This window comes from Paenibacillus sp. FSL R5-0473 (genome assembly GCF_038004565.1).
Taxonomy (GTDB): Bacteria; Bacillota; Bacilli; order Paenibacillales; family Paenibacillaceae; genus Paenibacillus; species Paenibacillus amylolyticus.
Map to the genome: position 1 here is coordinate 5,997,826 of NZ_JBBORL010000001.1, position 115,343 is coordinate 6,113,168.

The window sequence follows — 115,343 nt, forward strand, 5'->3', positions numbered from 1 at the left end:
ATCCCACAATTAAAAGGCATCTATCGTTATTATCAGGTGGAGAATGCCCTGATGCTACAGAAACTTTTTATGAGTACACAGAAGTTGAATGAAAAGAATATATACCCTTTGCTTTTAAAGGGAGCCGCGATGCGTTTACATTTTGCCTCAGGAGTATCTAGAATGATGGCTGATTTAGACTTTGCGCTCGAGGGTGAACAATATGAAGAAGCGGTTTCAATTTTTCAAGATATGGGTGCGGAGTATATAGTAGAAGCTAAGCATTCCATTACATATAAGTTGGGAAAGACGGAGTTTGATATTCATCATGTCATATTTAAGAACAATCTTGAAAAGGGCAGTGATATTTGGGAGAGAGTTGAACAGGTTGAGGTGAATAGCTGTAAATTCAGAGTATTATCACCGCTAGACATGTTTGTCCATATATTAGATTCGCAATCCAGATGCATATTTGTTGATGAGATGCCGGAACGACGGATGAAGTGGTTATTTGATGCAAAAATGGTCTTGAAAATGATGCCTGACACGGATTGGACAGCAATAGCAAAGCGCGCGAGTGAACTGCATTGTAGTTATCGGGTTCACTTGATGATGAAATTATTTGCAACCTGTTTTCCAGAGGACATTTCGTTAGAGGATGCAGAAAATTTATTTGCAGTGGATAGTGGATATGGCAAATGGCTAAAAGACGCAATGGATTTTTATGAGACGATTGTGCCTTATATGAAAGAACGCCGTGCGGACGAAAATAGTTCAATCACGCTGCGGGTAATACATTTAAGAATAAAATATAAACCTATCAGAAAGGAGTATAGATATTATTCTCATGAATTAAAGGAAGTAGAATCTGGTATGTGTTTTGCAAAATATGTTGCCGAACTTTACCACTTAAATAGACCCGTGAAATTGTATCAGAAATTTCTCTCACGGTTAAGACTTCGTTGATTAGAACAAATACTATGCGAGAAAAGAGAGAATAATGGATGGATAATAAAAAAGCTACAATTTCCACTTTCTTCGAAGATGTTAATAAGCGAATTTTGAAGAAAAACGGGATGCATTATAAGAATATGCAAATCAGATTAGCAGATAAGGTTCTCGAAATTCGATATTGGGATGACATAGAGGTTTCATTAATACGATCATCTCTTTTGGGAAGAGTCCTTTCAAATGAGCAGTACGTAGTGCCGGATGCAGTAATCTGGTGCTATACGGATGATGTTAATGTCTATATTCCCGATTCGTTTCGCGATAAGCCGCTGCAAGAAGGAGCAATAACCGATGTATATCAGGGAAAGGATGCAACGGGAAGCATCAAGGTTACTAGAAGTACGGAGATGGAGGGTGCCGACTACATCAGGAAGACCTATTATTTCTGCAGACAAGCAGGCACTGATTATGATGATTGCATGTTGGGACATCCACTTATAAGATGTTTTTATTTTTGGGCAGAGCAGGAGAACATATTGATTCTGCATTCCGCTGCAGTCGGATTTAATCATAAGGGTGTATTGATAAGTGCGCGGGGTGGTGCTGGGAAGTCAACTTTATCGGTAAGTTGTTTGCTTGAGGGGTTAGATTTTGTGGCAGATGATTATGTTATGATGCGTGAAGTGGGAGAACGAAATGCACTGCCACTATATACAATGGTTGGATTGAATTCGGATATGTATCAGATTTTGAAACCGAACATGCCTGTTATCAAGACGGAGGAAAAGCGAAACGGGAAGAAGTTCTTTGATGCATCCGCCTATCCTTTTCAGGAAGAATTACCGATTAAAGCTATTTTGTGTCCAACTGTTACAGAGGGAAGCGATCCAATGATTGTGCCGACGGACCGAGGTTCAGTATTGGTAAAATTGGTTCATTCCAGTGTAAGTCAGATTGGCGGACGAAGAGATACAGAAATGGTTAAGAGAATGATGGACAGACTGAAGGATTTACCCGTTTATGAGTTTCGTTTAAGTAAAGACCTTAAGAAGAATGTAATCGTATTGCAAAACTTTATGGAGGGACTTTAACATGTATAAATTAAATGATGAGAAGATGTTTTATGATATTGCTGACGGACAAGCCATTATAATCAATTTTGTTACTGGAATGTATTATGGAGCAAGTGCTCTTGGATCGATGGTTTTAGATGCGTTGATGCAAGGCAAGGACCCGAAGCAGATTGTCGATACAATTAAAAATAATGAGGACTGTGTAGTGGATATTGATCAGCGTGTAGAGCGGTTTATTGCTGCGCTTACGGAAAAGGAAATATTTATTTTAGATGATCAACCTTACAGCCAAGAATCATTGGGCGATTTTGTCGTGGTTCATGGAGATTACAGCCTTGAGTTGAATGAATTCGCGGAGGTTCAAGATCTTCTGTTGGCAGACCCTGTACATGATGTGGAAGCAGATATGGGATGGCCTAAGCTAAAAGAAGAGGATTAATACAATGAGGCTATCCATTATTATGCCTGTATATAATGTGGGATATTATTTAGAAGAAGCAGTGGAATCGATATCGAACCAGACCTGGAATGGCGAGAAGGAGATTATTATTGTAGATGATCAATCAGAAGATCATTCCTTTGCGACTGCCCAAAGATTAGGTGATCGTGTGATCTCGGTGGAACATGGTGGTGCAGCAAAAGCAAGGAATGTCGGACTCAAGATGGCTTGTGGGGATTATGTATTATTTCTGGATGCAGATGATGTTTTGTCTCAGGATGCATTGGATAATCTTTTTACTGCCATGGAAGATGAATCGAACTGTGTTGTTGTATATGGAAAGGCAAAAGATTTTATTTCGCCGGAGTTATCGAGTGAACAAAGTATGAAACTGAAGGCAAGAGAAAACGGTTATGGCGGTGTATTGCCGGGCTGCGCGCTTATCAAAAAATCAGTCTTTGATCGGAACGGATACTTCGATGAAAATCTTTCAAGTGGAGAAACGGTAGATTGGATGATGAGTTTGAAGGAAACAGGAGCCGTGGTTCGTGAAATCAATCAAGTAACGTTAAGGCGACGCCTTCATATGACCAATACAGGACGTTTAAAACGTGAAGAAGAAATGAAAAATTATGCAGCTATTTTAAGGAAAAGGATGTCAAAAGAATGAAACCGTTAGTATCCATCATAACGCCAATCTACAATGCCATGCCATATTTAAACACTTTCTTAGATTCTGTAGAAAACCAGACCTATGCGCCGTTAGAACTTATTTTGGTAGATGACGGGTCTACCGATGATTCACTCTCGGTCCTTACAGAGCGGGCAGTTATAATGGAAGAAAAAGGTATATCGGTGAAAGTTCTATCCCAAAACCATGCAGGACAGGTGGCTGCTGTAAATCTAGCACTTCCGAGTGTCCACGGCGAACTATTAACCTGGTGCGATGCGGATGACTACTGGACGGATGACAGTATTGAAAAGAAGGTAGAGTGTCTTCTAACTCATCCTGATATTAATATGGTGCGAAGCAACGGATTAATCAAAGATGAGACAGAGAATCCGATTATGTATAGAGAAAAAAATAATCAGCCGTTTTTGTCCGATATATTTGATGATTTGTTCCATGAACGTATCTTGGAACTTGCGGGCCGATTTATGGTGCGAACAGAAGCCTTGTTTTCCTGTTATCCGAATCGTCAGATTCCGGCATCCACTGTGGATCAGAATCCGCAGCTGCTACTTCCAATCGCGAGCAGAAGCAAGTGTGCTTATCTAAACGAGGAGCTGCATGTATATTGCAGGAGAAGTAGCGGTCATTCTAGTACGAAGCGTAGTTTCACGGAGACTATGAAACGGATAGAAGATATCAAGCATCTTTATTTAAGTATTTTGCCTTATTGTGAATGTGATCAAGAGTATTATCACAAAGAAGTGGAACATATGATTGCTGCATTTAAGAAGACCTTAATGCAAACTACGGCCATGATAGCAAGAAATAGAACGAGCAACGAGTGAAGACTGAAATTAGTGTGCAGTAGTTTTGATGGACTATACGAAGAAAGCGGCGACTTGCCTTGAATAAATCACTCGGAGTAAATTTACTTACATTATGGAATCTGTTTGGTCGAAAGCGACAGATTCAATTTGGCGTGCTTGTCTTTTTCTATGTGATCGGTGCAGTGTTAGAGACCGCAAGCATTTCACTTATTGTTCCTTTTGTTTCTACTATTCTAGAAGGGGATCATGAGAGTATTAGCAAAGTTGCTTTTTTTGCGGGAATTGTTTTTATATGTTTTCTAGTAAAAAACGTGTTTGTATATGGGTTAGGAATTATAAAGCGCAAATATATCGTTAACCAATATAAGGATACAAGCAAGTCATTGTTGCGCATGCACCTGGATCAAGATTATCAATCTTTCACTGATGAAGATTCGTCGGCTCTTATTAATAATATTAACAAATACACGGGTTCCATCTTCCTGAGTATACAGAGCATGCTGGAGTTTATTGCAGAAGCTGTCGTCATTCTCATGCTTTTGGCTTACATGTGCGTCCTAAATGTCAATATTTCAGCGGCTTTGATTCTGGTGTATGTTCTTATCATGATCTTGTTCCATCGGTTTATTTATACTAAAGTGCGAGAGACCGGAAAACGTTCCAATCACAGCTTCGACCGAATGAGTGCCGTCACAAGAGAGGCCATAAATGGTATCAAGGAAGTGAAATTGTATCACGCAAAAGACGCAGTGGAGCATCTCTATGAAGGGTACATCGAGGAAAATGTAACCTTAGAAGTAAAGCAAACTGTCTATTCCACATTGCCTAGACATCTGATTGAATTGATTACGGTGGCTTGTATGTTGATGGCGTTTCTTGCTGTTTATGTAACGAATGGCTCATCCGAGGACGTCATGTCGAAAATGGCCATTCTAGCCTTGATTTTAATTAGAGTTATGCCAGGAGTGACCAGAATAAATGGTTATTTATCTTCTTTGTATGCGAACTCCTCGGTTTTGGATCGAATGGACGGGGGTTTCTACGAGAAGATTCAAGGGATACTAAAGGAAGACAAACCAAGAAAGTCGTATGCTGTAAATGATCAAGACAAAGATACACATGCTACAGGCAGGTTTAATCAGGGCAGTAAAATTGTATGTAGTAATCTATCTTTTTCCTATGAGAATGGAAAAGAAGTTTTGAAGAAAATAAACGTTGAGATTCCTTGTGGTGCTATTGTCGGTTTAAGGGGCCCCTCCGGAATAGGCAAAAGTACACTGTTAAATCTGTTGACGGGTCTTCTTGTGCCAAATGACGGAAGACTCGATATCGAGCATGGAGATGGAACGACGGAGCAACTTAGCGAGGCAAAGCTTCGTTTCGGATATCTTCCCCAAAAAGTATTTTTGTTGAATGCAAACCTGAAGGAAAATATTGTTTTCTATCGGGACTATGATAAAGAAAAAATGACGCATGCTATATCGGTGGCTCAAATAGCAGATATGATTGCAGGGTTAGGTCAAGGTGAAAATACCAATCTTGGTGAGAACGGAATCTTTCTTTCCGGGGGACAGTGCCAACGCGTAGGCCTAGCGAGGGCGGTGTACGATTCTCCGGATATCTTGGTGTTGGACGAGGGAACATCCGCATTAGACGAATGCCTTGAAGAGGAAGTGATGAGAGCAGTGTCTAGATTAGATAATCAGACTGTTATCATTGCATCTCATCGAGAATCAACTCTAAAGTATTGTGATTTCGTTTATGAATTGAAGTGATTTGATAGAGTGAAATGTTGAAGCCGATTAGAGACAGCTGCAAGTAAAGTTGTCTCTAATCGGTTTTTTCTGCTTCCTGGGGGATCAGTTTGGTTCGAGCCAAGTGTATAAGTTAGAAGTCGGGATGGATCGTGGTTCCATCATCGCTATGTTCTTTCATTATTCTTTCATAGCCCTCTGTTAATATCCATAGAGGATGATGGATCTCGGATCTGGGTTAAAGCTTGCTCTAGCAAGGCTATCATTCTGACGTATGCCGATAGAAAATAATCAAGGATTAGTTACCTAATCAAAGGGATGAAGGAGAGGATACATATTGTTATCGTTTAATTGGAGAAAGACGGTTTATCTTGTTATAAGCTTCGTATTGTTGTTCAGCATAATCGTTCCATTCGAGGTGCGATCAGTTTATGCTGCAGATCCTTCTTCACCTGTTAAAGCGGAGAAAATAGACGCAGGAGGGAATGCTTCAATGGCGTTAAAGTCAGATGGTACCTTGGTTAGCTGGGGGCCTGGTCAACTAAACGTCCCCGTAGGCTTAAGCGATATTATGGCAATTGATGTTGGGTATTTTCATATACTTGCATTGAAGTCAGATGGCACGGTGGTCGGCTGGGGGAACAACAGCTTTGGTCAACTAAACATGCCAGCGGGCTTGAATGATGTGGTGGCAATCGCCACAGGAAGCAGCCATTCGCTTGCATTGAAGTCAGACAACACGGTGGTCGGCTGGGGTGACAATACCAACGGTCAAACCAATGTACCAGTGGTTGTAGAAGGGGTAGTGGGGATTGCTGCAGGAAACATCCATTCGCTTGCACTGAAGTCAGATGGCACAGTGGTCGCTTGGGGAGGCAACAATAGGGGTCAAACCAATGTGCCCGTAGGCTTAAACGGAGTAGTGGCGATTGCTGCAGGAGAAACTCATTCACTAGCGCTAAAGTCAAATGGCACAGTGGTTGCCTGGGGATCTAATCAGGACGGTCAAACCAATGTGCCAGCGGGCTTAGACGGAGTAGTGGCGATTGTTGCAGGAGAATATCATTCATTAGCGCTAAAGTTAGATGGCACAGTGGTTGCCTGGGGATACAATAATAGTGGTCAAACCAATATACCAGCCGACTTAGAAAGAGTAGTGGCGGTCGCTGCAGGTCATTTTCATTCGCTTGCCTTAAAGTCAGATGGTACCGTAATTACCTGGGGATCTAATCAGGATGGACAAATGAATGTACCTGGGAATGCCAATCTGAGCGGGCTTAAGCTACAGGAAGGGGATTTCACAGAATCCTTTGATCCTTCAGTCATGGACTACACGTATTATTACGACGGTCAATCGCTGTCCAGTGTAGATGTAACGCCGACACTCGAGAGCACTGACCAGACAGTTATGTATGTGAACGGTGAGCTGCTGCCGTCAGGTAGCACGAAGACGATAAACTTTGCGGGAGCAACCACGGATACGGTTATTCCTGTTCGCGTGGAGCCCTACTTGTTACCCGGTAAAACGTATACCATTACGCTGGCGATCGATTCAACGCCTCCGGAAGTGCAGTTTGGTACGAATGGTGGTGTAGTGGCAGCGAAAACTGCAGCGAGTATCGTAACGGTCAGCGACCTACAAAGCGGAATAGATGATCATTCACTGCAATATGTGTGGACGCAAAGTACCGCCGTTCCGGCAATGGGCTGGTTGCCATTTAGTGACGGCGATACGTTGAGTCAGACTAGCGGGAATGGAAGTTGGTACTTACACATTCGCGCAGTAGACAAAGTAGGGAATGTTAAGGCTGCTGTTTCGAATCCATTTCTACAGGATAACACAACGCCGGCACCAGCACCGAGCCCAATAGATCAAGGCGGTAGTTCACCTGTTGGGCCTTCGGTAACCCCATCCCGATCTAACCAGGCAGCTTTAGCTAAAATAAATGTTTATAATTCCGGAAAGACATTGGAATTATCTCCTAAGTTCACGTCGGGGACTACGACGTATACAGTAGAAACAGACGCTGCGCAGGTTGAACTGGAAGTAGCTTCAGCCCATCCCAAGGCGGTTGTGAAGCTGTTGGGAGAACGGATAAGTGAGATGACGACTGTTCCTTTGGTGATGGGTGCTAATGTATTAACCCTTACGGTTCAAGCTGAGGATGGAACGATCAAGACGTATACCGTCACCATTAACCGTATGACCCATGATGAACATCATGTTCCTTCAGCTCCGGTATGTCGGTTCACGGATATCGAGAATCACTGGGCAACATCAGATATATGCGAGGCAGCAGAATTGGGTATTGTGGAGGGGATAGATGCCTACACCTTTGTACCAAGAGGCAACGTAACAAGAACGGAGTTCGCCGTTATGCTGATGCGGACAATTCAGATCCCGATACATAACGAATCAAGTGAGGTGTCTTTCCGCGATGCAGAAAGCATCCCGGCATGGGCACACCTGACGATCCAGACAGCTGTAGCCGAGGGAATTCTGCAAGGATATCCCGATGGAACATTACGGCCGAAGCAAACGGTAAGCCGTGCAGAGATGGCTGCGATGGTCTCCAAGGCCATGAAGTGGAATGCTGATCGTACGGCTAACTCTTATTTCTCTGATAATACAAGCATTCCAACATGGGCCAAGGCATATGTCGAAGCTGCTCAGGAGCACGGACTTCTGAAAGGGCAAGCGGGTAATCGATTTGTTCCGGAGGGACGAACAACAAGAGCCGAAGCAGCGGTTGTACTCTTGCGACTTTGGAAATCTATACATTAAGCAATAAAGGACTGACCCCTGATGTCATTAGATGACAACAGGGGTCAGTTTTTGTTGAAGCCTGATAGGAGATATGCTTGTAATCCATAATTCCCTCTACTATTATGGATAGAAAAGGCATAAGGTGTCTATTTTCTTAATTTAAATATAAAGGGACCTGATGTATGAATTCCACTGTAGAACTTATCCTGATGATTGTTTCATTGATCATGACGGGTATCATCTTACTCACTGTGTACGGGTTTAGACGAGAGCGCGGAGTAATCTACCTCGTAGGTTTGATCGTATGCCGAATGATGTACTCAAGCAGTATCATTCTGGAGAGACATAGCGATGTATTTATGACTAAATTAATTTTTCGCAATATTCAGAATACGACCCAAAATGTAATGGTCCCTTTCTTGATCTTATTCGTTTATCACTTAGTCGGTCGAGACAAGCTGCTGAAGACCCAATGGAAGATCCTATTGTTTGCCGTATTTGTATCGTGGTCGTTGCTTATGTGGCTTGACCCAAACTTTCATATTATATATCTGACGATTGAGCTTTATAATGGCCACCTAGTCACAACAAAAACCCTCTATTCTAGAGCATTCAGCCTCATTTGCTATAGTGCAGTGGTTATATGCCTCTACTATTTATTTCAGTATGTAAGGAATATTAGGAGTGATTATCGTAAGCCGGGAATGTGGGTTCTCCTTCTGGCTACATTACCGTTTGTCCTGGAGATTATCAAATTTGTGAAGCCTGAGTGGTCATCATGGTTACTTCCATTAACAGTTTACTGCGGATCTACAGGGACAATTATGTTGGTGATTATTCTGAGGATTAAGTTCTTCTCTACCGTTCCGATTGCCAGGAATATTGTGCTTGATACGTTGCAGGAGAGTATTGTGATTGTGAATGGTTCGGGAAAGGTCATCGATAACAATAATCGAGCTTCACAATGGTTCTCAGAGTTGGGCTATACCAATATTTCGGGTCGGAATATATCGGAAATCCTAGCGTCCTGGCCAGAATGGTATAAGCTGAGCAAGTCTATGCAACCGGGCAGTGTAGAGATTGATAAGTGGCTGGATGGAGAAAGAAAAATATATAGTGTAAACGTATATCCATTATATACACTGGGTAAGGCACAGGGTAATATTTCTCTTATTTTTGATATTACAGAGAAACAACGGCATCTGGAGCAGATGGCACAGTTGAACCAGTTGAAGGATCAACTGTTTACAATTATATCGCATGATATTCGCAGTCCGCTAGCGCTGCAGTTTCAACTCGTGGAGTTACTGGAGGCGGACAGGCAATCCTTCGCTGCGGATCATCAGGAGATCATTGAGCAGCTGGGTGACCAGATTCGTAATACACTTGGAATGGCTAATAACTTGTTGGAGTGGTTTCGCAGTCAGGTTGAAGACATGACACTTCGTCCAGAGTTACTGGAGCTTTCGGAGGTTGTTGAGGACTGTTGTCATATGTTACACATTAAAAGTGAGAGTAAACATATCAGCGTGATGAATAAGATTGCTATAGGCACCCATGTATATGCAGACCGGGAAACAGTTGGTTTAATTATTCGTAACTTATTAACCAACGCCATCAAATTTTCCGAATTGGGTGGTTTAATCGAAGTGTACGCTCAGTTGTCAGGAGACATGGTGATCGTGTCCGTTCGTGATAACGGAGTAGGTATGGAAGAGGAGCGAGTTCGTCAGCTATTTAACGAGAAGCAACTCAACTCCATGGCGGGTACATTAGGTGAAAAAGGGGCAGGGCTTGGACTGCTCGTAAGTCGGCAGTTCGTACAACTAAGTGGTGGAGATATGTGGGCAGAAAGCACGGTGCAACAAGGAAGCGTATTTCACTTCACTTTGAGAGGCGGAACAGAGAGATGAAAGTACTCATCGTTGATGATGAGCCTGCCATGCTGTTGGCAATGAAGCGGATGTTGTCGAGTATGCAAGATGTGGAGATTGTCGGAAGCTTTCAGAATGCGGCAGAGGCACTCGATTTCGTTAAGAACAGGGAAGTGGATCTCGCATTCCTGGACATCCAGATCGCTACGGACAATGGATTAGAGCTTGCACGCAGCTTGATCTCAGTTTGTAATGATCTTGACATTGTGTTTACCACTTCGCATGCAGAATATGCGATTCACGCTTACGATGTTTATCCGTTGGACTACATGGTTAAGCCGATTTCCAGAATGCGACTGGCTCAGACGCTCACTAGGGCGGCCAGCAGACGCAGATCTTCTTCTAATCTTGCTGACGACATTGCGCCTAATCGGCTGACGGTTTATGGACTGAGTTGCTTCGAGGCTAGCAGCAAACAAGCGGGTGCAGTAAAATGGAAATCCAAAAAAAGCATGGAGCTATTTGCCTATCTGCTTGTTCATCAGGGTCGAAGTGTAGCCAAATCCCGAATCCTGGAGGATCTCTTCCCAGGGAGGCCTCTCAAGCAGGCGGAAGTGTACTTGAATACGATTGTCTATCAGCTTAGAAAGGTGTTATCCGAGCATGGGTTCAAGGAGATGATCCTATCAGCGCAAGAGCAATATCGGGTAGATTTAGATCAAGCCGATGTTGATTTTATTCGATTCGAACAGACCATGTTGGAGTTATTTGAATTCAATATAGCTAATGAAAAAGCGGCCATAGCGTTAGAGAAACAGTTCGTAGGCGAGTTGTTTGAGGGTAAATCTTTTGATTGGGCGACAGGGGAACGTGAGAGATTGTTAATTGTGTACGTTTCCTATGCCAAGCGTCTTGCAAGCTGGTTGCTGGAACGGAATCAATATAATGAAGCAGCACGCATTGCCAGAAGAATTGTATCCCGCAATGAGTTTGAGGAAGAGGCAACATTGCTGTTGTTAAGTATATTGGGAGCCATGGGAGATCGAAAATCACTACATAACCACTATGAGCAATATACACAATTACTGCTTCATGAACTTGGATTACAGCCTTCGCTGTCTATTCAACAGCAATATGAACAATATCAATGATATCCTCCTGATAAACAAAAAAGAGCCGCAAAGCATGCGGCTCTTCATTTTTTTAACGCCCGCCCGTATTGGAAGCCCAGACAGGAATCCAACTGTTCGGATAATTGCTATTGGTCAGGGTTGTGTTATAAAGAACTAAATTCCCATCACTTTGCATGACCAGTGTATCACCTGTTGTGTTAGCCGGTAAGCTGCTCCCGTGATGACCTGGAATCCATGAGGTGGTATTGGGTGACCAAGCAGCTACCTGTACAGAAGTATCGATCATCAAAACTTTATCCCATCCCCAACCGGTGTAATATTCGAATTTACCTGTAGCCGGGTTGAAACCATAACGATAACCATATTGGTAAACGTCTTGATATTTCATGCCATATTTATACATGACAGGTTTCCCGTACTGTGATTCAAAATTGAATGAAAGAGCCCCACTATTACTAGTTCCGCTACTCCAGAGAGAAGAACCATTTTGATAGATAACAAAATTCCCGTCATTTTGCCAGATGGCTGAGAACCTGCCATCTTGGGAGGTGAGATAGTCACCCTTTGCCATGCTTTGGCCGATCGTGAGCTTATCTCCAAGATAGCCAGCAGAAGCCGTTGCTGGTACGGCAAATGCAAGAATTAACAAGCAAGCCATAAGAATGCGAAAAGATCTGGGAAAAAGTCGTTTGTTCATTGGACACGCTCCTATTTTTCTTATAATGGTTAAAGTTAAATGCATAGAACAACAAATCCTTACAGCTATTGCCTGTTTCTGCGTTGTATTCAGTCAGGAGCGGTGAGGTAACACGTCCCCATCTGGTGTAAAACGAGAACTAAGATCTAAAATGCTCCCAACGGTCACCTCCTTTAATAGAAAGTGTGAAAATCTTGGATACATATTATGTAATGGGATGTGTGTGTTTTAGGAGATGGAAGCTAAGTGTTTTTTAGTAGAGGAGTTATATCATCAAGTGAAAATGCATACTTTATTTTCCATTATAGCAACAAAAAATATAAAAGCCATATTTTTCTATATGAAATTTTGAATCTATTACTTACAACCAATGCGTTATAAATTCTCGTCTCCTGGGCTAGAAAAAAACCTATTATTCGATTGAATAAATTGAAGCTAAACACTAATTTTGGTGCAGATCGAGATATAGGTATTCATCTCCTCTATCAATCTCTCAACTTTTTACACCCATTTTATATATTTAATGATTTTTATGAATTGAACTATGGTAAAATATCTCAGGATCTAAAATTGGAGAGGGGTTTTTTCATTCATGTTTTGGAAAAAAGTTTTGGGTAAAAGTACACTGCGTGTAGCTACCGCTGCACTATTACTCACGCAACTATTGGGCGCAGCAGGTTCTGTCTCTGCCGCAGGTAACGATGTCGAAGTACACTTGATTGGAATCAATGATTTCCACGGTCAATTAGATACGACATCAATCGTGGGTGATAAGAAGGCAGGAACGGCTCCAATTCTAGCAACCTATCTCAAAGAAGCTCAAGCCAAATATGAACACTCCCTACTCTTCCATAATGGGGACTCTGTTGGTGCATCTGCTCCAGCCTCATCTTTGGATCGTGACGAGCCTACCATGGAATGGATGAATATGATGGGCTTTGATGTAGGTTCCTTAGGGAATCATGAATTCGACCAAGGTGTCGCTGCTCTAAAGGCACAGATCTTTGGTGGCCTTGATCCAAAAGAAGGTAAGGTAACACATGCCGGTGCAAAATTTGATTACGTCAATGCAAACGTGATTGAAACTGCCACAGGAAAAACATTGATTAAGCCGTATGTGATTAAAGAAGTGGGCGGAGTCAAAATTGGATTTATCGGACTAGTGACGAAATCAACACCTGCCAAAGTATCTCCATCTGGGACAGCTGGCGTACGTTTCTTAAGCGCAGAAGAAGAAGTGGAAGCCGTTAATAAATATGCTAAAGAATTGCAAGACCAAGGTGTAGAAACGATCATTGTTTTGGCACATGATCCAGCAACAACCAAAGAAGGCGTAACCACTGGAGAAGCAGCTGATCTGGCAAAAGCTTTACCAGCGGACTCCCCTGTTGACGTTATCGTTGCAGGTGACAATCATGCTTTGGCTAACGGTGAAGTGAATGGAAAGTTGATCGTTCAAGCTTATTCCTATGGTACGGCGTTTGAAGATATCAAACTGATGATTGACCCTGCCACCGGGGATGTAACTGAAAAATCAGCGACTGTTACAACGACTTTCCAAGAGGGTGTAAAAGAAGACCCTGAATCTTTAGCTATTATTAAAAAATCATTAGACAAGCATCCTGAGCTGACGAAGCCAGTAGGTACAACGGATGGTTCTGTTACCCGTACAGATGCTTATAATAACGAAGCCCCTCTAGGCAACCTCATTGCAGATTCAATGCGTGAAGCAGACTTTGGGGATGAGGCAAGTGCAGCTGACTTTGCATTTATGAATCCAGGCGGTATTCGTGCGGATCTGCCACAAGGCGATGTGACCTTTGCTGATCTTGCCAAAATCCAACCGTTTGGTAATACTCTAGTAAAACTTGAGCTGACTGGCGAACAGGTTAAAACCTTGTTGCAGCAGCAATGGGGTATCAATGCTGACGGTACACCTAATACCAAAACACTCCAAATCTCTGGTTTGAAATACACTGCAGATTTCAATAAGCCGGTCGCAGAACGCGTTACAGGTCTCAGTCTTGAAGATGGAACAACGATTGATCCTGCAAAAACATATACGGCTGTAGTTAACAACTTTATGGCTGCAGGTGGAGATAACTATAAAGTGCTGCTGGATGCTAAATCATCCCTGGCAGGTCCTATCGATCTGGATGTATTCTACCAATACATCGTAGACACGTATAAAGGCGGTAGCATCGAAGCTAAAAATGAAGGACGTATCACAAACCTGGCTGCATCTACCGAGCCAACAGAAACACCTGTAACAACAGAAGTCATTTCTCGTGCTGAATTTGTAAGTGCTCTGGTCGACATGTTGAAACTTAACGAAGTAGCTACAGCACCTGCATTCAAAGATGTTGCGGCTAATGCTGCATATGCAGATGCGATTGCTGAAGCTACGCATGCTGGATTCATTCAAGGTTATGGTGGAAACTTCTATCCTGATCGGGATATCACGCGTGAAGAAGCTGCTACCATTCTTGCTAAATTGGTAAAAGATCAAGCGACTGATAAAGACGCTGCTACGATTATTGCTAGTTTCGAAGATGGTAAATCCGTGTCTGCTTATGCAATTAAACCTATGGCGAAACTGATTGACAAAGGTATTTTTGCTGGAACAGATAAAAAATCACTTCAACCTAAACAAGGTCTTACAACTAACGATGCAAAAGCATTAATTGAAAAAGCTGTTGCAGCAAAAGCTTCATAATGTAGAACTTATTCAAACTTTATATTAAAACAGAGAAACACATCCTATCGGGCGAATGAGCATTCCTCTACGGATAAACCCTCTCATCAAGTAGTTCTTTAATTGGTGGAAAGGGTTTATCCAGGAGAATGCCATATCCCAATTTAGGATGTTTTTTTTATGCTTAAAATCCACGATTCTATGGAGAAATCCATGTCTGAATTAGCTCTATGCTCTGGTTACCGCGTAGTGTTCAGAATTTGGTAAGGGCTCTAAAGTAAAATGGTAAGGCAAGCCATATGAACTTGATGAATTTTATCAGTTTCTGTTGTAAGGATGGAATGGCCAAAGGAAAGGGAAAAAGTTTCTGGTTGCTGCAAAAATTTTAGAAGTGGAGGAGATTTTCGTTTGAAACAAAAACGCAATATAGGTAAACCGTTATTGTCTTTATTTCTGGCAATGTTGCTCGTCTTGCAGACAGTGATATACTCCACCGCCGCATATGCGGAGAGTGTGCCAACCGATTCCGGAATGGAAGCGGTCATTGAATCTGACTCACCGAGTGCCGACGAACCACTTTCGGTACCTGAGGCAGTGTACGATGCACCGAATAGTTTCGTAGCGATGGCGGCAGTCCCAATGGACAAAACAGCGGTATTTATGGAATCTAATTCAACCTTTCCGCTGGAAGTGACACAGGGGAATGCTGTTATTAATCCAAACGGTATTATTCAGGGTAGACAGCCCTTTACGCTCAAATCGGAAGGTCTCAAGGTACCAGTGAATGGTGATGACCCAAATCCAACTAATGCAGATCCTGAGAAATACATCCAAAAGGGTGACTGGATCGAGCTGAAAAGAGAAGATTACTTCAAGGAAGTGGTGCTGCCAACAGCTACTAAAACCTTGAATGCACAGACGGAATCAGGTACAAAACAGCTGGGCACCGCCTATTTCACTCCAAATAGCATCAAGATTGTATTTAACGGTGAAGATAATTTTTTCAATGGTGTCGGACGAGGTATCGTCTTCAGCTTTGAATCTACTGCCAATGCAGATATAACGGGACTAGCGTATGGCGATAAAAAGCCGATCAACATCTTTGGTGGTGCATATCAGCTTGAGAACCCAGATGTTACAGCAGAGTATAATATTACTTTAAGCTCGCCTGGAATGATCAAATGGGATCAGTATAGCTATCGCGGAATTCAACCAGCACAATTTGTTGAGGGAGCTGTTACCTGGCAGTCAACCGTATCTGCGTTTGATCAGTTTGATAAAACAATCAAATTGCCACTAGACGGAAAGACATTTTGGTATAATACCAGCTCTGGAAATGCCCGCGGCACCTATATGGAGGAATCATTTAAAGTAAATGACCAAAATGTAACTCCAGTCGTTGGTCCAGACGGATCGCTGACTTACATTTTTCCACAGGGAACAGGTCTAGATCCAAAGGTTGAATATAAAACATGGATTTCAAAGGAAGCTTATTATTACGAGTATCGGAATCCGCCAGCTAATCTCGGTCGCAGCCACCGGGTTATGAATGGCAGAGTGGAACTGAGAAAAGACAATGATCTATTGGTCCATTCAGGTTTGGAGATTTCCTTTGCTCCCGACTGGATTCAAGCCAGCGCTTCGTATGACCATGCGAATGAAACCATTACATGGAAGATCGCGGTTAACCAATATAATAAAAAAGGGTTAAAGGACTTTACCATCACAAATGTATTACCGGCTGGGCTGGAATTTGAATCGGCTGCATGGCAGACATGGGTAGATGGCGCTGTATCTGAAGAAACGCCAATTACACCAGATTCGAACGGCGTTTATTCCTTCGGGGATATTAACGGAAAAGTCGAATTGTTGATTAAAAGCAAGGCAATAAGTGGTTCCAGCTTCCAAATTGACCCTCGTGCCAACTGGAATTTGGATACACCAGGTGTTATACAGAACAACGATGTAATGACGGGTAAAAGACCTATTGCGGTGACAGATGAGGCAGTCGTCAGCATTGGCGCACACACGTTTACAAAAACAGGCGCAGTATCAACCGAGGATTATAACCTGGGCAGTATCACGTGGACCGTTAATCTAGCACCACAGTATGCCTTACCTAACGCGGCAATATACGATGTCCTTGTGCATGGCGGTGACTTGAACGTCTTGGACAACGCTGTAGATGAAACCAGCGAGGTGAGTGCGGATACAATTGCGAAAATTAAAGCAAATATCACTTCTGCGCAGCTTTGGAAGCAGTACAAAGCGGGAACTATGAAGTCGAATGCAACCGGATTGACGATGAAAGCTATTCCATTAACCGTGGACGGTAAAGTGGTGGCGGATTTGATCAAGGTGACCGGATACACCGAAGAAGCGGCATCCTTCAGCTTCCGTGCACTTGAGACCAACCCGAACATTCTCTTCAGACAGGAAATTAACGCAGGGAAAATAAGCTCGAATCGGGCTTTGCTCATTGATGGCGAAACCGTAAAAGAAGCAAATAGTAGTGCCAACCTACACCTGCGTATGTTGAACAAGGATATGCTCTTTGCTTCGAGGCCATTAAAAGTAGATGGTAATTTTGAAAATGTGACGCCGAATAATGTTAGCAGTTACATTAGAGATGATAACAATGAAGCATGGACGATTTCTGGCTATGACAGGACAACCAAGACGGTCACATTCCGTTTAGGGGTTAATATGCCTGGATATAACACAGAAGAAATGGCTAAGGATGGCGGTAATCGAGTCATTAGTAATATTAAGCTAGTGGATACACTTCCCGAAGGGTGGGAATTTGTTCCTTTCTCTGAAACTAAGGATTTTGAGCTTTGGAAAGGAATTTCGAACAATGGTTCAGGCAATGAATATGGTGTTAGAAACGATGCTAGAACTCTAATTGAACCAGGTACTAGTTCTCATGTAGTCCATTTTTCACACATTGGAAACGAGGGTACCTTCACCTTCTCTAAGTTGGAAAGTCCTTATATCATTCTGGTGAAGGCAAGACCTTCCAATGATGCTCTGCAGAAGTATTTAGAGGAATACACTATCAACGGCACAGACAAGCAGGTGCTGTATAACAAAGCCGACCTCCATATGACATGGGGTGGAGTGGAGAAGGTTGTCACCGAACAGCGCAAAGTTATTGTACCTATTCAGACCCTTGGAAAGTCGGTAACTAAGCCAGTTCCAGGAGTGCTGGAATGGACGGTGAACTATACCCCGCCATTTAACATGAAGCAGGGTGTTTATTTGCAGGATACCTTGGGTGCAGGCATGAATTTGCGTTATGAAGAAAACGGAAAGCTTGTGCTGACATCACCTAGTATGGCAGTCTATCCTGCTAAATTGACTGCAAGCGGCACTCTGGAACGAGATGGCGTAGCACTGGACCTAAGCGACCCGAATGCTGAAGTTCAAGTAGAAGTTGCACCGGGCGTAGAAGGTACTACGGTTCTAACATTTAAAATGGACGACCCTAATCAGTTTTACCAGTTTGTGTACCAAACAGAAGTTGATCCATCTAAAGCGAAAGCTGGAGACACAATGGGCAACGAGGTAAAACTGGAGGGCGATGACAATCTGAAATCTGTCAGTGCCAGAAGCGAAAGTACGCTGGACAGTTCGGACGTGGCTGGCAGTTCAAGTTCCAATGCTCTGTTGCCTCTGAAAAAGGTAGATCCCAATGGCAATCCGCTAAAAGACGTAGAGTTTACACTCTATAAGAAAGACGGCGGAACTATAATCACCAAAGGAAAAACCGATAGCGGAGGGAAACTTAATCTGCTATTCCCTGATCCAGGGTATTATGAGCTGAAAGAAACTTATATTGACACCAATACTTGGCTACCAACTACAAGAGTATACCAAGTATATGTAGGGAATACGCCAGGGAAGCCCATTTGGGTTGACGGGGTGAAATTAACCTCTGATAATCCACTGATCGTGCCTACACCGGCCCAAGGCAAGCTGACCATTACCAATAAGGTGGAAGGCAACGGCAGTGATCCGGACAAAGAGTTCGAGTACACCGTGACCATCACCGGCGAAGGTAAGGACAGAGAGTATACCTATAAGAAGTCGGATGATACGTTTGGCACGATCAAGAGCGGAGGCAAGATTACCCTTAAGCACGGGGAATCTGTGACGTTCCCAGCCTTGCCTGCGGATCTGGTCTATACCGTAACCGAGGCTGATTATACATCCGTTGATGGTTATACGACGACACCGGGTACGAGGGAGCTGTCTGGCTCAATCGTGAATAAAGGTGATCACAAGGCGGACTTCATCAATGAACGGACCGTTAACAAGCTGACCATCAGCAATACGGTCATGGGCAACGGGGGCGATAAAACGAAGGAGTTCGAGTACACCGTCAACTTTGAGGATACAGGCAAAGAGGAAAGTTACTCTTACTTGAAGACGGACGGCAGCACAGGTTCGATCAAGTCCGGCGGTAAATTCCGCCTTAAGGATGGAGAGGCACTGGATATTTTGGGTCTGCCTAAGAATCTGAAATACACAGTTACCCAACAAGATTACACAACCGATGAATACATGACTACTCCTGAAGAACGGTACTATACCGGGGTCATGAAAGGCATTGATGAAGATGCCCCATTCACGAACGTGCGAGTCTTGAAGGGCGGCCTATTAATCAGCAACACAGTTAAAGGCAAAGATGAAGACAAGAAGAAGCTGTTTAAGTACACGGTTGCCTTCACCGGCGAGGGATCGGACGAATCCTACGTCTATGAGAAATCAGACGGCAGCAAGGGTATGATCAAGAGCGGTGAGAGCTTTGAGCTTACAGATGGCCAGACGCTCATTGTCCAAGGGCTTCCAACCAATCTTCAGTACAAAGTGACCCAAGATGATTATACGGAAGATGGCTATGTGACTGATCCAGAGAGTCTCATTCACATGGGCACTATTCCAGAGAAAAAATTATCTGAAGCACATTTTGCCAATACCCAACCGTATCTGGAAGGCGTGTTGCGTAACAATAACACAGGAGAAGTCATTCCGAATGCACCGATTACGGTAACTGATCTGAAGACAGGCGAAGAGATTCAGATGCAGACGAACGAGAAGGGTGAATATTCAATTCCAGCCGTAGCGGATACCGATTATACGATCAGATATACGAAATTGTATCGGGTAGGCGGTAAGGATGTACCTGTTGAATTTACGCAGAAAGCAAAAGTGAACAGCAGTGTAACGGACGAGACTGTTCCAGCGGACATTACGGCCGTGGGGATCATTCTGTTCAAACAACTGGATGGAACAACAGTGCTATTCAATGATTTGTTGACTAGCCAGATGCATATCTATTTGAAAGACAAGGATGGCATTTATGTTAAGGAAAACGGCCAACCTAAAGCATTTCCTATGGCTTCGAATGGAACGTTCTCTGTGGAAGGGCTAAGCGAGCAGAAGTACACAATGGAAGTTCGCTATCAAGCTGAGACCGGCGAGGAATTGCTCCTCAAAGTGGCGCAACTTGACGTTAAAGCTAACGGAGAGCTGAATATTTCAGAGGAGTTAGTCGACCCTTACGGTACGGTCTATGATGAAACGACAGGAGATGCCGTCACTGGCAAGAAAATTGATGGAGCCAAAGTTACACTGTATTATGCGGATACGCAGCGGAATAGAGATAACGGCCGCATTCCGGGTACGAAAGTAACGCTTCCAAAGGTTCCAAATTTCCCGCCGTACGACAACGAGAGCCCGGAGCAGAGTAGTGATGCAGATGGCTTCTATGCGTACATGGTGTTTCCTGAAGCGGATTACTATCTGATCGTAACGAAAGACGGATACGAAACGCACACAAGTAGTACCATTTCAGTCGATTTTGACATTGTCAGGTACGATGTGCCAATGAAGCCAATTAGTTCTGGTGGCGGCAATGGCGGCAATGGTAACAACGGAGGCGGCACCGTAACGCCTGGTCCAGGCACCGTAACGCCAGATCCGGGCACGGTAACGCCAGATCCAGGCACCGTAACGCCTGACCCAGGCACGGTAACGCCAGATCCAGGTACCGTAACGCCAGATCCAGGCACCGTAACGCCTGACCCAGGCACGGTAACGCCAGATCCAGGCACAGTAACGCCAGATCCAGGCACCGTAACGCCTGAACCAGGCACGGTAACGCCAGATCCGGGCACTGTAACGCCTGAACCAGGCAATGGTAACGATCAGCTTAAGAACGATAGCAACGAGTTGGACGATGCTCCGAAAACTGGAGATAACAGCGTATCGCCATTCTTGTATATGATTTTGGCGCTGATGTCCTTAATGACGATCGGTTTCTGTCTGCTCGGGTACAAGAAGAAAAAGCACATCCAGTAATGGAAGGGAAGGCGGTAAGAAAAATGAGCAAAACTAAAAAAATTCTTATCGCTGTTTCCTTGCTTGTGTTGGTATTTTCACTTGTCAGTCTTGCGAGGACTTTCTTGCGAGACTATGCCGAGAAGCAGAAAATCGAAGAGTTAACAAAGGTTTGGAAAGAAGGATCAGAACAAGGTGGAGGGGATGCAATCCCCTCCCTTTTGTTCAATAAAGGCAATGAGCCGGTTATGCTTCCCGAATTTCGAGATCTTTACGAGAGGAACTCAGACATCGTCGGCTGGCTGAAGATTGACGGTACCCGAATTGAGTACCCGGTCATGCAGAGCCCACAGGATTCGGAGTACTATCTCAATCATGATTTTGATAAAAAAGAAAACCAAGGCGGTCTTCCTTTTTTGGACGAGTCTATTACGACCAACCATTCGGACATTTTGCTGATTCATGGACATCACATGAAAAGTGGTTGGATGTTTAAAGATTTAATGAAGTACAAGGGTGAGAGCTTTTATAAAGAGCATGAGACGTTCCAGTTCAGCACGCTTTACGAAAAGGAAGAGTATGAGATTGTTGCCGTTATTCTGTCAAAAGTTTATCGCAAATCGGACGACGTGTTTAAATACTACCAGATTGAGAATGTAAATACGCCCGCCGAGTTCGATTCATATGTTCAGAATATCAAAAAACTCTCTCTTTATGACACAGGTGTAACAGCACAGTATGGTGACAAGCTTATTGTGCTGTCCACATGCGAGTATTCGACCGAAAACGGTAGGTTAGCGGTGGTGGCCCGAAAGCTTTAATTGACGATTCTGAAACACAAATCAATCTGCTTTATTTCGCGTTCTCTCCTTAGAGGACGCGATTTTTCTTGTCCCCGAAATAAGGTGCTCATGGACATGTGGATTGAGGAATTACGCAGAATGATAAATTCTGACGAATCCAACGAGTATCGAGGATGTATACATTTGAGATGAGGACATGAAGGCCACTCCATCGTTGGGGTGGTCTCTATGCTGATCAACGACGCAGACTGGAAGGAGACGCTTTTGATCATATTATGGGGTTAAATCGACAAATCTATGTTTCTATGATAGGGTTGAATCATCCCATAGGCATTCTACTCTTCGGAGTAGAGTGCCTTCATGTATATTATGGGTGCTTACATTAAATGTATTTTAAAATCAATTGGATCGTATATGGAGGTGGTGATGCTATGTTTCTCTCTTTAGCCCCAACAGGGGATGGTTGGATGAGTATGAAAAATGTGAAAATATCATTTAATAAAGAGGAGCGAACATAGCATGACTACTAGTTTTCAAGCGGAGAACCGCATTCCATTAAATACATCCCGACTTAGGGATTTACGTAAATCCGGGCGTTTGCCAGGTATTGTTTTTGGCAAAAATACGGAGAATGAAATGATTCATATTCCAACAATACAATTTCAAAAATGGTTGAAGCAGGGTACGTCTGGTTTTATCGAACTGCAGTTTGAAGAGAAAGGCTCATTGACTGTATTGTTGGAAGATCTCCAGCGTGATCCAGTTACACGGGATTTACTTCATGTGGATTTTCAGCAGGTGCAGACCAATGAGATCCTGCGTACTAAAATTCCTGTGAAGTTCAACGGCACACCGATCGGTACAAAACAGGGTGGAGTCGTGCAAGTTCAATTATCTTCTATTGAAGTGGAGGCATTGCCGAGACACTTGCCAACGTCGATTGAATTTGACATTAGTGCTATGGAACTTGGAGAAACGCTACATGTAAGTGATGCAACGTTTGCTCCAGATGTGACGGTGATCTCTGAGGGGAATGAGTCTCTACTCTCTGTAGTTAAACCTTAACAATTCCAAATTTTTTAAAGCTGAATAAGTCAAAATTAGCCGTACGGGTGATAATCCGTACGGCTAATTTGTGCTGATTACGAGATGTTGGCGTGCTCCCATCCTTACAAGGCGGGTAGTCTGGAATTCACCTCACGTATGTCTTTTGCTCGCATACAGGCGCAATGATCCTGATATTTCGCTACCTTTTCAAAGTTCATACGCAAAATTCAGGTGTAAAGTAGGTAGACTCAGGAAAGGTAATCACTATAATGGAAATAAGATACATATATAGTTGAATCCGAACTGCTAAGGTCAATGGCATAACATTTCTAAACAGGGCGGTGAGCGAAAAGAAATGGACAAATTAAAGAATAGCGGATTCTATAAACTGAGATTCTTCATCACTCCTAAAGAGTTTAAAAGCCTTTTGCAGCTTTTGGAGCATCGGCAAGCGCAATTCTATCGTACCAATTTTGCCCGAACAGAGCATGATTATAATCAGGTGTACGAGGAGTATCAGACGTTCTATCAGTATTTTGTGGCAGGAGAAAAGAGAGATGACATCCATCCCTTCTTTGTTTACTCTATTTCTATTGCATCAGATCAAGAAAGTTCAGGATTTTTTGTGAGAAATGAAGAGGTTTCTTTTCCATATCACGGACAATGGGCAGAGGATGAACTGCCGTGTATCTTGATTTCATTTCCGAAAGGTTTCCAAGTTAATTTGGAAGATGAAAAAGGAAAGTACTATATATATGAGGATATCCGGGACCATAAGCCGCTGACCTATGCGTTTTTCGATGAAATAAGAGACTCTATCAAAAAAATGACCAAACCCCTTCGCTTCTCAGCCCTTGATGCAGATGCGATGAAGGAGCAAAAGCCCTCTGTGCGTATAAGCCATGATGCAATGCACGACTTGAGCCAATCGTGGATATTCAGTAAATATGGACTTGTGATTCACGGCAAATAGGAGGGGGACGAAATGATGTTCGCCCTAAAGCTTATCTGTACCTGGGTACTGCTAGTCGCCTCATGTTCCGCAGTATGGTGGAGTTTCAGAACAGAAAAGCTTATAACCATCTCATGGCTGGCATTTTTGCTACCGGCTGTCTTCCAGCTTGTTACGGCTTTCCGGATTGGTCCAGGCCAAGCAAAGTCACTCATCGTGTTTGGCTGCATCAATCTAGTGTTTGCTGCCCTTGTGGGTGCAGGTGTCTGGTATCTAGTCCAAATAGCCAATTCATATCGAAGGGGCAAATGATCAACGAATGGAAAGGGGAACTCTATTCATGAAGCCAATGCAAGAAATAGAGACACTGGCCATAGAGATCGCTGCTGCCGCCAGAACGTCTTTTTGTACTCTTTTTGAAAATGGTGAACGTTACTATTATTGTACGTTATACACGACTGGCGAAGGACATGCGCCAAGCATCTCTGCATGGTCGTGGGAAGCTTTGGCGTTGGAATCGGCTAGGCAAGCAGAGGAAAGTGATACACCTGTATCCACGATTGCGGATCTCATCAAATGGTCGTATGCGGATTCCCCCTATTGTTGTTTTGGGGATGATCACTTTGACGGTGTCAAACAACGATATAACGAGCGTCCTTTCATTGTGGAACTGGAGAATGATGATTGGAATCGCGAGTTGGATGTGAGGTTGAACGCCATGGAGCTGGCGATGAAAATGCTCGATGATGAAGGCGTATTTGCCTTAAATCAACCGCGAGAGTCCGTATGTGTCCTTGTTGAAGTCATGCCACCAGATGAGATCAATACTGAAATCGCCTTACGTTTGAATCGGGCAGAATCTCCGGCTATGCAAGCATGGTTGGCGGAGGCGGCAGAATAGAAGCATCTGCAATGGGGAGTTTTGATCGTCTATGATGTACCGTTTCGACTCAATTGGCTCAATAAGATGATAGTGACAGTAGGACTATAATTCTCGAACCACCTTTGTACAGTAAAGGGTGGTTCTTTTTTGTGTCTGCGACCCTCGGACAAACACACTTTTTCTGCCTTGTCCACATTTATACCTCACCAAAACTATTTAATTGCATCTAATAGATTATCAATAAAAAGGAGGTTTTGAGAATGGGAAATAGAAGACCTGGAGCACCTAGTGGTTATGACCCTGTTCAGATCTATAACTCGACTTCGTTTAATGCGAGTGGAGTAGTGGAGTATGCATCGATTTTTTGTAGCAACGATAGATATAGTGTTCAGCGTGACGAGACTTGGAGATCATCCGACCGTGGTGTGTGCCTGGTAACTAGAATCACCGCGACGGTTAGAACACCGAGTGGAAATATTGAGGCTGAACCGTATACCTCTTCTGGTACTTCGTACAGCCAGTTCGCCATTATACAGGTAGGAGTAAATCAGTTCCGAGTGACACGTGTTACAAGTGCGATTAGAAAATGCCGGAAATAACCGAAGAGGGTTAATATCAAGAACAGGTACTAAACAGGAAGAGACGACTGGCCATGAGTAAAAGGCTGGTCGTCTTCTTTTGCTTTAATGTTCTTTGTACCATAATATTCTGCGGTGCATCGAGGAATCTTTCAAAAGTCGGAAAGGCCGTAAGGCTGGTTGATAATTGCCTTCGATAATCCAAATTCGCCGTTTCTTGTCGATGGCTATATCGAATCCAACTTGTCTAAGCATAGGGTAATGCTCTCCCAATCGTTTGGCAGCTAATCGTGCAACTTGTTCCGCTCTGACAAGTAAGCGCCGATCTCCAATTCGAGCTAGTCTCAGTGCTTTAAGAACTGGAATGGGGCGGTTATTCACATTGGTGACTTGGTATCCTTGTGCAGCGACTTTAGCATAGGAACCGGTCACGTTCCAAGTGGACGAGGAATCCTTTTTGCGCTGAACCATGATCCGAATGTCGAACGGCCTGTATTTAATTTGAGCAAGCTGCAGACGCTTTTGGACAATATATTCATCACTTTTGATTGTTTGTTCGAACCATTCGAGTAACTGCTCGTTGTCTCTCATGGTGACTGTGTTATTTTCATTTTGAATACGATAAGCATTTGCACCGCTTCGTTTAATGAACAGGATACCCCTTCCGTAACTGCCATTACGAGGTTTCAGTACAACGCTGGGATACTGAAGAAGCATCTTTGTTAGCGTATCCTTCTCAAGCAACTGTGTTTCTGGCAACCGTTCAGCGAGAGAGGGCTCATCGCGCAGAATGCCATACTGCAACCATTTGTCTCTTTCGAATAACATTGGAATCACAGCCTTTTTTTCAATCGTCTACGGTAATTCTAATTCAAATTCGTGATCCGCATAAGTGGCCATTCGTCCAGATTTGTAAGTTGATGCATGTCCAATTGGTCGATGGAGACAGAAGATGAACTTTTGCGAGAAATGACTGCATTCTGGGGAGGTGTTCATTCACGCTTCGAGTGGCTTCTGGATACGAAGGTTCACTTCTATCACCACCGTGGATAACGGCATGCCATGCTGATGCACGTACTGAAACGAGAGCCAAATGTGTAATGGATTGAGCAGTGTTAGACTAACCCTATACTAGTATTTTTCGCCTATAAACTAGCTTATAAAAGAGTGCAACTTTTTTACCAATATATATACAAGTTATTCGTTTACTGTATGCCTTTTCGATGTTATACTCACAATATTCAAAAAAGAATTTGTGAAAATATGTCGAATTGAGGCTTATCAGGATGATTATAGGTAGACAAAACGGCGAAACGATCATCCTCATTCCATCGCTTGAACCGGATGAGAGACTTCCAGCCTATGTACGGCAATTGCGAGAGTATGGATTTACTAATATTGTTATTGTAGACGACGGATCTGGTGAGGCTTACCAGTCGATTTTCGAGGAGCTTCGCGAGAACGGTTGTGCTCTGCTGACACATGCGGAAAATCAGGGGAAGGGTGCGGCACTCAAGACCGGATTTGAGTATATTGGGAAGCAATTCGACGTATCTTCCTTCGTCGTAACCGCTGATTCAGACGGACAACACGCAGCTGAGGATGTATACCGCATAGCCCAGGAAGCAAGGATTTATCCGGACTCATTGGTGCTCGGGGTAAGGAACTTCAGCGAGGGGAATATACCCCCAAAGTCCCTGTTAGGCAATCGAATGACCTCCTTTATTTTTGCCATGCTGTATGGTAAAAAACTGTCAGATACCCAGACTGGGCTTCGTGCCTTCGGTCCAGGGTTACTTGCGTTTATGCAGGATGTTCGCGGCACTCGATTTGAATATGAGCTACAAATGCTAATCTCGTGCATTCAGTCTGGCATACCGATTCATACGATGCCAATCCAAGTCATTTATGAGAATGGCAATGCAGGCACTCATTTTAAAGCGATCCAGGATAGTGCTCGGGTCATGGGGGTGTTGTTCTCCAATTTCCTGCGGTTCATTTCATCATCGGTGGCCAGTTCTGTTGTGGATTTAGGCATCGCCTGGTTTTTGATCGACGCGTTGCGGCCCGTGTTGGGTGAGCAGCACTATTTAAGAATTCTGCTTGCAACCGTGATTGCGAGAGTTATTTCCATTGTGGTCAACTATGTACTGAACAGACACTTTGTATTCCGCAAGGAGGATAGCCAGGGCAGTCTATGGCGCTATCTAACGTTATGCGGAGTAGTGATCTTGCTGTCCAGTACCGGTGTATATATATTCCATACCGTTCTCTTCGTAGATGAGAAATTGGCGAAATTCGTCTGTGATGCCTTGCTGTTCCTGCTCAGTTTCCAATTGCAGCGAAGATGGGTATTTGCAGCAAGGAGGAAGCAGTTGTAGTGCAAAACGAAAAAAGGCAGAATATCTTTTTTGTCATCACGATGATCCTGATGTCGATTTATTTGGTATGGCGTACGTTCTTTACGTTGCCATGGGGTGAGGGCGTTCTGAACGTCATTTTTGGTATGCTGTTGATTGTTGCTGAAACGGTCACCGTACTGACAACCTTTGAATTATTCTTTCAAAAAATGCAAAAAGAACGTACACAGCTCGACTTTCCCATCGTTCCGCCGGAGTATTATCCGGATGTGGATGTATTTATTGCTACGCATAATGAGCCTGTTGATCTGTTATATAAAACCGTTAATGCCTGTACGTTCATGGATTACCCAGACAAGCAGAAGGTTCATATCTATCTCTGTGACGATGGAGCAAGACCTGAGGTGGAGGAGCTTGCCAGACAGTTTGGCGTGGGGTATCTGGGGTTCCCCGGAAACAAGGATGCCAAGTCTGGTAATCTGAACAATGCATTGAGCAAAAGCTCTTCGCCGCTCATTGCAACGTTTGATGCCGATATGATTCCACAACACACCTTTTTGATGAAAACGGTACCCTATTTCATGCTCTCCACGTTTATTAAGGAGAATGAGGTATGGCGTCCTCGCCGAGAGGACGAGATGGACCCTAAGTTCAAGCTTGGTCTGGTACAGACCCCGCAAAGCTTCTACAATCCGGATCTATTCCAGTTTAACCTGTATGCAGAGCAAGGTATTCCGAATGAACAGGATTTCTTCTCCAGAGAAGTGAACATCCTGCGTAATGCCTCCAATGCGGTAGCCTATACAGGAAGTAATACGATCATTTCGCGGCAGGGCATGGAAGACATCGGAGGTTTTCCACTCAATACAATCACCGAGGACTTTGAGACAAGCATCCGCTTGCAGCAGGAAGGTTATATTACCTATGCGACTCAAGAGGTTCAAGCTGCCGGGCAGACAACAACAACAGTGAAGAGCATGATTAAACAACGGATTCGTTGGGCACGGGGTATCATTCAGAGCCTGCAGAATACGCGTGCACCCTTATCTGGCAAGCTTCCTTTCTGGACGAGAGTGACCTACTTAAGCAGTTTCTTATACTGGTGGTCCTTCTTTAATCGGTTGATTTTCATTTTGGCACCTATTTTGTTTGCGTTATTTGACTTCCAGATTGTGAACACAACCTTCTGGCAAATCTTAATATTCTGGCTTCCATCTTATTTCTTCTATAGTGTATCCATGCGATATCTGTCCAGTAATATTCGGAATCAGCGATGGAGTCAGGTTATCGATACCATATTTATGCCTTATCTGATCTGGCCGGTTCTCCTGGAGACGCTGGGTATTCGTGAGAAAAAATTCAAGGTTACCAACAAAAGCAGAGCAAGCGGTCGACAATGGATGTCTGCTCTGTTATATGCACTTCCGCATATCTTCTTGCTGTTGCTTTCCATTGCAGCCGTGATTCGGTATGTGAATGGCAAGTACGGCATTGCGCTGTTCTTCAGCAGTATCATTATTTTCTGGCTGATTCATAACATGATTGCGCTGTGTTATGCCCTGTTCTTCATGATCGGCCGCCGTGCGTATCGGGAGACAGAACGGATTCGGGCGCAGGAAGATGTCACGATTCACGACCAAGCCAACAATCTGCGTTATCAGGCCAAGACGGTGGATGTATCTGAGCAAGGTATTGCCTTCTATGTCCCATATCCCATTTATTTGGCTGAGCAGAAGATCATCTCTTTGGTTGTCAAAACCGACCGGTATGAGGCCAATCTCGATGCAGTCATCGTTTATGTGAAACAGGATGGAGAGGGCTGGCGTTACTCCGCAACGGTTCAGCCGATTGATGAGAATGATAACCGCCAATACATGCAAATCATCTACGACCGTAAACACTCGTTGCCAGAGCAGATGAATCTGTGGGATACGGCTTATGACGATATGTTACGTAATGTGAAAAAACGGATTGTTCAACCCAGATCGGATCAGCGAAAAATGCCGCGGCTTTCCCTTCAGCTTCCAGTTCATTTCACCAATGATGCTAGCTGTACGCTGCGCAGCTTCAATTATCGTTTCTTCTCCGCGACGGGTTTCCATGGTGATATTGCGGCAGGAGCGGTCGTTACTTTTTATACGAAGAGTAATATTGAAGTCATTTTGCAACATACGGGAAAAACGACAGCTCGTGAGCGCGAAGTGCTTCTCTCGGTGGAGAATATCGATGATATTGTGGAGAAGGGCCTGATCGACCAATTGTTGACTGATTTGATTGAGCCACATTCCGATCGTTCCACCAGAGAGGGTTAGGAGAGATAAAGATGCTCATTGTGCTTCATTTTGTGATGGGAGTTTTATTGATATTCTCCTTTCTTGGTTATATGCAGTTTGTACGGAAGGGACTTTCACTACGTTGGGAGTTCATCCCTGTATTTGTGTTTTCCTCGATTGCCTGCCTTGTTTTCATAAGTGGTTTGGCAGGGCAGCTCTTTACGGGCAGCCTTGTCATCCTGATTGCAGGTTTGCTTTTATATGGGGGAATGTTGTTTCTCAGGCTGCGCCGAGGGGCATCATTACGGTTGTCCTTTTCCATATTCCAATTTTCATTCCTGGCAGGGACTTTTGTTTTCTTGCTGGTGCTCTTTCAGAACCAATTAACACATTACGATAATTTCTCCCACTGGGCTATCGTATTGAAGCAGATGTTGAGTACAGATGCCTTTCCGACGCCAGACTCCAACCTGATTGATTTTAAAAACTATCCGCTGGGGACTTCGTCGTTTATTTATTATGTCTGTCGCTTCATGGGGCACTCCCAGTCCGTAATGCTCTTGGCACAGGGATTGCTTATCTTTTCCTGTTTTTATGCCATGTTTGGCATTGTTTCGGAGAAGAAACGCTTTCTTCTGTACGCTTTTCTTGGACTCGGGTTATCTACACTTTCGTTTTTCAATCTTACGATTCGGATCACCAACCTGCTCGTGGATTTCTTGCTTCCGATCTACGCGCTCGCGATCTTGGCAGTGATCTACCAATATCGTAATGAGATCAAAAAGGCATGTATTGTTGTTCTTCCGCTTGCGGGATTACTGACCATTATCAAAAGCACGGGTATTATTTTCGCCGCGATCGGTCTGATATTCCTAGTGTATACATGGCTAAAACATAAACAAAAGTTCAGTTGGAAAACAGCGCTCGCTGTAGTGGGTACGATCTGCGGTGCGCTGATTCCCTACTTCAGCTGGAGCTGGCGAATGGCAACGGTGTTCCAAGGGATTGATAACAAGTTCGATGTGGCAACGTCGGGGATACAGGCGGGCAAAACGCCAGAGCAGATGCGTGAGATTCTGTGGACTTTCCTCAAGGCCAGTACGGATCTGACAACACGGCCAGTGATCGGCATTGTTATTTTCCAGCTTATCGCAATCGCAGCTTCTGTATTTGCCATTGTCGTGCTCAAGAAGAAGTGGAACTTGTGGAAAGCACTAATTGCACTGGACGTTGTTCTGTTACTGTATTACGCAGGGATCCTGGCCCTGTATCTCTTCTCCATGCCATTGGATGAAGCAATTGTCCTGGCTGGATTTGAGCGTTATGCGTCCAGTATCGTGGTGCTGTTCGCCGGTGGGCTAGTGTTGTGTGCTGCGATCGACCTGGAGCGATCATTTCACTATCGGATTGGTGAAGTGCCTGATTATCAATCCTTTAAGACGGTTGAGACAAAAGGTCATTATCAAAAAGGCATTATCGGCTGTATGGCGGTTGCGGCCACCATCCTTTTGTCCGAATATAATGGTATCGTGTCTATCGCCCAAAGTTATGATACAACGCTCCCTTACAAGATTCATGCGGTTACTGGTGATCGGTGGTACCCAGGTGGGCAAGAGGATAATAACAGATATCTCTTCTACGCCTCAGACAGGGACCAACAAGTCACGAACTATTACATGCAATATGTAGGGAAGTATTTCTTGTATGCTCCTCATGTGGACGGGATTGTATTGTTCTATGAGGATAATATGGATAACCTTCTAAGCGGCTATGATTATCTAGTGGTCGTCGAGACCGATCTCAACGCCAAGTGGTTGCTGAAAAAGCATTATGGCATCGACATGCAAGAGGGGATCTACAAAATCACCCGTGCCGGGGATCAGATCGTTCTTACTTTGACGTGAGATCACAATTGTTGAGATCCTGTTCTGAGCATCAGGTCAGGATAGATGGAATACATGATTGTATATAGAGTCTCCTTAAATATAGCCCGCTATAGCTAATACCTATAGCGGGCTATAACTCTTTCGTAGAACAGCTATTCCGATCGGATATGTTATATTTAATTCTATAATGATAAACGGGGAGATTAAACTATGAGCATACAAACAGAACCTAAACAACGAACAGTCACTCCATTTCGATATGATATTGTTGGCAGTTTCCTGCGCCCGAGTGCGTTGAAGGATGCCCGATTAAAATACCAGAACGGCGAAATTACCACGGAACAGTTGAATGAAGTGGAGAATGCCGAGATTGTGAAACTTGTACAGAAGCAAAAAGAGGTTGGACTTCAGGCTGTAACGGACGGCGAATTCCGCCGCTCTTGGTGGCATCTGGACTTCTTCTGGGGACTGGATGGTGTAGAGCGGACAATCATTGAGGAAGGTTACCGATTCAACGGTGCGACATCCAGACCGGAAACAGCTCGTCTGAGCGGCAAAATCAGCTATAGCAGTCATCCATTTGTAGCGCATTATGCCTTCTTGAAAGAAGCGGCTGGGGAAGACGTTGTTGCCCGTCAGTCCATCCCAGCAGCTGCACAGTTCCTATTCGAATTGGACCGGGCAGATAATAAGGAAAGCACACAGGCCATCTATCCGAACCGCCAAGAGCTTCTCTCGGACATTGCCGTGGCGTACAAAGCATCCATCTTGGCCTTTTATGAAGCCGGCTGCCGTAGCATCCAGATTGATGATTGCACGTGGGGTGCACTGTGTGACCAACAGTTCATCACAGTGATGGAGCAGATTGGCGTTAATGTGGAAGAGTACGCAAACGAACTCGCAAAACTGAACGAAGATGTGGTATCTGGCCTGCCGGAAGACCTCGTGGTAACCACTCATGTCTGCCGCGGTAATTATGTTTCGACATTTGCAGGAGTCGGTGGCGGTTATGAGCCGATTGCGCAGACACTTCTGAGCATCGATAACTACTCTGGTTTCTATCTGGAGTTTGATACGGAACGAGCTGGTGACTTCAAGCCGCTTCGTTTCCTGAAGGACAATCAGCAGGTTGTACTTGGCCTCTTCTCTTCCAAATTCGGAGAGTTGGAGAACAAGGAAGATATCCTGAAACGGATTGAGGAAGCTACACAATATGTTGATCTGGATCGAATCTGCCTGAGCCCGCAATGCGGCTTCGCTTCCACGGAAGAAGGCAACCATCTGACCGAGGAACAGCAATGGCGCAAGCTTGCCTTCATTAAGGAAATTGCTGAAGAGCTCTGGAAGTAACTTTTTCAACGTCATTCATCATTCACGCATGTGTTATGTATAAGAAAAAATCGCTAAAAAGCCGTACGGACCATCTTCCGTATGGCTTTTTGGTGTATCCTCACTTTTGAGTGGATGTTTGATCAGAACCCATATCAGCCAAGAGAGTGAAGCCATGGGTAGAGATGAGAATAACGGATCAGGGAAGCGGCATGACTGAGGAAGAGGTGTGGTGGACGAAATAAAATAGCGACAGTTAGGACAAAGGGATCTTTGTCGCGACTGCCGCTATTTGTCTATCTCGCATGAAATCGCCCTTTAGGCACCACCATCGGTGATCCCGAAACGGGGTCTTCTATGACCGTACATTCCAATCCGAAAATGTCTTTGACCTGTGGGGCGGTTATCACCTCTGCGGGCTTACCCTCAGCCACAAGTTTCCCGGTATGAAGCGCAGAGGGTTACATTCCTTGATGAAGTAGTCCATTATCCGTTCTTAACGGAACAGTTATAGGATGAGAGCAGGAGGGGTTCTATTAAATTAGGATGAAAATAATATCCATGTATTACATTCCAGATCATGGTATATTTGTATTATTAAAATAATGTAAGGAGATTCTACATGCATAATCAATTCATCAAAAAGTTGATCGTTCTTTGTTTGGTTTTTGTATTATTACCAGCAACGAGCGTTTTGGCTGCGTCGTCACTTATCAAAGACCCGGTCCTGGCCAAAGTTATTCGAGCAGATTTGAAGATGTCGGCTAAGAAGGAAATAAAGGTTGCCGATTTGAAAAAATTAAAATCCATATATGCTATGGAAACAAAAAGTAAGATTTCTAACCTGCAAGGTCTTGAACATGCCGTTAATATGACGGATTTATTCTTGCCTGGTCAAAATATAAAAAATATTAAGCCACTCAACAAGTTGAAGAAATTGACGTTCTTAGCTGTTGAAGGCAATCAGATTGCAGATATCTCACCACTTTTAGGTCTGACTAATCTGCAAAATCTGGTTATGGACAATAACAAAATCAAAAGCCTGGCTCCATTAAAAAATATGCATAAGCTGACCAGTTTACTCGCCAGTGGGAATCAGGTGACCGATCTAAGTCCCCTTCAGAAATTAAAGTTGGAATGGGTTATTATGAATGATAATAAAATTCAGGATCTGACTCCTTTAAAAAATCATCCGACCTTGGAGTATCTATATGTAGAAGATAACCTCATTGAGGATATTGCAGTGCTCGATACCATCCCACATCTAACAGAGGTATATTTGGCTAACAATCCGTTGAATGAGCGAGCAGAACAGGTTGTGAAAAAGTTGGAGAAGAAAGGCGTCGTTGTAAGTCTGGTAAGCGAAGAAGCGGATCAGGCGAAGTAGTTTCGATTAGAGAAAATGTATATGTATATGTAAGAAGAAGTTAATCCCTCATTATATTGAACAAAAACAAAGAAGGCCGCAGATATTCTGACGGCCTTCTTTAATTATGTTGGACAGAAACGCTCGGTAACAACTTAACGCCCGTCCCACAACAATATTATTCCACTACGATCTCCTTCACCGTCTCCCCCTCAACCAGCACTGGCTGATAGTAGGTGTTCGTTGGCAGATCTTTTTTGCCTTGCAGATTCTTGATCACCCAGTCGGCAGCATCGCGGCCCATTTGTTCTTGGGGATGGGTTAGCGTTGTCAGCCTGATGTTGGCGTTCTTGGCGATGTACGAATTGTCCTGTCCAATGATGGATAACTCATCGGGGATCGAGATGCCCAGTTGCCTGCAGGCGTTCACGACCTCCAGTCCCACCTCATCGTTGTAACAGACGATTGCGGTGAGCGAATCCCTGTTTTCGTCCAGATACGTTGCTACATTAGAGGATAAACCCGGTTTCGATGCGGTATCAAAGGAAAGCACTTGCTCAGGATGGAACCTTAACTTCGCTTCACCCAGCGCCTTGATGTACCCCTTCATCCGGTACTTGCCTTGTAGATCATCCATTTTGGCAATAATGCCGATCTGGGTATGGCCTTTGGCGATCAATTCTCGTGTGGCAAGATAGCTGGATTGCACGTCATCCAGGCAGAAGAACGGAACCTCCAGCTCTTCATAGAACGCATTAATCATCGTAAACGGCACATCCTGCTCTTTGAAGGACAGGTAGTATGCAATGTTTGGGTTGTACAGATTACTTTTGGTCGGCTCGACAATCAGGCCATCCACACCATAGGAGAGCATCATTTCGAGGGCTTTTTTCTCCTGCGCTACATCATTATTAGTACTGGCCAGCAGTAACGAGTAGTTGTCCTCATTCAGACGACTCTCAATACCGCGAATGATGGACGGAAAGATATAATCCGAGATGTATGTCGTGATCACACCAATCGTTTTCTTAGACGTATTGCCACCTGATCGTGATCGATACTGATTACTAACGTAGGTTCCTGACCCTTTTTCGCTTCGTAAAAATCCTTCGTTCGATAACTCCAAAATAGCCTTCCGCACGGTCTGGCGACTTACGGTGTAGCTTTCCTGTAATGCCAACTCGGTTGGGATCTGTTCGCCTATGCTATATGTCCCCGAAAGGATATGACTCTTTATATCATCAATGATGAACTGATATTTTGGCTTCACGTAGTCCACTTCTTTCATCGTTACTCATCTATATCAACGTTGTTGTTCAAATAGTTGTACGTACATATTTTAGCATGATTCAGATAGAATGAAAATAAAACCGAACATTTTTCAAAATAAACCGTACATATCCAGCCTTTTTGGATGGAGGTGTACCTTACAGCATAGTCATTTTATAGCCATATAAGACCTTTGAATGGTTGAATAGACTACAATATATGTCCTTTGTAAGTATAACTATTATATATTATTGACAAATGTACGTACAAAAAATATACTAAGGCTGTCAGAAAAGGAAAGCGCATTCTTTGAAAACACAACAGGAAGCATTTATACAAAATTCGTGATCAGTTACTGCCATGAGTAGAAGCTTCACCTTATATATGCATCCTTTGGGATGTGAAATCGTGACCGGAGAGGGGATACACGTGATTATGAGTCAAATGGACTTGAAAGAAGCCATTACCAAGGGCGCTACTTCGCTCGGTATTGAATTTGGATCAACGCGGATTAAAGCGGTGTTGATTGACGAGCGTTTTGAGACCATCGCATCAGGCAGTTATGAATGGGAGAACCTCCTGAAGGATGGATATTGGACGTACAATCAGGAGGATATCATCACAGGTCTGCAAACGGCTTATCGTGAGATGAAGCAAGATGTGGAACAGAAATACGGAATCACGCTGCGAACGGTCGGTTCTATCGGATTCTCGGCCATGATGCACGGATATATCGCATTGGATAACGCGGGTGAACTGTTGGTACCTTTCCGCACCTGGCGTAACGCTACGACGGGGGTAGCTGCAAGAGAGCTAACGGATCTTCTGCAGTTCAATATTCCTGAACGCTGGAGTATCGCCCACTTGTACCAAGCGATCTTAAATGAAGAGGCACATGTGCCACGGATCGATCACCTGACAACTTTGGCTGGATACATCCATTGGTTGCTGACGGGCAATAAGGCGATTGGGATCGGCGATGCTTCAGGCATTTTCCCAATTGACGAGGCTACACATAACTATCATCCATCCATGATCCAACAGTTCGATGAACAGATCGCAGGCAAAGGCTATTCGTGGAAGGTTGAAGATCTTCTTCCCAAAGTGTATCTCGCTGGTGAGAATGCAGGTGAGTTGACGGAAGCGGGAGCCAAGTTGCTCGACCCTTCACAAGATCTGCAAGCAGGCATTCCGCTCTGCCCGCCAGAAGGCGATGCAGGAACGGGTATGGTGGCAACAAATAGCGTGAGAAAACGTACGGGAAACATCTCCGTCGGCACATCCGTATTTGCGATGATCGTACTGGAGAAGGAATTATCCAAAGTGTATCCCGAGATTGATATGGTCACCACGCCGGATGGTAGCCCAGTAGGGATGGTTCATGCCAACAACTGTTCCAGTGATATCAATGCATGGGTAGGACTGTTCCGTGAATTCTCTCAAGCGATGGGATATGAAGTGGATAACGGCAAGTTGTTTAGTGTGTTGTTTAACAAGGCTTTGGAGGCAGACCCTGATGGTGGCGGCTTGCTCAGCTACGGTTACTACTCAGGTGAGAACATTACGGGACTTGAGAAAGGCCGTCCATTGTTCGTCCGCTCCCCGGAAAGCAACTTCAATCTGGCAAACTTCATGCGGACCCATCTGTTCAGTGCCTTCGGTGCACTCAAGCTGGGTATGGACATTTTGACGGAGGAAGAGAATGTGGCGATTGACAGCATTTTGGCTCACGGTGGCCTGTTCAAAACGCCTGTCGTCGGGCAACGGATTGTAGCCGCTGCGATGAACGTGCCGGTGTCGGTAATGTCTACCGCTGGTGAAGGTGGCGCATGGGGCATGGCGCTTCTGGCTTCCTACATGATCAACAAGGATCAAGAGGAGAGTCTGGATGTGTTCCTAGAGCAGAAAGTCTTTAACGATGTGGAGGGTGTCGAAGTGGCGCCGGATGCATCCGATGTGAAAGGGTTTGAAGCATTTATCGAACGCTACCGGAGTGGACTTGCGATTGAGCAATCAGCCGTAGATCATCTGGTAGAGAACGGGAGGGAATAACATGTTAGAACAACTGAAAGAAGAGGTATTCCAGGCGAATCTGGAACTGCCCAAGCACGGACTTGTGAAATTCACATGGGGTAACGTCAGTGCAATTGATCGGGAAAGCGGTCTGTTCGTGATCAAACCAAGTGGCGTCAGCTACGATGTGATGAAAGCAAGCGATATGGTTGTGGTTGATCTGGACGGTAATGTGGTGGAGGGTGAGATGAGACCTTCCTCGGATACCGCAACACATGCCGTACTATATAAGCATTACTCGGAGATTGGTGGCATCGTGCACACACACTCCACATGGGCGACCATCTGGGCGCAAGCCGGACTGGACGTACCTGTAATGGGAACCACACATGCGGACACGTTCTATGGAGCAGTGCCTTGTGCACGTTTCCTGAATCAGGACGAGGTTGATCGTGGGTACGAAGCGGAGACAGGACGCGTCATTATTGAAACGTTTGAACGGCGTGGGATTGATGTTATGGCAGTTCCGGCTGTACTGCTCCATGGTCATGCGCCGTTTACGTGGGGGAAAGATGCCAAGTCTGCGGTGGTGAACAGTGTCGTGCTGGAGGAAGTGTGCAAAATGAACCTTTACGCGCGGCAGTTAAATAACTTCGCGAAGGAACTGCCACAAGGCATTTTGGATAAACACTATCTGCGAAAACACGGAAAAGACGCGTATTACGGACAGAAGTAATTAGGTTATGTAGCGATCGGTTGATAATAATTCAAGCGAATAGGTTGTTTGTTACTACTACCAATGAAGTTGTATCAGACTTTTACACGATAACGGAGAGTGCAGAACCAATCTGAAGAAGCGAAGCTAAAAGCTTTCTGCAAGAAAGCTAGTTCGGAAGGATATACTTCGCGTTTATCACAGGATTTTCCCTTTGCAAAAAGGGAATCAAAAAATCCGGGGATAACCAGCGATCGGAAGATGGTACTGCAATCGCAGTGTTCTAGTGTAAACCCAAATGTTCAACTATAAAATAATGAAATGAGGATGATTATATGTCAGCAGCAAAAGAATTCTGGTTTGTGGTCGGTTCACAGCACTTGTACGGAGAAGAAGCCTTGGGCGAAGTAAAAGCCAACGCACAGAAAATCACGGATGCCCTTAATGCAAGCGGCGTACTGCCATACCCGCTCGTATTGCAGGATCTGGCGGTAAGCGCAGATAAAATCACGAGTACGATGAAGGAAGTCAACTATCGCGACGAAGTAGCAGGCGTCATCACATGGATGCATACATTCTCCCCGGCGAAAATGTGGATTCGTGGTACAAAATTGCTGCAAAAACCTTTGCTACACTTGGCAACTCAATTTAACGAAAGCATTCCATGGGCAACGATCGATATGGACTTCATGAACCTGAACCAAGCCGCACATGGTGACCGCGAATATGGCTTCATCAATGCCCGTCTGAGAAAACAAAATAAAATCGTTGTTGGCTACTGGGAGCGCCCAGAAGTGCAACAACAGGTTGCTGACTGGATGGACGTAGCGGTAGCTTATAATGAAAGCTTTAACATCAAAGTAGCTCGCTTCGGTGATAACATGCGCAACGTGGGCGTAACCGAAGGTGATAAAGTTGAAGCACAGATCCAATTCGGATGGACCGTTGATTACTTCGGCATTGGCGACCTCGTGCAATACGTGAACGCTGTAACAGAGCAGGAAATCGATGATCTGATCGCTCAGTATGGAGACCTCTACGAGTTCGATTACGGCACGAACAGCAAGGAAGCTTGGGAAGCCAGTGTACGTGTGCAAGCGAGTTATGAAATTGCGATTAAACGTTTCCTGGACGAAGGTGGTTACAGTGCCTTCACTACAAACTTCGAAGATCTGCATGGCATGAAACAACTTCCGGGTCTGGCTGTGCAACGCCTGATGGCACAAGGGTACGGGTTCGCTGGTGAGGGTGATTGGAAAACGGCTGCGCTGGATCGCTTGCTAAAAATTATGGCTCATAACGAGAACACGGGCTTCATGGAAGACTACACATACGAGATGGCCACTGGACAGGAAGCGATTCTGCAATCTCACATGCTTGAAGTAGATCCGACACTGGCCAGCACGAAACCGAGAATCATCGTGTCCCCACTGGGTATTGGCGATCGTGAAGATCCGGCTCGTCTTGTATTCGACGGCAAAGCAGGCGAAGGTGTCGTGGTATCCATGGCAGACTTCGGTACACATTACAAACTGCTGATCAATGAAGTATCTGCATTTGAACCAACCGTTCCAGCACCTAATCTGCCGGTAGCACGTGTTCTGTGGAGCGTGAAGCCGAACTTCCAAGATGGAGTGAAAGCATGGATCGAAAATGGTGGTGGTCACCATACGGTTGTATCCTTGAACCTGACGACAGATCAGATCGTGACTTATGCGAAGCTGGTGAATCTGGAGTACGTTATTATTAAGTAAAAGTTGAGCGGTAGCTACTGCCTGAACTCAACCAATTTTTTTCTCTGTGGCCGGGGGTTAACCCTCGGCCCTTTGTTTGTTATGCTGAGAAGCATGATGTGAAGCTGAGCAAGGATTTGCTTTTTCATCGAAAAGGGATAAGAAATGAAGGAGGAAGGACATGTATACAAAAGAAAGCTTGATGCAGCAGCTAGAGCAGCTTGGTATGGATAGGCAAGGCACGTTGCTCATTCACTCTTCAATGAAAAGTATAGGCGAGGTTGAAGGTGGAGCAGACACGGTGTTGAATGCCTTTAGCGACTATATGAAAGAGGGATTGTTGGTGCTTCCCACGCATACATGGTCTACCATTAATGCGGATAACCCATTGTTCCACGTGGAAAATTCTACCTGTTGTGTCGGTATTCTGCCTGAACTTTTTCGTAAACGTCCGGGCGTAGTTCGTTCGTGGCACCCGACGCACTCAGTAGCAGCACTGGGACGGGACGCAGAGGCATTTGCGAAGGACGATCATCTCTTCGATACACCGTGTGCGAGAGGATCAGCATGGGGGAAACTGCTCGATCGGAAAGCGACGATCTTGTTAGTAGGCGTTGACTTGAAGCGGAATACATTTATCCACGGAGTCGAAGAGTGGGTGGACATCCCTGGCAGAATGACGGACGAGCATGAGATGCTTTATACGGTTTTACCAGATGGAAGCCAGATTTCAGTACCATCCCGCAGACATTGTGGGTTGCCATGGTCGGAGCATTTTTGGAAAGTAGACGAGGTATTGGTTCGCGAAGGTGCGATGCGTAAAGGAATGCTCGGTGATGCGGTCGTAAGAGTGTGTGATGCGGCTAAGACAGCAGAGGTAATTACGGAGATGCTCAAGCATAACCCCGATCTATTCACGGACAATCTCCCTCTACATGCAGTAACCGAATGATACAAGGGCCGTCCGGTAGCCGGATGGCTCGATATCGACCACTTGATGATAGCTGAATAACTCCCGAGCAGATGATCTCCTCTCCTGTTTGTACTCTAAACCTTCAAAAGCATTCATAAATATCAGAAATAGATCAGCATTTCGATCAGAGGTTGGTCGGACTTCCAGTGTATGGGCTACTCACCCTTATGGTGGTGTGATAAGATATGGTTAAATTAACCAATAAGTTTGGCGTAGCAGAATTGTATAGGTGTTTATTGAAGTTATATATAAGTATCACATAGAATCATGAACAACCACGTTGTCATTGTAGCATCTAAGAAGGAGAAGATTCGTGAACCCTTTAGTATGGTATGATCTCTTTTTATTTGTCCTTTTGTTTGGTGTAGGTGTATATGTGTTTGCTACGGTTAGAATTACGAACTTACATAAAGTGTACTTTTTATTTCACGGGTTGATGATGCTCTGGCCTTTCTGTCAATTTGCGAGTACGCTCACGGATGATTCCGGTCTGCAATTGTTCTACGTTACCTTATCTTTCGTTGCGGTCTCCTTGCTTGGGAGCGGGTGGCTTCTACTGACGATCTTTATTACCGGTTATTCAGAACGTCTGAGTACAAAAGGAACTTTTCTGCTATTTGTCCCTGCGGTGATCGGGGCTATAGGTGTGGTCGCAAATCCATGGAACGAGTTCGTGATTCCACTGGAGGGCGGGTACATCGAGCGGGATTACGGCCTTTGGTTCTGGGTTGTGATGACTATTCTGGTGAGCTATTTCTTGACTTCTCTCGTGGTTCTATTCCGGGCCGTGTATTCTTCGCAGACGTCTGCCATGATCAAAAAACAGGTGAGAATCACCCTGTTGGGCATCTTGGTCTTGGCTGTGTTTGCAACAATTGATGCGATTCTGAATGTCGTTCTAGCCCGCTGGTTGCCGATCATTCCTGGTATGACTTCGCTGGGGATCTTTCTGTCTGACCTCTTCTTTGTCTATGTGATCAAAAGATACAATGTGTTCGATCTGGTCTCCATCGCCCATGAGGATGTAATCAATACCATTCCATATGGCATCCTGGTACTGGATGAGAATGATGTCATTGTTGAAGCGAACAAAGCCTCACGATCCTTTATGGATCTGCATGTGGGGGATTCTTTTGATATGGAAGCTTTTCTGGAGTCTGTTCATGTCGTGGGCAGCTGCCGGGAGTTCGTCAATCACTATAAGAAAAAAGAAAATTCCCTCTCTCACATTGAAGTGATCGTGGAGCGGGACAACAATATCCGGCACTATATCCTGCAATCTTCTCCGATTGTGGATTCGGCTCTTGTGCCGATCGGTCATATTCTCACGTTCCAGGATGTCTCGCAGGAGCGTTTCTACGTGAAAGAGATGAATCGCCAGAACGTAACGCTTCAGGAGCGAAATCAGGCGCTAGACCTGATCCGTCAGGAGTTATCCGAGGCCAATCGCAAACTGGAGGAACTGGCGCTGACGGACAGTTTAACCAACTGTTACAACCGTCGTTATCTGACCCAACATCTGAATCACGAGGTCATTACCAATATTCAATACAAAACACCATTTTCACTCCTGTTGCTCGATATCGACTACTTCAAAGCCATCAATGATCGCTACGGACATGTCATCGGGGATGAAGTGCTCGTTCGCACGGCGGAGGCGGTCAAACAATCCATTCGCAGTACCGATATTCTGACACGTTATGGCGGGGAAGAGTTCATGATCTATCTTCCGCACACGGAGCATGATCTAGCGAACCAGATCGCGGAGCGCGTAAGATTAGCGGTGGAGTCCAACCACATTATGGTGGATCACGAGATTACGCAGGTGTCGATTACGATTAGTATTGGGATTCTGTCCTTTGAGGATTTTGAAGTTGTGCATGTGCCGGACAATCCGGAGGGGTATTTGACTCAGCTATTCGCTGCGGTGGATAAGGCGTTGTATCAGGCGAAGCAGAATGGGCGCAACAGAGTGGAGTTTGCGGAGTTTGAGCGGGAAGTTATTTGAAAAGAGAAATAAGATAAGAGTGGAGACGTACTCCACTCTTTTTGGTGTTAGCGTATGATTTTGATGTAGAGATATTTATTCGGAATTTTTATGTGATTTTTCGATAGCATTTAAAAATTCTTTGCTAATTTTGGTCAATGATACGATTGTATCTGTACTTTTGCCGCTTATTAAAGTTATATGTTCATCCAAGGCTTTTTTGTACTCAGAGTCTTCTTTGAATTTAAAGATTTCTTCAGCAGTGACCTGCAATCCATTGATTATTTTCTCAAGAGTCTCCAAAGAAATGTTACGATCTCCCCGTTCAACTCCGCCAATATAGCTGTAATGAAGACCTGCGGCTTCCGCCAGTTGTTCCTGAGTCCAGCCTTTTGCCTTCCTTAACTCACGTATTCGATTTCCTACGTCCTCTGGTAAACTCATTTGATCACCTCCACTTAAGGTTAGAAGAGGTTATAGAATCCTTACAGACTAATATGTGCAAACTGTATCATTGAATAAAAGTACTTATAAGTACAATTTATGTTGCTCTTCTTTTCATTTATCTATACAATTATAAGAAAATGAATAATTAAGGAGGGTTATCTTTGCGGAAATCTATCCTAAAATCACTCAAACCGGACATCATTGTTGAAATGTTGGATATGGCTGTGGCTTTTGAAAATTGGAACAAGGTGATGGAGAGGGCGGACATGTTATATCAATGTGTTCAGTCTTTCCATGAAGAGCGGCAGGAGTATCGGTTAAAGGGAGTGCCTGCACCACATATAAACATCGAGCGGCCCTTGGTCTACTATTACGGGTTCAGCCATTTGATGCGGGGTATGGCTCACCAGAAGATGGGACAGGTAGATCAGGCGAGGGCATGTATCGATCAATATGCAGAACTGGGATGGTTGGAGGATCTGGATGAGGTAGGTATGCTGGTGGTACAGGAGTTCAGACATAAGGCACTGGTGAATCGATATGCTCTTGAGATTGAAGCCGGGCAGGTGCAACTGCTGGAGGAGTTTGTGAACTTTTTGCTTGAGCATCCGGAGGAAGGGTTGGCAGGTCTGAAGGTGATTACTGAGGCAGCAGTGCGGCATAGGTGGCAGATTGATCGGCTTTTACATGTGTTCGAGGATCAGATGCAGGGTATTGGCAAAGACGATGGTTCTTCAAACAACGATAATATGTACCATTACTGTTATCAGCGGGCTCTGTACGAACATTGGATGGGAAGACCACAGGAGGCCATGGAGTTCATTTTACAGGCAATCTGGTTAGCGAATAAGCTAGGGATGGATCGGTATTTTATAAGGTGCACGGCATTGTTGGAATCATTGCGGGAAGAGGCGACAGCGGAGCAGATCGGGCGGTATCGGGTCATGTTGGAGGGGATGAAGTAGGAAGGGTATTTACTGAAACTGATAGGATATGCCTTGAAGTGGGTATATGCATATAGGACCATAGCACCGATGAGGAGCACAGCTTGTGTTTTATCATGGTGAAATCAGGATGTTAGCCGGATAGTTTAGATATTACACTTCTGCTAACATAGGATAATCCTATTTCAAATGAGCGGAGAAACGTATGAGTACAATCAAAGTTACCCCTGAACAACTACATCACGTATCGAATCAGGTGGATCAGGCCAGACAACAGTTTGAGAGCATAAGAAATGATCTGACGAGACAGATCATGTTCGTTCAGATGATGTGGATGGGCGCGACGCAGGAGCGATTTTACTATGAGTTCGAGCAGTCACGACCTATACTGGATAAAGCGCTGGAGAGTATGGTGAATACATCGAAGGAATTGAAGGATATCGCCACGCGTTTCCAAGATGCAGATGCTCAGAAGGTAAGTCTCGGTGGTGCGTTTGGAGCAGTTGGTGCCGCAGCTATGATGACCAAATCATCAGGTGATTCAAATTCGGGTGATAAGGGCTATCGGATGGCGCAAATCAATATGTTCGGTAAATTGGTATGGATGCCCGTCAACGAGAATGGTGTTGCGGATCAGGCTGCTCTTCAGGCTTATCAGAGGGATCAGGGAAATCTGGACTTTAATCGCATGCAAGCTGTGAACGTTGAACCGCCTGGGGAAGATATTTTTGCGTTACAGATCAAGGCGTTTGAGATGGGCATTCATCCTACGACGGGAGAGCCTGTATCAGATAAGTATGCTCAGATGATGGTGACCTCTCTGAAGTTTAGTCAGATATTCATGGCGATTCAGATGGTTCGTGGGAGCATGCCGGGACGTTCAGGACCGTTTAAAACTTCGTCATCTGGCTTGGCATCTAAGATTCAGAATAATATAAAGAAGGCTGAATCCAGAGTTGAGAATACTCAGACCGATAACAGCTTGGGAGCGACTCCAAAAACTGTTATCAGTTCAGAAATGGAATCTAAAATATTGGAAGGGCAGCGAAAAGTCCCGAAAAATATTTTGATAGGTGGGCACTCACCCAATATAAACAATAGCAACAATAGTTATGCTGTAGAAGTAGTAAGAAGTAATCCGGATGGAACTAAGTATGTTCTTTTTACTAAACAATTCGAAGATGGAAATATTTCTAAACTTAAGCATAGTACTTTGTTTCCAAATTCGTGGAGTGAAGATAAGATTATTGGAAGTATAAAAGATGTTGGAGATACGCCCGCCATATCATCAAGAATAAGAGATAGGGCTACGTGGCATCGTGAGAAGATTGATGGTGTAGAAGTTGATGTAATTAAAAATGGGGATGAAGTTAGTAGCGCCTATCCTACAGGTGATGTAAACGCACCCCAACCAGCAGGTTTCTAAACTTATAAAATGAAAGGTAACTATAAAATATGTACAAACAATTAGATAATCTTTTATCGGCTGTAACGACAGTTGATTCCTGGTATGATGACGGTTGTATCATAGCAGCAGAAATATTGGAGGATTTCGGACAAAGTGATTGGGATCAGTTAGCAATTGAGGTGTTAGATAAGCCACTGTACTGGAAGAAAAAGCTGGCTTACTGTCTAGATAGTACACAGCACACACAAGAATTTGAAATCCTGCTTTCTCTACTTTCTGTTGAAGACAGCGAGTTGTTTGAAATATGTATAGATACATTAAGAAGTTACACATCTACTGAACATAAGCAACGAATTATAAATCATCCAATGATATTAGATCGTGTGCATAATGCAATTTCAGGAGCAGGCACTGCCAGCAAAAAGATTCTAGAGGATTTTCTTAAGGGGTTAAAATAGGTGAAATGAGTATAATGAAAAACTAACCTATTTTTTGATTTTAATATGCTTCTAGAGAGGATTAGTATGGATTTAGCATTGTACCTATTTTATAAAAAAGACACTCAACAATTAGCGGAACTATTGTTGAGTTCACTACAAGATTTTTCTCAGGAGACTCACATGAAATCGAGGGATGGTTATTACACGATTACCAATCCTAACTTCTCATTTATCGTACAAGACGATGATGAGTTAGTGTGTTTTACGAGAGAAGAGTTAAATTTAAATATCAATTACTGTATCAATATTTCCGTTTTTTCACGTTCACCCAAAGAGGGATTACAAGTTATATTCCAAGCGATTAATACTCTAACGGACAGATTAGAAGAGGATATCGCATTGACAGATAGTGAATCTGGCGTGGTCTTTCTGCGGTCCGACGGTCAGCTTGTCATTAACTCGTATTGCAGAGAGAACCCTGATATTTATGATTGGCCTTATGATTTACTTGATGGGAACTTTATTGAGAAGGATATGGCAGGGTTGATTTAAGAAGCTGGGAGCTCACTTTCAAAAGGAGATCTTCACAATTCGAACGGGATGATGTATAGAATCGGTCAGAGTACATTTTTTATTAAACCGGTTTCTTAGGGAGAATGGTCTTTAAAGTTAGCAAGAAATTGATAGTAAGTCATATACTACGAGGTAATTTAATGGCTAAAACACAACATAGTAAATGGCTGAGGTTAGTAGGTAAGGAAGAAAATAAATATGAACTAAACTGCCCAAATTGTGGACATTCCAATATACACTTTCAGTATGTCGGGGATATACGGTCAAGAATAGGGTTTTTAGATATATGGTGCTATTCTTGTATTCATGGGATTCATATCTCCCGGACCAAGATTCCTGAAGGTGTAGATATGATCTCGTTTGAAGAGGAAGATGAGTATTATAAGCGAGTACCTAAGTTGATTCTGGTAGAGCGAGGGTAATGCTCTTTATAAGCGTTGGAGAGTTGATGAACTGTGAAAGAAGAAAAAGTTAATGACGTTTTTTATGTGGGGTACGAGAGGCAACCGGAGATATTAATTTTATTTGAAAACTCTACCGAAAAGAATATTCTAAAAATGTGGAATGGATATTTTGAGACATTATTGGATCTTATGTGCCAGTACGAGTCTACTGACAATGGTATTCTACAAGAATACTATGCCCATGAAGGTTGGTATGAGGAAAGTCCATGGGAAGTACAGGACCTTGATTCGGCTATTCATTTATTTAAGTCCTTCAATGTGAGTAAAGTAACTGGTGAGCAAATAGAGAATGTTAAGAATATTGTTTCTACTCTCCCAGAAGTAGCACATCAGATATCAACATTTTTAGAATTAGCCAATACGAACGGTTGTAGCGTGTATATTGAATTCGACTGATTGCGATCAAGGAACATAATTTCAAACGATAACGCAGTTGCCAGGGCTGCGTTATTTAGTCGTTACCTTGTACGTAACTCTAAATAGGTTTAATAGTTAATCGAGAGGAGAGCAACACATGGGGCAGCTACTAACCAAAGCTATTGAACGTTTATCGTCTATTTCATTTGAGGATACAGAAGGTAGCTCACTAGAATCTTCTTCTCATGTTTTGATTAAAGAATATCTTAGACGCGTTAATCAATTATTAAACGAGATGGATGCTTCAATAGATCAATATCCCCTATTTAGTTTTGCTAAAATTCTTGGAAAAGCTATAGATGAAAAGGTATATCGAGCTTGTTCAAAACTGGACACGCTAGGAAAACCTTATGTGAAGGTAATTTGCTACGGTTATTTAGAAGTTTCCGAATTAGCAGATCAAGGAGTGGGTGAAGTAATTCAATACATCGACCTCTACGAACCAATGATAAAACTCTTTGAACGAGGCGAGAGTTTTACCATAAGACAAGGCGAAATGGTTGTAGGTGATTCAGCGTATCCTCTTAAGTATTGGAGACAATCAAATATTTCAGTACAAGATATTAGCGACATCTAATAGGATCATGTTGATCAAACTGGGGGGATACTATTGTCCGTAGGTCTATATAGATATAACGGGGATATAGAAGATCGGAATTTTGAACTTACACTCAGTGAGAATATTGCTACTCAGGAATTTTACGATGAGTACTGGGAGGCAGCAATACATGAATTAGGAATAGCCCTGATTCGGGATGGATCTAAAATATATTTTCACCAATTAGAAGCTGCTGTAGTTGAGTTAAATCGATTAAGTGAGTGGGTAAAGGAACATTTAAACGGAAGTGGGTTAGATTATATGATGGGTAGAATTGAAAATTTACTTGATATATTACCTAGCGCATTTATTAGTGAAACTACAATTCTGTATATATTCTGAGGTTAGTAGCGACTACAGAGCGGGGAGTGCCCTGATTATGTTCACTTTATCTTTCAAGGCTATCGATAATTTTGATGAAATTAAACAAATGTCTGCAAAGCAGTTTGATCTAACGAAACAAGATATCGAGGGAATTATTGAATTGGACTTTAACGGAAGTAAGTACGGTATGTTCTTTGACGATTGTCCATTTGGTAATGAAAGACTTATTAGATGGTTTGTGGACTTACTGACTATAGTCCAGAAGATTAGAATACATCAATATGTTGCTTATCGAATTCCTGATAGCGCTATTTTGTGGCTTGAGTTTAAACAGCAGGGAGTGGAACTACAAGTTAGTTTAGTAGAAGATATTGATCGGGAAGTTATTCTGGACTTATTTATTACTGAACCAAACGAGGAATTTAGATACTCAAATTGGAATGGTGTTAATGTAAGTTCGGCATCCTTTACAGAAGAAATTATGAAAAATGCACATCAGTTATTAGATTTTTTTACTGAATTGAATCCTGACATACTGCAGAGTACGAGTATTCAAATACTTCAGGAAAAGTTAACCGATGTAAAGCGACTGAACTCATAGAGAACCTACTTTGCTGAAAATGTGGATTACGAAGGATAATTTCAAATCGAACTTTTAAGCATGTAGTCACTTTGAATACAGGATATAAGAACACTCTTATTCTATGGCATCATAAAGTTCCGACATTCGGTCAGCCAATTCCAACTGTGGCTGCATTCGCTGATGATTCATATCGGTAGGTGTCATATACAGCACTTCTTCTCCCTGCTCAAACATTGTTACATGGAACAATACCCCTGTAGCATCTTCTTGATCTGGATCAATTACAATTTCTAAATCGCGTACCTTTTCAATCCATTCCTGAATCAGCACTTGATCTGTAGTTGTTTTTTTAGTACCATCACCACCAGTCATCATTTCAATAGAGTCAACCTGTTTAATATCGCCAGGATAAAAGGTGTGTAATTCCTTCTGGACTTTATTTACTTCGACTTGATCGGGCTGATTAGAACTTTGGCAGCCGCTAAGAATCAGGACCATAACAGTAGCAAACATTAAGGCGATAAGTGAATATCTTCTCATCGTACTCCCCCTCTTAGTCCCTAAACGAATTTTGCATTTGAAATGTTCCGCATAAACTCTATTTTGTTTAATCCTTAAAGTACATCGAGGTTACTGGTCACATTTGCTGGAAGACTACGAAACTGGATTGTAACTCTTCGAGGAATCTTGCATGGTTCTACCTGTAAACAATCCCGGATCGTAAAGAAAATACCTACTAATCAAGCCCTCATATGTAACAAAAAACATGAAAAATCCGCTCTCATCCGAGAGTCGGATTTTTTCTCGTTCTAACACCAATATAACTCTTGTCAAAACGTAATCATTACGATATGATAATACTCATTGTTTAGATCATAATGATTACGATTAAGAGAGAGGGGCATTACCTTGAATAAAAAGACGCCACTGCTAGCGCTGGTTTCCTTGGCCTTGAGCGCTGGACTGTTGAGCGCCTGCGGATCATCTGAGTCCAGTCCCGCTGCGCAGCCATCCACCGATAATAAAAATGTTCACTTCCTATATAACTTCTCCACCAGTTCGCTAGATCCGCATGTGGATTCCAGCTATGTGCCGCTGCGCGCGGGCATTACGGAAACGCTGGTTCGTCTCGATGAAGAGAATCTGACAGTTGCTCCATGGCTCGCCGAGAGCTGGGAGAGCGAGGACGGTCAGCATTGGACGATTGACCTGCGAGATGATGTGACCTTCCAGAACGGCAAGCCAATGACGGGTGAATCCGTTAAGGCATCCCTTGAGCGTGCACTGGAAGAGAATGTAGCGATCCAGAACGCGCTGAAGATTGATACGATTGAAGCCGAGGGCGACAAATTGGAGATTACCACAACTCAGCCGTTCCCGGAGTTCGCTTCGGAACTGGTGAACCCCAACACGGCGATTATCGACGTGAGTGAACCGGACATTGTGAACAAGCCCATTGGTACGGGCCCGTTCAAACTGACCTCTTTTACCCCAGGCAGCAAGCTGCAACTGGATCGCTATGATGAATACTGGGACGGAGCATCGCCTCTGGATTCCATCACGTTCTCATTCAATGAAGATGCCAATGCCCGCACACTAGCGCTCAAATCTGGGCAGGTAGATATCGTATACCGTCCGGAAGTCGAAAGCCTCGAATCGCTCAAAGCGCTGGACGGCATGAAGGTTGAGTCCACATCGACATTCCGCGTGCATCAGCTAACGATGAACATGCAGCGGGAGAGTATGAAGGACCTCAATGTTCGTCGTGCGCTGGACGCGCTGATTGACCGTCAGGGTATCGTGGACACGATCCTGCTCGGCTATGGCGAAGCAGCCATTGGGCCGTTCCTGCCATCGCTGCCATTCGCACCAACCTATACGGATACAGCAACGGAATCCGGAGCTGATGTCGCTGTAAACTATCTCCAAGAAGCGGGATATACACTGCAAAACGGCGTGATGACCAAGGACGGCAAACCATTACAGCTGACGCTGCTGACATATTCCGCCCGTGCTGATCTGCCACTGATTGCTCAAGTGTTCCAATCTGATGCGAAGAAGATCGGTATCGACGTCCAGATCCGTCAGATCGACACACCGGAAGATTACATGGCGTCCAACCGCGACTGGGATATTGCAACGTACAGTAATTTGACGGCCCCGCGTGGCGATGCTGGATATTACCTGAATGCAACGTACCATCCGAAGGGTGCTCTTAACTTCAGTGGATCGGAAGATCCAGAACTGACCAAGATCATCGACGAACTGAATCTCACAGTTGCACCGGAGAAGCGCGCAGAGCTTGCCGAGAAGGCAGCCAACTACGTGCATGACAACGTGTTGAATTCATTCGTGCTGCATCCAGGTACGATCGTTGCCTATAATGGCAAGAAGATCAAGAATTGGGTTACCACTCGCAGTGAATATTACATGATTACCAATAAGCTGGATGTGATGTAATGTTTCGCATTTTGCTTCGGAAGTTCCTTGAGGTATTTATCTTTCTGTTGTTCATTATGTTTGTAAGTTTCCTGTTCATTCGTCTGGCTCCTGGTGATCCCGTGCTGACGATCCTGAATGTGGACGAACTGTCTGTTAGTCAGGAACAGGTGGAAGCTGTGCGCGAGGAAATGGGCTTCAATGATTCGCTTCCTGTCCAGTTCGGCAACTGGTTACTCGATTTCGTTCGTCTCGACTTCGGTGTATCGTATTCAACAGGCCAGCCAGTTATGCAGACCCTGATGCGTGCGCTACCTGCTACGGCTGAACTGACGATTGGCGCACTGCTGGTCATGCTCGTTATAGCTATCCCGCTCGGCTCGCTGTCAGCGCTCCATCGTGGCAGTTGGATTGACCGCGGTAGCCGGATGCTCTCCATTGTGGGTGCGGCGGTGCCAAGCTTCTGGCTGGGTCTAATCCTAATCGATATGTTCGGCGTACGCTTTGGCAATCTGCCGACCATGGGCCGGGATGGATTTACTTCACTTATTCTGCCATCTCTGACGCTGGGACTTGCCATCTCCAGCGTTTATGTGCGACTTTTGCGTTCCAGCCTATTGGATTCTCTTAGCCAGGAGTTCGTTCGCTCTGCCCGGGCAAGAGGGTTATCCGAAGGCCGGATCTTCATGCTTCACGCGTTTCGGCACAGTCTGCCGCCTGTCATTACGGTATTCGGTGTCAGTCTCGGTAGCCTGATTGGTGGAGTTGTTGTAATTGAAGTGTTGTTCGCTTATCCGGGTATTGGCAAGCTTGTCGTTGACGCCATCCGCCAGCGTGATTATCCACTGATTCAGGGTTACATTCTGATCATGGCTATCGTGGTATTCCTCGTGAATACGGCGGTTGATCTATCTTATCGTTATTTGAATCCTGAAATGAAACTGAAGGAAAAGGAGGCCCACCGATGAAAACCATACCCCTGCCCATTCCACCTACAAAATCTAAAAAACATAGCTGGCAGGCGATCATTGGTCTGCTGTTTGCACTGCTGGTCATCGCGGCCTCCTTGTATGCCTTTTTAGTTCTGAAACATGATCATACCTTAACGGATCTGCGCGGACGATTGCAGGGCGCAAGCGCTCTCCATCCGTTCGGTACCGACCATTTGGGCCGCGATGTACTGACACGTCTGCTGCTTGGCGGCGGTCAAACATTGGGTTATAGCCTGTTGGCACTCGGTGCTGCATTGCTGATTGGTATCCCGTTTGGCTTGATTGCGGGTTACAAACGTGGCTGGGTCGATAAGCTGTTCATGCGCATCGCTGATGCTTTTCTCGCTTTCCCTGATACCATCGTGGCGATTGTGCTAAGTGGCTTGCTCGGCGCGGGAATCGGCAATCTGGTATTGGCGATTGTGATCGTAAAGTGGGTCAGCTATGCCCGTCTAGTTCGAAGTACGGTTTTATCTGAGTCACAAAAGGATTACATTCGAATTGCCCGTACCAACGGACTTTCGGACGGTCGTATCATGAGAAAACATCTGCTTCCACATATCGCAGGCCATGTGCTTGTGCTGGCCAGTCTTGATCTGGGTAAAATCATTCTACTCATCTCATCATTGTCTTACATTGGCCTTGGCGCACAGCCGCCAACACCTGAATGGGGTGCGATGCTGAACGACTCACGGCCTTATTTCCAGTCTCGGCCGGAGCTGATGATCTATCCGGGTCTTGCTATTGTCTCGGTAGTGCTGCTCGCCAACATGCTGGGCGACTATCTAAGAGACCGGTTTGACGTGAAGAAGGAGGTACAGCCATGATTCTCTCCATTGAGGAACTGAGTATCTCCAGTCGGGATCGTACGATTGTAGATCAAGTCTCTCTGGCTGTTCGCGAAGGTGAATTCATGGCATTGGTTGGACAGAGTGGTAGTGGCAAAAGCTTACTCTCACAAGCGATTGGTCGTCTGCTGCCGCCCAACCTGAATGCGTCGGGGCGAGTCATGTTCGAAGGCAGCAACCTGCTTGAACGGAAGCCAAAGGAGATGCGCGCCCTGCGGGGAAGCCGCATCTCGTATATTTTTCAAGACTATCAGGGAGCATTTACGCCCTTTCGCAGCATTGGTGGGCACTTTGATGAATACCAGAAGGTACATGGGGAAAAGTCTTCTGCTATCCGCAAGAAACGAGCGGAGGAAGCGCTGGAATCGGTTGGCCTTGGCGCTGAATTGCTGCGCCGCTACCCGTTCCAGTTGAGCGGTGGACAGCTTCAGCGGACATCAATCGCCACATCGCTGATGCTGTCTCCTCGTCTGCTAATTGCTGACGAAGCAACAACGGCACTGGACAGTGTTTCTGGGCATCGCGTGTTGGAACTGCTGGCACGCAAACAAGCGGAGACGGGATGTGCCATTTTGTTTATCACGCATGATTGGCGCCATGTACGTCGCTATGCCAACCGCTTGGCTGTCATGAAGGAAGGCCAGATCGTCGAATCTGGGGGGAAGCATCGCATTCTCGATCATCCCCAGCATGAATATACGCGCCAGCTGATTGCTGCGGCTCCCGTCCTGAGTCGCTCGCTGAAGTCGGGATTGAAGGAGGCCGGAACGGAATGAAGACAACCGCAAATGATGAACGCCGTGGACTCGTGCAGTCCGAAGAAGAATCTGGTGTGCGAAGCCACGATTTTGCTAAAGACTTAAACCATACAGACACAGACAGTACAGTCATAACTACTACCGAAACAGATCATGCAGATACAGATACTGATATAGATACCGCTGTAGCAGAGACTGCTTCACCGCTCAGCATCTCCGGCGACCCTGTGCTTCACGTGGAACATCTCAGCCGAACGTATGCAGGTGCAGACCGACCGGCGGTGAACGATATTTCCTTCACCCTGAACCACGGCGAATGCCTTGGCCTGGTTGGTGAGAGCGGGTGCGGCAAGAGTACGCTCGCCCGCTGTCTGCTACGGATTGAAGATGCAGATACAGGCTCGATTACACTGGGTGGACAGGATATTGCACGGCTGAGCGGCCGACGATTGCGACCTCATCGCCGGAAGATTCAGATTGTTTTCCAGAATCCAATGGCTGCACTAAACCCGAAGCTCAAGATTGCTGATTCGCTGATTGATCCGTACGAACAACTTGGACGGAACGCCGAGCTGTCCCACTTTACCTACACATCGAAGGAGGCTTACGTCCAAAAGCTGCTTGAAGCGGTGGAGCTTCCTAGCGATTTGGCTGGACGTTACCCCCATGAGCTAAGTGGTGGACAGCGTCAACGCGTCACGATTGCACGTGCTATTGGCATTGAACCAGACGTTGTCGTTCTGGATGAACCGACGGCCAGCCTGGACGTGATCTCGCAAGGAGCAGTTTTGCAGTTGCTCACCGATCTCCGCACATCACTTGGTCTTTCATACGTGTTTATCTCGCATGATCTGGCTGCTGTACATCGCATGAGCCAGCGCATCATCGTTATGCGGGAAGGCCAGATCGTTGACCGCTTTGGCGCAGAAGCGTTGTTCGCTGAAGAACGCCATCCGTACACGAAAGAGTTAATTTCGATCTTCTGAGTACTCCCGGAGACGCCGGGGGTGGTAATCGTTAATTTATATATGAAGCCGCCTTACGAAGAGATTCGAGAGCGGCTTTTAGTGCATCCATTTGATCACCAAAGTTCCCCTAAAACCGGGTTCCTTTCTTTGTTTTGAACAAATATATCTTTCAGGCCTATAACCGGGCTAACGTTCCGATGTAAACTAGCGTATACTGATGGAATAGCAAATATCTTGAAATTGCATATTTAAATTGCTCTATATTATTGATACACTAGATCAAGGTTATAATCATTCAGAGAAGGTGCGATCCCGTTCAAGAATGGGCTTGCTGCAAATGCCAAATCGATAACGCTTACATCCTTTTGGCAAATATAGGATATAAGGACGGTAGACATGAGCCAGGGACAAACGAGTACAGATGTTATCTTGATTGGTGCCGGAATTATGAGTGCAACTTTGGGAACTTTGCTAAAAGAATTGGCACCAGACTGGAATATTAAGGTTTTCGAAAAGCTAGCCACTGCAGGAGAGGAAAGCTCCAACGAATGGAATAATGCCGGAACCGGGCATGCTGCATTGTGCGAACTTAACTATACCGTTGAACGACCAGACGGAACCGTAGATATTAGCAAAGCGATTAAAGTGAATGAACAATTTCAGATCTCAAAGCAATTTTGGTCCTATCTCGTCAATAGCCGTCTGATTCGTAATCCGCGGGACTTCATCATGCCGATTCCTCATTTGAGTTATGTACATGGAGAGAGCAATGTCCAGTTTTTGAAAAGACGTTATGACTCCTTGTCGAATCACCCGCTGTTCGCAGGCATGGAATTCTCGGATGACAAGAAAGAGCTGGCGAAATGGATGCCGCTGATGATGAAAGATCGTACCAGTAATGAACCTGTTGCAGCGACCAAAATTGACTCCGGTACGGACGTTAACTTTGGTGCTTTAACGCGTATGCTGATCAAACATTTGAAGGAACAACACGTGGGCATCCACTACCAACATAGCGTGAAGAATATGAAACGCACCAGCGATGGACAATGGGAACTGTCCGTGAAAAATCTGAAGAGTGGTTCAGTCGAACGCCATAAGGCAAAATTCGTCTTTATCGGCGCGGGCGGCGGAAGTCTGCATTTGCTCCAGAAAACGGGCATTCCGGAAGGTAAACATATCGGTGGATTCCCGGTCAGTGGGATCTTTATGGTGTGCAAAAATCAAAAAGTCGTGGAACAGCATCATGCCAAAGTATATGGCAAGGCTTCGGTAGGAGCTCCGCCGATGTCCGTTCCGCATCTGGATACCCGTTTTATCGACAATAAGAAGTCGCTGTTATTCGGACCGTTTGCCGGGTTCTCGCCGAAGTTCCTGAAGACGGGTTCCAATGCCGACTTAATTACGTCTGTTAAGATGCACAATCTGCTTACGATGCTCGCGGCAGGTGTCAAAGAAATTTCTTTGACCAAATATCTGATCCAGCAACTGATGTTATCTAAAGAACAACGCATGGCTGAATTGCGTGACTTTGTTCCGGGTGCCAAGAGCGAGGATTGGGATATGGTTCTGGCGGGGCAGCGTGTCCAGGTGATCAAGGATACCGTCCAGGGTGGCAAGGGTACGCTCCAATTTGGTACAGAAGTGGTCACGTCTGCAGATGGAACGATTGCGGCTTTGTTAGGTGCATCACCGGGTGCATCCACTGCCGTTCAGGTCATGCTTGAGATTCTTCAGCGGTGCTTCCCGCAGCATATGGAGGCATGGGAGCCAAAGATCAAGGAAATGATTCCTTCCTACGGCATATCCCTTGTGGAGAACTTGGATCTCCTCAAAGAGGTTCATTCTTCAACAGCCAAGGCGCTGGGGTTATCGGATGAAAAACATGTCATGCACGTATAACGTTTAGCTTATCGTGTTAGATCATAATGAAGTCATAGAAAAGAGAGCTAAGCCGGGTCGAAACCTGTGCTTAGCTCTCTTTTGGTTTATTTGGTATATCAGAACCTGAACTTGAACTCGAGCCTGGGTTTGGAATTGAACTTGAACATGTCCGCTATCCTCGCGTTCCCCGTAGACCTTACACAAAGCAAACGGATATGGATCGTACAATATGCCGCTGTAGAGTCATAGAACGATCTTATCGCTCAGGCTCTTGTGCTGCGGTCCAAAGGGATGACAAAGGAAACTTTCGTGCCTTGACCCGGCGAGCTGACGATGGTCAAACCTTGTCCGTACATCTGGGTCAACCGGCGATGTGTATTGGTTAATCCAATGCCTCCAGTTCCGCCTGGACCTTTCTTGGGCCACGCCAGTGCCCGTTCGATCTGCTCGGGCTGCATCCCCACACCGTCATCCTCGATTTCAATCAAGGTGGACGCTGTTTGGTTGATGATTCGGATATGGACGGTTCCACCCTCAACTTTGCTGAGAATACCATGTCGAACAGCATTCTCAATGAGCGGTTGAATGGTGAGTGGCGGCAGGGATAGATCAAGATCATCGGGAATATCCCAGATGACGTTCAACCGATGCATGAACCGTTCTTTCTCAATGTAGAGATAGGCGCGGGAGAGATCCAACTCATGAGTGACCTCAACCATTTTCTCCGAATTAACAAAATGAAAACTGGTCTGAAGGTACTCGATAAAAGCATCGCCCAGTTTCTGCATTCGCTCCGTGTCCATCTCACTAAGAACCATGATTGAATTGAGCGTATTAAAAAGAAAATGGGGCTGAATCTGTGCTTGTAAGTAAGCAGCCTCCATGCGCAGTCGCTCATCTATAGATTGTTTCAGTACGATCAGAGACCCGATGCGATGCCTTAATTCAACGGCATCCACGGGCTTGGTGACATAGTCCGTAGCACCGGCCATGAATCCGGCGTATACATCCGCTGGCTCGTTACGGGCTGTCAGCAACAGGATGGGAAGCTCGGATACCGAATAACGCTTGCGTACGTTCTCGGTCAGTTCATAACCGGACATATGAGGCATCATGACATCGGCAATCAGTAAGTCCCAAGGCTCCTTATCCAATAATTCAAGTGCCTCAAGCGCCGAGGCCGCGGGTTGAATATGATACGGTTCATTCGCAAGCATGGAGATCAGTACTCGCAGGTTTACAGGATCATCATCGACGGCAAGAATTCTTGCGGCAGTCTTATCTTGAGAGACGGTCTGCTGCTGCGGCTCTGCAATCGCAATTTCATCGAAGCTGTGAGCGTCCCATTGCTGTTCAGTCTGGTCCGATAGCGATGCGGTGTCTTCCCGTGGAAGTGAGATCTGGAAGGTCGATCCTTGCCCAGGTACGGATTGCACGGTGAGTTGGCCGCCATGGAGTTCTGTGAGCTGCCTGCTGATATTGAGACCGAGGCCGATTCCTCCGCTTAAACGGGCCTCTGGGGTCCCTTGTTCATACGCCTCGAATATTCGCTGTTGTATCTCCTCACTCATACCAACACCTGTATCTGAAACTTGAATCAAGACGTACTCTCCATGTTCCCGAACGGACACGGTAATGGTACCCTCATCGGTAAATTTGAGTGCATTATGCAACAGGTTGTAGAGCACCTGAACAAGTCTTCTCTCATCGGCTTGAATCAACGGCAGTGAATCTGGAATATCCACCTGCATATGGATGGGCTTGCCCTCTGCCATGAATCGGAACATACCGATCACGCCTGGAATGACCGAGGCAAGAGATAAAGGTTTCTTCTGAAGCGTAATACGTTTTTCCTTCAAACGAATAACATCCAGGAGGTCATCCACCAGTTGGGACATGCGTCGGCCGATGGTAACTAACAGCTTCATGTCTTCTGCCTGCTGCCCACCTGATTTACGCCGTTCACGGACCGCGATGCTCTCGGCGATATTGATGATCCCGTGCAGCGGTGTACGCAATTCATGAGCCGTATTCACAAGAAACTGATCCTTTTGGCGATCCTCTTCTTTGAGCTGTTCGTACAGCTTCTCGATCTCACTTGAATTGCGGAAGTATTTTCTGAACCAATAGGCGGAGAAGCCAAACATGGCCGCAATCACATCGATCGGATAATACACGTTGGTAATTTCGCTATGTGAGTTCACAATTCCCCATAACACGCTTGATAGGCTGCTAGTAGCCGCAAAGAGCAAAAAGCTTGCATCCCTTCGTTTCTCGGCTGCCATTCGGAAGAATAGGTACACAGACCAGCCGATGGCAAACAGATAAAGGAAATCAGAGAGCCCAATCTCAAGTACATGATAGATCAGGGTCACTGGTGCGACTAGCAAAAATAAACAGTAAACGCCAAGCACGCTGGCATAGATGCGGAACAGTTTACGCCATTGTAGACTATGGGAGAAACTTTTAGCCATTTGTAAAAGAAAGAATGCGAACAACGGATAGGATAACGCTTTGGCCTTAACGATCCAAGTGAAGTTGAGTGGAATCCAACTTAATAACAGATTGTCATGGTCGGAAGCGACCGTTAGGGCAGCTACCAGCGTTAGCATCGAGAACGTCAGAAGAGCTCGTTCCTTTCGGATAAATAGAAACATGACAAAAGCGTATAGGCTGTGCAAAAGCAGTATAGCGAATGTAATCTTTTGCAAGTCAATGGATAGTCCTCGTTCACTTCCAATGGCTTCTGGAGAACCAAAATAGAGAGAGCGTGTGATCCCTCCGCTATAAGGATCGTCAAAATTGGCTGTCTGCACCAAAAGATTGAGTTCGGTAGAACCGTCAAGCACATAGGAAGTTGTAAATGCAGTCCTTTCTGGTCGATAGGCTTCGGCATGAGTGGCAGGTTGGCCGAATTCGGCAACAATGGTCCCGTTCATCTCGATAATCGATGATGTCTGGATTTTCTGAGCCCAGAGAGAGACTTCCTCCACAGATGGATCTAAAAGTATGCGAAGATGGTATGTCCCATATCCAAACGACGATGAGGATTGTGGTAATGCATCACGCCAGTCACCGGGAACTTGAATCGGTGTGGATGGGTTATCCGCTATTTTCGCGTCACGATTAGAGATTAACGTCTGGGGATAAAACTCCCATTCTCCATCCAGGGATATGGGTGAAGTGTTGGCGAGGTCCCAGCCTCGAAGGTCTAACAAGCCTTCAATGGGTTCAGGATGTGCGGGTATAGTGAAAGTCTCGGACCATATCCAGCGAAAGCCAAGCAAAATAGTCAGGAATAGAATCGACAGCACTACATAACGGGGTATCTTTTTATAGGTTATTGGTTTCATGGCAGACTTTAGTTTTCGACAGTTTACTTCAAATTCCTGCATGCCCTCTGCCAAAGATGAACATTTTTTTGAATACCGGAACATAGATTCTATATTTAAATGATAGCGGTCCCACGTCAGGATTTATGGTAAAATTATAGATTAAAGGGTGATCAGTGAGCCAGAGGAGTTGTGCATATGAGAGTGATTTTGGTAGATGATGAATATCTCGCTCTGAGCAGGTTGAACAAACTGTTGCAAGAGAGAGAGGATTGCGAAGTTATCGGCTCTTTTCTGACGGCACAGGAAGCCATAGATCAGATCGAAATTCATCTGCCGGAAATCGTCTTCATGGACGTTCAAATGCCGGGGATGAACGGGATCGAGGCGACCGAACGTATCCATGAGGTTTCTCCTGGAACAGAAGTTATTTTCACAACCGCATATAACGAACATGCACTGACGGCCTATGGGCTTGAAGTGCTGGACTATATTATGAAGCCTGTAACGCGTGACCGTTTGGAAAAAACGATGAAGATGTATCAACGCCGAACGGTGTCAGCAAGTCTGAATATAACAGAAGGGCCATCCATGTTGATCCGTTGTCTGGGGATGCTCCAAGTCCAAGTGCACCCCAATGAGCCACCAAAACATATGAAGTTCAGAACAACCAAGATTAGAGAGTTATTCGCCTATTTGCTCCACCATCGGAACAAACCGATTAAGCGGGATACACTACTTGAATTGTTGTGGCCAGAGTTGGATGAGCGGAGAGGTATATCCAATCTGCACAGTGGGATCCATCGCTTACGCAGCATGATGAACGAACTCATGGGTGAGGATAAGATGTCCATTCGCTATCAACAGTTTGGTTATCTATTGGAAACGGGTGAATTCAGGATTGACGCGGAAGAATGGGAGAGCCGTCTTAACCGATTGCCTCTATTATCTTCGTCTACAATAGCTGAACATCGACAGACCTCAGATCAATATGAAGGCAAATATTATGGTGAGGACGATTACGTATGGGCTGAGCTGGAGCGTCAGCGCTTGCATGCACTATGGCGAAATCATGCCATGCAACTTGCACAATATTACATTGATCTAGGACAGAATACGGAAGCACTCACGTTATATTACCGGGTACAGCAATTCGAGCCATCATTGGAGGAAGTCGGACTGGCCTTAATGAAGACCTACGATCGATTGGGTAATAAAGATCCTGTGGTCGCTCAATATAATCAGTTGGTTATCGCTTTAGAACAAGAGGCAGGTATACGTCCTGGCCTGGAAGTTGAGTTATGGTACCAACAATGGAAAAATTCGAATAGTTAATTGGAAATATACAGCCTTGCAGCTTCATTTGCAAGGCTGTTTTTTGTTGTATTTGCTAGTGAAAGGTTTGGTAAGAGTTTGGTAAGGGGCTATGTGTAGAATAAGCAAGATGAGGGTAGATATGATGTTTTGAGTCAGTAAGCAGTCCAAAAATAACATATTAAGTAGGAGGAAACTATGTACACAGCAAAAATCCGGAAGAAACCATGGCAAAGAATGTCCATGCTGGTTCTTTCCTTTATTCTGGCGATTGGAACGTTGCCAATGAGTTTGGCTCAAGCGGAGTCGACTAACCAGACTCCTGTTGGTCCGGGCGGAGTTGGATCCCCTTCACTATGGCTACGACCAGAGCGGGTAAGCGGAGTTGCCAGCGGCGAAAAGGTGAGTATCTGGGAAGATCAAGGCAGTAAAATAAACAATGCAACCCAAAGTACGGAAGCTAATCAACCGACCTATTGGGATGATAAGAGTCATAATATCAATTTCAATCCGGTATTGGAATATAACGGCACGAGTAGTTTTATGAATCTGGATGTAAGTAAGCTTCCTCAAGGGAAGAGCCCCAGATCGATCATTACCGTTAGCAAAACCAATAAAACGGGAGGCCTCAATTATATTATTTCATGGGGAGTACAAACACCGAATGCTTATACGGGTATGGGGATGCTTCAGAATAATACAAGGGGCGGCTTGACGACATTTAACAGTGATAGGAACCAAACATTATACACCCCTGAAGGATTCTTGGGCACGACTTTCCCGAACGAGCAATTTGTTACTTGGACAGGCGGAGATACTGGTATAAACCAAGCTAGATTGTACAGTAAAATGAAGCAGGTACAGCAACTAAATGACTGGGGAAAAGATAATGTTAAGCTATGGGATACTGGTAACTCTGGCGGAGCAGTAGTCGGTAAGCTGATCCCAGCAGCTACGGGCATTGAACATTGGCAGGGTACGATTGAAGAAATTATCGTATTTGACCATGCTCTTACGGACGCAGAACGCCAAAAAGTCAGCACATATCTGGCGATCAAATATGGCTACACGATGGATCAGACGACAGCAAATTCATATGTCGATTCAAACATGGCTACGATCTGGGATGCCCAGGAGAACGCAGTCTATACCCATCGCATTACAAGCATCGGTCGAGATGATCAGAGCGGATTGATGCAGAAACAAGCCAAAGCGCAGGAACTGGGATCTACGTTGACGATTGCATTGGGCAACAGTGTTGAGGATACCAATTCTGCAAATAAAAATGAATTCTTAAAGGATTCTTCTTTCTTTACGTTTGGTGACAATGGAGCAAGTACTGAATTCAAAACACCAATTACGAAAGATGGGAAAAAACTACTTGGGATGGAGCGTGTCTTCAAGGTACAGAAAGCAAATTGGACTGAATCACAGATTACACTTCAGGTAGACGAAACGGGAGGTAACCCGGCGTTGCCTCGGTATGTTGTGATCAGCGATGATACTCAATTTGGTAATCCAAACTCATTACATTTAATTGAGAATGGCCAATTAACCCTGAATACCTCTAGTTTTGGTCCGAACTCATACTTTACCATTGCAACTGCTGCTACTCCTTTGACGGTACCGGACGTCACACTGACCGACGATGAGTTGACATGGGAAGCAGTTGCGCATGCAGATAAATATGAAGTAACAATCGAACTGGAAGACGGCAGGAAGCGGACGGTGGAAGTAACCGGAATGGCGCTTAACCTGTCGCAATTGGTACCATCGCTAGAAGTTGGCACCTACAAAGTGACAGTAACAGCGAAGACGAACAATCCAGCCTATTCAGATTCAGAAGAGTCGAATTCGAAAAGTTATGTTGTTGCTATTGATAAGTCGAAGTTGAAAGCTAAAGCCGATGAGATTAACGGTAAGATCGAAACAGGCGAACTGGACGAAGAGGAGTACACACCAGAAACATGGCAAACGCTGCAAGAAGCGTTAGGAGTTGCTGAATCCGTGTTCGACGACGAGAATGCAACACCGGAACAAGTAGAAAAGGCTTATCAGGATTTGGTGGATGCCCGGAAGGGGCTTACCAAAAAGCCTGGTACTGGTGTCGACACGTCAGTGCTGAAAAATGAACATGATAGAATAAAGGGTGAGAATCTAACCGAAACGGAATATACAGTAGAGAGCTGGGAAGCACTCAAAGATGCGATGAATGAAGCAGAGCGAGTGTTGAATGAACCGGCAGCGACTCAAGCGCAGGTAGATAAGGCACTTCAGGATCTGACTGATGCAAGAATGGGCTTAATCCCTACAACATCTGTACCTGTTGTAGATAAATCAGCTTTGCAAGCGAAAGTAACTGAAATTACAGGTGAAAGCCTGGGAGAATCAGCTTACACGCCAGCGAGCTGGGAAGCACTCAAAGTTGCGATGAATGAAGCAGAGCGAGTGTTGAATGATTTGACAGCGAATCAAGCGCAGGTAGATAAGGCACTTCAGGATCTGACTAACGCTAGAACGGGACTTACCAAAGTAATTGGTACAGATGAATCTACGTTGCAGACGCTGGTCCCTTCCGTGGGAAGCTTGTCCCCGGCCTTTGATCCGGCTAAAGACACGTACACCATCTCTGTTCCGAATAGCGTATATCAATTTCAGTTAACGCCAACGGCACTTGATCCACTTGCGAAGATTGAAATAGCTGTTGGAGATGGAGAATGGAACGAGGTTTCAAGTGGCAGTGTAAGTGAGAATCTACCGCTTCAAGTCGGTGGGAATAAGATCGTTGTTAGAGTAACCGATTCACTTGGAAATGTTACGGCGTATAAAATCAACGTGACTAGAGCATCCAGTGACAATGGTGGAGGCAACAATGGCGGCGGTGGAAATACGGGAGGTAACGGCGGAAGTACACCAGCACCTACACCTACACCTGCGCCAGTACCAACGCCAACTCCGGCACCCGTGAAGGATAATTTGGAAACAACTCGGGATGGTAACCATCAACCATTTGCTACATTCAAACCATCTGACAACAAAGAAACATTGGTTCAAGTTGATCCAGCCAAGATGAATGTTGCCATGTCACAAGGCACAGGACAGCAGTTTGCCATTCATTCACCGAATGATGGGGATATGAAGGTGGACGGTTTAACCCTCGAAACACTGAAACAATTGGTGGATCAAGGTTCCAAACTAAACATTAGCAATCCGCTGGCAATCTATCCGGTACCTGGCGGTAAAATGGACGTGAATGGTGTGTCCAGACAGCTTGGTAATGCAGCGTTGAATGATATTGATGTCCATGTTGATATCGCACGTTCCTCGGATGCTTTGATTGACAGCGCCGAGACAAGAGCCGCATCCCAAGGATACGAGCTACTTGTCACACCGGTTGATCTGGATCTGACGTTTACGAAAGATGGACAGACCGTGCGATCCGGCCAGCTGAACGGTTATGCACCGAAGTATATTGCACTTCCGGAAGGTATCGATCCGAACCGGATTACTACAGGCGTAATCATTAATCCGGACGGTAGCATCTTCCATGTACCAACGGTTGTCACTAAGATCAGTAGTCGTTACTACGCACTCATTAATGACTTGCGTAGCAGCGGAAGTTACTCGGTTATCTGGAACCCGCAGGATTTTGAAGATGCCAGATCCCATTGGGGCAAAACCGATGTGAACAACATCGCTGCGAGATTAGATCTGCAAGGTAACGGAGATAACACATTCTCACCGAACCGTCAGGTTACTCGTTCTGAGTTTGCCGAGATTGTTGTGCTTGGACTGGGCTTAATGCGTCAGGATGCACCACAGAATCTATTCCCTGACGTTAACGATTCCGCATGGTTCCGCTCTGCGGTAGCCCTTGCAAATGAATTCGGTATCGTTCGTGGTTACGATAATGGGAACTTCAACGGTAATCAGGAGATCACACGTGAGCAAGGATTTGCTATGGTTGCTCGTGCCTACCGTCTGATTGAGCCGGAAGCGGCAATTAGCCCGGATCAGATGAACTCTGAACTGGGACGTTACAGTGATGCAACGGATGTATCGAATTGGGCCAAAGAAGATGTAGCCCAGTTGATTGCAGCGGGGATCATCCAAGGTAATGGGCCGGAGGTGCTGAGTCCGAAGACCACGATGACTCGTGCCGAGGTCACTGCATTGATTGCAAGAATGTTGAAAGTAACAAACTTGATTGATCAATAAACACAATTTAAAATGAAAAGCCTTTGCTGACATTGGGGGTCGGCAAAGGCTTTTTTTTATTTTTATTAAATTCTTAAATTCATGTCGTAATACTTTCGCCCTGTTGGCAGATCGTGGAATCTGAGATGATGGGTTCACCAGAGGTTCGGGCGACAAACTTTGAACTGCTGGCCTTCAGGCTATTGCGATCCTTCCTTCTACAATCATTGGAGATCATAGGGTCGCAGCTCTCCTGAAGATTTTATTTCAGAGAGGAGGCGTCCAGGCTATCACATTCCTTCCTTCTAACCCTAACCTTTCACGTTATATAGGGATGTGGCTTTCCTGGACTCTTTTATCATGAACAATACAATCTATTTGCGCAGAGCAAACAAACTTATTATCGAATCAAACGAAGGGAAGCAACAGTTGCCTAAGACACACCTGGCGACTGCCCTTAAAAATATCGAAGCACTCGGATACACCTTCTCGGATGAGTTAATGCAGGCGATGCGGCAGCTGTCCAAGGAACAATTTGAAACAGTGTATCATCAACTCGTGGCTGATCTAAGAGTCATGGTCGGCGCACATGTGAAGTACACACCGATGTATGCAGGATTCCCAATGCAGGTGATGCAAGCAGATGAGGCCGAGTTATATCTCAATGCGATTATTCATTATCTGACCAACCTGACTGTGGTCTGTCCGGATCAACCATCGGTGGAGAGAACGCCTTTGCTGGAGAAGACGGACTTGAAAGTCATTGGTTTGGGAAACCAGCAAGAATTCCAGACACTCATTCGTCAGATCATTGAAGCAAAAGGTTCCATCTCGGAAACAGACAAGGCGGATATCGACACGGTATTGGAGCATGCAGACCCGGAAGACGTGGATGCGCTATTACCCGCTGAGATTCCGTTCAAAGAAAATGTGGGCTTTGTGGTTGCCTCGCTGTTGAAGCATGAAAAAGCAAACATCGACCGGATCGGTCCGTATTTCAAAACGGCAAGTGATGTCCTGCGTCTGGCTGTTGCCTGGTCCAATGGTGATGTTAGCCTCGCTGCGGCTTCTCCCTTCCGGAAATTCAAACGCCGCGAGAGACGCCTTTTGCTCGGATTATTGGAGCAGTGTAGCTCCATTACGGAGGATATGCTGCGATATAAGGATCGCTGGATTCGCCTTGGCGAAATTCTGCATCCTTCGGAATATAAGCTTCGGTATCGGCGATGCGAAGAAGCCTTTGATATTTTGCGTAATAATAAGCCTTATTCGACCTTCAACGGAAGTGTGGAGCTTGCCTTCCAATATCGGAATGTATGGAGTCTGATCGATCTGTTGTCACAGCGTCCAGGTGAATTCGCGAGAAGACTGGATCACTTGCTACGGATGACCGAAGATGAAGCGTATGTACTGCTGGCATTTAGTGAGGTACTGGAGCAAGTATCTACCCCGGTGTTATTGCAGGTAAGACAGCATTTTGCTCGGCGTAATGAACCGCAGGATTTGCGTGTCTTTTTCCCGAAAGGCAATGTAGCCAAAGCTTTTGCTGTTCCGAATGAGCTGCCAGAGATCGATGAAGCCACGTGTCAGAATGTCGTGCAATTGTGCGAACAGGCATTGGTAGAGCGCTTCGCTGCCCTTGCCCCGCTTGGAAAGACTTATGTCGATCCGCAGCTTCATGATTATCTGGTACCCTTTTCCCAGAGATCGGCGAGCAAGGCTCTGCATACTATCGTTCGTGGAAGCCGTGTGCCGATGGCAGAGGGTGATACCATTCGTTTCTTCAACTGGTGGAAAGAGGGGGACGTGGATGGAAAGTCTACAGGGCGCGTGGACATTGACTTGTCTGCGGTGATGTACGATAAGGACTGGAACTATGTGGAGCATATTTCCTATACGAATCTGCGATCCTCTAACTATAAGGCTGTCCATAGCGGAGATATCGTGACTGCACCTAACGGAGCAAGTGAGTTTATTGATCTGCATATTCCATCCATCGTGGCTTATGGTGGGCGATATGTGGTGGCGACACTGCTATCGTTTACCAGTCATCCGTATTGTGATCTGCCGGAATGTTTTGTAGGGTGGATGATGCGGAAGAAGCCGGGGTCTGGCGAGATTTTCGAACCGTCTACCGTAGCGAACAAAATCGATATTACCGCGGATACGCAGATTGCGATCCCTGTCATTATGGACCTGGTTGAACGTACCGTCATCTGGACAGACCTGGCGCTGACCAGATATCCGGACTACTACAATAACGTAGAGGGGAATCAGAAAGGTATCGTGCTGATGGGTAAAGCACTAACGAATTTACGCAAACCCGATCTGCATGACTTGTTCATGCTCCATGCCAAAGCTAGAGGAGAGCTGGTGGATACAATAGATCAAGCGGATACAATCTATTCGGTCGATCAAGGTATTACACCCTATGATATCGAGCAGATTATGGCGGAGTATCTGGTTTGACCTGTTTGACTTGACTACTGGTGATATGTGAATATCAAGGTTAGAAAAGAGTAGCTGATGCTGCTCTTTTTTTCTGGTTTGGGTGCAAAGAGCCTACAGAATGGTGCAGGTAATGTCGGATGCAAAGAGAATGACTTTGCTAAGCTTAAATTAACGTGGGAGGGATGATATGGATACGCTGAGGCGGTTAAATGAAGCCTTGAATCATATTGAGGAGCATCTGATGGATGTCGTGGACATGAAGGAGATTTCCCGAATTGCCTGCTGCTCGGAGTATCACTTTACACGCATGTTCTCTTTTCTTAGTGGTGTAACACTCTCGGAATATATTCGGCGTCGCCGCTTGACACTTGTAGCCATGGAGTTAAGCCACAGTGACAGCAAAATCATTGATATTGCACTAAAATACGGGTATACATCGCCGGATTCTTTCTCGCGTGCTTTTCAAAGCATGCATGGCACTACGCCCTCCGAAGCGCGAAACCATGGTCCATCCCTTAAAGCCTTCCCACGGATGACATTTCAACTGACCATTCAAGGAGGAAGCGAAATGAACTACCGCATTGAAGATAAAGAGGCGTTTCGAATCGTGGGTATTCGTAAAAGGGTGCCAATCGTATTCAACGGGGTTAATCCGGAGATCGCGGCGATGTACCAGAGCCTTACACCGGAATTGATTGATTCGATCAAGGGGGCATCAAACGTCCAACCTCTGGGCTTAATCAGTGCTTCAGCCCATTTCAGTGAGGGACGGATGGCGGAACAGGGAGAACTGGATCATTACATTGGTGCAGCTACGACAAAAGAGACGCCTGAAGGCCTGGAACAGCTCGAGGTTCCTGCTTCGACGTGGGCTGTATTTACTGTCGTTGGTCCGTTTCCAGCCACGCTTCAGGAGGTGTGGGGCCGGATCTACGCGGAGTGGTTTCCTTCATCGGATTATGAGCTGAGTGAGGGTCCGGAAATGTTATGGAATGAGCACAAGGATGTTACTGTAGAGCAATATAGAAGTGAGATATGGATACCTATTCGGAAGAGATGATACTGTCTCTAGTGTGGTATCTGCGGGCGCAGCTTTTGAAGCTGCGTTTTTTGTTTTCAGAATTTGCTATCGGGTATATGAGCCGTTTTCATTGCAAATTTATGTAATATAATGGTATTATTTTATTTGAATTGTAAGAATACTTGGATGTAGAAGAGTGATTTAAAAAGGGGGTGGCGAGATCAGGTTTACATGAAGTGATGACTCTATTCTATACGCACGCAGACATAAACATTCCATTGATTATGGACGGGCTCACATAGCAGACATATCGATATGAGACGGAAGTGTCAGTTATTATATATTATAATGTAAGCGCTTTATTAAATGGAATCCAAGGAGGGATTTATTCATGACCAAAAGTATAGTGAGAAAGGCGCTTGGTTTATTTTTAATTGTCGTTATGATCGCAACAGTTGTTGTATACCCTGCATCTACCGGACACGCGGCAACCATTAATGTGACCGATAACGGCTCCAGAATTGAAGTAAACACCGGATCAGGATTAGTCTATGTGGTGAACAAAACCAATGGGGATATTATCTCAGCCAAAATGAACGGTACGGAGCTGAACAGCAACAGAGGATCACATATAGGCTCAGGTTTGGGCTCCTCTGCCAATGTGACGTGGAATACCTCTCCTTCAGGATCAACCGTGTTAATCACGGTATCCACAAGCACACTAACTCACTATTATGCTTCACGTGGTGGGGAGAATATCATATACATGGCCACGCATATCACGGCTCAACCTTCTATCGGGGAGCTGCGATACATTTTCCGCGGTAATGGTAGTGTGTTGACAGGTGTTCCGGCGAATTCCAATAATCGAGGTAACACAGGAGCGATTGAAAGTCAGGATGTGTTCGGGTTTGCAAATGGACAGTCGGCCTCCAAATATTATGGTAATGATCAGGCCAAAGATTTATCCGTTCGTGGAGTTACGGGGAATGGCGTCGGTGTATTTATGGCCTACGGCAATCGGGAGAAAAGCTCTGGTGGTCCATTCTTCCGCGACATCCAGTTCCAAAGTGGAACAGAGACGGAAGTATATAACTATATGAACTCGGGACATGCACAGACGGAGAATTGGCGCCTGGGTCTGCATGGGCCGTACGCTTTGATCTTTACAACGGGAGGTACGCCAAGTGTACCCGATTTCAGCTGGATGTCTGGTCTGAATCTGCAGGGTTGGGTATCCAGTCGGGGGAACGTAGTGCTTAATGGCCTCTCCGGGATGGATACGGGTTATGCATACACAATTGGGTTCGCCAATAACAATGCCCAGTATTGGGTGGGGACGTCTTCAAGTGGCGCGGCAGCCAAATACAGCATGATCCCGGGCACGTACACTATGACAGCTTATAAGGGAGAACTAGCCGTATATACGGAAACGGTTAATGTCACGGCAGGGCAAACGACGACTCTGAATACACGTACGATCAACAATGACCCAAGTAAAGCCTCTAACATCTGGCGAATCGGCAACTGGGATGGTACACCACGGGAGTTGCTGAATGGACAGACGATTCCGATCCGTCACCCTTCCGATAGTCGCAACCCAAGCTGGGGACCTGTCACCTATGCTACCGGCAGCGCGACCAATCGATTCCCGGCAATCCAGTTCCGTGGTCAGAATTCTCCAACCACAATAACGTTTAATTTGAATGCATCTCAAGCGGCATCTTCTCATACGCTCAACATCGGTATTACGGCAGCTTACAATAATGGCAGACCGAGTGTAACGGTTAATGGACATGCTTTAACCAATCCTGCTGCATCTTCACAACCCAATTCTCGTAGCTTCACCATTGGTACGTATCGTGGGAACAACACAACCTTTAGCTGGAATGTTCCAGCATCCTACTTCGTGAATGGTTCTAATACCATCACGATTACGCCAATCAGCGGTTCAAGTGACTTGGGTAACTGGTTAAGTGCAGGCTGGGTCTATGATTGTGTTGAATTGCTGAATTGAATGAAGAATGCAATATAGTGGAAGGAATATAGGAGGTAGCCTGCCTGGTTTTCTTAACCAGGTTCAGGTTACCTCTTTTAGCTTTGTCATCGGAAATGAAAAGATATCGCTTCGTGATATCCCTAAGGATCTTGCTTTGCTGGAGATGGTGATCCGGATAGTGGTATAATTTTCAATACGTAATCATGAGTGAATGAACGGGGAGGAAAAGAGAATGAGAGACGATCTGTTGGTTCAATTGCAAGAGTGGCATGAAGAAGATGAATTTCAGGAAATTGTAGATGCAATTCAAGCCATTCCTGTGGAAGAAAGAGATTATGAGCTGGTTAACCATTTGGGACGAGCGCTGAATAACTTGGAACAGTATGAAGAAGCGGTTGAACAATTCCTGACGGTTGCTAAAGAGGGCACAGGTGACCCACTCTGGCATTATCGGATTGGACTGGCTTATTATTATCTGGAGCAATATGCGCATGCGCTGCAGGCGTTTGAAAGAGCGGATGAATTGGACCCTGAGGATGAAGATACGCTGGAGTTTCTGGGATGGATTCGAAGCAAAATGGAGGAGCCGTCCGAATCTGAACCTGAAGTTGAAACGGATCCAGAGGCTGTTGGAGAATTCCATGTACCCGTTGACGTTGTAGCGACCTTTGAAGCGATTCCCAGACCGGAATCCGGCGAATTCTGGAACGATAGTGAGCAGGCACTGGAGCACTATGTGTCCAATCCGCCAAGTGATGGTCTCATTGAGTCTGTGGAGGAGCAATTGGTGTTCCGACTTCCGGCTTCCTACATTGAGATGATGAAGCTACATAACGGTGGTATTCCGTACAATCGTTATTTCCCTGTGGCGAACACAGATACGGGAGCTACGGATTATGTTGAAATTGAAGGTATACTGGGCATTGGCCGTGAGAAGCCTCGCACACTAGCGGGTATTCAAGGCAGCTGGAATTTGATTGAACATGAAGGTTATCCGGAGATTGGTGTGGTCATCGCGGTATCTCCTTCGGAGTCGGGGGTTGTGATGCTCGATTATCGTTCATTCGGTAATGATGGAGAACCAGAGGTCGTTTATGTGAAGAGGGAGAATCCCAAAGAGATCATTCCGCTGGCACCGAACTTTGAGACGTTTATCCAAGGGCTGATGACTCCAGAAGTCTAGTATGAATAATATCATTGTGTTGAAGCGCCTCTATACTAGTGCTAACTAGACAATGTAGAGTATGGTAAAAACAATACAAGCCGCGAGGGAGATACATTCCCTTGCGGCTTGCTTTCATTCTATCGGAATCTTTCCGGTTTACGCCGGATATCCGCCACCTGGAGGCGGCCATGCGCCGTAGAAGCGACGCAGCAGAACAATCTCCCCTAGATGGTACGAGTTATGGGATGCGATATTGCGCAGAAGTCCTGCCTTGGTTTCACCCGGGAAATAGAGTAGTGGATCATCTAATTGTGCAGTTTCTGCAATGGCTACGGCTTGATCAACTCCATCCAAGAATGCCTGAATATCTGCCTTCCACGTCGCTTCGTCCTGTGGACCCTTCTCTTCAGGCCAGCTTTCACTCACGTTAGCAGGGAGCTGTGGCTTGCGTCCTTCCAAGTGTTCGAGCATGAATTGCTGCCAATAATGCATGTGCTTCACCAACTGATAGATCGTATATGGCATGGCATCGTGCGTACGAGCAGCAAGTGTGACATCGATATCGGGTAGAGCACGGGCGATGCGGATATGACCGCGTTCCCCCACTAATGATTTGACAAGGGCTTGCCCAAAGCTTTGATTAACATCTGACATATGGAACCTTCCTCTCTTCCAAGACCGGATCTGATAACCTGTCTTCTATTTAGTATTATACAATTAAGTTGCTAAAAATTAAAAACGGATAACCAAGTACCCTCAATACTTAAAATGCCTATGATATAATAGTGAAAATAAATCTCAAGACCTCAGGGTCGAGGAGGAAGCTCCTGTGAAAGTGATATTGGTTGACGACGAACGTCTAGCGTTGATAGGCCTTCAAAAATCACTAGAAAAAGAAGTAAGCGGCATTGAAATTATCGCTACATATATGAATCCAACAGAGGCTGTGGCGGGTATTGTGGAGCACCGTCCTGATGTTGTATTTCTGGATATTCATATGCCGGAGATGGATGGTATGGATCTGGGAAGACAGATTCAGGCGGCAACACCGGGCACCGAAATTATATTTGTGACCAGTTACGATCAATATGCGGTGCATGCTTTCGAATTACAGGCTTTGGACTATGTGATGAAGCCCATCCAAAAGGATCGATTGAAGCAGACGGTGAGCCGCGTAAGAGAGAAACTGAGCGTAAAACGCGAGCAGCGGTCAAAGGATACAAACGTACCTTTAATTTGCTGTTTTAATCAGATTCAGTTTAAGCTTCCAGGCAAGGATGTTCAGGTGGCCAAATGGCGTACAAGCAAGGCGCAGGAGCTGTTTGCATACTTGCTTCACCACCGGAACCAGGTCATCCATCGCAGTGTTCTGCTGGAGCTTCTGTGGCCGGGAATGGAAGAGGAGAAGACGACACATCAACTCTACACTGCAATGTATCATGTCCGCCAAACCCTGAAAACTTGCAATATGGATATGATCACGATTCAGAGCGGGCACCTGGAGGCAGGCTATCGACTCGAATTGGGTGAGGCTCAGTTGGATAGTGAGCAGTGGGAACGGGAAATCAGGCAATGGAAAGTCATAGACGCAAGTACCGTTCATGCCTATGAGCAAGCGCTTCATCTATATAAGGGTACCTATCTTGGCAATTATGAATACATGTGGGCTGAACCTGAGCGGGAAAGATTACGCTATCTGTGGCTGTATCATATGAGACAACTAAGTCTGTATTACCAGCAGCATGGGCTGGCGGAGAAAGTGGTCGAGAGTACACAACGTATCCAGCATATGCTTCCGGATGAAGAAGAAAGTTATTTTATGCTAATGAAGTTATATGATGAAATGCACAACGATCTCGGTGTGGAGGAGCAGTATCGTCTCTTAACCACCAGAATGGAGCAAGATTTGGAGATACCGATCAGTGAGGACATTACCGAATGGTATCAGGACTGGAAGCTCGGTTTAACCAAAGTCATGAAAAAATAATCAATGAAATTACTTCAAACGAAACGTATGGACCGTTACAGATATTTGTTCATCATGCTAATCATTTTTGGAGTGTTAATTGGCATGCGCTCGGTATGGTCTGAGCTATTCCACACAGTAGATGAGCATCGCGCCGTTAACGGGGTGCTTGATTTGAGAGATGTGGATCTGGATCATTCCCCTGTCATGTACTTGAATGGGGAATGGGAAATTTACCCGGATGAGTTGCTGACCCAACAAGATATTGCGAAGAGGAATGGCGGTGCGAAGAGTGTTCAGGTCCCAGGAGACTGGGGGAGTGGACAGAGTCAGGAACAAGAGGGTTCGTACGGTTACGGAACATATCGCTTGCGTATTTTGACAGATCCACTTCAGACGCCTGTTACCTTTTGGTTCAAGGGGATTCGAAGTTCCTCCGAGATCGAGATGAATGGAGACGCGGACGGGGGCATGGGTGAGATCTCCGTGGATAGCAGTACATATATACCCCGAAGTACTTCGTATACAGCGACCTATGATCAGGAAGGAACAACATCCATTGAGTTATTGATACGCGTGGCCAATTACGACAGCCCTTATATGGGCGGAATTAGCAAACCTGTTCGCTTTGGTTCACAGGCAGCCGTTGATTTTTCGCGTTGGTATTCCATTGGTTTTCAGATGCTCACCTTTCTGGTTCTGCTCCTCCACGGCATGTATGCCTGTATTCTTTACGCATTTAATCGACAGGAACGTTCCTTGTTGGTTGGAGCCGTATTAACTTTATCTGTTGGCATCACGGTTACGATGGGTCATGACAATATATTGATGTTATGGCTTCCTATTAATTATACCTGGGGCATTAAAATTCGATTGATCTCATTGTTGCTGCAAAATGCTTGTATCCTTCTGTTATTCCAGAGATTAACGATGGTTCATGTACGAAAGGCATGGCTACAGTGGCATGTTGTCATGACCTTGATCTATACGGCCGTGATTGTGGTGGTGCCCATTCATATTACCTATGCCATGATCCATTACAATGTTATTAACCTGTTCTTTCTTGTATCCATGATCTGGTTTCTATACATCGTCGGAACGATGATCTTCAGGAAACAGGCGGACCGGGATATTGTTTTTCTGCTGCTTACTGCAGGAGGTATTACATCCAACCTGATATGGAGTGTGGCCGAGACAGCCAAAGATGTGACAACTGTCTATTATCCTATTGACATCATCTTTGCCATTACCGGCTTCTCCGCCTATTGGTTCAAGAAATACTTCAGGAATGTCAGGGAGAATATGAAGCTGAACACAGAACTGCAAAAGGGCGACAAAATTAAAGATCAGTTCTTGGCGAATACATCACATGAACTGCGGACCCCACTGCACGGGATCATTAACATCGCTCACAACGTGATCACCCGAGAGAAAAGCCGGTTGGATGAACGGAGCCTGGAGGATATGGAATTGCTGATTACGATCGGTCGACGGATGTCACATCTCCTTGGTGATCTACTGGATGTAGTCCGGCTGAAGGAGCACCGCATTGTGTTACGTCAGGGGCCTCTTTCCATACAGTCGGTTGTGCCTGGCGTTATCGCCATGCTGCAGTTCATGGCAGAACGAAAACCAGTCCGCCTTCATATGGAGATTCCGGAATCGTTCCCTCAGGTCATGGCTGATGAAGAAAGGCTTGTTCAGATTTTGTATAATCTACTGCATAACGCGCTTAAACATACAGAGGAAGGAACGATATCCGTAAGTGCCGAAATTCGTGAAGGACATGCTCTGATTCATGTGACGGATACAGGCATTGGCATGGATGAAGATACACGGATGCGCATTTTCCTCCCGTATGAACAAGGGTCGTATGGAATCAGTGATGGACAAGGCATCGGGCTTGGACTGAACATCTGCAAAGAGCTCGTAGAACTGCACGGCGGGGCACTTACGGTTCGCTCGGAACTCGGAAAGGGCTCGGCATTCAGCTTCGATCTACCACTCGCGGATGAAGCCGCCGATCAGGCTCAGTCACAACTTCCCCTGATATGGGAACAGGCCGCCGAGATGATGGAAGATGCACCTAGCGGATTCCTGTTACCCCGCCAAGGTATGGGGGACGTGGAAGTCTTGGCGACAGCAGAGATGGCTCCGTTATTAAAAGAGGGGAGAGCTACCATTCTGGCTGTGGATGATGATCCGGTGAATCTGGATGTGTTGGTCAGCATTCTTTCGACGGAACCATATGATATAACTACAGCAGGTTCGGGTCAGGAAGCGATGGAATTGCTCGGCACACGTCAGTGGGATCTGCTCATTACAGATGTGATGATGCCCAATATGTCCGGATATGAGTTAACCCAGAAGGTGAGGGAACAATTCTCGATGTCTGAGCTTCCTGTGCTGCTGTTGACGGCACGAAGTCAGCCGCCAGATATCTACACGGGATTTGCATCGGGGGCCAATGATTATGTCACGAAGCCTGTAGATGCGGTGGAACTGAAATATCGGATACGTGCATTGACCATGCTAAATCAGTCTATCCAAGAGCGCCTGCGCATGGAGGCCGCTTATTTACAGGCTCAGATTCAGCCTCACTTCCTGTTTAATACGTTGAATTCACTTATGGTCTTAAGTGATATTGATACAGAGCATATGCGGAAGCTTGGCGATGCTTTTTCATCCTATTTACGGATCAGCTTCAACTATCTCAACACAGGGGAACTGGTGAAATTATCATATGAGCTGGAACTCGTTGAAGCCTATCTTTTTATTGAAAAAACACGATTTGAAGATCGATTGTCGGTGGTATTAAACGTAGAGCCGGACCTTCCGTTGCTTCTCCCACCGCTATCCATTCAGCCTTTGATTGAAAATGCCGTCAGACACGGACTATTAAGCCGCAATGTAGGCGGTACGTTATGCCTATCCATCACTCGTCATGAGGGTTATACCCGTATTGAGGTGAAGGATAATGGCAAAGGCATGGAACCCGAGAAGGTTGCTGAGCTACTGCGTGCTACACTGGGTGGAAAAGGCGGAATAGGCATTGCAAATACGAACCGTAGGTTGCTACAACGTTATGGTCAGGGATTATCGATTGTAAGTGAGCCGGGTGAGGGAACGATGGTGTCATTTGATATTCCGGATGAGATATAAGGAAAAGGCCGCAGAAGTGAAAACTTCCGGCCTTTTTGTTTTACTTGCGTGTTCATTCCCTAATTTTAATTATTTCTAATGCATCTTTCATATGTTAGTATATTTAACATTAGAAGCGCGGGTTCCGGCATTGGGCGCTAAACGTTGTTATAGTGGGTGAAGAGATCGATGCGCAATTGGGTCAAAAATGAGAATGTGCAGATGACGGCCATTGCCTTTACCACTGCGGTAGGGGCGCAATTCAAGATAAATCCATTCCGGGAAGATTACTTCCGAATCGGGCTGGGGGTTAGCATTCTTTTATTTCTGCTGATGATCATGCCACACTTGTCTTATGTGAAGACAGGAATCCTGACAGGCATCGCGAATTTGCTGTTTCAGTCAGCAGATCTCATCAATCATGTACAGAGCGTGTCCATACTGGAAAGCATGCGGGACAATCTGGGGGCAGGTGTGTATTATGTGGTCTTTGCCTATGGGCTTAGCATGTTCAAGCATCGATTCCATGAGATGCAGCCTCTTCTGCTCGGCGGGTTAATCACATGTATCGATTTCTCCTCTAATCTTGTTGAGCTGCTTTTTCGCGGAATGTTAAGCGGGACCAATATCTTTTATATGAAGGAATGGTTGTATCTGCTTGTGGTAGGTGGTCTGCGAAGTTACTTTGTGATTGGGTTATATAACAGCATTGCGGTGAGGCAGATGCGGCTTTTGCATGCAGAGCAGGAGAAGCGGATGGAGCAGATGCTGAGTGTGAACTCGGGTCTGTATGGCGAGGTCTTTTACCTGAAGAAAGCGATGAATACGATCGAAGGCATTACAGCTGACAGCTATGATCTATATCGCGATCTCCGGGAGCAGGACATGAACCAATACAGTCAGCGCACGCTGGGCATCGCTCAGCAGATTCATGAAGTAAAGAAGGATTCACAACGTATTCTAGCGGGTCTGCTGAAGCTGTATGATAATGAAAAAGCAGTCAACATGAGCCTGTCTGAAGTGCTGAACTTTGCCAGTAAAGCAAACCGAAAATATAGCGAAATGCTGCATAAGCAGGTCGAGATCGACATTGAGCAACAGTATGATTGTGAGTCTCCGTATTACATTCCTCTTCTCACGGTAATGAATAACCTGATTGCCAATGCGGTAGAGGCGATTGAGCATGACGGGACGGTCCGAATTCATGTATATGAGCAAGAAGATGACGTGCATTTCGTCGTGATGGACACTGGAAAAGGCGTACCCGAAGCCAAACGGGATGTTATTTTTGAACCAGGCTATACAACAAAGTTCAATGAAGTTGGCATTGCTGCGACGGGCATTGGCTTGTCCCATGTACGTGATATCGTTCAGTCGTTGGCGGGACAAATTAAGGTAGAGTCGGCGCCTCCGGGAGCGAGAGGGACTACATTTGTTATAGCTATTCCCAAAATTAATCTGATCAAGGGGGCCGATGTCGATGACACTTTCTATCATGATCGTGGATGATGATGTGGTAAGTCGGAGCATGCTGCATGATATCATTGAATCCTGTGGAATCGGCGAGCTTGCGGGCATGGCGGAGGGCGGCATAGAAGGAGCACGCATGATCATGGATCTGCGTCCAGATGTGGTGCTGATTGATCTGCTGATGCCGGATCAGGACGGAATTGAGACGGTGGCGAAGCTGAAGCACGGGGGTTATACCGGGAAATTCATCATGATCTCTCAGGTGGAGAACAAGGAGATGGTAGGAGCGGCCTACCAAAACGGCATTGAATTCTTTATTCATAAACCGATTAATCGGGTGGAAGTGGAGCATGTGCTCAGCAAAGTGAATGACCAGTGGAAGTATGAACGATACGTGCTGGAGATCAAGCAGTCGATGGCTCGATTGAATCTGGTGGAAGCGCCGGCCCCTGCCCAAGGTCGTACGGTGCGAGATGCGGCAAGAAGCATTCTAATGGATCTGGGGATCATCGGAGAAAGTGGTAGCAAGGACATCATTGCGCTCATGGAGTATGCGATTGATCAGAAGCAGGTCGCAGAGTGGCCGCCACTGAAGGAGTCCTATGAAGCGGTGGCCCAGACGTACAAGTCCACGCCCAAAGACGTCGAGAAAGAGAGCAAGGCGATGGAACAGCGCATTCGCAGAACGGTAATTGCCGCGTTAACGAACATGGCCTCGATTGGACTCACCGATTATAGCAACCACAAGTTTGAGCATTATGCGCCCCTCTACTTCGACTTCCAAGATGTTCGAATGAAGATGAGAGCCATGGAAGAAGATCAGGCAGGTGACAAAGGCAAGGTTAATATCAAAAAGTTCCTGCATGTGTTCTACATGGAGACGCTTGAAAAGATGAATAACTAAATAATTATAGTAACTGAGATAGTTATCTCTTAACCAAAAGCCGATGTCCAGAGGAGGAGAAAGGGAAATGAACATAACTATTGATCAGCAAGGAAATTCCAAGGTCGCCATTATTGAAAGTGATGGCATCGTCATCAACAATGCTCAAGATGCACTGGATTTGATGGCTTCGGTAAGGTATAGCGATGATGCTGATAAACTCATTATCGACAAATCGAACATCACGGAAGAGTTCTTCGAACTGAAAACCAAGCTTGCAGGCGAGATTTTGCAGAAATACGTGAACTATCATGTTAAGCTTGCTATTGTGGGAGATTTCGAAGGACATAACAGCAAGAGCCTGAGAGATTTCATCTATGAGTGCAACAATGGCAAGCATGTTTTCTTTTTGAAAAACAAAGAGGAAGCGCTTCAAAAGTTGCATAATATCAGTTAAGCGTACATCCGAGGCATGTAGAGAGCCTGCTTATAATCTGAGCCAAACGTAGGAGGTTTGCACCGTGATATCTAATGAGAATTTAAAGGTATATGCTCTGCCTGAGATCGGAAATCTTAAAGTGCATGGCAGAACAACTGGAGAGCGATCGCCGTTGACGTTATTTTGGACGGGGAGTGCAGTTGAACTCAATGTACAGGGCTCCGAACTATGGGTTGAAGTAGAGTCGCAGTATGACATGTATGAGTCATGGATCAGCATTCTGATCAATGGTGTTTCGGTGAGCAGACAGATGTTAACGGCGGGAAGGTACTGGGTCTGTGTATTCCGAGGTATGAACGCGAATGTGGTGAAGAATGTTCGGATCGTTAAGGATGTTCAAGCGATGAGTGGTGACCCGGGTTGTTCCTTGCAGATTCATGCGGTGAAATCGGATGGAGCGTTCCTGCCTGTGCAGGAAAAACCGTACAAGATCGAGTTCATTGGTGACAGTATTACATCTGGTGAAGGTGCGATTGGAGCGAAAGCGGAGGAAGATTGGATTCCGATGTGGTTCAGCGCCATACATAATTATACGTTTATGACAGCAGAGGCATTGAATGCAGAATATCGGGTCATCTCGCAAAGTGGCTGGGGTGTGCTGACAAGTTGGGATAACAATCCAAAGGGGAACATCCCCGAGTATTACGAACAGGTCTGTGGCTTGCTTACTGGTGAACGTAACGAAGCGTTAGGTACAGGAGATGAGCATGATTTTGGTTCGTGGCAGCCGGACGTGGTGGTCGTGAACCTGGGTAGCAATGATGGGGGTGCATTTCAGTCACCGGAATGGAAAGACCCCGACACTGGCAAGGTGTACAAGCAGCGTTTGAACGAAGACGGTACGTATCATGAAGAAGATCTGGCTGCTTTTGAGAAAGCGGTGGAACAGTTCCTGTTCAAACTTCGGAAAAACAATCCGGATGCACAACTCGTATGGGCTTATGGCATGCTTGGTTTTCCCATGATGCCTGCCATCTACCGCGCGGTTGATACGTATACGAAGGGGACAGGAGACCGCAAGTTCTCAATCATCCAGCTTCCTGATACAACCGAAGAGACGGTAGGAGCGCGTACCCATCCTGGCGAGTTATCTCACCTTAGGACGGCAGAGGTATTAGCGGAATATGTACGAGGAATGATAGGATAACTTGATACTTGATACTTGATACATGGTAATGGAAAGACCACTCTTTCATGAACGGGTACCCCAATGGTTAGATGGTGTCTAACTTTATGAGGTCCCTTCATCATAAGAATGGTCTTTTCCCTTTCTACTTATCTAGACATTCGAAAGTGTGTCCGCTGGGCCGCTGTTCTGTACCTCATAACGAATCGAAATGATCTGTCCCAGCGTCTGGGTTCGGAGCATTTTAAATTGACTTGGCACAGTGCCTGTCGGGAATAAAGGAATGCCTTCGCCAAGAATCTTGGGAATGATGGCGACTTCAATCTCATCCAATAATTTTTTTGCTAACACAGCTTGAACCAATATGCCGCCACCCACAATCCACACGTCTCCATCAGAAGTTTGTTTTAACCGGGGAATGAGCGTATCTACCTCCTCGGTTGTAAACTGTACATTCGGAGCGGGCGGCTGTTCCGAGCGTGAAAGCACATATATTGGCCGATCCGCATAGGGGAAATCTTCGGAAAGTGTGAGCACCTCTTCATACGTATAACGTCCCATAACAACGCTACCGATCGTTTCATAAAAGGCAGCATACCCGTTGTCTCCACCATCACCCTCCACATCAAATAACCAATCGACCGAACCGTCCAGTCTTGCGATATATCCATCCAAACTCATAGCAATGTACAAAATTGTTTTGTTGTTATCAGACATGTTCATCGCTCCCTTCTACAATGTATGATACACTTTAACTATGACAAAAGTTGACGTAGTTAGGATGTTGAATTCATGAATCATAGGAAATTGGCGATCATGCGCCTGATGGATTCCAGACAAAAGTTCACTGCCCGGGAATTGGCAGAACGGTTCGACGTATCGATTCGTACGATCCAGCGAGATCTGGATGCATTGCAGGCGCTGGGTTTTCCTTTGTACACAGAAGTTGGCGTGAACGGAGGATATCGGGTGTTGCCCAATCGGATTTTGCCACCTCTTCAACTGACACAGCAGGAGGCATTAGGGCTGTTTATGATGCTGGAATATCTACAGCAAGTACCGGATTTTCCGTATGGATTAATGCGTGAACATCTGGCTGAGCAGTATTTCTCTACTTTGCCCGAAGATGTACAGGATCTGATTATGCGAATGAGAGAGCATATCACCTTTGTCCAGCACCCCGGTGGGCATTCCGAGCCTTTAACAACAGCGATATTGGGTGCAGCGGTAGAAAAGAGAGAAATCGAATTTATGTATCATGCCCGCAGTGGTCCTAAAAAAGTACAGGTCTTTCCCTATGGCATCTACTATGAGCAGGGACATTGGTACATGCCAGCCCGAAATAAGGACCGCGTGTTATTGTATCGGGTGGATCGCATGCAGCAATTGACGGTTATGGAATCAGTGGATAAATCTGTTCCAAGTCTAAAGGCATGGCTAGCTGCCAAAGAAGATAGAGCAAGCGTAGAAGTGGTGCTGCAATTCACGGAATTTGGAGCAAGGATTGCTGCGTCAGATGTGTTGTTCAAGTCAGTTGAAGGCCATGAGTGGCGCGGACTTGTTCCGCCCGAGGAGTTCTCTTTTACAGCGCGAAAATTACTCTCCTATGGGCCGGAAGTGAAGGTGGTGTCTCCGCTCGAACTGCAACAGCAGGTTAGAGGGATGCTGGAACGGAGTTTAAGCCAGTATGGTGGGGGATAAAAGCTTTAAAAGCTGGATATTAGGGTATCAAGGAAGAGATAAGAAAGGTGTGTAGACAAATGAGCGAAGTTTGGACTAAAGACATCATCCCGACTGTATCCGATAAAGTAGTGATTGTGACAGGTTCGAACGGCGGGTTAGGGTATGAAACGGCATTAGCGTTAGCTGAAAAAGGGGCAAAAGTTATCCTTGCAGTTCGTAATCTGGAAAAAGGTGAAAAGGCAGCTAATAAAATAAAGTCGTCTGTGCATGTAGCTGGAGAGGTAATCGTTATGCAACTTGATCTTAGCGATTTAGCTAGTATCCGTAAGTTCGCAGCCGCTTTTCTTGAGCAATACGATTCTTTGTCCATTCTCGTTAATAATGCAGGAATTATGAACCCTCCATTCCAGTTGACGAAAGATGGCTTTGAATTACAGTTTGGTAGTAATCATCTAGGCCATTTTGCGCTTACGGGTCTACTGTTGCCTCGATTGATCTCTACTCCGAAATCGAGAGTTGTCACTGTAAGTAGTATGGCAGCTCATAATGGTGCGATTGATTTTAATAATTTAGATGGCTCCAAAGGATATAATCCCATGAAGTTCTACAGTCAAAGCAAGCTAGCCAATCTGATGTTTGCGAGAGAGCTGCAGAATAAATTTAATTCCGCCCATATTGATTCCATGAGTATCGCCGCTCATCCAGGAATTTCGCATACCAATCTATTTTCCTTCGGTTCGGGGAAACAGACCAATATATTCATGCGCAGTCTTTTGAAAATCATTAGTCAACCGGCACATATGGGGGCATTACCTACCTTATATGCTGCAGCAGATCCGACGATCACGGGAGGGGAGTATATTGCTCCCAGCGGTATGGGCGGCACTAAGGGCTATCCCAAGAGCGCTAAGATCATCGAAAAATTATATGACGCTAACATTTCAAACAAGCTATGGAGCGTATCAGAAGAATTAACAGGGGTATATTACAGATTCGACGTGTAGATTTTGCCATGAAGGAAAATAAACCTTATTATGGAATAGACAGTTAAAAGTTCTTCAGCACGAATAAGATTAAGGGGGGCTACCATGATTCGTTTCATAAGAAGTTTCACGATCCGCTCTATGCAGAGTCCATGTGATGAACAACGGCGGTTGTTTGTATAGAGCGTGAAATCCATTTCCGCCATATCATTGTAGTGCATATCCAATGTGTTCATTGTACGACTCTGCTGCCTTAAAGATTTTAACTTTTAAGGAGTGGAGCAACGTGAAATATATTAATGCGGATACAATCTTCCCGGAAGAATTACTCAAAGAAATACAGCGTCATATCTCTGGTGGCTTGATCTATATTCCGAGGCCCAAGGATGCCCACAAGAAGTGGGGCGAGAATTCGGGTGGCAGAAGGGTTGTCCAGGAGCGGAACGACGAGATCCGCCAGCTTTTTGCTGCGGGGACAACCATCGATCAGCTTGCGGACCAATACTGCTTATCCATCGATAGCATCAAGAAAATTGTGTATTGCAAAAAGGGATGAAACTATAGAAGCTATGTTCGAGCAATCGAATGTGGCTTTTTCCTGTAAGAATAAAGAATAGTTATTAAAGCTTTTTTACATATTCGAGGTTGTTAATTACGCGTACAATTCATTTGACGGTAGAAGGTTATGCTGTGAGAGTTCATGAATTAACTCCTTAAATCATCTGGTAAGGTTGGTGAATATGAATATAGAAGTGAAATTAACGAATAAAGACGAGGCGTATGTGATTAAAAATATGTACCCGCTATACCTTCATGATCTATCCGGACATTATGGTCTGGGTGGAGAGCATACCCCGAACGAACATGGCATTTTTGAGCCAAGTCCTGATTATATAACTTTGCAGGATCAGTATAACGTCCAGAACATATGGTGGGAAAAACCGGAGTGTCTTTATCCGTTCCTCATGATTGTGGGTGGCATACCGGCAGGGTTTGCGTTCATAGCTACTCCGCCATATTGTTCACAAGGCACGAATTTCTTTGTACATGACTTCTTTCTGATGCAGCCGTTTCGAGGTGTAGGCGTTGCTGAATACGCGGCATCGACGATCTTCGGCATGTTTATAGGAAACTGGGAGTTGTTCACCAATCCATCGGAGAAAAATAAGATTGGCCAATCTTTCTGGCGAAAAACAGTGGATAATTATACTAAAGGTAACTATCGGGAAATGTACGGGCATACATCCGACGGCTATAAATTGATTTTTCAATTCTCCAATATATAAAAAGAGAGACCGTCTCCCAATGAGGAAAACGATCTCTCTCCTTTGCCTTTTATAAACTACCGTTGAAATAGTGATACTCAGAATTTACTTCAAAACCAACATTGCGGTACAGATTCAAAGCACGTTTGTTCTCGGTAACAACGGATAAGCGAATATCTGTGTAACTTTGTTTCCTTAGGAGATCAACCAGGATGCTAAGCGCAGTGCGCCCCAGTTTCTTTCCCTGATAAGCAGGCAAGATACAGAAGTTATGAATAAATGCGGTTGTTGCATTAATGGAGTTGACCCGTACCAGCCCAACAGGCAGTTGATTCTGCCATACAATATAGGTGACTCGGCTGGGTTCATTCGTTTGCATAAAGTACTCGCGTGTCCAGTCCTCCGAATCTCCAAAGGCTTGGGAGGAGCAAGTGACCATAACCTCCATATCCTCGGCTTCTGCCACGGACAACGTTAGTTCAGGTGGCTCCACAACCGAAAGGACCTCATTCACAAGTTGCATTGAGTACTCCGCACGATCATAAATGGCTCCAAGGGATTGGGCAGTAAGAAGGCCCGGAGATAAGCCCTGAGGAACGCGATAACTGAGTTGGTTGATTCCCTGTGGTTTCATATCCAGGATGGCCCTTTTCAGTAGGCTGCTGAACACACCTTTGCGGCGAAATTGCGGGTGTACGATGGCATTAATATTCCCGGTTACGGTGTCGGAAGGATACCAACTGAGGAGTCCTACCAAATCACCGTGGCGATAACAGAGGAGTGCATGGTCTCCGTCTTTTTTGCTGATATGGTCAAGGTCCGCCTTGAGATAAATCGAATCAAGCTGTTTACATTGTTGTTCGAGCAAAATAATAGCATCAATCTGTTCCTTGGAATTATAGACCATAGGAACGATTTGATAGGTTGACATAGCTTTCACACCTTCATTGTTGAAGGAAACACGCAGTTATTGGACCCGCAGGCGCTATCCTTCGAGAGTTGGTCCAGTAGTAATTTTAATCATCATCATTATCTCCTCCAAATCACTTCCCGATGACTATAACACAATCTATGATGAAGATGACACCCAATGGATGTAATTCACTGGGTGTCTGTTCAGATGTGTCCAATAACTGGACATTATATCCTATTGAAGGGATAATTGAGAGTAATACTGACGAGAAAGGAGTTGATCACCTCGCGTAAGTTAGCTTATGTGATGAGTACGTTGTTTCTTTCATCTGTCATGATAATGGGGTGCACCCCATCTGAGTCAGCCGAGAACGTTAAAGAGACCATTCCACCAGCGACGAATCAGCCGAGTATTGTGAGCAATCAGAAGGCGTCAGCCATAGATGAGCAGCAGGCCCTCGAAATGTCGCTGGATTATAAAACAACCGAACTGACTGTTGATTATAAGGACTATGAAGATACGTTAACTGTGGAGGGTCTGCTGGCTAGAGCAGAAGTAATCAGACCATTTTTGACAGAAAGGAATTTCGAATCCAATATAGATGCGCGATTTAACAAGATTCCTTTACGTGTAGCAGACAAAGAGAAGGCTCTGCTGCATCCTGAAAATATACAAACCAAGATCAAAGATAGCAAGAGTGACTGGATTCTTGTGGAATACACGCTCGATTTGAAATTTACGGATAAGGATGGCAAAGAGTTCAAGTCCATTCCGTTATCGGGTGATATCACCTTTTTGCAGGATCAGGGAGAATGGCGCATTCAGGATGACACGTACAACATGAAGCCCTTCACAGAAATCATCAATAATTCACTATAATGCATGAGTCATCTGTGAATCTGGCACATACAGATTGTGCTCGAATTATTCATTGCGAATAAGATCCTTCATATCAGTATGCACTTCAAAGTGTGTACTTTTTTTGTGGCGGCGCACCCAGCTAAGCGCGCGTCGTCAAAAGGGTATCATCGCGATGTTAGCTATCGACACCTGCTAGAAATTTGCAGGGTACATTCTCCTGTATTGATGATATTATTTGGATGATCAACTTACTTATTGCGCTCTTGTAGAATGGGGTTGGGTTCATCATGAGGGAGATTCTCCGAGTCGGTTCTCGTAAGGTTTGGTTGTATATCATTGCTGCTGTTATTGGTTTGGTTACAGGCTATGTCGTCCTCTCTTCGCCGGACTCTCCTAGGCTCCAAAGTGAAGAAGGTATTCTGGATTTAACGCAGGCTCAACTTAGTACGAATCCGCAAAAATTAACAGGGAAGTGGGCGTTCTATTGGCAAGAACTGCTGTCGCCTGAGGATATGCGGGTTCGTTCGGCAAGGGAAGGAAATCAGGACCACTGGATTAACATCCCAAGCTCCTGGCTGGGCTACCCGTTAGAAGGTCAGCGGCTGAGCGGTACAGGCTATGCAACCTTTGGACTGGTCGTTCATCTAAGCGAGCAGGATCGCGATGAGATGCTTGCTCTGCGGCTGTCTAGCATTTTTAATGCGTACAAATTATGGGTCAATGGCGAGCTGCTGGCAGAAGTTGGTGAGGTTGGTCAGGACAAGCACAGCATGACCCCGCAATTGGAAACAAAGCTGGTGTATTTTCAGCCTGAAAGCGACACGTTAGAGCTGGTCATGCAAGTATCCAACTTCCAACATCATCGGGGCGGCATTACCAAGGATATCGAGCTGGGTGGCAGTGACGTACTAACGACCAAGACCAATCTGAATCTTGCCAGGGATATGTTCATCACGGCAAGTTTGCTAGTGATCGGTTTGTATAATCTGCTGTTGTTTATGTTGCGACGTAAGGATAAAGCTCCGTTATATTTTGGCCTGTTTACTGTACTACTTGGTATTCGATCCTTGTTCAACGGCGAGCTTATCTTTACACAATGGTTTCCTCATTTTCCTTGGGAATTGCAGTTCAAGATCGAATATCTGATTCTTTGCCTCAGCGGTTATATCATCACCATGTATTTTGATTGTATTTTTCCGAATTATGTGTCGCGATGGTTTCGCCTTGGCACCCGGATCGTAACTGGTGCATTCTGTATCCTTGTAGTGGTAACCCCTGCAATTATATATACAAAATTTTTGCTGGTAATCGGTGTGATGGTAGTTCTACATATGATTTATCTGATGATCGGGCTGGTTCAGGCGGCTGTGCGACGTATGGAGGGAGCGCTGATCTTCCTGCTGGTGTCGGTGGTTACTTTGGTCACGGTTGTCAACGATTTTTTGTATTTTAACGGATGGTCGCTAGTTGGAAATACATCTCCGCTTGGCTTATTGATATTTACGATCGCGCAGCTGATTCTGCTGTCTTCGCGATCTACGAGGACGGCATCGAACGAAGAGAGAATTACACGTGAATTACAGTACGTTAATGACAAGCTGATTGAAATGAATATGAATCTGGAACAGACCGTTCAGGAGCGAACACAGGCCTTATCTACAGTGCATGATGATCTCCAAACCTCGTATGACCGACTGCTTCACTCCGAGCAAGGGAGGAAGAAGCTACTTGCTTATATTACGCATGATCTGCGTATGCCGTTGTCCAGCATGCTTGGATATGTAGAAGCTATACAGGACAGGGTCAAGCCGGAACGCAATGAACAATATCTGAAGTACATCCGGGAGAACACGATAAGGATTAACCGTATGATCGAGGAGTTGTCCTTCTTGTCTCATTTGGAGACTGGACAAGTCTCGTACCGAATGGAGCCAGTTCAGATGATTCCTTTCTTGCATGGTTTTTTTGAACAATATGAGTTGGTAGTGCGCGACGCAGGATTAGACTTCATACTGGATATCGGAGATGCCGAGGATAGACGATCTATTTTGCCAGTTGTCGAGATGGATGCGAAAAGAATAGAGCAGGCTTTATTTAATCTAGTGTCAAATGCCATGAAGTTCACCTCCAGCGGGGGGCTGGTGCGTATTGCACTAGTTGTGGAAGTGGTGAATCATGCTCCCCATGCAGTCATTAGCATACAGGATTCTGGAATGGGGATTCCTCCGGATCAGCTTGAGCAAATCTTCGAACGTAATTACAGATATGATCGGCCGGGAATGGGCATAGAGGGCAGTGGACTGGGGCTGGCAATTTGCAGGGAAATCGTACAAGCGCACGGAGGAATGGTTCGAGCGGAGAGCGACGGCAAGATGGGGGCGACATTCTATGTAACGTTTCCTTGTACGGTGATTGAAGGAAAGGGGTGATGAGATGGACACGCACAAAATCATGATCGTTGATGATGATCCTCATATATGCGAGATTGTGCAGGTGTATTGTGATAGGGAGGGATTTGTCTCCACCTGCAGTCATAGCGGGTCAGAAGCGATGGAGCTGCTTGCATCGTTTGAGCCGGATTTAATTATACTGGATATATTGCTGGCTAATGAAAACGGTATTGACTGGTGCAGGAATGCGCGTAATCTCACCAGTGCGCCGATTGTGTTTCTGAGCAGTCAAGAGGAAGACGAAATAAAAATTAGCGCATTATCCTATGGCGGGGACGATTATGTGACCAAGCCGTTCAGTCCGGGAGTGCTCATGGCCAAGATCAAGGCTCACCTTCGCAGAGTGTCGACGGGTAGAAGGGAACAACTGCTGGAGTTACCGGGTTTGACACTGGATTTCTACACGCAGTCCGTCAACATGGGAAGTACATCTATCTCTTTATCGAAAAAAGAATTCAGTCTGCTGTCCTATATGGCACAAAACGTGAATCGTGTCGTCAGTGTCGATACGTTGTTTCAAATCATCTGGGGAATGGAAAGTCTGGAGGATACGAGAACGGTTGCTGTACATATCAGTAATTTACGCAAAAAAATTGAGTCTGACCCTGCCGACCCCGAGCGAATCATTACGGTTCGGGGGAGCGGATATATGCTGGTTTCTAACAGTACGTCACAAGCATGAATATAGCAGTAAGGGTGGTAGTCTATTATAAATGGGAAAATGGCGTTGGAGCAGTATCTGACGCTATTGGCCCATTTTTTGTTCTTTCCACTAGCTTCGTAATCGACTCAAGATATTGAATCCCTCAACACCAGTCTGCGCTTTTCCATTCTCGTCAAAATGATGTGCCATCTCTCCGAAAAATTAAACGTTCCAATACGCACGGATTTAAAGTTTTCTTTAGATTTCTCAAGTAGGATAATCCATCATGATAAAATCACTGTGGTCGATATAACGACATATTTCATCAAATTGCAACTGATTATTAGCTACGAGGACGTTACATTCAAGCCGGATCAAACGATAATTCGTGAAGAAATGGTTGTCTTGCTGTCCCGCATTAGTACTTGAAGAGAAGGAAGTGGCTCCGATGGCACGAGTTATATGTATCACATCAGGGAAAGGTGGAGTTGGCAAGACAACGGTCACGGCTAATCTCGGGACTGCCCTTGCCTTATCGGGGAGCAGCGTTTGCCTGATCGACGCTGATTTTGGATTGAGAAATCTGGATATTCCGCTTGGTTTGAGCAATAGGGTAAGGTATCATATTTCTGATTTTCTGACGGGTCAATGTGCTTTACATCAAGTGATCGTCAAAGATAAGCGAATCAGTACCTTGTCCTTTATCTCCTGTAGTAACGACGCGGTGCATCACGATGATCCACAAGTTTTTGGCGAGGTTGTACAGCAAATAGCCCAGGGCTATGATTATGTGCTGATCGATTCGCCGGCAGGCATTGAAAATGGATTCTGGAATGCGGCTTTGGCAGCAGATGAGGCTATTGTCGTTACTACACCTCATCGTACATCGCTTCAGGACGCGGATCGCGTAATCGGATTATTAGAAGATATGATTCCGGCTCCGCCACAGCTCATCATTAATATGGCCGACGGACAGGAAGCTCGTTCCGCAACGGTAAAGATGCAGGATATGATCGATATTCTCAATATCGGTGTGATTGGCGTGATCCATGCCGATGTAGAAATTATACGTTCCGTACATAAGGGCATTCCGATTGCGCTTAATCCTGAGTTTGAAAGCGGGCTGCGCTTCAGGCATATCGCCCACAATGTGGCGAAGAATCAGCAGGAGCCGTTTATCTCATTGAAACCCAAGAGGCATATTAGTGTTTTTTCACTTCCTCCAAGACTGCGTTGGGGGAAGAGCAGTTCGTTATAGTCGCTTCTGGTAGATGAATCGTTGAGAAGAGAATCATCTGGAATGGACTGCAGACGAGATAAAGAATTCATGAAAGAGTGGTGTGGGAGTTACCTTCCCTACGCCGCTATTTTTTGATGTCATTGATGTTCTCACTTGCGAGTAGTTGCTTACTTAAAGTTTTCTTTATAATTCACAAGCGCCCCTATCTCGCATGATAAAATACGGAAGAAAAAACGACATAATTTGCTGTGTCGGTGTCACAATTCGACTGCGACTGATCAGGAAGGTCGGTGAACGAATTCAATCTGTAAAGTTGGCATTATCGTACCTTAAAGCAGTCGGATCTCTTCAGTCGGATGTTTGAGCTGACGTTGATGTTCTGAATGTGCTGAACGCCGCAGCTAGGACAATTCCATTTCTGTATGTAAAGTTTTTCCTCGCTTGATCTCCACGTGTCGAGCGAACTGACTCGCAGGAAACCAATGATCCCGATCTGGGTCAGTGGTATCCGCTATTAGTCTGGCTTTGTTGATTAGCTTGATTAGAAACCAATTTTGGAAGGTCTTTTTTAGTTTGATCTATACATAGAAGGGATGAATGAAAGTGAAGAAAGTAAGACAGGGATGGAAGGTGAGCCGGCAGATCCTGATGTGGATGCTGGTGATCAGCTTAGTAGTTTCTGCCGTGCCCCTATTACCAGCGCAATCGGCAGTAGCGGCTGAACTGCCGATGCAGATGACAAAAGTAACCACATCTACTGGATTCCAGGATGTGAGTCCCACCGACTGGTTCTATGATGCAGTCGTCCATGTGCAGGAGAAGGGCATATTCAGCGGAACAAACGCGAGTAGCTTCTCTCCTAAGGGGACAATGACACGTGCCATGTATGTAACGGCACTTGGACGGATGGCGGGAGTCGATGCCGGGGCGTACTCCACTTCGAGCTTTGCCGATGTACAGGCGGGCAGCTGGTATGCGCCATATGTCGAATGGGCGGTTAAGAAGGGAATTACCGATGGCACGGGGGATCGGAAATATTCGCCGGATGCTACCGTATCTCGGGAGCAAATGGCGACGATGACGTTGCGGTATTTCGAAAGCGAACAGATCCCTTATCAGACCGAGAATCCGGTCACGACAGAGCCGGGCGATCTCGGGGATGTATCGCCTTGGGCGGCTGACGCGGTCATCAAGCTGTGGCAAGCCGGTGTGTTCACCGGGGACGAAAAGGGGAACTTCAATCCGCGTGCACAAGCGACTCGCGCGGAAGCAGCGGTTCTCTTCATGCGCAACAACGCGGTTGTAGAGGCGTGGAATAATCAGAATCAAACGCCGGTTACGCCTGCTCCGACACCGATACCAACACCAACACCAACGGTGACACCGACGCCAACGCCATCAGCAGGTGGTAATAGTGGCGGCGGAACGTCTGGAGGCAGCGGAGGCGGTAACACCGGTGAGGCTACATACACACTCACCTTCGAGAGCAACGGAGGTACGCCAGTCACTGCACAGAAGGTGCGGAAAGGGCAAGTGCTAAGTGCTCTGCCTGCCCCAACAAAGGAAGGTTACATCTTCCAAGGGTGGTTTGTGGATAGTGATCTTTCACTTATCTTCGCAAGTGGCACTACCTTGACTGCGGATACGAAGTTGTATGCGAAGTATACCGATAGCATAGATCGTGCCGTACAGAGCGTACCAAGCTATTCGGTACTGGATGTCGCGCCGAACTTCACCATTAAGGTGCAGGATTCATCGGGCAGTCTGACGGAATCCCAGGTCAAAGAGGGGATGACCTTCGTGGATACGGCGAATCCCGAATTCGAAGGGGTTACCGTCTCTGGCGGGAACGGAGTTTTCACGGTATCGTCAGCAGCCGAAAATGGCAAGTTCGTTGAAGGTAACACATATCAACTTACGTTGACGGATGACAGTTTGTCCTTCCAAGGCCAAGACGCGACGACAAGTATTTATGTATTTAGCGTTGCTAAAAAAGAAGTCATGAACATTCCACTTAATGCGAGCATGATCTACCTGCCCTTCGCGGATGTCGCGGATATGATGCTAGACGGCACGGAGGTGGGTTCACCAGCGTTTTCCGTAGTCGCCACGACAGTGGGTGGCAGCGGAAATGCGTTGGCTGAAGCGAATGCGAGCAGCGGAACGTTCGTATATAGCGGAGATACGGTGATTCAAGTAGGCGATACCGTCGCCATTTATCAAGGGATTAGTCCCAACCTACGCACGTTAGAAACAACCGGTGAAGACGATGGTGATATTGCCTATGTTCAGATTACGGGGGTGAACGGCACGACCTACACCTATGGTCGTGCGGACGCGAATCAGGTGTTGTTCAAGCCGGATGTTCTACCGGTGAGCGTAGAAGCAGACACGGATGGAGATTCCAATAACCACTCTATCACGGTTGAGCATACCGCGATGAACTACAGCGATAACATGTATGAGCCACTCGGCTTGGATGAGCTGACGACGGTTGATGTGGGCGACTTTATCGGGTTCTATGAGGGTGGATTCGCCCAATCCGATTTTAAGTCCGTCGGTTACGGACGCATCACGTCGATTACGCCTGCGGCGGAGAAGGATATCATCACGTATACCGATGCGGCTATCGAAGATGTCACCAGCGCGTTCGACCTCTATCAGAAGCAAGCGATTGCCGGGGAAGAGTTATTGTCAAAAGAGCAGATCGCGCAGCTCGAAGAACAAATTGAGCAGCAAGCGAGAGACAGCGGATTCGTCAATGAAGCCGCGGATTATCTGTCTGACATCGCCATGGAGACGAAGGAAATTCAGGAGATCAAGGCTCAGTCCTCCCTAGCATCCGGTAAAGGCAGCCGGGTAAGTGTGGAGAAACTGACCGTTGTTGCTTCAATCGGCACGAGGCTGAAGAATATTGACGGCCGGACCTCAGGCGTAAGTGCTACATTACAAGTGGGTGCCGATATTGTTGTCAATATCAATGAAGACAGCGATCTTGTCATCCATATGACCGGTACATTCGTTCAAGAGATAAGCTTGGATCTTGGCGTTAATTCGGATACGAAATGGCATTGGTACAAAATATCGACCTTTTTTGGCGATGTTCCTATTTTCCCAGTCATTGATGATTATGTAATTACGGCGAATCTGGATGCTTATAGCTATACCGGGATGAACATCACGGCAGAGATAGCTCTCGTCGAACACGATAAGCTAAATGATGCACTGAATGACTGGATGGGCGAGAAGAACGCTGGCAGGTTGGGAAAGGTTCAGGACATTGCGACACAGATTAAAGCGGTAATGGCGGGTGTGCAGGATACTGCCGTAGATGCGGAATCGTTGAAGGAAAAGTATCAAGAGATGTTGGAGCAAGACACGGAGTGGGTTCCGTTAATCAAGAAAGAGCTCTTTGAAAAGAGCGTACGCGTGGCTTTAGGTATTGTGGAAGTCAAATTTGAAGCGGAGTTTGTGGTCAGCGCCCAGGTGAACCTGACGGTGGGGGCAGATTTCTACTATAAGATGGCGAAGCGCTACTCGGTTACCTTACGCGTGATGAGTTTTAGTGGTACGAGCAGTACGGTTAGTTTGCCAGGAGACGGGGATTACCAATTCACCTTCTATGTGATGGGTACGATCGGGTTGCGAGCCGGTATTCACATGGAGGTCAAAGCGGGGATTGGCAGCGTCGAGTTGAACAGTATCGGGCTTGCTGTAGAACCCGGTGTGTATGTGAATCTGTGGGGCTACTTCTACTACCAGATGAAAAACATAAGCGGAGTGCGGTCCACCCAGTCTTTAGGTGCCCTGTTCGTCGAGATTGGCATCTATTTGGAGGTCGAACTCGGCGCTCAATTAGGTGATGGCGGGCTTTCCGGCGGCGTAGAGCTGGTCGATGAAGAGTGGCCACTGTATACGATAGGGGAAGAAAAGAACGTCTACGACTTCGCCTATCCACAGGATGATGAGCTCGGGTTGCTCTTCAGGGGAGATGCTGACTCTCGCAATTTACCAGAGTCATTTTTCAAGATGGATACTTTAGATTTGAAAACAGGTATAACTACGCAAGAAACATATGATAGTTCACAATTTGATATTCAATTAAGCGGTGATAACTTCAGATTTTTGCTTGATAAAAAAGGGGTACAAGTTAGAAACAAGACGATTCCATCGAGTGCGGCTAAATTAGTTATTACTTGGAAGGGAGCGCCGATGTCATTCACGTCAGCTCCGATTCAGCGTACGATCCCACTGAACTGGATTAAAAGTGCGGATGGTGATCTTACGATCGAATTCGATCCAAGCAATGGAGAACCATCTGAGATTGTAACTGCTGCCTTTAATGCAGCAATTCAAGTGAAAAACAAAGTCCCAGTAAATCCGGGATATACTTTCGATGGCTGGTATACTTCTGCCTATGGTGGTACAAAAGTGGACATTCCCAATCGGATGCCTACAGGTATTCCAAAACTGTATGCACATTGGATTGTGGACACAGACACACCGTACAAAGTCAATCATTATTTGATAGATGCAAACTCACAGAAATTATCTGTGCTTACGGATTCCGAAACGCAGACGGGAACAACAAATACAGAGATTCGTATAACCTCTAACAAATATAGGGATCGTGGCTATAATGAAGTTGTAGTAAAAGGTATCTATATTAAGGGCGATGGTTCGACGGTTGTTAATATTTATTACAAACCGATAAGTCGGACATTAACTTTTAATTTAGGTTATGAGGGAGCACCAGAGGGTAAACTAACGGATCTAATTTATAAAAATATCGTTAATCGAATTCCAGTTCCGACAAGAACGGGATATACGTTTGCAGGTTGGTCACCGAATGTCCCAAATACGATGCCAACGGATAACGCCACCTATACCGCAAACTGGACAGTCAGGGATGATACGCCTTACAAAGTCGTATACTTGCAGCAAAATATAGGGCATCCAACCTATACGGTTGTAGATGAAGAAACGCATCGGGGTATAACCAATACGAGGGCAATCCTGCCTAAAGAATCACTCAGGTCTTATGAAGGATTCACGGTAGATACAGCTCTTCCGGGAACTGTGTTAGATGCCGATATTGCGAGCGATGGTACAACGGTTCTAAGGGTGTACTATACGCGTAATATGTATAAGTTGACCATAGATTACAATGACCTGAATACACCTGCAAAGGAGATCGATGTACAATACGGATCAACGACTTCATTACATTTCGGTGATCCAACTTGGGCAGGTCATGAATTCAAGGGGTGGTCATCTGTCCCAGCGGTAACCATGCCTGCACAAGATATCGAGTATATCGCTCAGTGGGACATAGACCAGCATACTGTCAAATTTAACAGTAATGGTGGAGTGGAAGAAGTTCCTGATCAAACATTAGCTTATGGAAAAACTGCCATCGAACCAGCAACACCAACGAAGAAAGATCATGCGTTCGGAGGTTGGTACAGCGACAGTGATCTTACAAAAACCTACAATTTTGCAACGTCAGTGACGAGTAACATTACGTTGTATGCGAAGTGGATGCGTGGTTATACGATGAGCATCAACAGTAATGGTGGGACAGAGATATCCGACCAGGCGGTCTACGAAGGAACAAAACCTGCGGCACCTCAACCACCAACGCGTGAGGGATATGTGTTCGGAGGTTGGTTTAGCGACAAAGATTTGACAAAGGCATATAATTTCACAACCGAAATTGTGAAGGGTGATATCACCTTGTATGTGAAATGGGTAGTTGCTCAAAAAACGCAGTATAGAGTTCGCTTCTTTGATGAACAAAAGACTGAGCCAATCGATCAGTTGGTAACTGAAGGTGGTGTGGCAGTGGCACCTGAGCCACTAACAAAACCAAATCATACGTTCTTGTTCTGGAGAGATAAAGAGAAGCGGAATGAAGCATTTGATTTCACAACACCAATAATGAGGAATTATGAGATACACACGGCATGGATACTGAATAACTATGAGGTAAGCTTCATAAGCGACGGCAAGAAGTTGAGTGGTCAGTCCGTTAACCATCAAGAATCGGCTAAAGAGCCTTCAAGGCCAACGCGCGCAGGTTATGTGTTTAAAGGATGGTACAGTGACAGTGATCTGACGATACTCTACGATTTCAGGACTCAGGTGACGAGTGAGATTTCGTTGTATGCGAAGTGGATGCCTGAGTTCACCGTGAGATTTGATAGTAAAGGCGGCTCAGCAGTAAATGCCGGGACAGTGGAGTATAATACTAAAATTGCGGTGCCTGCATCTCCGAAGCGGACAGGTTATAAATTCGGCAATTGGTATAGTGATGAAGGTTTGACCAGTGTCTATAATTTTGAGACACCGGTAACGACAAATTTCACGTTGTATGCGAAATGGACACCCGTCTTCACAGTAATCTTCGACCATAAGGATGGTTCAGCGGTGACAGATCAGCAGCCGGTGCTGGAAGGGGAAGTGGTTTCTGCACCTGCCGCACCACAGCGAGAAGGTTATACCTTCATCGGTTGGTATAGCGATGAAGATTTGACCAATGCTTATCATTTTGAAACACCGGTGACGACGAACATCACGCTGTATGCAAAATGGAAGGTCTTATATACAGTATCTTTAAGTTCATCACAGGAATTGATCCGACAGACAGTGGCAGAGGGCGATATGGTTACTGGACCTGAGGCCTTTCCTCCACGAAGTGATGGATGGATAGTCTACTGGTGGTACGTAAAGGGTAAGCCTTGGGCAGATGCTTACAATTTCGAGACGCCAGTGACAGGAAACTTTGAGTTAGACGCATATTATGGACGTCCCTATACGGTGAACTTCGAGTCTAATGGTGGTTCAGCGGTGGCTTCCCAGATCCTTGGAGGTATAGATAAAGTCAAAGTACCTGAACCTCCAGTGAAACCAGGATTTGTGTTCGAAGGTTGGTATAGAAATAAAATATTTACTACAGCATATGATTTTGAATTGAAGATTTCAGATTTGGGAATCAGTTCTACTACTTTGCCGTTGTATGCAAAGTGGCTGCCTCTCGACAATAATGAGACCATCAATAATGACATGAATTTTTTAACAGATGATAAGACGGTGGCGGAAGACAGTGTTGTTTCGCTAGCTTTTAAATCAGTAATGGATTCCTATATATATGATGGTTGGTATGCAGACCAAAAGAGAACGATTCCCATGAACTTTATGAAATACCAGTGATGTCAAAGCCCACGATATGCGAGTTTTGGGATCATACATGATATATCCCGATAGACAAATCAAATCATTCGTCATTAGATCGTATGTTCCAATTCTGTAGAAAATTTTGGTAACACAGAATGTGAAACAAGACTGTCTTATATGGCACTAAAAAAGCAGGTGAAGAAAAACAAATTGTTTTTCTATACCTGCTTTTTTTATTAATAACTCAACCTTTGGTGCGACCAAGCTTAGGTTGCGAAGTTTAGCAGGTGGAAATCCTGCTTGGGAAGCATTGTTCTGGATGAAGCCCTTCGCACTTATCAACCCAATTCACTATATTTCATGCAGCGTTTGTGTCTCCGGCACATGATGCACACCCCACTTGCAGATTTCTTCCAGAATGGGCATAAGACTTCTCCCTCGCGGGGTTAACGAATACTCCACCTTCGGCGGGGTCTGATCGTACTCAACTCGTTTTATCACACCTTCACGTTCCAAATCGTTCAGTTGAGAGGTTAATACCTTGTACGTGATCCCGGGTACACGCCTCTTGAGTTCTCCGTAGCGTGTGACCCCATGAAAGGCGAGTTGGTACATGATCTTCATCTTCCACTTCCCGCCGATAATGGATAGGGTGTAGTTGAATGGAGTTAGTGTTTCCACTGGGATTGTGCTCGGATTATCCATCACAAATAAGCTCCTTATACAGGTACGCACTTCAAAGTGCGTACTTTTTTTGTAGTGAACAAGTGTATATTCTTATACCAATATATGTTTCCCGTGGGGCTTTGTAAACCGAAGGAGCTGCTCAGGGACAGGGTAGAAAGGAGCGAGTGTAATTGGCAAAAGACAATGTATTTGAGTTTGCAAGAGATGATATCACCATCGAAGAAATGTATAAATTGATGATCGGTTCCGTGGTACCACGGCCTATTGCCTGGGTTTCTACGCGAAGTATGGAGGGTGTGCTTAACCTCGCTCCATTTAGTTTTTTTACCGTTGCTTCACGCAATCCGGCGACGCTGCTCCTATCCATTGGGCCTGGTGTAGGTGAGAGAGAAGGAACAGTGAAGGATACACTCGTAAATATTCGAGAGACGGGAGAGTTTGTGATCAATGTAGTTCCCGCTGTACTTGCAGCGTCCATGCAGCGTTCGTCAGCAGATGTAGCGTCGGAAGAAGATGAGTTTGAACTGACAGGCGTTACACCCAGAGCGGGCATACGTGTAAATGTACCTTCCGTGCTGGAATCTCCGATTGCTTTTGAACTTACGCTGTATCAGGTCATTCAAGTGGGTACAGATCATCTGGTCCTTGGAAAAGTAGAGCATGTACGAGTGGATGCAGAGGCGTATGCTGGCCGTTATAAAATAGTAATTGAGAGCTGGGAGCCACTAGCCAGTCTGGCTGGAGATTACGCCCTAATGAAACCTGCATTTTCAGTATGAGAGGGAGGTACGAAATGTATATCTGAAAAGGTGTAAAACAGAAAGAGCCGTTTTTTCAGTTAATACTCCTGAAAAAACGGCCTTCTCCAAAATGTACCCGAGATGTAGATGCTAATCTTATCTCCAATTTATGTGTTTAGAAATTGGTTCGCCCAAACGTGGCATCACTCTTCACAGTTGCGCTGCTGGCTGCATTTACAGCATCCAACTGCAAAACATAATCATAATGCCGGATGTAATATCCGGGCTGACTGTACGATTGAAGGGATACTTTGGTGCTATCAGCCCAACCAGGACTGCTTAGGAACGTAGCATCTCCCTTATAGGCGGCGGTGTTGGCGTAAGCTTCAAGTACAATTTTGTTGCTGGTATTACGCTTCAGAAAGTAGCCTGGGAAGTTAATGGACTCAAGCGAGATTCCTGTGGAGCTGGCAAGACCCGGTACGACGCGGAACTGGGAATCCAGAACAGGGGAGACGTTGGCATCCACGCGAGCCGTGTAGTTGGCATGACGGATGTATCGATCCGGAACGTTGTGTGAACTGAACCGGCTGTAACCTGTGGCTTCTGGTGTTGCAGGACCCAACATTTTGACCTCGTGCAGGGTTGGGGTGTACCAGTTCCCCGGATTATTCCACAAGACGGCGTTCACCATATTGATCCGTACATAACGGGCAGTGAAATGCACGGCATCCGTGGTGAAGCCATAGGTCAGATTATTGGTGCGATCCAAGGTGGAGTAATTGACTCCATCGTTGCTAATTTCAATTTTGTATTTGTAGTACCCTTCGGAACCTTTATACATAAACCAGGACGTGTCGATCTCGGTGATCGTCTTTGGTGCGCCGAAGTCCACCTGCCACCAGGCAGGCCAGCTATTGGAGGATGCCACCCATGAAGTCTGGTAGTTGCCATCATTGACGTTGGATGCAGACGAGCCGGAGGCTGTGGAGCTGGCGGTAGCTGCTTTGCCTTGTGCATGATTGACGAGAGCAGGCGGTGTTACCGCACCCGTTACTGCGTCGATATTCCACGTTGTATACCACTCCAGTGATGCGGTTCCGTTCGAATCATTCAAGGTTAGCGGCAGCCAGATATGTTTGTGCTCTCCGAGGTTCATCGGATTCCAGCGATCCCCCATGTAGATGTAGGATGTGGTGTTGCTGCCTGTAATCGTGGCAATATCATGAATCTGCGAACCAAAGGCAGATGGATTGCCATATGGCGTAAGCGCAGTCCATGGACCCGTTATGAAAGTTGCTGTAGCATAAGCACCCTGATTCGGATACCAGCCAGCGGCTTGGGAGGTGAAGAGGTAGTAACGGTTGCCTTTTTTCACAACAGCAGGCGCTTCACGATAGGCGCTCTCGAACAGCCAGCCCTCGAAGGATTGTATTCCGGTGTAACTTGCATTCATTTTGAAAATAGCCATCGTATCATTGGCACCGCCATTTTTGCGTGAAGCAGTAACCAGATAACCTGATCCATCTGTATCAACAAAGACAGTCATGTCACGGGATTCATAATTCATTGGGCGGAAGCTACCTTCATACGTGAATTTGCCATTTGGGGTATTGCTTGTTGCGACCGCTACACGCCCGAGGTTGTAGTCCGTACCGTTCTCGTAGTGTGCCCAGAGTACATACTGGTTAGTGGAGGCGTTATAGATGACTTTGGGGCGTTCGATCTTGCTGGAGGCCAGCTCGGTTGCGGAATCTTTCGTCAGGATGGCATTGCTGAAAGTCCAGTTCTTCAGATCAGTGGAGGTGTAGACGTTCACGCTGTCAAACCTGCCGCCCACCGCATGTTCACCGTACAGATAATACGTCGAGCCTACCTGCAGAATGTTGCCGCTATTCGCATGGATGGGGTTGCCTGCGGTATCGAGCCAATCGGTACCGTTGGTTATCGTGACACTTGCTGCGCTTGTTCGTTCAGGATGAAGTCCAAACAGGGTGAACGTGAGTGCAAAGACCAGAAACCAGACGGCTTTCCTGTTACCCATTACATACACCTCCCGAAAGATATCAGATTAAATGTAGCGCTTTCATTTATATTGTAGTTGGGCCAGACTCTTTTTCAAGTGAACAATCCATCCATTGCTGAACAAACCTTCATTTCATCGTGGCTGAGCGGTGAGAACGGAGGAAATATTCCTAAATATCAAGTACGATGATGTAGAGAGGATCAGGTACACACGTTAAAATAAAGCTAGACTGAATTCACATCATGGTTGGAGGGTGGACCGTCATGATCAAGTTTATTGTAGATGAGGACCTTCAGGTGATATTGCATAATGACGAGGATAGAACGAACACTCCGATTAAGGGCGGCATTACTGCTCAGGATTTTGAAGTCATCTCTACTTATCAAAAGGGATGGTTGACCTTCGCCTATCTGCGTGATCATCAGGGAATATGGTGGTTCAATGCCCGCAAGAATAAGGCGAGTTTGTTCAGTCGGGATACGGAAGCTTTTCGTGTGATCGATGAAGATTACTGTTGCGACTCTCAGTACGTCTATCTGGAAGATCAGGCCGTGCCTGACTCCGATCCGAACAGCTTCCGGCTGTTGCCGGATACGCCCTACTTTGCTCAGGATCAACGTTATCTATATGTGAAGAGCAGCCAGCATTTTCATCTATTTGAGGATATTGATACGAACTCTGTGATTGCTCATCACGACTATTGCACCGACAAGGACCATCTGTTCCATCTGTCCAGCTCTCTTCGTTATGCGAATGGGGAAAAGGATGAGGTGAGGACATGGCTACAGGCACATCATCCCGACGTACATGGCTGGTGGCATGTGCATTATGCCCACAGTGCAGAGGGCGCTACGCAGATCACAGGCAATTGGGTTGAGACGGCGGCGTCCATTTTTTATAGAACAGAATGGGGCGGTACGTATCGTCGAGAAGCGAAGGGCGTGCTTAACCTTGTTCGTGGAGCGGACAGGTCTACCTTTGAACCGCTGGACGAGCAGTTTGCACGGGACCGGGAACGTGTTTATTTTCAGTGGCGTACTGTAAAAGGAGCAGACCCGGATACGTTCCAGCCGCTAGGTGGGCCTTTTGGTCGTGATGGCAAACATGTGTATTACAATGGTTACCGTGTGGATGGAGCTGACGCTCGGCAGTTTGAAGCGTTTGCCGGGACGGAGCATCTTGGACTTTCCAAGGATCAGCAACATGTGTATCGTGCCGAGGTTGTTCGGACAAGTCAGCCCTTCGATCATCCAGACGATGTGCTTCAGATCATCAAGGGAGCTGATGCTGCAACGTTTGAGTTAATAACACCTTCCGGCAGTTGGGCGGTGGATGCCAATCGTGTGTATCTATGGGGTAAACCAAATAAACATATCGATCGAGCCAGCTTTACACATCTATTCGATGCTGATCCCCAGAGTTGGGCAATGGACCAGAAGGGTCTGTATAATGCCAATGGCAACCGCACGGTAAAGGGTGTGAGCGGTAGTACATTTGTCATGCTGAATCAATATTGGGGTAAAGATGAGCGTGTGGTGTTCAGCTTTGTGACAGGTGGGGTTTATAAGTCGGGAGATGCAGCGACGTTTATGGTTACGGATGATATCGGGGGCGCCGAAGATGCGCTATTTCGGTATACGGTGGAAGGCAGTACAGTGCGGAAAAAGAAGAGGTGAATTGAACGGTAAGATTGCGTGTTCAAAAAGACTGGTTTTCAGTACCTAAAACAGCCGCGGTCTAAGACTTTACTTCAAGTCATAAACTGCGGCTGTCTTCATTTTAGGGTGAGTCTACTGTTACTAATCTGTATCTCCAGATAAACTATTTATAATTATTTAGGGAGCCTTTATCCATTTCAACTTCTACCATCTTTGAAGATCCCATCTTGAGCTTAGGTCTAAACTCTGAATCCGGTTTACTGTAAAGCTCCAGTGGGCTAATAATTACTCCATCTGGTGTATTATGAAGAATTCCGGGCACACAGGTATAAATCCGATCGTTATTATTTGCATTCTTAGCGGATATCGTAACGGAGGTTCCATTCAGATTATCTATACTCATGGACACCTTGTATCTGTAGAATGAGCCTGATCCATTGGACTGAGCTGAATAAACCACAGGAACAACTGCAAGAATATCATCGTTTAACCTTAATTTAATAACTTCTGTCTTCGTTGATTGGCTGCTTCTTCCAACATCACCCATATGTTCAACTATCCCTTTACCATAACTTTTGAGGGGTGGGGTTCCTGCCGCTCCAAACATTGCTACATCGATCTGCTCACCATTCTTTGTGTAGACTAAAGCGTATATATCATAATCTGTCCCAGTCTGCCAAGATACAGTCGCTGTAATTTCCGGTGTTTTATCAATGATAACGGATTTCTGCCCTTTAACCAGATTGATATTTCCCTTTACCTTTTCGAGGTTTATCGACGATAAGGTTTGTTTACTATTCTTATTTTCAGGAACTGTTACAGTTGGATCAGGTTCTGTTGTTATTGAATTTTGAGTAGTCTGGGGTTCGGAAAGTTTGTTCTGCTCATCCGCTTCAACCTCAACACCGTAAAGTTTACATAACCCTTCAAGCCCGGAATCAAATCCACGCCAGATTGCTTTTGCTTTTGTCTGACCATTCCTTAAATATAATTCCAATACGACAATTCCATTTTCATTGGTGAAACTGGATGGGGTTAACTGAATAATCGTCTTTCCGCTATCGATCTCTGCTGTTAAATTCTTTACATTTGAAAATCCAGTGCTGTTATCCTCTGTAAGGGTTATAGCTATTTTGGTAATACCTTCAGGAACTTTACTCATATCAAAATTGATTTTATGTACTTTTGTATTGCCTACTAGCTCAGATGGCATGAGGGTAGCTACACCTGATGAAGTTGTAGGTTGATTATAAAATATGATTCCACTATCACCTTGTACTCTATCCGAATCCGTTAAAAGGAATGCTGTTAAAGAAATATCTATCAAATTAGAAATTTCATGGCTAATTATAACGCTACCTTTTGCAGCACTCAGGGTTGTGTTTGCTCCCATTTGAAGAAACTGATTCATTTAAACCACTCCATTCTATAACAGTTCTTAATATAAATAGACTCTTTAATAGTGCCATTAAATCAATACATACTCAATAATTATTAGGCAGAGTGAGGTACTCTGCCCGCTTTGAAGTTATATTATCTACGGTAACAGGCATTTTCATAGAAAGTAACTCAAGGAAACCCCTGTTCCACAAAAATACTGTCACTTTTGGTACAGCGTAGGATCATTTCAGACCACAACATTGTTATAGTCGTCAATAATTGAAATCGTTTTATTTGCTACTTCACTACCGAGGGAGGCATACAATTTCTTATCGCCAATAATATAAAATTCTTTTTTTGCTCGTGTAGCTGCAACATTCATCATATTTGGAACAGAGACAGCCCATCTTGCCGCCCCACTGCTATCAGAGTCAGCCCCAAGAACAAAGTAGACAATCTTGGCCTCTTTCCCTTGAAAAGTATGAACAGTTCCAATGTTCGTTGTTTTTCCATTTTCTCGTTTTGTGAAGTTAATTCCATCTAATACTTGTACAAGTTTATTAGCCACATTGCTAAATGGGGTGATAACATAAATTTCATCCGCTAAATTCGGGTCTTCTTGCAAACGTTTATCAATTAGACTTTTCAGTAAATCAGCTTGTTCTTTAACAAATTTATCATTTGCTTTCCCCGTTGAGTCATACCACCGTGATTTACCTTGTGACTCATCTTCTGATTTACCTTGTACCATCAAATCGTCATACGATATTTTATTTGAGATCGTAAACATCGGATAGTCCGAACGTCTGTGCACCCAAAGAGGTATACCAATCCATTCATCCTCATTTTTTTGAAAACCATACTGACTTGTGGCATCTACAATGGTTTGAGTAGAAGCATCAGCAGAGACAAATTTTTCATCAACTTTGTAAATTCTTCCGATCAAGGTCAGCACATTTGAATCTAACGTCATTACTGGTTGTATTTGTGATGGATCGCCGACCACCATAACCTTTTTGCTTCTATAGATTGCGCCAACACTAGCTTGAGGTAGTGCTTGACCAGCCTCGTCTATGAATAGATTGCCTATTGAGTTTTCATTAAGATTTTTAAACATTCTCCCAAAACTAGCAAAAGTCGTGCTGATAACAGGGATAGCCAAATTCAACCATTGCCATGATTCCGAAATTAACTGAAGTCCGTTCTCTTTTCCAATGTATTCAGACGGTTTGCTCCAGATAATCCTCGCGGCCTTCAAACTCTTTCTGTTTTCATACAGAAATTGCTTTCTAACTTTTAAAGCTGAAATAAACAACTCTGATTGTAATTTACGAAATTGTATTGTAAACCATGGGTTAGACTTTTGAAGTTCATCATAGGATAGTGAAAAATCTAGTTCCTTAATGCCACTTTGAGATTTGAGGTTTTCCAGTACTGCAATTTCTTGTGCCAATTTTCCTAAAGCGTTATATTGAGTAGTCATCCAACGTTCGAAGTCTGCTTTTGTGTCCCGGGTTTGTTTTTGAATATGCTTACTTTTTGTAGCAGTTTCTTTTAACCTATTTTCGAGTCGGATGCGCTCATTCAACCATTTCGTTTTTTGTTTAGATAGATCATTTAAATGATCATTCGCATCATTCAGATTTTTGAAGTACCGCTCAACTTTGGGTCGATTAAATATTTTATGAAACCACAAAGGACTTGGTTTTTGTGAAGTGACTACATCATAATTTCTTTTAGCTTGAGCTTGTGGATCGATTAGGTTTTCTATCTCAATAGAAGCATTCGATAAATCATCTTGAAGATTTAAACTTTCTTGTCTCAGTCTTTCAAATTCACGCGTCGCTTCTGCTTCTTGTGTGATTAAACTTGTTCGTTTCTTTTTTTCTTCTTGTTCAAAAGCAATATTTTGCTTGGTATGCTTAGTTTTTAATTTTTGAAGTGAATGTATTTTCTCGCTATAATCCTGCATTTTTTCTCTTTCAATTTTCAATTCCTTATAGAGACGGGAGAATTCTTGATATACACCTTCACCTGTACTGGATTGATAATTATCTTCTAGATCTTTCTCAATTGCTTCTATGCTTAAAAGTAACTTGTTCACATTTGTTGACGCGCCACCCTCTAACGAGAATACACCCCAATTCTCCTCGTCTAAAGTTTCCCTTTTAATCTCACGATTTTTTCCGAAACCTTCACCGGTTAGTTTAGAATTAGATATATCTTTGAAATAATCTGCTTCATCCAATTGCTTTTGAAAATCGTCAGCAATCGTTTCTTTCTTTGGTAACTCCTTAACAATGTTTTGGACTGCCCCATTGTTTGAACTTGCAACAACAATATTTTTATCTGAAATGGAGGATGGTAAAATACCAATTTTAGCACTTTGCCAATAAACCAAACTTCTTTTTATCGTTTTATCAGAAAGTTGCACCATTTCCACTGCCTGTTGAACCACCAAATCAGCGAAAATATCTTTTAACAGAGTTGTTTTCCCTGTTCCTGGAGGACCATTGACACTACGAATCTCATTTTTATCGTGTAATGCTAGATTCACCGCAACCTGTTGCATGAATGAGAGTGCAAAAGCAGGGTTACTTGGAAAACGTCCTAACGGGTAATATTTAGGTTGTAAACTGTTTGTCTCAAAAATTTGTGAGTTAAAATGAATTGACTTTTTATTTCCATCTAAATTCTGCCTGAATCCCGAAAAACCATTAAAATAACGATCTAAATTTTTAGTAGTGATTACCTTTGCTTTATTCAGATCTTCAATAAAAAACGAATGTAAATTTACTTCTCCATTATCTAAGTTTTTCACAAATGCATAGCGAAAATTATTAGTGGAAACATTATACTTTTGCAAAAGTTCAGAAATGGCACTGTTAAATCCATCTTCAAATTTACTGTTCAAATCTTCTCTAAATGAGTTTTCAAATTTCGAAAAATCTTCTGGTAAATCACCATATTGGCGGATATAACCGCTCATGGTAAAGAATAATTTGTCTGCTATAAATTCTAATTGGTTATCAAAATATATAGCGAAGGTGAATTTGTCAGATTTACTAACTTCTTCGTGGGTTTTTTCGATCTTGTGCTTCTCCCTCAATATTTCAACAACCTCTTCAAATTCGAAAATATCAAAATATAATACTAAACCCGAATTTTTATAGATCTTATCTTCTATATTTTGTTGTTTTTTTTGTTTAATTAAAAAGTCTCTAAAAAACGTATTCCAGTCTTCTTCCATGGTATGTAAGAGCTTTAGCGGTTTTTCTTTCTTAATAGATCCTTCGGATAGCTGCTCTATCGTAATCCAAGCATTTAAAATATCTTTCTTTTTATTCATGTTCTCCCCCCATTATCATCTGAAGACAAAAAGAAAAGCTCTTCAACCTTAGAGAGCTTCATTACACTAATGTACCAATCATTCATATACGATTTGACTTCTTCTAATAATACCATGGACTTTCCGCCGTCAGTCATTTTGCCCTACTTGTAATACGGTTCAGAGCAATTCTGTGGTAAAGCAACGGGAATAGAAGTTAAAATCGAAGAAAACGTAAAGGCATACGATGTCAGTCAAATGAAGGTCGCATCGAGTCCATTTCAATTCACTTCATGCTCAACGCGTGTTCTCATGGTTTTGTAAGTGCTATTCTAAAGCCAAGGTCATCTATCTTGAAATCGGGCATGCTTTTCCTTCTACTCGTAGAACCACAGTTGTTCTCAACTTCAGCCCAACTGCCTCCCCGGAAGACTCTATAGTCCCCATATCGTTTAGCATCATACAAATCCCAGCACCACTCCCAAACGTTTCCGATCATATCGTAAAGCCCCCATGGATTAGGAAGCAGTTTTCCGACTTGTTGAACTGATCCATTAGCGTTTTCTTGATGCCATGCAATCTTATCGATACTTTCATACCGATATCCCTTGGTTCCCGCTTTACACGCATACTGCCATTCTGCGTCTGATAATAATCGAAAGCCATTCGCTTTTTGGTTATATATAGTGTTCTGACTTTCACCTGTGATTAAGTAGCATTCAGTCCTGCCATGTATTCTGGACAATTCGTTACAAAAGATAAGCGAATCTACCCAAGAAACTTCTGTAATTGGCAGACTATTCGTATTCGGTTCTACTTCTACTTCTTCTTCATGATGCATGACAAAATGATACAACTGGTGTGTTACCGGATACTTCATTACATAGAAAGGTTCAATCGTTTCAGTCCAAGTAATAACCTTTCTATCACTTTCTCTTCCAGGGTTTGATAATGTATAATTAGAACTCAGCCATTTATTCGTATTAATATAATCGCGTAATTCAACGGTCCCACCTTCTATTGGTACCATCAAATTCATTAAATCATTTATAAATCGTTTTCTGTTATTTCCGTACTTTTCGATTGTCATATGAAGCCCCCTGTTCACTGGTATCGGTTGATATGTGAACTCGAATGATTCTTTATGGAAATAAATACACAATCCAATAACAACGATTCACAAGCAGACCTGTCATAACATCATGTTAGTAGGTCTGCTTGTCTTGTTTAGAGCGTTTAGGAAGGCAAGGAGACATAAGTTTGATTGACATAAAAAGAGGAGCAATTTTAAAAAATATACTAAATTGTACCCTATCTATTCGATCCTATTTCTCAAACTATTTATGACCTTTGCGAACCTTAAGCTGCATCTTTTTGATCGTTATGTTTTGCATGAGCTCCAGTACGAGTGGGCCTTTGCCGTTCAGGATCTCTACATCCGTCACATTATCCTGAATCGTAATGATCCCGATATCGTCTGCTGTAACCCCTTCAAGCTTGGCGATGGTACCTACAAAGTCAACGGCACGAAGTTTCTTCTTCTTGCCTCCGTTGAAGTTCAGCTTCATGATCTGTTGGTTCAGCTGTTCACGCTTGTCCTTTTTACGTTCAGGAACAATCTTCAATCGCATCTCGAAATCTTCTCTGCGGCGATCTACAGCATCTTCAGAAGGTGCTTTCACAACAGGGATTTCGAATCCAATATAGGATTCAATCTCCGCCAGACGTCTGCCATCTTTCGGTGTAATCAACGTAATGGCTTTACCTGTTTTGCCTGCGCGACCCGTACGGCCTGTGCGGTGAACGTATCCCTCTTTTTCCAAAGGAATGTCGTAGTTGATGACATGGGTAATATTCGTGATATCAATACCACGTGCAGCTACATCCGTCGCGATCAGATAACGGAATTGTCCACGTCTGAATGCGTTCATCACTTCGATCCGCTCATCCTGCTCCATACCACCATGGATACGATCTGCTGGGTAGTCAAGGTCAGCCATGACCCGGAACAGTTTATCGACATTCTCCTGCGTACGGCAGAACACGATGCAGCTATCCGGATTTTCCACAATGAACAAGTCCTGAAGCAACGCGGTTTTGTTCACCTCGGGTACGTTAATCACAGCATGTTCAATCGTGGCTGTTGTCAGTCCACTTGCCTTGATCTCGATCTCTACCGGTTTGTTCATGTATTTGCGTGACAGTTTGGCTACATCTTCAGGGAACGTAGCGGAGAACAACATCGTTACTCGCTCCTGCGGCAGTTTCTGAATAATCGCTTGTACTGTCTCAATAAAGCCCATATTCAGCATCTCATCCGCCTCGTCAATAACGAGATAGGCGATCCGTTCGAGTGGAAGCGTACCACGTTCGATATGATCCAGTACCCGACCTGGCGTACCAACAGCCACATGGGTTCTTTGTTTTAACTCCGCTTTTTGGATATGAAAAGGGGACTGTCCGTATAGTGCGGTTGCTTTAATACGCTTAAAGCGGCCGATATTCGTAATATCTTCGTTAACCTGCAAAGCCAGTTCCCGGGTTGGTGTAAGAATCAAAGCCTGTGGCTTATTCTCGTTCCAATCCACCAGCTCGCAGAGCGGAATGCCGTAGGCGGCTGTTTTACCACTACCTGTCTGTGATTTGACCACAAGATCCTGATTCTCCAGTGCTACCGGAATAACTTTAGTCTGTACCTCGGTTGGTGTCTCATAGCCCAGACTGTCCAGTGCTTTTACGATCTCTTCACCAAGTCCATAATCTTTAAATTGTTGCTCGCTCATCGTTTACCTCTTTTGCGTTAGTTTTTGTACAATTATTGCACCGTACATTTATCGTATACCTCTTCATTATACTCTATATGCAGGCAGGCTAACGGAGTAAATGCTTCAAGTGTGTAAATTGTTTTCATGATTCCTGATTTGAGGGAGCAGCGTTTGTTGCTATTCGTATGTGTATCATAACGTTCCACGTGAAACGAAATGTATCGGCGTATTTTGCTTGGTGTTAATGAATGACCATTTTTACAGCCTTGGTTTGGGGAGGGGAAGATTGAGCAATAACTCCATTGATCCACACTTCTGCACTTCGACCAACGAATGTCTCATCCAAAGAGACGGTGACAATCTCTTCTTCGATGATGAGTTCGGCGTCCGTGCTGAGCGAGACCCAAATCGGTCCAGAATCAACACCGCCATCCTCTTTATTCTCGATGAGTACCTGACCTCTTTCTTCCTCAAAATCCGTAATAATTCCTCGTACATGTGGCTTCTCTTTCCCTTGTTCTACGAGCTTCTCTGCGCATCCAAGGGTTAACAGGAGCATGATGACTGGTAATAAGGATAATCTTCGTACAATGGACATCGGGTTACTCGCCTCTCATCCTTTTTAATACATATATATCTACGGACGTTACCTGAGGCGACGAAGTTCCTGTATATCAATAAAAAAGAACCTAAATCATTCGATTCAGTCTGGAACTGAAATTTGGAATATGTTAGCATATGGGTGACTTACTGAACGGAGGGATACGTGTGCAAAATTTTTCCCGATTGAGATAGTGTGGCGAAAAACGTCTGTTTACGCTTGCTGTTTTCTGCCTATGTGCAGTTCATCGGGATCGGTTTGCCATTTTACACGTATGCCGCTAGTCGTCGTGAAAGAACCATTCTTCGAAGTGGTTCTTTGATGTACTACTATTTTTTTGTGAGCATTCTGGTATACCAACATCCGAAATGAACTGCACAGGCGGACATGTCTGTGTTTTTTATTTTATCCAGGAAAAGGGGAGTACCTGATATGACAAAACCGAACTTAAAAGAGCATTTGGCAATTCAAAAGGAACTATTATTTTTAGCAAAACAGAACGGACTTCTTATCGTTGAGGAATCCTTGGAGATTAACGAGTCGGGTATGGATTTTCGTGTAGCATTCGCTACGGATGAAGAACGCCGCAGATGGGTTCTGCGCCAGCCGCGACGTGAAGACGTATGGGAGCGAGCCGAGAATGAGCGTAAGGTACTGGATGTGGTCCGAGGAAATATACCCGCACAAGTACCGGATTGGAGGATCTTCACGCCAGAGTTGATAGCTTATCCTTTACTTGATGGTGATCCGATCGCAGTTGTGGATCCCGCAGGGGGAGGGTATGTATGGCGATTCCCTCAGGAGAGCTTATCTGATACATTCCTGGATTCACTGGCTACGACTCTTGCCACGCTGCATAACATCGATCCCGACAAGGCGAAGAAAGGTGGAGTGCGGATCAAGACCCCTATGGAAGCTCGCAAAGAATTTGCAGCCAATATAGAGGAGGTTAAGCAGAATTTTAAGGTGCCAACCGAGTTAGTTGAACGATGGACGGTATGGCTGTCTATAAGTAGCTATTGGCCGCAGCACTCGGCGTTCATCCATGGTGATCTGCATCCACCGCATATTATTGTCGATGATGCCCAGCGAGTAACCGGACTTATTGATTGGACGGAAGCGGAGATTGCAGATCCGGGTAAGGACTTTGTTATCTACTATGCACTCTTTCAGGAGGATGGGCTGCGTGAGCTTTTGAGTCGTTATGAGAAGGCAGGGGGAAGAACATGGCCTCAGATGTTTGAGCATATTCGGGAGCAGTGGGCAGCCTATCCTGCAATTGTTGCCAAGTTTGCACTAATTACGGGGAAGGAGTCGGACATGGAGATGGCGAGAGGCATGCTTGCGAATTGGGATGTAAAGAGAGGTTGAGCATCGAAGGCATATATAATTGGTTCACCCTTTATGGCACGTACTCTCGTAAAGCAGTTGCAGCGATAATCCTAACGGTTCGTTAACATAACAAAGGGCGATCCCCACCATGATATCCGTGGGAGGGATCGCCCTTTTGTTTTTCGTTAAGCGTAGTGCGTAACGATTTTACTTATTTCAAAATACTCACATATTTCCCGTATACAAATGCTACACGTCCATCCAGCTTCACTTTTACCCAGCCATATTTGTCTGTACTGATCACCTCAAGCAGGGTGCCCTTTGGTACCGCAGCAACGACCTTCGCTTTGGATGAAGCGCTAGCGCGTACGTTCAGGTAAGTCGCAGTAACCTTGGCTTGTTTGCCTTTGGTGACAGTTCCTGGTTTACCAGGTTTCGACGTGCCTGGAGTTGGTGTTGGTTTTGGTACTGTTGGCGTTGTCGGCTTCTCAGGTGTAGGAGTAGTTGCTCCCTCGCCATTGCCAGCCGCTTTGCGAGTCTTGTTCAACTGTTGGTAGAATGCTCCCTTGTTTTTCACGCCTGCGAATTGTGCTGCACTCACACCTGCTTTGGCAGATAGTGTATCAATCTCTTCCTGAGTTACCTTATCCAAAATGTTAATGGAGGCAATGTTGGTGTACTTGCCATCTTCCGTTGTTGGCACAGACATAATGCCATCGTTAATTAACTCCACCACATCTGCACGCTCCGGTGCAGTCAGGTCTACGCCGGTGATTTTCCAGTTGCGTTGAATCTTCGGTTCGTAGACACCTTTCATGACATCTTTCAGATAAGCGATGGACAGGTTGCGAATCGTGCCTTGAATCTCACCAAATGCCGAGGCGTCCTTGGAAGACCAGAGTTGCTTGAACTTACGCCCTTCCATGGCGCCGTCTTTGGCAATCAGCGCTTCCATCCGGTAGGCATTCATACCGAGCTTCAGCGTATCGTCTTCTTTGACAACTGATCCATTGCTGTACTTGAGATTTGTAATCCGACTACCGTATGGCTTGGTCAGGTCAATCTCATATGTTACGCCGCCGAAGAAATCATCGGTGCTGTATTTGGAAGCACGTCGTTTCGGATCAAAGCTGACGGTCACATCACCCGGGCGTGTGGAGTTGAAGTACCCCGCAGACCACTCCATATAATCCATTAGATCGCGTCCGGTTACTTCATATACGGTCACTTCACCAAAGGTGTATTGGTAGTTGAACGCAATATCCTTTTTCTTGATTGGACCTACATCCAGCTTGGCCTTGTCGTTATCAATCTGGTGCGCGACCACATCGGCATCACTGTAATGCAACATCACTTCGGTGAAAAAGTCAGACAAAGGTGTTTCCTGGATCTGCACCGCAGGGATACCCTTAATTTCATCGGCAGGCACCAGGTTTGTTCCTTTCAGTTCAGCCACTTCAATGTTGGCATCGGCACGAGCGAACTCGTGGAATGGGTGCAAAGTCTCTTCCAGCGCAGGATCGGAGACTTCATATGTTCCGTCTGCTGCTTTTACAGCGAGTGCTTGAGCTTCTTTGCTTTTCAGCA

At 45.1% G+C, this 115,343-nt stretch carries 81 protein-coding genes (2 of these 81 only partly in view); 64 read left to right on the plus strand and 17 right to left on the minus strand.

What is annotated here, in order from left to right; genetic code table 11:
• The 9 genes from MKY28_RS26460 to MKY28_RS26500 form a co-directional block, all read left to right on the plus strand.
• A protein-coding gene (locus tag MKY28_RS26460; RefSeq protein ID WP_340937403.1) for a nucleotidyltransferase family protein crosses the window boundary here: on the plus strand, positions 1-945 show its 3' portion. Its footprint begins 213 nt before the window's first position; the window shows 945 of its 1,158 coding nt (coding positions 214-1,158); its start codon lies off the left edge, out of view; its stop codon occupies positions 943-945.
• Between the two features lie 38 nt (positions 946-983).
• A complete protein-coding gene (locus tag MKY28_RS26465; protein ID WP_100526847.1) occupies positions 984-2,021 on the plus strand; it encodes a hypothetical protein in 1,038 nt (345 codons plus the stop codon).
• Position 2,022: 1 nt separating this feature from the next.
• Positions 2,023-2,442, plus strand: a complete 420-nt coding sequence (locus MKY28_RS26470; protein WP_076252136.1) for a hypothetical protein — start codon at positions 2,023-2,025, stop codon at positions 2,440-2,442.
• A 4-nt stretch (positions 2,443-2,446) separates the two neighbouring features.
• Positions 2,447-3,112 carry a glycosyltransferase family A protein gene (locus MKY28_RS26475; RefSeq protein WP_340937404.1) on the plus strand — a complete coding sequence of 222 codons (666 nt, stop codon included), beginning with the start codon at positions 2,447-2,449 and terminating at the stop codon, positions 3,110-3,112.
• The gene (locus MKY28_RS26480) at positions 3,109-3,960 is read left to right on the plus strand and encodes a glycosyltransferase family A protein (RefSeq protein WP_340937405.1); all 852 of its coding nucleotides are present in this window, start codon (positions 3,109-3,111) and stop codon (positions 3,958-3,960) included. Before MKY28_RS26475 ends, MKY28_RS26480 begins: the two co-directional genes overlap by 4 nt.
• A gap of 59 nt (positions 3,961-4,019) precedes the next feature.
• Positions 4,020-5,717: an ABC transporter ATP-binding protein gene (locus MKY28_RS26485; protein ID WP_340937406.1), complete on the plus strand. Its 1,698-nt coding sequence runs from the start codon at positions 4,020-4,022 to the stop codon at positions 5,715-5,717.
• Positions 5,718-6,189: 472 nt separating this feature from the next.
• Positions 6,190-8,481 carry an S-layer homology domain-containing protein gene (locus tag MKY28_RS26490; protein ID WP_340937407.1) on the plus strand — a complete coding sequence of 764 codons (2,292 nt, stop codon included), beginning with the start codon at positions 6,190-6,192 and terminating at the stop codon, positions 8,479-8,481.
• Between the two features lie 191 nt (positions 8,482-8,672).
• The gene (locus MKY28_RS26495; RefSeq protein ID WP_340938052.1) at positions 8,673-10,376 is read left to right on the plus strand and encodes a sensor histidine kinase; all 1,704 of its coding nucleotides are present in this window, start codon (positions 8,673-8,675) and stop codon (positions 10,374-10,376) included.
• Positions 10,373-11,488: a response regulator gene (locus MKY28_RS26500; RefSeq protein ID WP_340937408.1), complete on the plus strand. Its 1,116-nt coding sequence runs from the start codon at positions 10,373-10,375 to the stop codon at positions 11,486-11,488. The genes MKY28_RS26495 and MKY28_RS26500 overlap by 4 nt, the downstream gene beginning before the upstream one ends.
• A gap of 52 nt (positions 11,489-11,540) precedes the next feature.
• On the opposite strand, the gene MKY28_RS26505 is transcribed toward MKY28_RS26500, so the two are convergent.
• On the minus strand, positions 11,541-12,167 hold the full coding sequence (locus MKY28_RS26505; RefSeq protein ID WP_340937409.1) for a hypothetical protein: 627 nt from the start codon (positions 12,165-12,167) through the stop codon (positions 11,541-11,543).
• A 592-nt stretch (positions 12,168-12,759) separates the two neighbouring features.
• Here MKY28_RS26505 and MKY28_RS26510 point away from each other — a divergent pair.
• From MKY28_RS26510 to MKY28_RS26540, 7 genes are all read left to right on the plus strand, one after another.
• The gene (locus MKY28_RS26510) at positions 12,760-14,883 is read left to right on the plus strand and encodes a 5'-nucleotidase C-terminal domain-containing protein (RefSeq protein ID WP_340937410.1); all 2,124 of its coding nucleotides are present in this window, start codon (positions 12,760-12,762) and stop codon (positions 14,881-14,883) included.
• A 387-nt stretch (positions 14,884-15,270) separates the two neighbouring features.
• The gene (locus MKY28_RS26515; protein WP_340937412.1) at positions 15,271-21,228 is read left to right on the plus strand and encodes a DUF7601 domain-containing protein; all 5,958 of its coding nucleotides are present in this window, start codon (positions 15,271-15,273) and stop codon (positions 21,226-21,228) included.
• A 23-nt stretch (positions 21,229-21,251) separates the two neighbouring features.
• Positions 21,252-22,028, plus strand: a complete 777-nt coding sequence (gene srtB, locus MKY28_RS26520) for a class B sortase (protein ID WP_340937413.1) — start codon at positions 21,252-21,254, stop codon at positions 22,026-22,028.
• A 501-nt stretch (positions 22,029-22,529) separates the two neighbouring features.
• Positions 22,530-23,075 (plus strand): 50S ribosomal protein L25, encoded by a 546-nt coding sequence (locus MKY28_RS26525; protein WP_076217089.1) that lies wholly within the window; start codon positions 22,530-22,532, stop codon positions 23,073-23,075.
• A gap of 337 nt (positions 23,076-23,412) precedes the next feature.
• A complete protein-coding gene (locus MKY28_RS26530) occupies positions 23,413-24,030 on the plus strand; it encodes a hypothetical protein (protein WP_340937414.1) in 618 nt (205 codons plus the stop codon).
• A gap of 319 nt (positions 24,031-24,349) precedes the next feature.
• Positions 24,350-24,910: a DUF4303 domain-containing protein gene (locus MKY28_RS26535; protein ID WP_340937415.1), complete on the plus strand. Its 561-nt coding sequence runs from the start codon at positions 24,350-24,352 to the stop codon at positions 24,908-24,910.
• Between the two features lie 242 nt (positions 24,911-25,152).
• Positions 25,153-25,491 (plus strand): hypothetical protein, encoded by a 339-nt coding sequence (locus tag MKY28_RS26540; RefSeq protein ID WP_051449797.1) that lies wholly within the window; start codon positions 25,153-25,155, stop codon positions 25,489-25,491.
• 84 nt (positions 25,492-25,575) lie between these two features.
• Here MKY28_RS26540 and MKY28_RS26545 read toward each other — a convergent pair whose 3' ends face one another.
• Complete coding sequence (locus MKY28_RS26545; protein WP_340937416.1) at positions 25,576-26,298, minus strand: YheC/YheD family protein; 723 nt, start codon at positions 26,296-26,298, stop codon at positions 25,576-25,578.
• A 458-nt stretch (positions 26,299-26,756) separates the two neighbouring features.
• Between MKY28_RS26545 and MKY28_RS26550 the strand changes: the two genes are divergently transcribed.
• The 5 genes from MKY28_RS26550 to MKY28_RS26575 all read left to right on the plus strand — a co-directional run bounded on the left by MKY28_RS26550 (position 26,757) and on the right by MKY28_RS26575 (position 34,705).
• Positions 26,757-27,851 (plus strand): bifunctional glycosyltransferase family 2/GtrA family protein, encoded by a 1,095-nt coding sequence (locus tag MKY28_RS26550; protein ID WP_340937418.1) that lies wholly within the window; start codon positions 26,757-26,759, stop codon positions 27,849-27,851.
• On the plus strand, positions 27,851-30,142 hold the full coding sequence (locus MKY28_RS26555; RefSeq protein ID WP_340937419.1) for a glycosyltransferase family 2 protein: 2,292 nt from the start codon (positions 27,851-27,853) through the stop codon (positions 30,140-30,142). The genes MKY28_RS26550 and MKY28_RS26555 overlap by 1 nt, the downstream gene beginning before the upstream one ends.
• 11 nt (positions 30,143-30,153) lie before the next feature.
• Positions 30,154-32,007 carry a hypothetical protein gene (locus tag MKY28_RS26560; RefSeq protein ID WP_340937420.1) on the plus strand — a complete coding sequence of 618 codons (1,854 nt, stop codon included), beginning with the start codon at positions 30,154-30,156 and terminating at the stop codon, positions 32,005-32,007.
• Positions 32,008-32,199: 192 nt separating this feature from the next.
• Entirely contained in the window at positions 32,200-33,339 is a 1,140-nt protein-coding gene (locus MKY28_RS26565; RefSeq protein ID WP_340937421.1) for a 5-methyltetrahydropteroyltriglutamate--homocysteine S-methyltransferase, read from the plus strand.
• A gap of 601 nt (positions 33,340-33,940) precedes the next feature.
• Positions 33,941-34,705 carry a leucine-rich repeat domain-containing protein gene (locus tag MKY28_RS26575; RefSeq protein ID WP_340937422.1) on the plus strand — a complete coding sequence of 255 codons (765 nt, stop codon included), beginning with the start codon at positions 33,941-33,943 and terminating at the stop codon, positions 34,703-34,705.
• A gap of 157 nt (positions 34,706-34,862) precedes the next feature.
• Here the strand turns inward: MKY28_RS26575 and MKY28_RS26580 are convergent, their stop codons facing one another.
• The gene (locus MKY28_RS26580) at positions 34,863-35,954 is read right to left on the minus strand and encodes a GntR family transcriptional regulator (protein ID WP_340938054.1); all 1,092 of its coding nucleotides are present in this window, start codon (positions 35,952-35,954) and stop codon (positions 34,863-34,865) included.
• A 434-nt stretch (positions 35,955-36,388) separates the two neighbouring features.
• Between MKY28_RS26580 and MKY28_RS26585 the strand changes: the two genes are divergently transcribed.
• The 5 genes from MKY28_RS26585 (at position 36,389) to MKY28_RS26605 (ending at position 43,395) form a co-directional block, all read left to right on the plus strand.
• Positions 36,389-38,005: a xylulokinase gene (locus MKY28_RS26585; RefSeq protein WP_036671833.1), complete on the plus strand. Its 1,617-nt coding sequence runs from the start codon at positions 36,389-36,391 to the stop codon at positions 38,003-38,005.
• A 1-nt stretch (position 38,006) separates the two neighbouring features.
• The gene (locus MKY28_RS26590) at positions 38,007-38,702 is read left to right on the plus strand and encodes an L-ribulose-5-phosphate 4-epimerase (protein ID WP_340937423.1); all 696 of its coding nucleotides are present in this window, start codon (positions 38,007-38,009) and stop codon (positions 38,700-38,702) included.
• Positions 38,703-39,016: 314 nt separating this feature from the next.
• A complete protein-coding gene (gene araA / locus MKY28_RS26595) occupies positions 39,017-40,435 on the plus strand; it encodes an L-arabinose isomerase (protein ID WP_133386379.1) in 1,419 nt (472 codons plus the stop codon).
• Positions 40,436-40,595: 160 nt separating this feature from the next.
• Positions 40,596-41,366 (plus strand): AAC(3) family N-acetyltransferase, encoded by a 771-nt coding sequence (locus MKY28_RS26600; protein ID WP_340937424.1) that lies wholly within the window; start codon positions 40,596-40,598, stop codon positions 41,364-41,366.
• 334 nt (positions 41,367-41,700) lie between these two features.
• Positions 41,701-43,395: a histidine kinase N-terminal 7TM domain-containing diguanylate cyclase gene (locus tag MKY28_RS26605; protein WP_340937425.1), complete on the plus strand. Its 1,695-nt coding sequence runs from the start codon at positions 41,701-41,703 to the stop codon at positions 43,393-43,395.
• Positions 43,396-43,470: 75 nt separating this feature from the next.
• Here MKY28_RS26605 and MKY28_RS26610 read toward each other — a convergent pair whose 3' ends face one another.
• A complete protein-coding gene (locus MKY28_RS26610) occupies positions 43,471-43,818 on the minus strand; it encodes a helix-turn-helix domain-containing protein (protein ID WP_340937426.1) in 348 nt (115 codons plus the stop codon).
• Positions 43,819-43,982: 164 nt separating this feature from the next.
• Here MKY28_RS26610 and MKY28_RS26615 point away from each other — a divergent pair, with 164 nt between their 5' ends.
• From MKY28_RS26615 to MKY28_RS26650, 8 genes are all read left to right on the plus strand, one after another.
• A complete protein-coding gene (locus MKY28_RS26615) occupies positions 43,983-44,786 on the plus strand; it encodes a DNA-binding protein (protein WP_340937427.1) in 804 nt (267 codons plus the stop codon).
• 184 nt (positions 44,787-44,970) lie between these two features.
• Positions 44,971-46,191, plus strand: coding sequence for a WXG100 family type VII secretion target (locus MKY28_RS26620; RefSeq protein ID WP_340937428.1), 1,221 nt, complete (start codon positions 44,971-44,973; stop codon positions 46,189-46,191).
• Between the two features lie 29 nt (positions 46,192-46,220).
• Positions 46,221-46,631: a hypothetical protein gene (locus MKY28_RS26625; protein ID WP_339787604.1), complete on the plus strand. Its 411-nt coding sequence runs from the start codon at positions 46,221-46,223 to the stop codon at positions 46,629-46,631.
• A 66-nt stretch (positions 46,632-46,697) separates the two neighbouring features.
• Positions 46,698-47,165, plus strand: coding sequence for a hypothetical protein (locus MKY28_RS26630; protein ID WP_340937429.1), 468 nt, complete (start codon positions 46,698-46,700; stop codon positions 47,163-47,165).
• Between the two features lie 476 nt (positions 47,166-47,641).
• On the plus strand, positions 47,642-48,046 hold the full coding sequence (locus tag MKY28_RS26635; RefSeq protein ID WP_340937430.1) for a hypothetical protein: 405 nt from the start codon (positions 47,642-47,644) through the stop codon (positions 48,044-48,046).
• Between the two features lie 118 nt (positions 48,047-48,164).
• Positions 48,165-48,644, plus strand: a complete 480-nt coding sequence (locus MKY28_RS26640; protein ID WP_340937431.1) for a hypothetical protein — start codon at positions 48,165-48,167, stop codon at positions 48,642-48,644.
• Positions 48,645-48,677: 33 nt separating this feature from the next.
• On the plus strand, positions 48,678-49,007 hold the full coding sequence (locus tag MKY28_RS26645; RefSeq protein ID WP_340937433.1) for a hypothetical protein: 330 nt from the start codon (positions 48,678-48,680) through the stop codon (positions 49,005-49,007).
• Between the two features lie 37 nt (positions 49,008-49,044).
• Complete coding sequence (locus MKY28_RS26650; protein ID WP_340937434.1) at positions 49,045-49,590, plus strand: hypothetical protein; 546 nt, start codon at positions 49,045-49,047, stop codon at positions 49,588-49,590.
• Between the two features lie 96 nt (positions 49,591-49,686).
• On the opposite strand, the gene MKY28_RS26655 is transcribed toward MKY28_RS26650, so the two are convergent.
• Positions 49,687-50,112, minus strand: coding sequence for a hypothetical protein (locus tag MKY28_RS26655; RefSeq protein WP_340937435.1), 426 nt, complete (start codon positions 50,110-50,112; stop codon positions 49,687-49,689).
• A 369-nt stretch (positions 50,113-50,481) separates the two neighbouring features.
• On the opposite strand from MKY28_RS26655, the gene nikA reads away from it, so the two are divergent.
• From nikA to MKY28_RS26685, 6 genes are all read left to right on the plus strand, one after another.
• A complete protein-coding gene (gene nikA / locus MKY28_RS26660; RefSeq protein ID WP_340937437.1) occupies positions 50,482-52,032 on the plus strand; it encodes a nickel ABC transporter substrate-binding protein in 1,551 nt (516 codons plus the stop codon).
• Complete coding sequence (gene nikB, locus MKY28_RS26665) at positions 52,032-52,979, plus strand: nickel ABC transporter permease (protein WP_062836581.1); 948 nt, start codon at positions 52,032-52,034, stop codon at positions 52,977-52,979. The genes nikA and nikB overlap by 1 nt, the downstream gene beginning before the upstream one ends.
• Positions 52,976-53,830 carry a nickel transporter permease gene (gene nikC, locus MKY28_RS26670; RefSeq protein WP_340937438.1) on the plus strand — a complete coding sequence of 285 codons (855 nt, stop codon included), beginning with the start codon at positions 52,976-52,978 and terminating at the stop codon, positions 53,828-53,830. The genes nikB and nikC overlap by 4 nt, the downstream gene beginning before the upstream one ends.
• The gene (locus MKY28_RS26675) at positions 53,827-54,627 is read left to right on the plus strand and encodes an ABC transporter ATP-binding protein (protein WP_340937439.1); all 801 of its coding nucleotides are present in this window, start codon (positions 53,827-53,829) and stop codon (positions 54,625-54,627) included. The genes nikC and MKY28_RS26675 overlap by 4 nt, the downstream gene beginning before the upstream one ends.
• Entirely contained in the window at positions 54,624-55,595 is a 972-nt protein-coding gene (locus MKY28_RS26680; RefSeq protein WP_340937440.1) for an ABC transporter ATP-binding protein, read from the plus strand. The genes MKY28_RS26675 and MKY28_RS26680 overlap by 4 nt, the downstream gene beginning before the upstream one ends.
• 378 nt (positions 55,596-55,973) lie before the next feature.
• Positions 55,974-57,479, plus strand: a complete 1,506-nt coding sequence (locus tag MKY28_RS26685; RefSeq protein ID WP_340937441.1) for a malate:quinone oxidoreductase — start codon at positions 55,974-55,976, stop codon at positions 57,477-57,479.
• A gap of 245 nt (positions 57,480-57,724) precedes the next feature.
• Here MKY28_RS26685 and MKY28_RS26690 read toward each other — a convergent pair whose 3' ends face one another.
• A complete protein-coding gene (locus tag MKY28_RS26690; RefSeq protein WP_340937442.1) occupies positions 57,725-60,814 on the minus strand; it encodes a hybrid sensor histidine kinase/response regulator in 3,090 nt (1,029 codons plus the stop codon).
• Positions 60,815-60,991: 177 nt separating this feature from the next.
• Between MKY28_RS26690 and MKY28_RS26695 the strand changes: the two genes are divergently transcribed.
• From MKY28_RS26695 to MKY28_RS26720, 6 genes are all read left to right on the plus strand, one after another.
• Positions 60,992-62,128: a response regulator gene (locus MKY28_RS26695; RefSeq protein ID WP_340937444.1), complete on the plus strand. Its 1,137-nt coding sequence runs from the start codon at positions 60,992-60,994 to the stop codon at positions 62,126-62,128.
• A 177-nt stretch (positions 62,129-62,305) separates the two neighbouring features.
• Positions 62,306-66,325 carry an S-layer homology domain-containing protein gene (locus MKY28_RS26700; protein ID WP_340937446.1) on the plus strand — a complete coding sequence of 1,340 codons (4,020 nt, stop codon included), beginning with the start codon at positions 62,306-62,308 and terminating at the stop codon, positions 66,323-66,325.
• Between the two features lie 339 nt (positions 66,326-66,664).
• Entirely contained in the window at positions 66,665-68,773 is a 2,109-nt protein-coding gene (locus tag MKY28_RS26705; protein WP_340937447.1) for a TerD family protein, read from the plus strand.
• A 169-nt stretch (positions 68,774-68,942) separates the two neighbouring features.
• The gene (locus tag MKY28_RS26710; RefSeq protein ID WP_340937448.1) at positions 68,943-69,815 is read left to right on the plus strand and encodes an AraC family transcriptional regulator; all 873 of its coding nucleotides are present in this window, start codon (positions 68,943-68,945) and stop codon (positions 69,813-69,815) included.
• Between the two features lie 352 nt (positions 69,816-70,167).
• A complete protein-coding gene (locus MKY28_RS26715; RefSeq protein ID WP_340937449.1) occupies positions 70,168-71,793 on the plus strand; it encodes a rhamnogalacturonan lyase B N-terminal domain-containing protein in 1,626 nt (541 codons plus the stop codon).
• A gap of 214 nt (positions 71,794-72,007) precedes the next feature.
• Positions 72,008-72,958, plus strand: coding sequence for an SMI1/KNR4 family protein (locus MKY28_RS26720; RefSeq protein WP_340937450.1), 951 nt, complete (start codon positions 72,008-72,010; stop codon positions 72,956-72,958).
• Positions 72,959-73,096: 138 nt separating this feature from the next.
• Here MKY28_RS26720 and MKY28_RS26725 read toward each other — a convergent pair whose 3' ends face one another.
• Positions 73,097-73,594 (minus strand): DinB family protein, encoded by a 498-nt coding sequence (locus MKY28_RS26725; protein WP_036671799.1) that lies wholly within the window; start codon positions 73,592-73,594, stop codon positions 73,097-73,099.
• A gap of 175 nt (positions 73,595-73,769) precedes the next feature.
• Between MKY28_RS26725 and MKY28_RS26730 the strand changes: the two genes are divergently transcribed.
• From MKY28_RS26730 to MKY28_RS26755, 6 genes are all read left to right on the plus strand, one after another.
• Positions 73,770-74,927, plus strand: a complete 1,158-nt coding sequence (locus MKY28_RS26730) for a response regulator (protein WP_036671798.1) — start codon at positions 73,770-73,772, stop codon at positions 74,925-74,927.
• Between the two features lie 3 nt (positions 74,928-74,930).
• Positions 74,931-78,068 carry a hybrid sensor histidine kinase/response regulator gene (locus MKY28_RS26735; RefSeq protein ID WP_340937451.1) on the plus strand — a complete coding sequence of 1,046 codons (3,138 nt, stop codon included), beginning with the start codon at positions 74,931-74,933 and terminating at the stop codon, positions 78,066-78,068.
• Positions 78,069-78,236: 168 nt separating this feature from the next.
• On the plus strand, positions 78,237-79,556 hold the full coding sequence (locus MKY28_RS26740) for an ATP-binding protein (RefSeq protein ID WP_340937452.1): 1,320 nt from the start codon (positions 78,237-78,239) through the stop codon (positions 79,554-79,556).
• Positions 79,528-80,421 (plus strand): response regulator, encoded by an 894-nt coding sequence (locus MKY28_RS26745; protein ID WP_340937454.1) that lies wholly within the window; start codon positions 79,528-79,530, stop codon positions 80,419-80,421. Before MKY28_RS26740 ends, MKY28_RS26745 begins: the two co-directional genes overlap by 29 nt.
• Before the next feature lie 67 nt (positions 80,422-80,488).
• The gene (locus MKY28_RS26750) at positions 80,489-80,857 is read left to right on the plus strand and encodes a DUF4180 domain-containing protein (RefSeq protein WP_036611747.1); all 369 of its coding nucleotides are present in this window, start codon (positions 80,489-80,491) and stop codon (positions 80,855-80,857) included.
• A gap of 64 nt (positions 80,858-80,921) precedes the next feature.
• Entirely contained in the window at positions 80,922-82,046 is a 1,125-nt protein-coding gene (locus MKY28_RS26755) for an SGNH/GDSL hydrolase family protein (protein WP_340937455.1), read from the plus strand.
• Between the two features lie 132 nt (positions 82,047-82,178).
• Here the strand turns inward: MKY28_RS26755 and MKY28_RS26760 are convergent, their stop codons facing one another.
• Entirely contained in the window at positions 82,179-82,748 is a 570-nt protein-coding gene (locus tag MKY28_RS26760; RefSeq protein WP_340937456.1) for a dihydrofolate reductase family protein, read from the minus strand.
• A 69-nt stretch (positions 82,749-82,817) separates the two neighbouring features.
• On the opposite strand from MKY28_RS26760, the gene MKY28_RS26765 reads away from it, so the two are divergent.
• The 4 genes from MKY28_RS26765 to MKY28_RS26780 all read left to right on the plus strand — a co-directional run bounded on the left by MKY28_RS26765 (position 82,818) and on the right by MKY28_RS26780 (position 85,977).
• Positions 82,818-83,726: a helix-turn-helix transcriptional regulator gene (locus tag MKY28_RS26765; RefSeq protein WP_100526693.1), complete on the plus strand. Its 909-nt coding sequence runs from the start codon at positions 82,818-82,820 to the stop codon at positions 83,724-83,726.
• A gap of 59 nt (positions 83,727-83,785) precedes the next feature.
• Complete coding sequence (locus MKY28_RS26770; RefSeq protein WP_100526694.1) at positions 83,786-84,712, plus strand: oxidoreductase; 927 nt, start codon at positions 83,786-83,788, stop codon at positions 84,710-84,712.
• Between the two features lie 265 nt (positions 84,713-84,977).
• Complete coding sequence (locus MKY28_RS26775; protein WP_076252047.1) at positions 84,978-85,247, plus strand: CD3324 family protein; 270 nt, start codon at positions 84,978-84,980, stop codon at positions 85,245-85,247.
• Positions 85,248-85,431: 184 nt separating this feature from the next.
• Positions 85,432-85,977, plus strand: a complete 546-nt coding sequence (locus MKY28_RS26780) for a hypothetical protein (RefSeq protein WP_340937457.1) — start codon at positions 85,432-85,434, stop codon at positions 85,975-85,977.
• 49 nt (positions 85,978-86,026) lie between these two features.
• Here the strand turns inward: MKY28_RS26780 and MKY28_RS26785 are convergent, their stop codons facing one another.
• Positions 86,027-86,887, minus strand: coding sequence for a GNAT family N-acetyltransferase (locus tag MKY28_RS26785; protein WP_340937458.1), 861 nt, complete (start codon positions 86,885-86,887; stop codon positions 86,027-86,029).
• Positions 86,888-87,175: 288 nt separating this feature from the next.
• On the opposite strand from MKY28_RS26785, the gene MKY28_RS26790 reads away from it, so the two are divergent.
• The 5 genes from MKY28_RS26790 to MKY28_RS26810 all read left to right on the plus strand — a co-directional run bounded on the left by MKY28_RS26790 (position 87,176) and on the right by MKY28_RS26810 (position 99,275).
• Positions 87,176-87,748, plus strand: a complete 573-nt coding sequence (locus MKY28_RS26790; RefSeq protein WP_047840960.1) for a hypothetical protein — start codon at positions 87,176-87,178, stop codon at positions 87,746-87,748.
• 269 nt (positions 87,749-88,017) lie between these two features.
• Complete coding sequence (locus MKY28_RS26795; RefSeq protein WP_340937460.1) at positions 88,018-90,159, plus strand: sensor histidine kinase; 2,142 nt, start codon at positions 88,018-88,020, stop codon at positions 90,157-90,159.
• A gap of 22 nt (positions 90,160-90,181) precedes the next feature.
• Complete coding sequence (locus MKY28_RS26800) at positions 90,182-90,862, plus strand: response regulator transcription factor (RefSeq protein WP_340937461.1); 681 nt, start codon at positions 90,182-90,184, stop codon at positions 90,860-90,862.
• Between the two features lie 409 nt (positions 90,863-91,271).
• The gene (minD, locus tag MKY28_RS26805; RefSeq protein ID WP_340937463.1) at positions 91,272-92,081 is read left to right on the plus strand and encodes a septum site-determining protein MinD; all 810 of its coding nucleotides are present in this window, start codon (positions 91,272-91,274) and stop codon (positions 92,079-92,081) included.
• Between the two features lie 579 nt (positions 92,082-92,660).
• Entirely contained in the window at positions 92,661-99,275 is a 6,615-nt protein-coding gene (locus tag MKY28_RS26810; protein ID WP_340937464.1) for an InlB B-repeat-containing protein, read from the plus strand.
• A 315-nt stretch (positions 99,276-99,590) separates the two neighbouring features.
• On the opposite strand, the gene MKY28_RS26815 is transcribed toward MKY28_RS26810, so the two are convergent.
• Complete coding sequence (locus tag MKY28_RS26815; RefSeq protein ID WP_340937465.1) at positions 99,591-99,944, minus strand: winged helix-turn-helix transcriptional regulator; 354 nt, start codon at positions 99,942-99,944, stop codon at positions 99,591-99,593.
• A 152-nt stretch (positions 99,945-100,096) separates the two neighbouring features.
• On the opposite strand from MKY28_RS26815, the gene MKY28_RS26820 reads away from it, so the two are divergent.
• On the plus strand, positions 100,097-100,705 hold the full coding sequence (locus tag MKY28_RS26820) for a flavin reductase family protein (RefSeq protein WP_340937466.1): 609 nt from the start codon (positions 100,097-100,099) through the stop codon (positions 100,703-100,705).
• 136 nt (positions 100,706-100,841) lie between these two features.
• On the opposite strand, the gene MKY28_RS26825 is transcribed toward MKY28_RS26820, so the two are convergent.
• Entirely contained in the window at positions 100,842-102,710 is a 1,869-nt protein-coding gene (locus tag MKY28_RS26825) for an AbfB domain-containing protein (RefSeq protein WP_340937467.1), read from the minus strand.
• Between the two features lie 245 nt (positions 102,711-102,955).
• Here MKY28_RS26825 and MKY28_RS26830 point away from each other — a divergent pair, with 245 nt between their 5' ends.
• Complete coding sequence (locus MKY28_RS26830; RefSeq protein ID WP_340937468.1) at positions 102,956-104,368, plus strand: DKNYY domain-containing protein; 1,413 nt, start codon at positions 102,956-102,958, stop codon at positions 104,366-104,368.
• 145 nt (positions 104,369-104,513) lie between these two features.
• Here the strand turns inward: MKY28_RS26830 and MKY28_RS26835 are convergent, their stop codons facing one another.
• The 5 genes from MKY28_RS26835 to MKY28_RS26855 all read right to left on the minus strand — a co-directional run bounded on the left by MKY28_RS26835 (position 104,514) and on the right by MKY28_RS26855 (position 112,421).
• The gene (locus MKY28_RS26835; protein WP_340937469.1) at positions 104,514-105,761 is read right to left on the minus strand and encodes a TerD family protein; all 1,248 of its coding nucleotides are present in this window, start codon (positions 105,759-105,761) and stop codon (positions 104,514-104,516) included.
• 216 nt (positions 105,762-105,977) lie between these two features.
• Positions 105,978-109,079 (minus strand): AAA domain-containing protein, encoded by a 3,102-nt coding sequence (locus MKY28_RS26840; RefSeq protein WP_340937471.1) that lies wholly within the window; start codon positions 109,077-109,079, stop codon positions 105,978-105,980.
• Between the two features lie 289 nt (positions 109,080-109,368).
• On the minus strand, positions 109,369-110,148 hold the full coding sequence (locus tag MKY28_RS26845) for a formylglycine-generating enzyme family protein (protein ID WP_340937472.1): 780 nt from the start codon (positions 110,146-110,148) through the stop codon (positions 109,369-109,371).
• 247 nt (positions 110,149-110,395) lie between these two features.
• Positions 110,396-111,841, minus strand: coding sequence for a DEAD/DEAH box helicase (locus MKY28_RS26850; RefSeq protein WP_340937473.1), 1,446 nt, complete (start codon positions 111,839-111,841; stop codon positions 110,396-110,398).
• A gap of 223 nt (positions 111,842-112,064) precedes the next feature.
• A complete protein-coding gene (locus MKY28_RS26855) occupies positions 112,065-112,421 on the minus strand; it encodes a hypothetical protein (RefSeq protein ID WP_340018778.1) in 357 nt (118 codons plus the stop codon).
• Between the two features lie 435 nt (positions 112,422-112,856).
• Between MKY28_RS26855 and MKY28_RS26860 the strand changes: the two genes are divergently transcribed.
• On the plus strand, positions 112,857-113,795 hold the full coding sequence (locus MKY28_RS26860; protein ID WP_340937474.1) for a macrolide 2'-phosphotransferase: 939 nt from the start codon (positions 112,857-112,859) through the stop codon (positions 113,793-113,795).
• Between the two features lie 172 nt (positions 113,796-113,967).
• Here the strand turns inward: MKY28_RS26860 and MKY28_RS26865 are convergent, their stop codons facing one another.
• Positions 113,968-115,343, minus strand: partial view of a 5'-nucleotidase C-terminal domain-containing protein gene (locus MKY28_RS26865; RefSeq protein WP_340937475.1) — the 3' portion only. The gene runs 895 nt beyond the window's last position; 1,376 of the gene's 2,271 nt are visible here — the last part of the coding sequence; its start codon lies off the right edge, out of view; it ends in the stop codon at positions 113,968-113,970.

What these genes read in the sequence shown, in the direction of transcription:
- MKY28_RS26465 (WP_100526847.1), top strand. Translation starts at nt 984, where the DNA reads ATGGATAATAAAAAAGCTACAATTTCCACTTTCTTCGAAGATGTTAAT.
- MKY28_RS26470 (WP_076252136.1), top strand. Translation starts at nt 2,023, where the DNA reads ATGTATAAATTAAATGATGAGAAGATGTTTTATGATATTGCTGACGGA.
- MKY28_RS26475 (WP_340937404.1), top strand. Translation starts at nt 2,447, where the DNA reads ATGAGGCTATCCATTATTATGCCTGTATATAATGTGGGATATTATTTA.
- MKY28_RS26480 (WP_340937405.1), top strand. Translation starts at nt 3,109, where the DNA reads ATGAAACCGTTAGTATCCATCATAACGCCAATCTACAATGCCATGCCA.
- MKY28_RS26490 (WP_340937407.1), top strand. Translation starts at nt 6,190, where the DNA reads ATGGCGTTAAAGTCAGATGGTACCTTGGTTAGCTGGGGGCCTGGTCAA.
- MKY28_RS26495 (WP_340938052.1), top strand. Translation starts at nt 8,673, where the DNA reads ATGATTGTTTCATTGATCATGACGGGTATCATCTTACTCACTGTGTAC.
- MKY28_RS26500 (WP_340937408.1), top strand. Translation starts at nt 10,373, where the DNA reads ATGAAAGTACTCATCGTTGATGATGAGCCTGCCATGCTGTTGGCAATG.
- MKY28_RS26505 (WP_340937409.1), bottom strand. Translation starts at nt 12,167, where the DNA reads ATGAACAAACGACTTTTTCCCAGATCTTTTCGCATTCTTATGGCTTGC.
- MKY28_RS26510 (WP_340937410.1), top strand. Translation starts at nt 12,760, where the DNA reads ATGTTTTGGAAAAAAGTTTTGGGTAAAAGTACACTGCGTGTAGCTACC.
- srtB (WP_340937413.1), top strand. Translation starts at nt 21,252, where the DNA reads ATGAGCAAAACTAAAAAAATTCTTATCGCTGTTTCCTTGCTTGTGTTG.
- MKY28_RS26525 (WP_076217089.1), top strand. Translation starts at nt 22,530, where the DNA reads ATGACTACTAGTTTTCAAGCGGAGAACCGCATTCCATTAAATACATCC.
- MKY28_RS26530 (WP_340937414.1), top strand. Translation starts at nt 23,413, where the DNA reads ATGGACAAATTAAAGAATAGCGGATTCTATAAACTGAGATTCTTCATC.
- MKY28_RS26535 (WP_340937415.1), top strand. Translation starts at nt 24,350, where the DNA reads ATGAAGCCAATGCAAGAAATAGAGACACTGGCCATAGAGATCGCTGCT.
- MKY28_RS26540 (WP_051449797.1), top strand. Translation starts at nt 25,153, where the DNA reads ATGGGAAATAGAAGACCTGGAGCACCTAGTGGTTATGACCCTGTTCAG.
- MKY28_RS26545 (WP_340937416.1), bottom strand. Translation starts at nt 26,298, where the DNA reads ATGTTATTCGAAAGAGACAAATGGTTGCAGTATGGCATTCTGCGCGAT.
- MKY28_RS26550 (WP_340937418.1), top strand. Translation starts at nt 26,757, where the DNA reads ATGATTATAGGTAGACAAAACGGCGAAACGATCATCCTCATTCCATCG.
- MKY28_RS26560 (WP_340937420.1), top strand. Translation starts at nt 30,154, where the DNA reads ATGCTCATTGTGCTTCATTTTGTGATGGGAGTTTTATTGATATTCTCC.
- MKY28_RS26565 (WP_340937421.1), top strand. Translation starts at nt 32,200, where the DNA reads ATGAGCATACAAACAGAACCTAAACAACGAACAGTCACTCCATTTCGA.
- MKY28_RS26575 (WP_340937422.1), top strand. Translation starts at nt 33,941, where the DNA reads ATGCATAATCAATTCATCAAAAAGTTGATCGTTCTTTGTTTGGTTTTT.
- MKY28_RS26585 (WP_036671833.1), top strand. Translation starts at nt 36,389, where the DNA reads ATGAGTCAAATGGACTTGAAAGAAGCCATTACCAAGGGCGCTACTTCG.
- MKY28_RS26590 (WP_340937423.1), top strand. Translation starts at nt 38,007, where the DNA reads ATGTTAGAACAACTGAAAGAAGAGGTATTCCAGGCGAATCTGGAACTG.
- araA (WP_133386379.1), top strand. Translation starts at nt 39,017, where the DNA reads ATGTCAGCAGCAAAAGAATTCTGGTTTGTGGTCGGTTCACAGCACTTG.
- MKY28_RS26600 (WP_340937424.1), top strand. Translation starts at nt 40,596, where the DNA reads ATGTATACAAAAGAAAGCTTGATGCAGCAGCTAGAGCAGCTTGGTATG.
- MKY28_RS26610 (WP_340937426.1), bottom strand. Translation starts at nt 43,818, where the DNA reads ATGAGTTTACCAGAGGACGTAGGAAATCGAATACGTGAGTTAAGGAAG.
- MKY28_RS26620 (WP_340937428.1), top strand. Translation starts at nt 44,971, where the DNA reads ATGAGTACAATCAAAGTTACCCCTGAACAACTACATCACGTATCGAAT.
- MKY28_RS26625 (WP_339787604.1), top strand. Translation starts at nt 46,221, where the DNA reads ATGTACAAACAATTAGATAATCTTTTATCGGCTGTAACGACAGTTGAT.
- MKY28_RS26630 (WP_340937429.1), top strand. Translation starts at nt 46,698, where the DNA reads ATGGATTTAGCATTGTACCTATTTTATAAAAAAGACACTCAACAATTA.
- MKY28_RS26640 (WP_340937431.1), top strand. Translation starts at nt 48,165, where the DNA reads ATGGGGCAGCTACTAACCAAAGCTATTGAACGTTTATCGTCTATTTCA.
- MKY28_RS26650 (WP_340937434.1), top strand. Translation starts at nt 49,045, where the DNA reads ATGTTCACTTTATCTTTCAAGGCTATCGATAATTTTGATGAAATTAAA.
- MKY28_RS26655 (WP_340937435.1), bottom strand. Translation starts at nt 50,112, where the DNA reads ATGAGAAGATATTCACTTATCGCCTTAATGTTTGCTACTGTTATGGTC.
- nikB (WP_062836581.1), top strand. Translation starts at nt 52,032, where the DNA reads ATGTTTCGCATTTTGCTTCGGAAGTTCCTTGAGGTATTTATCTTTCTG.
- nikC (WP_340937438.1), top strand. Translation starts at nt 52,976, where the DNA reads ATGAAAACCATACCCCTGCCCATTCCACCTACAAAATCTAAAAAACAT.
- MKY28_RS26675 (WP_340937439.1), top strand. Translation starts at nt 53,827, where the DNA reads ATGATTCTCTCCATTGAGGAACTGAGTATCTCCAGTCGGGATCGTACG.
- MKY28_RS26680 (WP_340937440.1), top strand. Translation starts at nt 54,624, where the DNA reads ATGAAGACAACCGCAAATGATGAACGCCGTGGACTCGTGCAGTCCGAA.
- MKY28_RS26685 (WP_340937441.1), top strand. Translation starts at nt 55,974, where the DNA reads ATGAGCCAGGGACAAACGAGTACAGATGTTATCTTGATTGGTGCCGGA.
- MKY28_RS26690 (WP_340937442.1), bottom strand. Translation starts at nt 60,814, where the DNA reads ATGAAACCAATAACCTATAAAAAGATACCCCGTTATGTAGTGCTGTCG.
- MKY28_RS26695 (WP_340937444.1), top strand. Translation starts at nt 60,992, where the DNA reads ATGAGAGTGATTTTGGTAGATGATGAATATCTCGCTCTGAGCAGGTTG.
- MKY28_RS26700 (WP_340937446.1), top strand. Translation starts at nt 62,306, where the DNA reads ATGTACACAGCAAAAATCCGGAAGAAACCATGGCAAAGAATGTCCATG.
- MKY28_RS26705 (WP_340937447.1), top strand. Translation starts at nt 66,665, where the DNA reads ATGAACAATACAATCTATTTGCGCAGAGCAAACAAACTTATTATCGAA.
- MKY28_RS26710 (WP_340937448.1), top strand. Translation starts at nt 68,943, where the DNA reads ATGGATACGCTGAGGCGGTTAAATGAAGCCTTGAATCATATTGAGGAG.
- MKY28_RS26715 (WP_340937449.1), top strand. Translation starts at nt 70,168, where the DNA reads ATGACCAAAAGTATAGTGAGAAAGGCGCTTGGTTTATTTTTAATTGTC.
- MKY28_RS26720 (WP_340937450.1), top strand. Translation starts at nt 72,008, where the DNA reads ATGAGAGACGATCTGTTGGTTCAATTGCAAGAGTGGCATGAAGAAGAT.
- MKY28_RS26725 (WP_036671799.1), bottom strand. Translation starts at nt 73,594, where the DNA reads ATGTCAGATGTTAATCAAAGCTTTGGGCAAGCCCTTGTCAAATCATTA.
- MKY28_RS26735 (WP_340937451.1), top strand. Translation starts at nt 74,931, where the DNA reads ATGAAATTACTTCAAACGAAACGTATGGACCGTTACAGATATTTGTTC.
- MKY28_RS26740 (WP_340937452.1), top strand. Translation starts at nt 78,237, where the DNA reads ATGCGCAATTGGGTCAAAAATGAGAATGTGCAGATGACGGCCATTGCC.
- MKY28_RS26745 (WP_340937454.1), top strand. Translation starts at nt 79,528, where the DNA reads ATGACACTTTCTATCATGATCGTGGATGATGATGTGGTAAGTCGGAGC.
- MKY28_RS26750 (WP_036611747.1), top strand. Translation starts at nt 80,489, where the DNA reads ATGAACATAACTATTGATCAGCAAGGAAATTCCAAGGTCGCCATTATT.
- MKY28_RS26760 (WP_340937456.1), bottom strand. Translation starts at nt 82,748, where the DNA reads ATGAACATGTCTGATAACAACAAAACAATTTTGTACATTGCTATGAGT.
- MKY28_RS26765 (WP_100526693.1), top strand. Translation starts at nt 82,818, where the DNA reads ATGAATCATAGGAAATTGGCGATCATGCGCCTGATGGATTCCAGACAA.
- MKY28_RS26770 (WP_100526694.1), top strand. Translation starts at nt 83,786, where the DNA reads ATGAGCGAAGTTTGGACTAAAGACATCATCCCGACTGTATCCGATAAA.
- MKY28_RS26780 (WP_340937457.1), top strand. Translation starts at nt 85,432, where the DNA reads ATGAATATAGAAGTGAAATTAACGAATAAAGACGAGGCGTATGTGATT.
- MKY28_RS26785 (WP_340937458.1), bottom strand. Translation starts at nt 86,887, where the DNA reads ATGTCAACCTATCAAATCGTTCCTATGGTCTATAATTCCAAGGAACAG.
- MKY28_RS26790 (WP_047840960.1), top strand. Translation starts at nt 87,176, where the DNA reads ATGAGTACGTTGTTTCTTTCATCTGTCATGATAATGGGGTGCACCCCA.
- MKY28_RS26795 (WP_340937460.1), top strand. Translation starts at nt 88,018, where the DNA reads ATGAGGGAGATTCTCCGAGTCGGTTCTCGTAAGGTTTGGTTGTATATC.
- MKY28_RS26800 (WP_340937461.1), top strand. Translation starts at nt 90,182, where the DNA reads ATGATCGTTGATGATGATCCTCATATATGCGAGATTGTGCAGGTGTAT.
- minD (WP_340937463.1), top strand. Translation starts at nt 91,272, where the DNA reads ATGGCACGAGTTATATGTATCACATCAGGGAAAGGTGGAGTTGGCAAG.
- MKY28_RS26810 (WP_340937464.1), top strand. Translation starts at nt 92,661, where the DNA reads ATGAAAGTGAAGAAAGTAAGACAGGGATGGAAGGTGAGCCGGCAGATC.
- MKY28_RS26815 (WP_340937465.1), bottom strand. Translation starts at nt 99,944, where the DNA reads ATGGATAATCCGAGCACAATCCCAGTGGAAACACTAACTCCATTCAAC.
- MKY28_RS26825 (WP_340937467.1), bottom strand. Translation starts at nt 102,710, where the DNA reads ATGGGTAACAGGAAAGCCGTCTGGTTTCTGGTCTTTGCACTCACGTTC.
- MKY28_RS26830 (WP_340937468.1), top strand. Translation starts at nt 102,956, where the DNA reads ATGATCAAGTTTATTGTAGATGAGGACCTTCAGGTGATATTGCATAAT.
- MKY28_RS26835 (WP_340937469.1), bottom strand. Translation starts at nt 105,761, where the DNA reads ATGAATCAGTTTCTTCAAATGGGAGCAAACACAACCCTGAGTGCTGCA.
- MKY28_RS26840 (WP_340937471.1), bottom strand. Translation starts at nt 109,079, where the DNA reads ATGAATAAAAAGAAAGATATTTTAAATGCTTGGATTACGATAGAGCAG.
- MKY28_RS26845 (WP_340937472.1), bottom strand. Translation starts at nt 110,148, where the DNA reads ATGACAATCGAAAAGTACGGAAATAACAGAAAACGATTTATAAATGAT.
- MKY28_RS26850 (WP_340937473.1), bottom strand. Translation starts at nt 111,841, where the DNA reads ATGAGCGAGCAACAATTTAAAGATTATGGACTTGGTGAAGAGATCGTA.
- MKY28_RS26855 (WP_340018778.1), bottom strand. Translation starts at nt 112,421, where the DNA reads ATGTCCATTGTACGAAGATTATCCTTATTACCAGTCATCATGCTCCTG.
- MKY28_RS26860 (WP_340937474.1), top strand. Translation starts at nt 112,857, where the DNA reads ATGACAAAACCGAACTTAAAAGAGCATTTGGCAATTCAAAAGGAACTA.